Below are 115343 nucleotides of genomic sequence, written 5' to 3'. Positions count from 1 at the left end.
TTATCTTGTAGGCACCCTTGCTCTTTATCCTACTGCCTATTTACTAATTCTTCCTTCTGCTGGTGTTGCCTACGCAGGTCATTATTTATTAGGAGCAAGGCGCTTTAACACGACCGAAAAATGGGCATTAAGCATAAATAAGGTAGAATAACAACAGCTAACGAGGTTCATAGTATAGGCTACGCCTGCCCCACATTATTTACAATCCAATGGCACCTCCACTCTTAACAAAAAAGAGGCACCGTTTCCGGTGCCTCTTCTAAAAGTATAAGCTTCGATAAAGTGCTTACTGCTGCACCTTCTTGCTTTTCTCGATAGCATCGTAAACCACCTGCAACACATTGGTGCGGGTGTTCAGTTTGCTCAGCATCGGGTTCTCACGGGTTGGGTTCACACGGTTCGACAGGAAGACATACACCAGGTTGTTTACCGGATCTACCCAGGTATAGGTGCCGGTAAAACCGGAGTGGCCGAAGCTCTGTACCGGCGCACTTGGCGCGGCGTTGCTGTTCTGCTCACCTGGCTTGGCCGGACGGTCAAAACCAAGGGCGCGGTAATTGCCTTGATCACAGAATTGGCACTTACTGAACCGGCTTACGGTATTTCCAGCAATGTAGGTCTCGCCTGCAAACTTGCCGTCATTCAGGTAGAGTTGCATCAGTTTGGCTACGTCGTTAGAATTACCGAACAGGCCGGCGTGTCCGCTAACGCCACCCAGCATGGCGGCTCCTTCGTCGTGCACAGTTGTGTGCAGCAACTGCTTGCGGAAGTGCGGCTCATACTCTGTTGGCACGATACGCTCCGGAGCGTAGTACTTGTATGGGTTAAACGTTAACGTGGTAGCGCCAATTGGCTGGTAAATGTTCTCCTTTAGGTAGGTCTCAAAATTTTCCCCGGTGATGTTCTGCACCACCATTGGCGCAAGTATAAACGAGAGGTCGCTGTACACATATCCAGGCTTTTCGTTCAGCGGCGACTTCACGATAGCTTTGATGATCTTGTTACAATACTTGCGATGAATATACAGGTTATTTGCCACCTTGATCGGGAAGCGGCGCGAAGAATCTGTTTTGAACGTAGCCCATTTGAACTTGCCGTTTTTCTTCACCGTCTCTTTCCAGAAAGGAATCCAAGCCTTAAGCCCAGCCTGATGCGTCAGGATGTCGCGGTACTTCAGGTTTTCCTTGTTGGAGCCCTCAACTATCGGCAGGTAGTCGCCCAGTGTGCGGTCCACATCAAAACGGCCCTCGCCACTGAGCTTCATGAAGGCAGCCAGTGAGGTGCTGATCTTGGTAACAGAAGCAAGATCGTACAGGTCTGTAACCTGTACCGGGCGCTCGTTATCATAAGTATGGAAGCCATAGGCTTTGTGGTAGATCACCTTTCCATCTTTGGCTACCAGCACCTGCGCACCAGGCGTGGCTTTCTGCTCCATGGCCTGTGCCACCAGCGAGTCTATACCGGCAAAGTCCTTTGTCTTCAGCCCAACCGCCTCCGGCATAGTATAGGCAAAGCGTAAGCCGCCATTTGTCTGCAGGCCATCGTTTATCTTGAAGGCATTATTTATCGTTACCGGTAGCTTTCCCTTCGCCCCGATGCCTCCGAAGATCATCTGAGCGGTCAAGTCCTGCGTTTCAGGGGTTTCCTGGTAAGCGGCGATTACGGCGTCCGCTTTGTCCAGGCTTTCCAGTTCTGCCAGGCTATACACGTTACCAAACACACCCACTATGGTCGGCTTGGAGCGGATAAGGTCTTTCAGGAAGAGGTTCATTTCAGCTGTAATGCCAAAGCTGCTGCTACCTGCCTTCAGGTTCAGTTTATGCACCCCGGCTACTATCAGGTTATAGTCTTGCAGTTTCTCCTTCAGGGCCATCAACTCCGCAATAGAGGCAGTTGGGGTCAGGAAGAAGGTATCTACTTTGGTGTAACGGGCGAGGCCACGCTGGAAATCAGTTTCTTTTTTTGTGCCGATAGCCAAGGCTGCCACCTTCAACGTATCAATGTTCTGCACCGGAAGTATGTTCTGCTTGTTACGGAGCAGCGTAAGCGATTCCTCAACCAGTTTTTGGTTCAGGTATTTGGCGTGCGGGTTATTCAGGTCTTCGATCAGGTTCTCCGTTTCGATCGGCTTATACCTATCCAGCCCCAGCCATTGCTTGGCGGCCAACACCTTGCGGGCTCGGGCATCTACCTCCTCCTGTGTTATCTCGCCGTTAGCAATCGCCTTCTTTATTTCCTCGATGGTCGTTTTCACGTCCATAGTGTTCAGCAGCATGTCGTTACCGGCCAGCAACGCCTTCACATCCACAATGCCAGGTGCATAGAACTTCGCCACACCCTGCATGTTGAGCGCATCGGTAAATACCAGGCCTTTGTAGCCCATCTCTTTCTTCAGCAGGTCTGTTACAATAGGCTTGGAAAGCGTGGAGGCCAGGCTGTCAGTATTGTCCAGCACCGGGATGTTCATGTGGGCCACCATCAGGCTACCCAGTCCGTTTTTCATCAGTTGGCGGAACGGGTAAAGTTCTACAGAGTCAAGGCGGAGTTTAGAAAAATGGATAACCGGAAGCCCGTAATGCGAGTCCACGTTGGTATCGCCGTGGCCCGGGAAGTGCTTGGCGTTTGCCAACACCTTCTCATCCTGCATACCACGCATGTAGGCCATGGCTTTGCGGGTTACATTATACTTGTCCTCCCCGAAAGAGCGGAATCCAATTACCGGGTTGTTGGCGTTGTTGTTCACATCCACCACCGGGGCGAAGTTTACATGTATACCCAGGCGGCGACACTGTCGGGCAATCTCGGCACCCATCTCATAGATCAGGCTCTCATCTTCTATGCCTCCCAACGCCATCTGGTACGGAAATTTTATCGTGCTGTCGAGGCGCATAGCCAGGCCCCACTCACCGTCTATACTTACCATGAGCGGCACCTTGCTTTCTTTCTGGTAACGGTTGGTCATGTGCGCCTGCCTTACAGGCCCACCCTGGAAGAAGATCAGGCCACCTACTTTATACTTTGTCACCAGCCTGCTAACCGAGTCGATGTGTGCCTGGTCCTTATTAGAGTACACCGGGATCATGATAAGTTGTGCGATACGCTCTTCCGGGCTAAGGGTGTTAAAAACAGAGTCTACCCACGCCTGGTTCGCATTCAGGAAAGGCGGGTCGGTAGCCGGGTTAAAGGCTACTTTGGCGGCCGCTTTCTCGGTGGAGCTGCGGCGTGTCTTAGAGGTGCGTCTCTGCGCATCCGCATCCATCACCCCAAACAGAAGCAGGGCGATCAGGGTGAGCAAAAGAGTAGATCTTTTTTTCAAAATAATTAGAGGTTAATGATTAGCGTGTTCAAAGGTAAATTTAAACCTTTTATGATAAAGGACTTCTATGTTGCGACAGAATCTTACAAGCTCCGTCATCCTTAAAAATTATAATGCAAATCAGCAGGTATAATTCCACCTGCACCTTTCCTTAATAACATCCAATTGCTATATTTAGCCATACAAGTATATCCGCTCCGAAAACTGACTTAAACAAAATAGCAGCTTTTTAAAATACACTATATTACAAACGACTACCCATAATGAGCAACCATTTGTTAAAGTACCTCCTGATTCTTTTTATGGCGACTGCTGCGGCACCTACCCAGGCACAACAACAGCCGCTTAAACGCGAATTCCGGGCCGTTTGGATCGCTACAGTAGCCAATATTGACTGGCCAGGGCAGAAAGGCCTCTCCCCTGCCGTGCAGCAACAGGAGTTTAAGTACATTTTGGATGAGCACCAGAAAAACGGTATGAATGCCGTAATTGTACAAGTTCGACCTGCCGCCGATGCCTTGTACCGCAGCAAACTGGAGCCCTGGTCAGAATTCCTGACCGGCAAGCAGGGACTGGCCATGAACCCGCCTTATGACCCGCTACAGTTTATGCTGGACGAGGCGCACAAGCGTGGTATGGAGTTCCATGCCTGGTTTAACCCTTACCGTGCTACTTTCGACGCCAAAGCAGAGGTGGCCCCGAACCACATCACCAAACGCAAACCGGAGTGGTTCTTAAAGTATGACGGAAAGCTGCTGTTTAACCCGGGTATACCCGAAGTACGCCAGTACATAACAAATGTGGTGATGGATGTGGTAAACCGTTACGACATAGACGGTGTGCACTTTGATGATTATTTTTACCCCTACCCTGTTGCCAATACGCCTATTCCGGATGAGGACACCTATGCCGCTTACAAAGGACTGTTCACGAACAAGAACGACTGGCGCCGCTACAATGTAGACGAACTCATAAAAGGAGTTTCAGATAGTATAAACGCCGTAAAGCCTTATGTCAAGTTTGGCATTAGTCCATTTGGTGTCTGGAAAAACCTGGCTGACGGGCCAGACGGCTCAGCGACTCGCGCAGGAGCCCCAAGTTATACCGCCCTGTATGCGGATACGCGCAAATGGATGCAGGTAGGTTGGATAGATTACCTGGTGCCACAAGTATACTGGCACATCGGAAATCCTGCTGCTGACTATAAAACGGTGGTAGAGTGGTGGGCACAGAATGCATTTCAGCGCCATTTGTATGTAGGCCTTGGCGCTTACAAAGTTGCCTCCGACCCAACTTACCCCGAGTGGCACGACCCTACTCAGATGCCCCGGCAGTTGCAGTTGTCCAGAACTATACCTCATGTGAATGGCAGCGTGTTTTTCAGTTCAAAATCGGTTATGAGCAACCCCAACAACCTGCAGGACTCCCTGCGCAGCTCCTACTATAAATACCCAGCGCTGCTGCCTGTAATGGATTGGAAAAAGAACGAAGAGTTGGAGCCTCCTTTCTCCCTGAAGGTGCGTCAGACAGACAGAGGCGTAAGCCTGCACTGGCAACATGATCAGGATGTTCGCTTTTATGTTGTCTACAGGTTTGAAAAGCGAAACCCACCCATATGGGATCTAGCGTTTTGGAAGGAAAGAAAATGGGAGCCGTTTCAGCCAGACCTGAACAGCCCTGCCACTATAGTAGCCAAGGTATTCGGCACAAACACCGCTTTCATAGATGAAACACCCCTGGATCAAGGCAAGTATGTATACGTTGTAACCGCCCTGGACCGTCAACAAAACGAAAGCGCCCCTTCCCACCCGGTAACACTAAAGTATAAATACTAGAATTGCTGAAGTATAAACATGAGTCGTCTCAGAGTTTGACTCTGGGCTAGAAAGAAAAGATTCCAGCGGTTGGCCCTGGCCAACCGGATGCGGTAAAGCGGTGCGGGCGTGTTCCTACCGCTTTCCTGTTCTATGGCAGTTCTACCTCAAGAGGTTAGAAATTGGCCTCCCACATTAGGGAGAGCAGGAAGGCGTAGACCAGGGGTACGACCTGCAGCAGCCTCACCATGTTGCCTCAAAACCAGAGCCTGCAGGACTCCATGTCCATCTCGGCCTTGTTGAAGCGGAAGGCCTGTTCCACCTGCCCAGAGCAGTAGCGAGAGCCGCGAGGAGGCCTTGTCGCCCCTCCACATACTTTTGGGCCCCATCCGTGAGGTGGTTGGCAATTATCTCCGAAGGCCACTCCTTGCTCCTCGAAAGGTTGGACAGCCTCTCGGTGCTCGCCGGGGCCTTGCTTGGGGAGAGCAGCACCCGGCTTAGCTCGCTCAAAAGCAGGCCCTAGGAGCGGCTACGGTGCCGCACCAGCCCCTGGCACAGGCCCCGGAAGGTCAACACCAGCCGGTGGTCCAATAGCTTATCAAGTTGTTGCAGGAAGGGGGCCAGGAAATCGTCGAGGCGGTGGGAGAGACCATCAGGCCTTGGGGAGATGCGTTTTTAGAAGAGGTAAACTTAAGAACCTCCTGGTCTAGGCGATACATTGACCATATCCCTAACACAGGAGGTTCTCTTTTTTCATCCTAGCCCTAAACTCCGGGATGAATCATGTTTTTATTAATAGTTGTATAGTGCCTGCGAAAATGAACAGCTTTCATATCCTGCTTTCGAATATATTTCTATTCAATAGTCTTGGTACTACAAAAAAAGCTTTGAGAAATGGCTCTGCCTTTAAGATTGAGGCGACCCTTTCAATTCCAGGTCCTTTGTTTTTATCCTGACCTTTCTCATAAAATCTTTACCCGGGTCTACTTTCTTAGTTCTGTAGCCGGCATCAACTTCTTTCCACAAATGGTGACCGACAAAATCCTGATACTCATAGTGGCCGATCAGATATTCAATATCATACTTACTTTTCAGATACCTCACCAGCTCCACATTGGCTTTCAATTGCGCTTTCGTCAACCCTTCCTTCCCCCCTCCTACATTTTCCACTCCGATAGCACAGTGATTCAGGCCGATTACATGACGGGCAAAAGCAGTGTCCGGGAGTTGCCGGTAAACTGTACCATCTCTGTCCACTAGAAACTGAGCGGACACATTCAGGCTACTGGCAGAGCCAATCGCGGTGCGGGAACCAGGCAGCAGTGTGGGGTTCATGGCGTTGAAAGACTTCTCCAGTGTAGGTATGGCCGTCCAATGCAGTACAATCATTTTTGGTTCTATATAAGGCGCATCCTTCTGCATGTTATACCTGGCTTTTAGGTACTCCAACGATAGTTGCTTGCGCTCCTCATCAAAAACAATAGGCTTCTCAAGGATACGAAAGGTGGGTGAGGCACAGGCACTCAGAAACATTAGTCCAATGGCACCCGCTTTGACGGCAACTCTATTCAAAGACCTTGTATTTACATTCATAATGTTACAGTTTACTATAGTTGATTCAAAATTATTCGCTTGAGGTTGGTGTACTCTGATGCTACTTTTCACTTACGCGCACAAAGTGCTCCTTAGACCGCAGCGCCTCCTGCTTTGCCTCTTCTTTCTTACCTAGCATTTCCAGAATGATAGCTCTGTTCTTATGGCACTGTGCAGCCACATAGGAGTCTGGAAACGAACGGGCGGATCGGGTGAACAGCTCAAACGCCTGGTGCAAAGAGGCAGAATCTTTATGTGCCATCAATGCCTGGGCTCTTAGGAAATCCCGACGCCAGAGCCGGGCAGTTTCGTTCATACGCTCTGCTTCCTGAAAGGCCTTGAAAGGTGGAAGACTTACCAGGGAGTTTTTTGGTAAAACAGGCTGCTCAGGCTTGCTGAAGAAAGCCTCCAAGGCTATCACGTACGCCCGCGCCTCCCTGCGGTTATAGCCTCTCTTCTTCAACCGCTTTTCCTCCTCCGGATTCGTGAAAAAGGATGCTTCTGCAATGACTCCAGGTATTCCGTAAGTATCCCGCAGCACCTTTGTGCCTGCAGTCGCGAAGATAACGTGATCTGAGGCCAGACTCACCGGCGTACTCCCTTTGTAAAGATGCTCGGAGAGTGCCAGAGCCACCTGCCTACTTAAGGTTACACTGGCAGTATTTTCTGAGGCATTGCCGTGAAAATAGATGATAGGAAAGTTAGCACCTGGATCGGCCGTGGCATTGTGGTGGATTGAAAGGAAAATGTCTGCCTCATTATCGACAGCCATCTGGGCTCTGTCTGCAAGTAGAACGTTATCATCGGCCGTGCGTGTCATCAACACCCTGGCCCCTTTCTCCTCCAGCATCTCCTTCAACAACAGCGCTACCCGCAGGTTAATCCACTCCTCCCGCTCACCCGATAGCCCCGCACGGTACTTATCTATCTCTGCTGTGCCACCGTGTCCGGCATCCAGACAAATAACCTTACCAGCCAATGGATTACTCCGCTTCTGGGCAGGCGCAGGAAGATAGATCAATATGAAAACAACAAACAGAAGGAAACGCAGGTACTTTGGCATAGAAGGTCCAGGTTCAAAGTATAAAATTAAAGGAGCAGACTTCTCTGCTTACTTGATATGCTTCGGGTCCACGTAAGTACCGTAGCGGGTGGCATTGCCTGTCCGCCAGAAGTATTGATACAGCACTTCCGATAGCTCTTCCACGGTGTTTTGTGACTGCCCCTTCACTTTAAAACTCTCCATTACAGCAACAGCATAAGGCCGCTCGGGCAGCAGCACAATGGCCCATTCGGTAGACACACCGTTAAGGACACCTGGCTTAAAAGCAATTGGCACATCGCCCGGTAATCCAACAGCCAATCGGCTTGTCTGCCGGTCTGTTTTCTTTAGAATGAACATGAACTCATCTGAGGAAGCTTTATTGATAAACTCGCCTCTGTATAATAATTGCAGAATATGAGCAGCATCGGCCGGTGTAGACAGGTTTTCCTCGCCTCTGCCAGAAGCAGCCGAGTTAATCATCTTACGCTGAACTATTGTTTTCTTTGCGCCCACTGAGCGTAGCATGGCATTTATCTCCTGCATACTTACCAGCTCGATAAGTGAGTTAGTGGCTGTGTTATCGCTCAGGCTTATCATCAGCACGCCCAGGTCACGAATACTCATGGAGGGAGTATCCGCTAGGTCTTTCAAAATCCCAGTTCCGCCCACTACGTCAGCCCTTTCCACTTTCCTGCTATCTGAGAGGGTGAATTTGCCCTCGTGCGCCTGCTTATACACGCTCATCAGGATAGGGATTTTAATAGCGCTTGCCTGCGGAAAAATCACATCCGCATTAAAAGAAAAGGTATCTCCGGTAGTAAGATCAACAGCCACAAGTCCGGTGACAGCTGGCGAATGGCCAATAATTTCACTTAGCTGTTTCTCCGTATGCTGCCGCAACACCTTATGGGCAGAGGTTTGTGCATCTGCACTTATACACATACTTAGCATAAGCAACACGATACTAAAAAGTGAAAGCTTCTTCATACTTCAATTTAGCAAAAAAAGAAAGTCCTCCCTTTCAGGAGGACCTCTAAATCTGGAATCAGTTTCTGATTATTCTGGTGTATTCCACCATAAAGGGGTCAGTAAGCGGTACTGTGCTGAGTTGTCACCTATCTGGTCACCATTTCTGTTCTGCTCATTAGTTTCGTAAATCATGGCCTGTATCCATTGATTTGGATCATTGGCATTGAACACTACTGTATTAATATTAGCAGGGCGCTGCAAGTAAGGACCATAAATCTCCTGGCTGTAATCCATACGACGCATATCTACCCATGTCTCTGGGTTCAGAGTCTGTGTGATATACTTCTGGCGCATAATATGGCTCAGGCCATTTGTGAGATTATTAAAGTGGTCAACCACACCATTCTCTAACTGCGCTGCCCAATAGGCATTGATTTCAGCAGCAGGGACCCCCAATTTGCGCATGTTGGCTTTTACACCTTCTTCGTAGGCTGCAAGTGCTCCAGACGCATCATTGGAACGTAAACGGGCTTCTGCCTCTATCAGCTTTACTTCTGAATAAGTAATGAACGGGAACGGGGAAGTCGCTCTCGTATAGAAACCACTGTTTTTGAACTGCCCATAGTCTTCTACATCGGTAAACTGACCAGTTCCTCCCTGGCCTCCGGCCAGACCTAAACCTGATTTCAGACCACGGTATTCTCCATCAGATGGAGCCGGTTGCATAATACGGCTAATGCGTGGATCCTGGTAGTCAGCTTCTGTTACAGGCAGGTTTTGCAGAAGGCTTACAAAAAACTGAGACCATGTAAAATAGCGGTTATTTACTGGGTTAGCATTGGTAAAACCACCCCAGCTATACCAAGGGTTTTCGTCAGTCTGCTGCCCTCCTTCTAAGTAAGCAAATTCAGCATCCATGCCATCTGCATTAAAACCATTCTGAGCTGCTTCTATAATTTTCTGTGCATCATACAGGCTACTTTTCTTTGAAAGATGGTTCATGTACCTTGCCTTTAACGACCAGGCAAAACGGCGCCATTTGTCTACATCACCCTGATACATAATATCTCCACCACTAAAATTCAGTGGTGTTTTATTTTTAGGATTATCGAAAGCAATAATGGCTTCATCCAACAATTGCTGGATGCGCTGGTATACTTCCTCCTGCTTGTTAAATGTTGGTGTAAGGTTAATCTGGGAGTTACCATCATAGTAATCATCTACCACAATAGCTCCATACTGATCCGTCAGCATCCCCAGGTTCAACGCCAGAAGTGTTTTACCGGCACCCACAAAGTGAGGGTTACCTTCTTTCTCGCCCAGTACAATCAAATCTACACTGTTCGGCATTGTGAAGACATAGGCATTCTGCCAGAAGAAATAGCTTGCTGTAAACCTCCATGTCTCAGCGTTTCTGTTAGAACCAGTTGTAAGAGCTGTTGAGGCATACTGCGTTACAGCAGCAACTTCTCTCGACCCTCTCCACATGGCTGACCCGTTGGTGGTTGTAATTGCACCTACCAGACGGCTATGAGCCGGTACTGAGGTAGGAAGGTTAGGGTCATCATTTATATCCAAATAATCTTCACATGAAGTATTGAATAGCACTGTGGAAGCAATTAAAAACAGCTTTATTTTTGAAAATCTATTTATCATGATGAAGTACAGTTTACAGGGTTAATTTTAAACCAATATCGAAACCACGGGTTGCAGGAACGCCAAGGTTATCGAAACCAAATGACCCAGAGCCACCAACACCCGCACCACTTCCTGACACCTCAGGATCCACACCTGAGTAGTCTGTGATTAGAATCAGGTTACGTCCGGTTGCAAACACCTGCAAGCCGCTAATCGGAGTTCTCCCAAGAAGTACATTTGGCAGATTATAGGACAATGTGATGTAGCGCATTCTTAACCAGCTACCATCTTCCACAAAGTCATAGCCCTGGAAAGGATAGATAGTTTGGTAGTAGTCCTGATCCAGCACTACACTTTGGGTGTTAGGCTCACCAGTTGACTCTATGACACCCTCGAATACTTTAGTCTGGCCCCTATCCAGCGTTTTCGTGCTCAGACCAGAGCGCACCAAAGTGTTTTCGGTAGCATTATAGATATCACCTCCTACTCGAATATCCCACAGGAAGGATAGCGACAGGTTATTGTAGCTAAATGTGTTTGTGATACCACCTGTCCAATCTGGGTTTCTATCACCGATGTACTGGAGTGTAGACTGTACCTGTGGATATCCTTCATCATTAAGGAGCAGTTGACCTTCTTCGTTACGCTTCCAAACATTACCATTTATTCCGAACAGGGATCCTCCTAAGAAGGCAGCACCCTGGGCAACAGAGCCTGCTACCCATGCATCAGAAAGTTCTACGCGATCAAGAGTGCCTGGTAAGTCTTTTACAGTAGCCTTGTTCTTGGCGATGTTGAAGTCGAGTTGCCAGGTAAACATATCATTCGTGATTGGTTGTGTGTTCAACATCAGTTCTACCCCTTCATTATCGATTCGGCCACCATTCAAGTATGCCAGGAAAGCTCCGGAAGAAGGAGGTGTACGGGTACCAAGAATCTGTTCATCCGTACTAGTTTTATAGTAGGTAAAGTCCAGTCCAAGCCTGTTGCGGAAGAAACGTACATCGGCACCTACCTCAATAGAGTTTGTAAACTCAGGCTTTAGTGCAGGGTTACCATAGTAATCGTTTGCGTTAGAGATGAAGCCACGAGGGGCGATCGTAAAACTGTTGGTAGCTGTTGCAAGAGTGGTTGCCAGCACATGAGGAGGCGCATCTTTACCTACTCTGGCCCAGGATGCCCTGATTTTAGCGAACGAAAGTACGCTACCAGCTGAAATAGCACCCATATCCTCCAGTAAATCGGTCACAACGAGAGAGGTACTCACTGATGGGTAGAAGAAGGAGCGCGAGTTCACTGGCAATGTAGAAGACCAGTCATTCCTACCACGGAAGCTCAGGAAGGCAATTCCTTTCCAGTCCAGGTTAAGGTCTCCGAAAACACCCACTATTCTGCGCTGCGATACGGCATGCGAAATTGTTCGGTCTGTTTGAACTACATTGTTTATACTTGCGAAATCCGGAGCAATAAAGTTTCGACCGTACCATGTTGCAGTTTGACGGCGGGAGTCTTCTGCATTATGCCCTAATGTCAGGCTAGTGTTAAAATCGCCAAATGACTGCTTACCTGTCACCAATAAAGTAGAGGTTGAGATTTGGTTATTTGTGGTAGATTCAGAGATAGCCCCTCTTTCCTCACCTACAGCAGTGGTTCCAGGCATACGAACACTGTTAAAATTGTCTGTGTAGTAATCAGTACCTAAGCGGTAAGTCACGTTCAGAAAATCAAAAGGGTCGTAAATCACGGTACCAACAGCCATGATGCGGTCTACATCACTGGTGATAGGCTTGTTACGAACACCCCAATGCGGGTTATCATTAACACCAATAGTGCGTTGTGTGCCATCTGGATTGAGGTAGTTGCTCATATCATCGTTAAGGGGCCAATATACAGCTCCCATCACTCCGCTGGCGCTACCCTGTGACACATAGGCTCTCCCAGTTTTTGTATAGTTGGCTGTACCGCCAATCTTTAATTTCTCTCCGACTTTTGTATCAGCTGATAAGCGGAATGAGTTACGCTCTAGCTCCGTATTTTCAACGATACCACCTTGGTCAAAATGAGAGGCAGACGCATAGAAACTAGAACGGTCGTTACCTCCGCTTACAGACAAATCATGCTTCTGTGTAAATGCAGACTTGAACATACTTTCCAGGTTATCATACTTCGTTTCACCTGGTTCAAAAGTTGGCCCCCATGAGCCCATTGCTGCCGAATCGAAGTCGCCTTGTTCTCCTTGTTTGTACACAGACTGGAATTCAGGCAGCCTGTTCACTTTGTCAAATGAGAAAGTATTAGAGTAGTTAATTTTTGCTTTGCCAGCTGTCCCTTTTTTGGTGGTAATTACCACTACACCTTCTGCGGCTCGCAGACCATACAACGCTGCTGCAGATGGCCCTTTCAGAACGGTAATGCTGGCAATATCCTCTGGGTTTATATCAATGGCGCGGTTCGAGGCAGGAGCTGTTCCTGCTGCCAATCCCCCCTGTCCTACAGCAGTTGTATTGTCTACAGGGATTCCATCAACCACATAAAGTGGCTGGTTATTACCACTCAGTGATGTACCTCCGCGAATCATCATGACGGCAGAAGCTCCTGGTGCTCCACCAGAATTCGTGATCTGTACACCCGCGACCTTACCCTGCATGGCGTTTACAATATTGGCCTGCTGGGTCTCGGTAAGATCTCTGGTCTTCAACTCCTGAACAGAATACCCTAAAGCGCGTTTCTCCTGCTCCACACCAAAGGCCGTTACCACGACCTCATCCAGTGTCTCAGAATCGGTTTTCAGGGCAACGTCAATTGTGGAGGCATTGCCTACCGTGCGCTCTGCCCGCTTCATACCAATAAAGGAGAAAACCAGCACATCGTTTGGCTCTACATTATTGAGCGTATAACGACCAGCGGCATCGGTTACAGAACCGCGCTGCTTGCCTTTAACCGTCACAGAAACACCCGGAAGCTCAATCTTGTCTTCTGCTGATGTTACCGTGCCACTTACGGTTTTGCCCTGAGCAAAACCTTCTGCATGTAGCAGGAGCATACATAGCCCCCACAAAATACATCGTAAATAGTTTTTCATTTTTAGTTAGGTTGATATTAAGGCATGAAGATATATAATATTTTATATTCCATAACAATCTTCGAGAAAATTTATCGCATTTACATCGATTTTTAGCCTCCCAACAATAGTGTTGATACACAGGTTAGCCATACCCCATAACACAGCAAATAATTTGATTTTTAGACGTTTCAGCAGCTAACCTAGCAAACTGAACGCTATCTTAAAAACATGCTCTCAGCATAGCTAACAACAGATAAAGAAGCACTCACTCAATTACCCTTACTATATAAAGTACAATTTTAAGGAGGTTCTATTTATCTTTTAAGTAAACCATTGCGCGCCGAGGTATGCATGGCTTTTTTCGCATCAGTACAATTGAGTAGATAAAAAGATAGGTTTTAAACTGTGGTAAGGGTGAGCTTTGTGCTGTAAATACAAAGAATGGGTGCCTTTGCCTGAGCGGAACAAGCTTACTAAAGCGCAGAAAGAATTAGAACAGGAGGTGGTGAAAACAATATTTAAGAGGCTTTGGCTGGCTGGTATCTGGACAAATATGTGCTAAAAGGTTTTATTTTCTGCAGTAACTAGCCAAGTGCAACGTCTAGCACCATCATTACCGTGAATCCAACGATGAGCCCCAGCACGGCCTGGTCCGTAAACTTGTCCCGCTGCGTCTCCGGGATCACCTCCTCCACTACCACATAGATCATGGCGCCGGCGGCGAAAGCGAGGGCATAGGGAAGTATGGGGCGCATGTATACCACCGCCGCTGCCCCCAGCACCCCGGCCACGGGTTCCACCACCGCCGACAGCTGCCCATACCAAAAGCTCTTGCCACGGCTAATGCCCATTCGCCGCAAGGGCATGGCCACGGCAAAGCCTTCCGGGAAGTTCTGCAGTCCGATGCCAAAGGCCAGCACGATGGCCGAAGTGATACCCACTCCCTCTACCCCACTGGCAGAAGCCCCAAAAAGTACTCCCACTGCCAGCCCCTCTGGTATGTTATGGATGGTGATTGCAAGTATGAGCAGCGTGGTGCGGTGCCAATTAGTTTTAAGTCCCTCCGTTTCGCTTTCCTCAAAGTTGATGTGCAGGTGCGGCGCAAGTTTATCCAGCCCGAAGATAAAGAGCGAGCCAGCCAGGAAGCCGACAGCAGCGGGCATCCAACTCCAACCGGGGTATAGCCTCTCCGAATACTCTATGGCCGGGCTCAGCAGCGACCAGAAACTAGCTGCCAGCATCACGCCACCTGTAAAGCCCAACATAATATCCTGCCAGGCCCTGTTCAGCTCCCGGAAGAAGAAAACCATGCCCGCCCCCAGTGCCGTCACCAACCAGGTAAAGGTGGTAGCCAGCAGTGCCGCCAAAACAGGGTGCACAACTTCTAAAAAGGATTTTATACTTTCCATGGGCAAGGCGCCTTTGCTGCTAATACCATGGTGCTGCAAAATTGGTTGCCTGTGGTATACTTCAGCGGTTGCCCCTGATTCTGGCTATGTATTGCTGCATGCGCTCATAATGGGAGCCTTTCCAGTATATCCGTTGGCAAGAGGGGCAACGGTAGAACTCATGGAAGTACCGCTGAGTTTTGGGTGGCAAATGCTCAAGCACCTCCTGCTTGCTTACCTCCTGCACCGGCACATTGCAGGCCAGGCAGCGCTCAAACGGGCGAAAGCTTTTGTACAGGTGGTAGCGCCGAATCACTTCTTCCAACTGCTCCTCCGTCTGTTGCGAGCGTAGCCAATAGCCCCATGTTATACTTTTTTGTTTAAGCAGGCCAATATCCCGTGTTAGCACCACCCGCTGCTGGGATGCGGCAATTCCCGCGATGGCGCTATCGGAAAGGTCGGTTTCGTAGTAGGTGTCCAGGCCGAGTATGCGCATACTTTTAGCCAGGGTGCCCAGGTGCACATCCAATACAAAACGGGTCGGGGGCGGGTTTTGCTCTTCAAAAGTATAACCTGCAGGCCAGGTTCTCCCCTCCTCCACCGGGTATGCCTCCACCACATCGCCTGACTGCAACTGACACGAAAACGGCGTCGGTTTCTCATTCACCAGCACCACATCCACCTCCGGGTGCGGAACTCCCAGTGCCTCTATGGAATCTTTAACGGCCGGCGTACCACGGAAAGTATAATGTATAGGTTGGCCTCTACGGCGTTTGTGCAGGAAGTCATTCAGGGCTCCGTGGAAATGGAAGGTAGCCGCATGTTCTGGCTGTTCGCTCATATTTTGGTTTACGAGCTGAAGCGTGATTTATTAGTGCTTGATTTTAAAAACCGCGGACAGAGGGTGCACGCCTCACACGCATGCTGGCGCGGGCAGGTCTTTATACTTGCCAAAGTATACATTTTTACTCTCGATGAAGTATAAAGTATAAAGCAGGCTACGGGAAAACTGATGACAGTTTTCCCGTAGCCTGCTTTGCCCATATTATTCCACTTTGATCAACTCACCCAAACAACTTCGGCAATTGCTGCAGTAAGGTATAGCCACCAAGGTAGGCCATTATCAGCACCACCAGCACCCCGAAAATGGTGAGCAGCGGCGGGTGACGGTAGTCGCCCATGATGGCTGGCTTGTAAGCCGCGTAAAGTATAACGCCCAGCGTTAGCGGCAGGATGAGTCCGTTGAGGGCGCCGGCAAGTATAAGCAGGCGCACAGGCTGGCCAATGGTAACGAAAATGGCGGTGGAGACAAGTATAAACCCGATGATCACCCAGTTCTCATTCCTGCGGATAGTGCCGCTGAAGGACTTCAAAAAGGAGACAGAAGTATACGCCGAGCCGATAACTGAGGTAACGGCTGCCGAGAGCATCACCACGCCAAAAAGCTTATAACCAACCTCACCTGCGGCCAGCCTGAAAACAGAGGCCGGCGGATTTGCCGCATCCAGTTCCAGCCCCTTGCTCACCACGCCCAGCGCCGCCAGAAACAGGAACACCCGTATAACTGATGCCACGGTAATGCCGGACACCGCACTCGTGGTAACCTCTGGAATTGATTCCTTTCCTTTCACGCCGGCATCGAGCAGGCGGTGGCCTCCGGCAAAGGTAATATAGCCTCCCACCGTGCCGCCCACCAGCGTGATGATCGCGAGTACGTCCACCTCGTCAGGCAGGAACGTTTTTGCCACGGCCTCCCCCACGGGCGGTGCAGAGGTAAAGGCCACGTACACGATCAGCAGGATCATCAAAAAACCCATCACCTGCGCAAAGCGGTCCATCACCTTGCCGGCCTCCCGCACCAGGAAAACAGCGATGGCGATGGCAGCAGCCAACATAGCACCCGTTTCCGGGGAAATGCCGAACAGCACATTAAATCCGAGGCCCGCGCCGCCCACGTTTCCGATGTTAAAGGCCAAGCCACCCAGCACGATCAAGAAAGAGATAAACGCGCCCAGCCCCGGCAGTACCAGGTTGGCAATATCCTGCGCCCGCCGCTCCGACACCGCAATTACGCGCCAAACGTTCAGCTGCACCCCAATATCCAATATAATCGAGATCAGTATGACGAAGCCGAAACTGGCCGCCAGTTGCTGGGTGAAAACAGTAGTCTGGGTCAGGAAGCCGGGACCGACGGCGGAGGTGGCCATCAGGAAAGCGGCACCGAGCAATACGCTCCAGTTCTTTTTTTTCATGTTGAGGTTAAAGGGCTGAGATATGGATTCCTTCGGAAGTGAGGCGCTCCCGGATGCGTATGGCGAAGGGCAGGGCCTGCGGACCGTCGCCGTGGATACAGATCGTGTCAGCTTTTATCGCCACCTCCGTCCCCTGCTGCGATAGCACCGTACCCTCCTGCACCATGCGCAACACCTGCTGCACCGCCTGCCTGTGGTCGTTGATCAGGGCGTTTGGCTGGCTGCGCGGCGTAAGCGTTCCGTCCTGCTGGTAGGTGCGGTCTGCGAAAACCTCGCTGGCGGTTCTGATGCCATACTTCTCTCCGGCCCTGATCAGCTCACTTCCGGCAAGGCCATAAAGTATAAGCTCCGGCTTTACCTTGGAAACCGCCTCGGCAATGGCCTCAGCCAGCTCCTGGTTGGTGGCAGCCATGTTATACAGGGCTCCGTGCGGCTTTACATGATGCAGCTTCGCCCCTTCGGCTTTGGCAAAAGCAGCCAGCGCGCCTATTTGGTACACGACTAAATCACACACCTCTTCTCCGGAAACAGCCATTTCTCTTCTGCCAAAGCCAGCCAGGTCCGGCAAACCGGGGTGCGCCCCAACTGCAACGCCACTGCGAAGAGCCAGGCGCACGGTTTGCTTCATCGTGGCAGGGTCGCTGGCGTGAAAACCACAGGCGATGTTAGCAGAGCTTACGTATTGGAGTAACTCTTCGTCGTTGCCCATACGCCAGGCCCCAAAGCTCTCGCCCATGTCGCAGTTCAGGTCTATGGAATTTTTGCTCATCCTTGATGCAGTTTATAGATGATAGCCTGCTGCAGCGCAAGCAATTGTTTTTCCTGTTGATAGTATAGCCGGTGCGCCTCCTCCAGGCTCACCTCCTCAAAACGGATAATGCCCCCTGGTTGCACCTGAGCCAACTTTGGCAGGTCGGCCGAAATGATTTGAAGGATCCGCGGGTACCCGCCTGTGGTCTGGCTGTCGGCCATAAGTATGATGGGGTCTCCCTGGGGCGGCACCTGTACCGTTCCAAAACTGACAGCGGTGGAGAGCAGCTGCCGTTCCTCTTCCAGAGCCAGCGTAGTGCCCTGCAGACGGTAGCCCATCCTGTCCGACTGAGGCGTGAGTTTATACTTCTGCTCCCAGATGTAGTCCCTGCTGTTTTCCGAGAACCAGGCATATTCCAGCCCCGGCATGGCCCGCAGCACCGGATCGTGCGCATAGGTTGGCAATAACTCCGGCTCCGGCCACCAGTTTACCTCGGTAAAAGCGCTCTCTGCCTTATGCTGCAGGAGCAGCTCGCTCAACAATAATTTACTTGTCTCTGATGATTCGAAAAAATTAAGACTATCACCTCTTCGGAGCGAACGACCTTCCAAGCCCCCGATGGAGGCGCGCAGATAGGTGGAGCGGCTTCCCATCACCTCCGGCACGTTGATCCCTCCGGCCACAGCCAGGTAAGTGTAGTTGCCATACGCTGGCTTTCCGAAACGAAGTATACTCCCTGCTTTCACCAGTACCGGCCGCCACAGGCGGAGCTGTTTGTCATTTATACTTGCCGTCAGGTCTGCTCCTGCCAGGGCGATCAGGGTATCCTGCTCAAACTGCAGTTCCGGTCCCTGCATACTTAGCTCAAGGACAGCGGCAGCCTCATCGTTCCCGACCAGCAGATTGGCCATACGCAGGGCCATTTTATCCATGGCACCGCCAACTACCACCCCCTGCATCTGGTAGCCATAGCGTCCCAGGTCCTGCACCGTCGTCTGGAGGCCAGGTTTTAGTACTGTTATAGTCATACCTTCGGCTCCTTTCTGGCTTCATACTCCTGCTCCGAAATAGGCACGAAGCGCACTTCATCACCTGCCTGCAGGAGGCTTGGTACCTCGCGGTCAGGGTCAAAAAGCTGCAACGGGGTGCGGCCGATCAGTTGCCAGCCGCCGGGAGTGCTGATTGGATAAACGCCGGTTTGCTCCCCGGCAATGCCCACGCTTCCGGCAGGTATACTTGCCCTCGGGTTGGCTTGTCGCGGTGTGGCGATACGCTCATCCATACCTCCTAAGTAAGCAAAGCCGGGGGCAAAACCGATCATGTAGACCTGATACCTGCCGCTGCTGTGGATGCGAATTATTTCTTCTATGCTTAGCCCCGTGTGCTCCGCCACTTCCTGCAGGTCGGGGCCATAGGTGCCGCCATACATCACCGGCAGCTCCACCACCCGGGCCGGTGCGGGCTCGTTCTCCTCAGCCTGCTCCACCAGTATCTCCAGTTGCCGTACTACCTCGCTGTAGGCATCCAGCTTTCCCTGCTGGCTCAGCACCCAGGGGTTGTAATACACCGTGAGCGTGGTATAGGCAGGCACATACTCCAGCAGCCCCTGGAATGCACGCTGCTCCAGCGCCTGCGCCACGGCACGAATCCGGAAATGGGTATTCAAGCTGATCTCCTCCCCGAACTGCAGCACCACAGCGGAGTCGCCGAGGGGGCATAGCAACAAAGGAGGGTTTTCGATAGTCTCAGGCATAGACCTTTTATACTTGGGGCTGCGGTTGCGGGTTCAGATACAGCGTTTTGTTTCGGAAAGGCAGTAAGGCTAACACCACCGCCTGTTCATACAGTTCGCGCCTGTCCAGTGCGTTGTGCGTTAGTATGCCGACCGCGCCGCCTTTTTGTTTGGAGTTGGAGTGGTTGAAGATTCTGTCATTGGCTGTGCCTAGCTCCACCCCCTGCTCCACCAGTTCACGCACCTTTACGGGCAGGAAGAACGTGGCGGAGCGCGCCTTGCCCAACTGCTCCCGGTCCTGCACCACCACCCAGGCAAAAGTCGCCAGCTCGTCCCCCACCGTATCCACCCCACCCTCAATCCCGATCCAGAAATCAGCGGAGGGATGGGCTTTTTGAGCATTGGCTACACGGTTCAGAGCGCCTTGCAAGGTCTCCTGCTCCGTCATGGGCTGGTCGGCCACGCCGGATGGCACACTCAGGGGCTCAGGTATAAACTCCGATCCCGGGAACATGCGCGTAAGCCCATCCAGCGCTGCGTTCACCTTCACCGGGTTTTTAGAGGCAATGACTACTTTGTATGTTTTACTTTCCATGCTACAGATCTATGGGATGGCAAGACCATCCCCGGCTTTTAACTTCTCTAACTCTCTACCTATAATGGAAAGACGCAAAGTATTGCGCCTCTACAACTCACAAACCCTTAAACTCTCTAACAATTATAAGTATATTTGAAAAGTATGAAAAAGAGAAAAAGAAACCTACTGATAGCAAGTATAGCTTTGCTCGGCGCAGGCGGAATGGCCTCCTGCAGCAAACCACTGGCCTCCTCTGAGGCCATACCCGTGGAAACCGGCGTAGCCAAAGAGCTGGCAGATTACCGCAAACAGGTGCTCAGCCACATCTCCTACGACATCAGCCTGCACATACCCGAGCAGAAACAGCAGCCCATCCCTGGCCACGAAACCATTACCTTCCGCCTTTCCGAAAACAACCGCCCGTTGCAGCTGGATTTTAAGGAGGCTCCCGACCACCTGCAGGAAGTATGGGTGAACGGCAAAAAGGTGAGCGCCAGGCTGGAGAAGGAACACATCATACTTCCCGCCGAAAACCTGAAGGTGGGAAGAAACGAGGTAAAGGTTAAATTCATTGCCGGTGATCTGTCGCTGAACCGCAACCAGGACTACCTGTATACTTTGCTGGTACCCGACCGCGCCCGCACAGTGCTGCCCATTTTCGATCAGCCTAACCTGAAGGCCACGTTCAAACTGAACCTCACGCTGCCCAAGGACTGGAACGCGCTGGCAAACGGGGCTTTGGTGGATTCTACCCTCTCCGGCAACAACAAAAGCTATACGTTCGCAACTTCCGATACCATCCCGACATACCTGTTCTCTTTTGCGGCGGGCAGGTTCAAGCACGTGAAGCGCGACATGAAAGGCACAACCATGCACTTCTACCACCGCGAAACCGACTCCACCAAGATCCGTGAGAGTATGGGCCCGATCTTCCAGATCCACAGCGATGCACTGGCTTTCCTGGAAGACTATACACAAATACCATATCCTTTCCAGAAATTCGATTTTGTAGCCATACCTGATTTCCAGTATGGCGGCATGGAGCATGTGGGAGCCATACAGTATAAAGCCTCTACTTTGTTTCTGGATGAGGGCGCAACCAAAGACCAGAAAATATCCCGCTCCAACCTCATCGCCCACGAAACGGCGCACATGTGGTTCGGGGACCTGGTAACCATGCAGTGGTTCGATGACGTGTGGATGAAGGAGGTGTTTGCCAACTTTATGGCCGATAAGGTGACGCAGGTGGCGCTCGAGAACACCAACTACGACATGAAATTCCTGGTGGATCACTTCCCGGCCGCCTATAGCATCGACCGTACGGCCGGGGCAAACCCGATCCGCCAGCCACTCGAGAACCTGCAGGATGCCGGCTCGCTGTATGGTGGCATCATCTACCACAAGGCTCCCGTTATGATGCGCCAGCTGGAGCGCCTGATGGGCAAGGAGGAGCTTCGGAAGGGGCTGCAGGAGTACCTGAAAACCTATGCTTACCAGAACGCCACCTGGCCGGACCTCATCAAGATACTGGACGACCGCACACCTGCAGACCTGGAGCAGTGGAACCAGGTATGGGTGAACGAAGCGGGCCGCCCCATATTTACGCATGATCTAAAGACAGACAAGGGAAAAATAGAACAGCTCACTGTATCTCAGAAAGGCGAAGACGGCTCAGAAAGGGTATGGCCGCAGTTTTTCGAGATTGCGCTGGTGTACCCTAACCGCATAGAGGAACTGACCGTGGATATGACGGAAAGCAAGGTTGTGGTGGAGGACGCCGCAGGCAAGGAAGCCCCGCAATTCATACTTTTCAACTCCACAGGGCAGGGCTATGGCGTGTTCCCGGTAGACGAGGCGATGCTGCAGCGGCTTTACACCTTGCAGGACCCGGTGCAACGGGCCTCGGCCTATATCAACCTTTACGAAAACATGCTGAACGAGCGGGGCCTGAGACCGGCGCAACTGCTTGACTTCTATCATAAAGGGCTCACCAGGGAACAGGAGGAACTGAACATAAAACTGCTGACAGGCCAGCTAAGCGACATGTACTGGCAACTGCTAACCCCGGCGCAGCGCCAGCAGTACGCAGCGCAACTGGAAGGGAGCCTGTGGCAGGCCATGGAGCAGCAGAAGGCTACAAACGTGAAAAAGCTGCTGTTTAAAATCTTCCAAAGTATAGCCCTTACTAAAGCAGCCCAGGACAAACTGTACCAGGTTTGGCAAAAGCAGGTGCCTCCGGCTGATGTGAAACTCAACGAAGACGATTATACTTCCCTGGCGCTTGCCCTGGCCGTACGTGATTACCCCGCTGAAAACATCCTGCAGCAGCAGCTAAGCCGTATCCAGAACCCCGACCGCCAGAAACGCCTGGAGTATATGATGCCAGCCCTGTCGCCGGATGTACAGGTGCGGGACGCGTTTTTTGCATCGCTGAAAGAGGCGGGAAACAGGGAGAAAGAAGCCTGGGTTGCCTCTGCCCTAAGTTACCTGCACCACCCGTTGCGTGCCAACACGTCGCAGAAATACCTGCCGCAGAGCCTGCAGCTGCTGGAGGAGATCCAGCACACAGGCGACATTTTCTTCCCCTTCAACTGGCTGCGCGCCACCTTCGGCTCGTACCAGACCACAGCGGCAGCAAAAGTGGTGCGCGATTTCCTGGCGGCCAACCCGGACTACAACCCGATGCTGAAGGCCAAAATCCTGCAGGCAACGGATGACCTTTTTAGGGCTGAGCAGCTGGTACAGGAGTAGAAAGTATAAATAAAAGTGCTGCCCTTAAGCGGAGCATCCAGCCAGCCAAATCCAGCCCCTACTTCTTCCAGGCTCCTGCCTCGCAGCTATCCTGCAAGGCAGGAGCCTTTTTTTAGATGCGCTTTTTGTTCTCTTTCCCCTCAAGGATGTCGTTTATACTTAGCGCCGCACTGATAAGTCCCAGATGTGTGAAGGCTTGCGGGAAGTTGCCCAACTGGTCCCCGTTCAGGCCCAGCATCTCGGCATAAAGCCCCAGGTGGTTAGAATAACCGAGCATTTTCTCGAAGTATAGCCGGGCCTTGTCCACCTGCCCGGATTTTGCCAGGCACTCCACGTACCAGAAAGTACACATGGAAAAAGTGCCCTCCCCTCCAGCCAGGCCATCAAACCTCTCCTCATTTCGATACCGGAAAACAAGGGCATCCGAAACCAGGCGTTCCTCAATCCTTTTCAGAGTGGAGAGCCAGCGCGGGTCCTTCGGGCTTATGAACCGGATCAGGGGCATCAGAAGCGTAGCGGCATCCACGGTGTCAGCCCCCTTGTACTGCACAAAGGACTGCAGCTTTTCATTCCAGAAATCCTGGTGAATGGAGAAGAAGATCTTGTCACGCTCCTCGCGCCACCTGGCCGGCAGGGGGTATGAGTGATTGGAGGCTATTTTCATGGCCCGGTCAATGGCTACCCAGCACATCATCCGGGAGTAGAGAAAAGGTTTCTTACCGCCCCGCACCTCCCAGATCCCCTCATCCTCCAGGTGCCAGTTGTCACAGACCCACTCCACCTGTTGCCTCAGGTCATCCCAGAACTCAAACGAAATCGGATCCCCATACTTGTCATACAGGTACACGGAGTCCAACAGTTCCCCGTAAATGTCGAGCTGCACCTGGTTGGCGGCGGCATTGCCGATGCGCACGGGCCTGGACCCCTTGTAGCCCGCCAGGTAGTCCAGTGTTGTCTCCTTCAGCTCCACCTTGCCGGCCAGGGTATACATGAGCCGTAAATGGCCTGCGCTGCCCACATCGTCGCACTGCCTGTCTACCCAACCCACGAAATCCTTCGCCTCTTTCCGGTAACCCAGCCGTAGCAAGGCATAGACTGTAAAAGATGCATCCCTGATCCAGGTATACCGGTAGTCCCAGTTGCGCACTCCCCCTATTTGCTCCGGTAAACCGAAGGTGGGCGCCGCCACCAGGGAACCGTAATCATGGGAGGTCATTAGCTTCAGGGCCAGGGCTGAGCGGTTCACTATCTCCATCCAGCGCCCTTTGTAAGTGCACAGCTCTATCCAGCTCTTCCAGTAGTTAATCGTATCGTAAAGGCATTTGGTCACAAAGTCCTCCAGGTCGTGGGAGGGCGGGGTGTCGCAGGTTTCCAGGTCCATCAGGAAGTCTACCTTATCGCCGGTCTTGAGGCAGAAAGTGGCGGTGGCATCTCCTTCGCTTATTTGCACAGGCACCTTGCTCTTGAGTCGTATATGCACGCCGTCATCTCCCTGGCTTGTGAATATCACCTCGTTATCGCTTTGTCTTTTGGTGGTGTGCGGAGACCTGGCATAGTTAAAACGGGGGCTGCACTTCATCTCGAAGGTGAGGTCGCCGTGCACGCAGGAAACCCTCCTGATCAGCATGTTGCCCTGGTTCTGCTCCTCCACAGGCATGAAGTCCGTTATTTCGCCAATGCCTTTTTCAGAAAGAAACCTGGTCAGCAGCACGTTTGTATCCGGCAGGTACAGCTGCTTGTGCTTCATGTCATCACAGGTGGGCTTAATCGAGAAACAGCCTCCCTTCTCGCTGTCCAGCAGCGCGGAAAATATGGAGGGAGAGTCGAAATAGGGAAAACACATGAAGTCAATGGTACCCTTTAGTCCCACCAATGCCACAGTGTTCAAGTCCCCGATTACTCCATGGTCTGCAATGGATTGGTGCTCATTTTTGCCTTCGGTCATATTTACGCTACACAGGTTATTGCTTTAGAGTCCGGCACCCGTAGCTCTGAGTTCGTGGGCGGAACGACACGTTCTTCTCGATAGAGGCAAACAAAAAGCCCCTCCGTTTCGGGAGGGGCTTCTTTACACTCTATACTTTGATGGAGCTTATACCAGTATTCTCACCGGGTTCTCCAGCAGGTTCTTGAATGTCTGCAGGAAGGCAGAGCCCACAGCGCCGTCTACCACGCGGTGGTCGCAGGAAAGGGTCACTTTCATCACGTTGCCGATCTGGATATTGCCGTTCTTCACAACCGGAATCTGCTTGATACCTCCAACTGCCATGATGCACGCATCCGGCGGGTTGATGATAGCCGTAAACTCTTCGATGCCGAACATACCCAGGTTAGAGATGGTGAAGGTGTTACCTTCCCAGTCAGATGGCTGCAGCTTCTTGCTCTTTGCCTTGCCACCCAGGTCTTTCACCTCCGCGGCGATGGCAGAAAGCGACTTGTAATCCGCATTACGAACCACAGGCACCAGCAGGCCTTCTTCTACTGCAACGGCCACACCAATGTTGATGTGCTTGTTATAACGGATCTTGTCGCCCAGCCACGAAGAGTTAACCGCAGGGTGTTGACGAAGAGCCGCAGCAGCCGCCTTGATCACCAGGTCGTTGAACGATACCTTTACCGGGGATACTTCATTGATTGAAACACGCGCCTCCATGGCCTTGTCCATGTCAATTTCCATGGTCAGGTAGAAGTGCGGTGCGGAGAACTTGCTCTCGGCCAGACGGCGGGCAATCACCTTGCGCATCTGAGACACGTTCACCTCTTCGTAAGACTCGGCTGGTGCACCCGGGATAGCAGACGGAACAGGAGCAGCCTGTGGCGCAGCGGCTTTCTGCGGAGCGGCAGACGGCGTGAAGTTCTCCACGTCGCGCAGCACGATACGGCCACCCTCACCGGAGCCTTTGATCTGGCTTAGGTTAAAGCCTTTCTCCTTGGCCACGCGCTTAGCCAGCGGAGAAGCCTTGATACGGCCGTTCTCAGAAGCGGCTGCTGTTTCCTCTGCAGCGGTGTCGGTTACTTTCGTCTCCTGTACTTTTTCAGAAGTGATGGCATCCACACCTGCCTCAATGGCCTCCTCCGTTTGTGCATTCTCCTCACGCTCCTGCGTATCAGATGATGCGGCCTCCAAAAGTGCCTTGTAATCTGCGCCTTCTTCACCGATAATGGCGATGATAGCATCAACGGCAACAGAATCGCCCTCGTTTACACCAGTATAAAGCAGTGTTCCGTCTTCGTAAGACTCCAGCTCCATGGTGGCCTTGTCGGTCTCCACTTCCGCCAGAATATCGCCGGACTTCACTTTATCACCTTTCTTTTTCTGCCAGCTCACCAGCACACCCTCAGTCATGGTGTCGCTCATTTTTGGCATGCGGATAACAGAAGCCTTGATATTGCTTGTATCAACAGCGGTTTTAGCGGGTGCTTCTTCTTTGGCAACGGCAGGTTTTGTCTCTTGCTTTTTCTCTTCTTTCTTTGGCTCCTGCTTCTCTTCCTTGGCAGCTGGCACTCCGCCACCTTTCACCTCGTTCAGCAGGCCGGAGATGTCCTCTCCTTCTTTACCAATAATCGCGATCACGGCATCCACAGGTACAGAATCGCCCTTTTTAGGACCGATGTACAGCAGTGTTCCATCCTCGTAAGACTCCAGCTCCATGGTGGCCTTGTCGGTCTCCACTTCCGCCAGAATATCGCCGGCGCTAACCTTATCGCCTTCTTTTTTCAACCAAGATGCAATCACCCCCTCTGTCATCGTGTCGCTCATCTTGGGCATTTTTATAACTTCAGCCATAAATTTCGTGTTGTTTATTCGCCCAATAGGTCTTGTATTATCCGCCCAAAATTAGATTTAAAAATATTTTATTCAAACTAAGTATGCATACAAATGATTGTTCCGCCACAGACTATTTTACCTGCAGCCATACTTTAGCCTGAACACACCTCTGTGGAGCAAGTTACGCATTCGCGCTTAATTTCTAAAGCATCAGGCGCTTACTTCTGCGGTATACTTGCAAAAGACTTCGCCAGGTGCGCTACATCGCAGTACTTTTTAACGGCAAACATACTTCCGGTGTAGTCCAACTGGTAGAGGCACAGGTTCTGGTGCTTAAACTCATCCATGCAGCGCAAAGGGTAGCGCAGCAGCTGGCACAGCAAGATGCGCATGGCCCGCCCGTGCATGCAGACAAGTATGGTTTCCTCCTCGGGGCGGCTCAGCATCAAGTCAATAAAAGGCTTTTGCCGCTCGTACACCAGCTCGGGACTCTCCCCTCCCTCTATACAGATTCCTGTGTTGCCATCGCACCAGGTCTGCAGTATACCGTGGTAGTAGGCGTCCTCTTCGGGGGTGATGCGGGTGCCCTCGCGGGTGCCCCAGTTGATCTCGTTCAGCCCGGCGTGGCGCTCGTGCGGTATGCCCAGGTCGATGAACCCCTGCACCGACTGTATGCTGCGCTGCAGCGTGGAAGTATAAACCTTGTCGAATTTCACATCCTTATACTTCTCAAAAAACAAGGCAGCCTGGCGCTGGCCTTCCGCGTTCAGCACCGAGTCTACGCCGCTGCCCTGCACAATGCTCTGCAGGTTATAATCTGTTTGCCCGTGGCGGATAAGGTATACTTTCTTAATACTCAAAATTCTTCTACTTTTGCCTTCTTACATAAATCAGTGCGAATTTAGGCATTGCGGCGTATGGATAAAAACAATGATACGGTAGAGCGGGTAAAAGAGTGGTGCAAAAACACCATGATCGATTACCTGGGCATCGAAATAACGGAAGTGGGCGCTGATTACCTGTGCGGCAAAATGCCCGTGGACCAGCGCACGCACCAGCCCATGGGCCTGCTGCACGGCGGGGCCTCGGTGGTGCTGGCCGAATCGCTGGCAAGTATGGGGGCGGCCCTGCAGGTAGATTTAACAAAAAAAGCCTGCGTTGGTTTAGAGATAAACGCCAACCACCTGCGCAGCGCCCGCGAGGGTTGGGTGTACGGCAAGGCCACCCCGATACATGTGGGCCGCAGCACGCAGGTTTGGGAAACCAGAATCACGGATGAGGATGGCGCGCTCGTGTGCGTAAGCCGCATGACCGTGGCCATTATCGACAAAAAATAAACCGTGGCTCTACGTGCCGCAAAGACCAGCTATGATGGGTGAACAGGCCCAAGTTTATACATTAGAGCAGATGTTTCGGGCAGCCATCGCCGGGCAAAAGGCGGTGGCTGTCTGGCGCCTGCCCCTTTCCGACAAAGTGCAGGCCTGCGTGCAGCTAGGGCAGCAGTACACTACCGGCCAGCCTCAACTGGAGACCAGCCCCTTCGGCTTTTTCTTCTGCCCTTTCCAGGTATCCAACCAGGAACAGAACATCTTTATAAAAGGCGATATATACTTAGACGGGGACACGCTGGCACCTGCAGCCGACGCGCCGCAGCAGCAGTTGCAGGAATTTTATACTTCTCTGCAGGAGCCACCAGGTATAAACGGCTGGCACACCTCTACCAAGCCTGAAGACTATACTTATCAGACCGAGCAAGGATTTATAACCGCTGTTGAGAAAGCTGTAGAAGCCATTCAGGCAGAGCAGATGGAGAAGGTGGTGCTGTCGCGGAACAGCCTGGAGTCGCTGCCGGAGGGCTTCTCGCCGGTTGCTGCCTTCGAGGACATGGCCGCAGCTTACCCCAGGGCCTTTGTATCGCTGGTGTCCGTGCCTGGCGTGGGTACCTGGATGGGCGCCTCGCCGGAGATTCTGGTAAGTATAAACGAGCAGCAGGTGTTCCATACCATGGCGCTGGCAGGCACCCAAACGGCCGTGGAGAATGTAGCCGACGCCATCTGGCGGCAGAAGGAGATCGAGGAGCAGGCCATGGTGGAACGTTACATCCTGAGCTGCTTTAAAAAACTGCGCCTCCGCGAGTATACCGAGGTTGGCCCCAAAACCATTGTGGCCGGTAACCTGATGCACCTGCGCACCGATTTTAAGGTGAACCTGAAGGATGTGCATTTCCCGACCCTGGGCACCGACATGCTGGAGCTGCTGCACCCGACCTCAGCGGTCTGTGGATTGCCGAAGGAGCCAGCCCTTGCTTTTATACTTGCCCACGAAGGCTACAACCGCAGCTACTACAGCGGCTATTTAGGCCCTGTAAACAGCACCACCGGCTCGCACCTTTACGTGAACCTGCGCTGCATGCAACTGCAGCAGCAACAGGCCATACTTTACGCCGGCGCCGGCATCACCGAGGCCTCCGACCCGCAGAAAGAGTGGCAGGAAACACAGCACAAAATGCAGACAATGGGGAAGGTGCTGGATGTTATTCGTTAACCTTTATTCGAATATAAATGCTCTACTTATACAAAGAGCTACGACAGCGAATCATCAACTAACCTGCCCGAACAACTAACAACGATGAACGAATAACGAAAAATGATTCTAGCGCCTGTTGTAAATATTGCGGAGATCTGCGCCCGGAAGGGTGTGAAGCAGGTCGTGCTGTCGCCGGGCTCGCGGTGTGCACCGCTCACTATTGCCTTTGCGCGACACCCTGAAATGCAAGTGCGCACCGTGAGCGATGAGCGTGCAGCCGCTTTCATCGCGTTGGGCATGGCGCAAACTACGGGCAAGCCAACGGTACTGGTTTGCACCTCCGGCACAGCCGCGCTGAACTACGCCCCGGCCGTGGCCGAGGCATACTTCCAGCAGGTGCCGCTGCTTATACTTAGTGCCGATCGCCCGCCGGAGTGGATCGACCAGCTGGACGGGCAAACGATACGGCAGCAAAACCTGTTCGGGCAGCACGTCAAGCACAGCTATACTTACCCGGCGGATCTCTCCCACCCTGACAGCGTGTGGCACAGCGAGCGCATGGTGTCAGAGGCGCTGAATGAGGCCGTGGCTTTCCCTGCCGGTCCGGTGCACATCAACGTGCCACTGCGCGAGCCTTTCTACCCCACCCCCGGCGAGGAGCTGAAGTATAGCAAGGAAGTAAAAGTGATAGAGGAGGAGCCACAGGCTTACGCCCTGAGCCCGGCCCAGTCGCTGAAGCTGCAGGAGGAGATCCTAAAGTATAGAAAGGTGCTGGTGCTGGCAGGTCAGCAGCAACAGGACGAGGCGCTGCTGCAAAGTATACATGCCTTTGCCGAAACAACGGAAGCCGTGGTGGTGAGTGACATCATCAGCAACCTATATGCCTTGCCTGAGGCGGTGCGGCATCAGGACGTGATCTTTGCGAACCCGGATCAGGAGCAGCTGGCGAAACTGCAGCCTGACCTACTCATAACCTTTGGCAAATCCATCATCTCCAAAGCCCTGAAACTATACCTACGCAAGTATAAACCAAAGGCCCACTGGCACCTGCAGCCCGCCGGCCTGGTAGCCGACACGTTTCAGTCGCTGACGAAGATCGTGCGCTGCTCACCCTACAGTTTTTTTACGGCCATGGCCGCAAGTGTAAAAACCGACCTGGGCTTTACTGCTGCCTGGTCTGCTGCTGATAAATCGGCCGGAGAACTCCTTCAGAAGTATACTTTGGAAGCTCCTTACAGTGAGTTACCTATCGTGGCGCGAGTGCTGCAGCAACTGCCGAAGAAGAGCAAGCTGCACCTGGCCAACTCCATGTCGGTGCGCTATGCCAATATTGCGGGCTTACAGGCAGAACAGCAGGTGGAAGTATACGCTAACCGTGGCACCAGCGGCATAGACGGCAGCACGAGCACCGCCGTTGGCTGCGCCCTTACAAGCTCTGGCATCGCCACGCTGCTCACCGGCGACCTGGCTTTTTTCTACGACCGCAACGGACTATGGCACAACTACCTGCCTCAAAACCTGCGCATTGTGCTGCTCAACAACCACGCTGGTGGCATCTTCAGGCTCATAGACGGGCCAAAGCAGCAGCCGGAGTTGGCGCCATACTTTGAAACGCATCAGGCCCTGAACGCAGAGAACACAGCACGCGATTTCGGCATGAAGTATACTTCGGTGCGAAGTATGGAGGAACTGGAGCAGGCACTCCCAAGGTTATTCGCCGCTGAGGCAGGCGCCGGCATACTTGAGATCTTTACCGACAGTGCCGCCAATGCCGAGGCTTTTGAACAGTACAGAAAAACCGTGCGAGGACTGAAGCTGCTGTAAAGTATAAACTGCCTCCTTCGGGCAGGTGTACGTGTCGCATGTGGGCACAAGGTAACGCACGCGCTTTTACGTCATAAAAAACGCCCAATTATTAACCCACCAACACCATCATACGCAATTAAACACTTCATTATCACCTAATAAAACCCTCAAGGCGTATATAGAAACAGGAGCATGTTTCACTAAACCTATAGCGTCATGAACATTGCACACAAAATTAACCGCACCTCGCCCCGAAACAGCGCCCGAAACCCCGTGTGGATGGACGGGCTGCGGGTCTTGCTCGGTCTCTTCCTCTTCCTGAAAGGCATCTTTTTTCTGGAGTATAGCAGCGATGTCCTCCACATTTTCAGCCAGGGCCAGGACTTTATCAGCCTGCATAAAGCCACCTTGTTCACAAGCGCTGTTCATATAATAGGTGGGCTGATGATTACCTTCGGCGTGCTGACACGACTTGCCCTGCTTTGCCAGATCCCAGTTATTTTAGGCTCTATGCTCATCGTGAACCCCACCAGCGGTTTATACTTAGATAATACAGAACTATGGCTTTCGGTTGCTGTGCTCGGCCTGCTGCTCTTTTACATGGTGATGGGCCCCGGCCGCTATTCCGTGGACAACAAGGTGTTCCGAAAGCTGAAATAGAACTGCTTGTCTTAAAGACATTTAGACTTGCTTCACAACAGCAAAAGGCAATAATATAATTTGCACTGGAAATTGTCCGGTTCATGGTAAATTACGTTTAATAAAGTAAGAATCAATTTGTTTCACTTTAACCCGTAAAGCCATGAACCTAACACAAGACATGCATCGCGTAGAGCGCTGGGCTGATACCCATCATCCTATGTGGCTCGATTTTCTGAGAGTTGGTCTGGGTGTATTCCTGATGGTGAAGGGCTTTATGTTTATCCAGGATACGGAAGCCCTTTTCCGAATCATGAACAAAAGCCAGTTTCCGTGGGTATCCATGGGTCTGGCTCATTATGTAGCCTTTGCGCACCTGGTTGGGGGCTTGTTGATCGCGCTTGGCCTGATAACCCGGATTGCGATCCTTTTTCAGCTGCCTATCCTGATCGGAGCCGTTTTCTTTATCAACCCGGACAGAGGTTTCTACTCTGAAAACACGGAGCTTTGGTCTTCTATTATTGTGCTGTTTTTACTGATCTTCTTTTTGATTTTCGGTTCAGGCCGCATCTCTGTGGATCGGCTTATCCGTAAGTCGGACAAAGACTGGTTGTATTAACGCAACACGCCTGAATCCCCCCTCACCACCAAACCCAATCAATTCTCAGAACATAATTGCAATCCGCCATTCTTAACAAAGCATTAGCCCGCAAAAAACCTTTGCAGGCTTTGTTTGTTTTGACAGCGGTTTACCCCAATTTTGCACTGCACGTATGTGTGATAGTTAAACCTGATGGGGCATCATCATTTCGGGCCACCCAAGCCGGAAAATGATAAATGAGAATTGCTAAATGACTGACAAGTTCCTGAGCCTGAATGGCAAAAAGTTCTACTACGATGAAATTGCATCTTACTCTTTCCGGGACAGCATTCCGCTGAATGGCTACGAAAGCAAAACCCTGGAATTCTGCCGAAGCTGGCTGAATGGCGTACAGGAGTTCCCAATACAGACATCCGGCTCCACCGGGGTGCCTAAAACCATTAACCTGACCCGCACCCAGTTGGAGGCCAGCGCCCGCCGCACCATAAAACTACTTCAGCTGCAGCCCGCTGACCATACTTTAGTCTGCCTTAACACGGAGTATATTGCCGGTATGATGATGCTGGTGCGCGGCTTTGTGGCAGACCTGCAGATGAACATAGTGGAGCCCATCAGCAACCCGCTGACGCTGGTAAGCCCTGACGAAGCAATAGCTTTTGCCTCCTTTGTGCCCATGCAGCTGCACACCATACTCCAGGAAACCCCGGAGCGGCTGGAGCAGCTCAACCGCATGAAAGGCATACTGGTAGGCGGCGCGCCCGTTACGCCCACACAGCAGCGCGAGCTGCTGCAGATCCAAGCACCTATCTACCACACGTACGGCATGACCGAAACCTGCTCCCACATTGCCCTGCGCAAGCTCAATGGCCCCAATGCCGCCGATTACTACAATGTGTTGGATAACATACAGGTTGGCCTCGACAAGCGCGGCTGCCTGACTATAAAAGGCGATGTAACAAACAACGAGCTGCTGGTCACTAACGACATCGTAGAGCTGCTTACCCCTACCCGCTTCCGCTGGATTGGCCGCGCCGACAATACCATAAACACCGGCGGCGTAAAGGTGCAGACCGAAAAGGTGGAGTTGGCCATTGCCGAGGCCTTTGTAGATAACGACACCTCGCCGCGCTTCTTCATTGCCCCGCAACCCGACGAGGTGTTGGGCGAAAAGATTGTCCTGATCATGGAAGGAGAGAAATTACAGCAGGAAGAGGAGCAGCAGCTGTTTGAGCGCCTGCGCCCCCTCCTCAAAAAGTTTGAGATGCCGAAAGAAGTATACTATAGCCACAGTTTCTCAGAAACAGCCACCGGTAAAATATCGCGGCAGCGCACCATGCAAAAGCTGGGCCTGCGCACCGACTAACCCTCAAAACAGAACGGTGCCAGCACACACCCGTACTAAGTATAAACCAAGTCAGATGTTTATGAAAAGGAATATACTTACAGGCGTGTGCACGATACTTTTTATACTTACCCTGAGCAGCTGCAGCAGTGGTTTGTTCACGGCACGCGCCCCTGTGGAGCTGGAGAAAGCCTGGGCCTCCGACAACACGCTCAAAACCCCTGAGTCTGCCCTCTTCGACCCGCAGCGAAATGTGATCTACGTTACCAACATGAACAGCCCCTCCGGTAAAAACGACGGCGACGGGTTTATTTCGAAATTGGACACGGAAGGTAATATTGAGGAGCTGTACTGGGTAACCGGCCTTCATAACCCCGCCGGCATGGCGCTGCACAACAACGTGCTCTACGTGGCCGATACAGAGGAAGTGGTGGCCATTGCCACGCAGTCTGGGGCAGTGCTGGGCAGGTATAAAGCTGAAAAAGCCAAGTTCCTGAACGATGTGGCCGTAGACAACAGCGGCAACGTGTACATCACCGACTCAGAGCAGAAGCGGATTTACCTGTTACGTAACGGCCGCATCAGCACCTGGATAGACAATACCAAGCGCGAGAGGCCAAACGGCATCTTTGTAGAAGGCGACCGCCTGGTCGTGGCTTTTATGAGCAGCGGCCAGGTGCGCCTGCTGGACCCCGGCACAAAAGATTTCTATGACTGGGCAGACGGCATTAAATCTGCAGACGGCATCGCCCAAACCCCGGACGGCGATTACCTGGTCTCCAGCCACGATGGCGAAGTATACTTTATTAACGAGGAAGGGAGAAACTGGCGCCTGCTCGACACAAAATCCAGCGGTGCAAATGCAGCCGATATAAGCTATGCCGGGCAGCCGGGGCTGCTGCTGGTGCCAACTTTTAAAGATAATAGAGTGGTAGCTTATAGACTAAGTAGCAGGTAAATGCGTTAGATACTTATACCGTTATAATGTTTGAGGCAAGGCAGCTGCACCGTTACGTGTTAGTTGCCTTCTCATTTTCGACATTTCTAACGTCCTGAGCTAATGAAAAAACTGCCTACACTTCATATACTCAACGGCGATGCTTCTGTAGCTGCCTTTGCTGCCGCTAACCTGCCCGGCCAGGTACTGGTTTGGCGTGAGGTACTCTCGGAAGGGCCTGTGCTGCATAGTTTGCCGGAGCAGGAGTTTTGGCAAAAACGCCAGGAATTCATCATGAAAGCCTATCACGAGCCGGCAGAAAAGTATAAAGAAAAGGTGCTGAACGAGCTGCAGAAGCTGGAGGGAATAGGTGCCTTTTTTGAGGTGGTGCTCTGGTTCGACTCAGACCTGATGTGCCAGGCAAACCTGCTTTACCTGCTGCAACGCATGCACCGAAAGAAACCCGCTTTGCTCTCTTTCTACACCCCCAAGCCGGGCAAACATATTTCGGAGCTTCCCCCCGCAGAGCTGCAGAAATTTTTTAACGATCGGCAACAGGTAGACGAAGAACAGCTGCAGCAGGCAGTGCAGATCTGGCAGCTATACGCGGGGCCAAACCAGCTCAACCTTCAGCTGCACCTGCAGCAGATGGCTATTCCGTTTCCGTACCTGGAGGATGCGCTACAGCTGTACCTGCGCCGTTTCCCGAGCTGCACCGACGGGCTCAGCCAGCCAGAGCGCATGCTGCTCCAGATCATACAAAACGGGGCAACAAGTATACAGGAGGTGATGCAGCAGTTCTGGCAGCAGGACCCGGGCTACGGCTTCGGCGATGCGCAGCTGCAGCATATACTAGCCCGTCTGCAGCCCGACCTGGTGCAGGCGAAGGAGCCACTGTCGCTAAGTTTTTTCGGGGAGCGGGTGCTGGAGGGGTTTGCCTCCTTTACGCCAAAGCAACGCTGGCTGGGTGGGCTGGAGGTAAAAGGCAGCTGCCCCTACTGCTTCGACAATGAGAAAAAAAGCCTCCGCAAGAACTGCTGAAAAGTTTGGCACCAAAACTGCAACAGCTTATGGCATACTTAATACTTTAACCTGAATGCACAAGAAGATGAAGCAAACATATGCCATAGCGCTGGCCCTGGGCCTGCCACTTTTCAGCTTAACCACCAACGCACAGACTACCCAACTCCCTGCACAGCAACAGGAGCACATACTTGTTAGCGCAGAAGATAGCCGCGTTTCAAAGGAAACTTTATCCGGCATCCACATGACGACGACAAAGAAGGGCACCTTTCAACTTGATTTTTCGCAGAAGCTGGATGAAAACGCCTTATTGGAGGTAAAAGACTCTGCTGGTAAGCTGGTGTACCAGAAGCCGGTGAGTGTAAAGGGGAACCGCAGCGCCTGGCGCTACCAACTCGGCAAACTGAAGCCGGATACCTACCTGATAGAAGTAAAAACCAGCGATACTACCTACTGGACCAAATTTAAGATCCGCTAAAGTATAAAAGAGAAGAAGCGCCTCATGAACATTAGTTTGTGAGGCGCTTCTTCTTTATACCTTCTGCCACTCCCCCACCACCTGGTAAAGTATGGCAGCCCCGAGTTTAGCGGTTCTGTTGTCGATGTCCAGGGATGGATTGAGTTCGGCGATATCTATACTTAGCAACTTGCCGCTACCGGCTACAAACTTCAACAGTTCCAGCACCACCTCCGGCTGCAGGCCAAGGGCGTTCACAGCGCTCACGCCAGGTGCGTAGGCCGCCGCAAACACATCCAGGTCTATGGTGATGTACACAGCCTCCACCTCCTTCAGAAAAGCCTCTAGATCCTGCAGTAACTGCGGCAGAAAATGATACTGCACATGATTGGCAAAAGTATAGGCCACTCCAAGTTCATCAGCTGTTTTAAACAGTACCTGGGTGTTGCCATGCTCCTGCAGTCCCAGCACTTTATACTTAAAAAGCTGCCCCTGGTCCTGCAGCCTATCAGCCATCTGCAGGAAGGGGGTGCCAGAGCTTGCCTGTTGCGCGTAACTGCGGAGGTCAAAATGCGCATCAAAGTTTAGTATGCCAAGCTGTACATTTTCAGTTTCCTTTTCAAAGCCCAGGAAGTGTCCATAAGCAGTTTCGTGGCCGCCGCCAAGCACCAGCGGCCGATAGCCTTTCTGCAGCAGCAAAGCCACTTTTTTACCCAGCTGTTCCTGCGCCTCCTCCAGGTTACCGTTGGTGCAGAGCACATCACCGGCATCATAGAGCTTTGTCTGCTCCGGCAGGTGGTGCGCAAAGGAGGCCATGGCCCCACGTAAGGCCCCCGGCGCAGCCACGGCCCCTACCCTGCCCTGATTGCGCCGCACACCCTCATCACAGCAAAAACCGATGAAGGCAAAAGCCACCTCTCCGGGGTCTGCCTGCGGAATTTCATTGCCCAGGTCCAGCAAGTGCACCGCCTGGTGCCAACGCAGCCCAAGCTCCCCGTCTTGCTTATCTATGCGCCCTTTCCAGGCTTCTTTGGTAGCTGGTTTATACATTTTACTTACGATTTAGTATGAGTCTGCTTTCAGCTTATTTAGAAGTCAGTTGTTTCCCACTTTTCCATACTTTGCTAGGCTTGAGTTTGCCCTGGAAGTATAAAATCTCCTTAAAATTCTCTGTCGGAAAGGCGATCATGTCGGCCATCTTCCCTTTGGCCAGTTCGCCTCGGTCAGACAGGTTAAGGGCGCGGGCTGCGCGGGTGGTGATGGCAGCAAGCGTTTCGGCAGTGGTCAGCTTCTCGGCAGCACCCAGCACGGCTGCCTGCATCAGCAGGTCGCCCATGGGCGCAGAGCCAGGGTTCCAGTCGGTGGCGATGGCCAGGCAAAGGCCACCGTCCAGCATCTTGCGGGCAGGTGCATAGTGCATTCCCAGCCCCAGCGAGGCACCCGGCAGCACCGTCGCCACTACTCCGGCATTTTTCAGCAGCTCGATTTCCTCCTCGCCACTAGCCTCCAGGTGATCAGCGCTTATGGCCCCCACCTCTGCAGCTACCCTACTCCCATCAGTGCTGAACTGATCGGCATGCACTGTTATATCAAAACCCATTTCTTTGGCAGCATGCAGGTACTCCAGCGCCTCCTCTTCCTTAAAGGCAGTCTCTTCCACAAAAATATCCACGCGGTTGGCAAGTTCCTGCTCCTGAATTTGCGGCAGCAACTCCGTCAGCACCTCCTCTAAGTATACTTTGGCATCTGTGTGCTCCGGTGGTAACATGTGTGCAGCCAGGCATGTCGGGATCAGGTCCAGCGCATGGTGCTTGTTCACGAGCTTTATCGCCTCCAGCATCTTCAGTTCCTCCTCCACCGTCAGGCCGTAGCCGCTTTTCACCTCGCAAGTGGTAATACCTTCATGCAGGTGGCGGTCGCAGCGCTTTTTCAGCAGGTCTACCAGTTCTACCAGTGTTGCCTCACGGGTTTTGCGCACGCTGTCTAGTATGCCGCCACCGCTGCGGGCAATCTCCAGATATGATTTTCCGGCGACACGCATGGCGTAATCATTGGCACGGCTTCCAGCAAAGCAGATGTGGGTGTGGGCATCGATCAGGCCGGGCAGCAGCACCATCGGCTCCTCGATCAGCTCCAGTTTATACTTATTCTCCAGCGCCTCACGGTGCAGTTGGTCATATTTGCCAACTTTTAGCACCTTGCCCTCCTGCACCAGCACGCCAGCCCGCTCCTCCACCTGCAGCTGCTCATCCTGTATGGCGCCAGCCTCCGGGAGGTTTGTCATAGTTACTACTTGGCTGAAAGGGCCAATTAAGGTATGGGTTGCGTTCGTGGTATTCATAGTTTGTAATTGAGTAATGTGAGCATTACAAATACTTTATACTTTAAATAAGATTAAACAGCTTTCCTGCTGTTCCAGAAACCTTTGTCCGGAACACGTCACTGTTTCGGATTTTAATCTGTGTGAATTATACTTCGTATTCCCTCCTGGCGCAAGTCTTCAGACTTGTGTCCTTTAATGATGTTGAGTTTGCAACTCAACTGGCTTGTAGAGCCATACTTTATACTTAGCTATACTTTTATCCTTTCCTTACCCGCTGTTCCGGACGTCCTTGTCCGGAACTTTCCTGCCGCGGATTTCCAAATCCGCATACTTATACTTGCTTAGCCGCTGCTTTCTGGCACCTGAAATAAGCTATCCATACTAGCCACGGTTCATCCTCAGTCTTACAAACCTACAGTTGCATCACTGGCTTTGGCTCCCTCCAGCCCGGGAGGGCTCGTCTTCCCGCATCGCGCTGTGTTCCCTCCTGCCTTCGCTGCGCTACGGCTGCCCTTAACGGGCACCGGATCTCACAAGGCGCTCAACGGAAAGGCTGGGATCAGGCTCGATAGCCACCGCTGACGAAGCTTGAACCGAGTGCCCCTTCGAAGGGGGCAGGGGGATGAAATCGTTACCGGATTCCCCTGTCGGGACTAGCCAAAACGTGAGTTTTGAGCTAGCGAGCTTAGCTTTCAAGGGGTGGGTTTACACCTTCGTAGGGGACAGGTAGCGACCTGTCTTCGCAACGGTTACTGCCATGCCACTTACACTTTAGAAATAGCCAACCCAGATTTCACTCCTTAGACTAAGCGAGAACGGGAGTTCAAAACCAACAAACTTATCTCTGAGAGATCAGTGATGTACATAACCGGTCAACAAAAAATGCCCTCCCCTGTTTCCAAGGGAGGGCAGATATAGGGTTAAAGCTCCAGTCCAAACTCTTTTGCGTTGGCTTGCGCGGTTTCGTAGCCGGCGTCGGCGTGGCGGAAGATGCCCATGGCCGGGTCGTTGTAGAGCACACGGCGCAGGCAGCGCTCGGCACGGTCGGTACCATCAGCAAGTATAACCATACCGGCATGCTGTGAGTAACCGATGCCGACGCCACCGCCATGGTGGAAGGATACCCAGGTGGCACCTCCGGCCGTATTCGACATCAGGTTCAGCAGCGGCCAGTCGGAGATGGCGTCAGAGCCGTCTTTCATTCCTTCGGTTTCGCGGTACGGAGAGGCCACAGAGCCGCAGTCCAAGTGGTCGCGGCCGATCACGATAGGCGCTTTTACCTTACCCTCGCGCACGAGTTGGTTAAAGAGCAAGCTTGCTTTCTCGCGCTCGCCCATGCCCAGCCAGCAAATGCGGCACGGCAGTCCCTGGAACGCTACTTTCTCCTGTGCCTCATCCAGCCATTTGATCATGTGCGCATTCTCCGGGAAAAGCTCTTTCAGGGCCTCATCAGTTACGCGGATATCTTCCGGGTCGCCGGAAAGGGCTGCCCAGCGGAAAGGACCTTTGCCCTCGCAGAACAGCGGTCGGATGTACTCCGGCACAAAGCCCGGTATATTGAAAGCATTTTGCTCGCCGCCCTGCTGCGCGAACTCACGCAGGTTGTTGCCATAGTCAAAAGTCTTGCTGCCGCGCTTTTGCAGCTCCAGCATAAAGCCCACATGGCGCGCCATACTTTTCAGCGACAGTTGTTTATACTTTGCCGGGTCATGCTGACGCAGCTCCTTCGCTTCCTGCAGGCTCAACCCATTTGGCACATAGCCGTTGATCGGGTCGTGCGCTGAAGTCTGGTCCGTCAGGATTTCAGGCGTAATGTTGTCGTTGATCAGTTTCTCCAGCACGTCACTGATATCGCCTACAAGGCCAACCGAGATAGCCTCGCCGCGCTCCTTCGCCTCCAGCACCCAGGCTTTCGCCTCCTCGTAATCGTGGGTCATTTTATCGATGTAGCGGGTCTCCAGGCGCTTTTTGATGCGGTCAGGGTCCACATCCACGCCCAGGAAAGTGGCACCTGCCATCGTGGCTGCCAGTGGTTGTGCGCCACCCATACCGCCTAAACCACCCGTTACGAGTAGCTTGTGGCGCAGGTCACCGTTAAAATAGCGGTCGCCGCAGGCGGCAAAGGTCTCGTAAGTGCCCTGAAGTATACCTTGTGAACCGATGTAAATCCAGCTGCCTGCTGTCATCTGGCCATACATGATAAGGCCGCGCTTGCGCAGGTCGTTGAAGTACTCCCAGGTGGCCCAATGCGGTACCAGGTTGGAGTTGGCGATCAACACACGCGGTGCCTCCGCATGGGTGCGCACCTTGCCCACCGGCTTGCCAGACTGCACCAGCAGGCTCTCATCCTCCTCCAGCTCCAGAAGCACCTCAATAATCTTTCGGGCATCCTCGGGCGTACGGGCCGCCTGTCCGGTGCCACCGTATACCACCAGGTCGGCAGGGGCTTCGGCCACCTCGTCGGTCAGGTTGTTGAGGAACATGCGCAGCGCCGCCTCTGCCTGCCAGTTCTTGGCGTGCAGCTCCGGCCCGCGTGGTGGGATATAAGTAGGATGGTTGGCGTACTTCTGTATAAACTGCTCGGCGGTAAGGCCGGCTTTCGGTGCTGTAGCAGCAGGTGTATTCATAGTGTATGAGTTTTTAAGTATGGGTTGGTTCAATAATCTGAAATTTTAATTAAAAAAGACAGTAAACCATGCTATTTTTAAGAGTCTGATGCTATACTTCTCACTCTAACATACTTTTCTGTTCATGCTTCACCTGCCCATTTCCTCCATTCCCGCCATCTTCGGTAACATCGATATCTACCTTTTCGACCAGCTCCTGAAAGGCCGCATCTGGAAGGGAATGAAGCTGCTGGATGCCGGTTGCGGAGCAGGACGAAATATTCAGTACCTGATGCAGGCAGGCGTTAAAGTATACGGGGCAGATGCCTCCGAAGAAGCTATTTCGGAAGTACAGGCGATGGCGGCCGAACTGGCTCCTACCTTATCCCCCAAAAACTTTGTTGCGGCTGATCTGGCGCATCTGCCTTTCCCGGATGCTGCTTTTGAGACAGTGATGTGCAGTGCGGTACTACATTTTGCGCATGATGAGGCGCACTTCAGAAGTATGGTGCAGGAACTGTGGCGGGTATTACAACCAGGAGGCATGCTCTTCTGCCGCTTCGGCACTACCATTGGCATGGAGGGCAAACAGCAGCAGGTAGCGCCAGGAAAGTACCAAATGAAGCACGGGCCGGTTTGGTTTCTGGCAGATGAGGCGCTGCTAAGAGAGCTTATGTATACTTTACAAGCAGAAATGCTGGAGCCGCTGAAGACGGTGCTGGTGGAGCAGGAACGAAGTATGACCACGCTGGTACTTCGGAAAAGGGGCTAATATTCTTGATGGGCGCTGGCTTTCTTCACTTTAAGCGCCAGTTTCGAACTCATGTTCTCTCCTGTCCTTAAGGGAACATTATTTTTAACTTAAGGTCATTCCCAGAAGAGTAGGGAGACCCGATATGGTAAGGACTTGTATCGCCATACCCTTCTGATGATCTAAGGGAATGGTTGCGATCTGCCCTAAGACTGGCTATTTCCAAACCAGTTTACCTTCCGGCCTCTTACTCCCGGTTTCACCTCAAACACAGACCCGCTCAACGGATACTGCGCCAGCTGCTCATCTGAAAGCCACTCTCTGGCAGTAGTGATGTAAAGCGTGTCTAAATTTGGTCCGCCGAAGGTGCAGGAGGTTACGTTTTGTGCCGGTACCTGTACCCGGTGCAGCTCTTTGCCTGTTTCGGGATTGTAACAAACCACTGCCCCGGCACCGTGAAGCGCCACCCAGAGATTACCCTGAGCGTCTATTTCCATACCGTCCGGCATACCTGAGTTCTCCGGCACACGCACCACAGCTCTCGAATTCAATATTTCTCCGGAGGTTACCTCAACATCAAAAGCCTGTATGGTACGGGTCGGGGAATCTATAAAGTATAAAGTATGGCCATCTTCGGACCAGGCAAGGCCGTTGGAGATAGTAAGGTTCTGCAGCACCTTCTGTACCTGCAATTCAGGGCTAACGCAGTATAGAGCTGCTGCCCCTGGCCGCACATCCAGCGCCATGGTACCTACCCAGAACCGGCCGGAGAGGTCGCACTTGCCTTCATTCAGGCGAATAGCGGGATCATCATGGATTTCTGCCAGTTGCTGCAGCTTGCCTGTTGCCGGGTTATACTGGCAGATACGCTTGTGCAGGGCCAGCAACAGACTGTCTGCGCTGAAAGGTGCCACCGCACTGATACGCTCCGGCATCGGGAATTCTTCCGTTTTACCGGTAGCTGGGTTATAGTTTTGCAGGGCGCAGCCTTCAATATCCACCCAGTAAAGCACCTGTTCCTTCGGGTGCCAGCAAGGGCCTTCGCCAAGGCGGCTTTGGGTAGCGTCGATAGCTGTAGCCTTCACGTCTTTTCTCTGACTGGAGTCACTTTAACTGTGGAGCTAAACCACCTTTTACGAAAGGCTGCGCCTGCGCTTTTAATCATTCAAAGACAAGATGTAATCTACCATTTTGCCGGCATCGGCATTGCTCAGGTTCGGGTGAGCTGGCATCGGTACTTGTCCCCAAACTCCGGCTCCTCCCTCTTTTACCTTGCCTACAAGGTAGTTTCTGTTCTTGTCGTTGTCTTCATACTTGTTAGCCACATCCATATAGGCAGGACCCACCAACTTCTGGTTATTGCTGTGGCAGGCCGTACAGTCAGACCCGGCAATTAGCATGGCGCCAGGATGTTGCTTGGGCTGCTCTGCCGCTGGTTTTCGGGCTGCAGTGGCAGGGGCTTTTACAGCCGGAGCCGGGGCAGGTTCGTTTGCCTTCGCAGTGGCTACAGAATCGCGGTAATCCTGTTCATAGTAGCGGTCATACTCCGACTTTTCGGTGCCGCAAGAGGCAAGTATACAACCGAGTGCAAGGGCGGCAAAAAAGTGTTTCGTGGTCATAGTTTATTGATCATGTTTCTGAAAGCTATACATTATCCGGCTGTTCTTTGTTTCGGGCATACTTTCAGGGCTGGCGCTACCCAGCCCGAAGATCTGCCTTTGTAACATTAGCAACAGCGAGGGCTAAAGTATAAGCAAAAGTATAAACCTGCAAACACCAGCGGTAGCTTGGGCAAAAGATTCTTAAAATACCTATCTTACAACATCATCCTTATGCTAACCTAAAACAACAAATGACATCATCCTTTACAAAAACTCTATGGCTGCTGCTGGTGCTGCCGCTGCTCACGGCAGGTGTAGCCATGGCCCAGAAGCTACCAGGCATCGCCTCCAAAACCGCTGGCATGCAAAAGTATCCTGGCTATTTTACGTTTTACTATGATGATGCTGCCGGCAAATTATGGCTGGAGATAGATAAACTGAATCAGGAATTCCTATATGTCAACTCCCTCCCCTCCGGCCTCGGCTCCAACGACATCGGCCTGGACCGCGGACAACTGGGCGGGCAGCGCGTGGTATACTTTGAGAAGATTGGTCCGAAGGTGATGCTTGTGCAGCCCAACCTTGATTACCGCGCCATCACGGAGAATAAGAACGAATCCCGTGCCGTGGAGGAGTCTTTTGCCAAGTCTATACTTTGGGGATTTAAAGCCGAGGCCGAAGACGCCGACAAAGTACTGGTGGATGCCACAGACTTCCTGCTCCGCGACGCGCACGATGTAACCGGAAGTATAAAACGCAGCAAGCAGGGCAACTATAAACTTGATGCCAGCCGCTCGGCCATTTACCTGCCGCGCACTAAAAATTTTCCGCAGAACACCGAGTTCGAGGCCACCCTCACTTTTACCGGCGGCGAAGATGCGGGCCGCTTCGTGCGCGAGGTGGCCCCGGATATACAGGCCCTCACGCTGCGCCAGCACCACTCTTTCATCCAACTGCCCGACAACAAGTATAAACCGCGTGTGGCTGACCCGCGCGCCGGCTACTTCGGCATCTCCTACTTCGACTACGCCACCCCCGTGGATGAAAGTATAGACAAGCGCTTTATCGCCCGCCACCGCCTGCAGAAAAAAGACCCCTCTGCCAAGGTTTCCGAGGCCGTGAAGCCTATTGTGTACTATGTAGACAACGGAGCCCCCGAGCCCATCCGGACGGCCTTGCTGGAGGGTGCCCGCTGGTGGAACCATGCCTTTGAGGCTGCCGGGTACAAAGACGCTTTCCGGGTAGAGGTTTTACCCGATGGTGCAGACCCGATGGACATCCGCTACAACATGATCCAGTGGGTACACCGCAGCACACGCGGCTGGTCTTACGGCGCATCCGTGATTGACCCGCGCACCGGCGAGATCATCAAGGGGCATGTGTCGCTGGGCTCCCTGCGTGTGCGCCAGGACTACCTGATCGCGGAGGGCTTGCTGGCCCCTTACGAAGACGGTAAACCGGTGAACAAGGCGATGATGGACATGGCACTGGCCCGCATCCGGCAATTATCAGCGCACGAACTGGGCCACACGCTCGGCATCATGCACAACTACGCGGCCAACAATAATGCCTCCGTGATGGATTACCCGCACCCGCAGGTGAAGCTGGACCGCACCGGCAACATAGACCTAAGCGCTGCCTACGGCACAAGTATAGGAGCCTGGGATAAAGCGGCTATAGCCTATGGCTACCAGGACTTCCCGGCAGGCACAAACGAGCAAAAGGCTCTGGACGAGATTCTTGCCAAAGGCAGAACGCAGGGCCTGTCGTTTATCTCCGACCGCGATGCCCGCTCCCCGGGTGGCGCGCACCCTACCGCCCACCTCTGGGACAATGGCGCCAACGCCACCGAAGAGTTGCTGAACGTGCTGCGTGTACGGGAGAAGGCGATACAGAATTTATCGGAGAAGAACATAAAACCAGGTGCAGCCATGAGCACGCTGGAGGATGTGCTGGTGCCGATCTACAATTTCCACCGCTACCAGACAGAGGCTGTGGCCAAATTGATAGGTGGAATAAACTATACCTATGCCGTGCGCGGCGATGGCCAGTTGATAACCGAGGTGCTAAACAAGCGCGAGCAGCAGCAGGCGCTGGAGGCCATGCTTAAAACCCTCTCGCCCGAGGTGCTTACCCTGCCGGAGCAGATTATTCAGCTGATTCCGCCAAGGGCACCTGGTCTGCCCAACAGCCGTGAGCTTTTTGCCAAGCGCACAGGCCTAACCTTCGACCCGCTGGCCGCCGCAGAGGCCTCTGCAGATTTTACGCTTTCGTTTCTGCTACACCCGGAGCGTGCCTCGCGCCTAGTGGAACTGGGTGCCCGCAGCAACAGCCTTAGCCTGCAGGATGTGACGGAGCAACTGGTGCAGAACACCTGGAAAAGCCGCCGCGAGAAAGGCCTGCAGGAGCAGGTGCAACTGCAGACAGAGCAAGTCGTACTGACGCACCTGAAGGCCCTGGCCCATAACGAAAACACCTCTTACCAGGCACGCGCCGTAGCCACCGCCACACTGGAAGACCTTAAGAAGTACATCCAATCCAGGCTACGCAGCAACAAGCAGGGCACCTACCACGCCCACCTCACCTTCGCGCTGGAACGCCTGAACCGTCCGGTGTCGGAGGAGGTGCAGCCAAGCAAAACCCTGGACCTACCTCCAGGCTCCCCGATCGGAAGCTGGGAAATTTTGGGATGTGAGTAATTGAAATTGATTTCAACACAGCAGCGCCATAGTTTAACAACTGTGGCGCTGTTGCGTTTAGGGTCATTGTAAGTATCCTTTTGCTATGAAAAACCTTACACAGGACAGACAGGTATAGAGCTTAAATTCCTGTTTAAAGCCATTAGGAGCCTTACATGTACATGTACCAGCAGTTAGTTTTTTTCTTGCAGGAAAGTATACCTGAGCCTGTTCAGAAGCTGCACCCGGAGGGTGTAGAGGGCACTATCGTGACCGGGGTTCAATGGCTCAAACTGGGCATCGAAACCGTTGGCGCGATCATCATCGGAATTGGGGTAGTTTTAGCGGTGTATTATTTCATCGTGGCCCTGATCCCGCCTCAAATGGAAAGCTATAACAAGATCCGGCTGGTGTTAGCACGTTACCTGGCACTGGCGTTGGAATTTCAGCTTGGGGCGGACATCCTTTCTACTGCCATTGCCCCTACCTGGGATCAGATCGGGAAACTTGGCGCGATAGCCGTGATCCGAACTTTGCTCAATTACTTTTTGACCCGCGAAATGAAGGAAGAGCGACAAATTTCCGGCACTGCTGAGGATCGTACCCTGGCTCCGCCCGCCGCCGATAAAGGCTAGTCATAACCTTATTCTTTCTAGGGCTACTGAATTGCTTAAGGTATAAAACTTTAAGATTACAACCCCAAAACCTCTTCTACATTAACTCCATCCAGGTATGGCTCTAAAACGGTCATAGGATTAGCCAATGATTTAAAGGTACTGATCACCTGCGCCTCCTCCCCTGTCCACACTTCCACAAACTTGTTGTTTAAAGTATAAAGCGTTACGGTCCAGCTGTTAAACTGGCGCTGGGCTAGGATGGTGCCTTCTTTGGCTAAGGTCTCTGCCTGGCTCCGTAGCGGGAGCCGTTCAAACATGGAATGTTCCAGCATAAAAATCCTGTATAGTGGCTTCTAAAGAAGTCTGGTGGCTGCAAATAAGTTTCACCTGAATCTGGTGGTAAGTATAAAATGTTCTGGAAAGCTATACTTCCCATACAGTCTCCAATCAACTACTCTTAACCAACCTATTGAGCAAAAGTTGATAAAACTCAGTTTTAGGGTTGACCGGTGCCATCTTTTTAGGGGCTCCTTCTCTTTAATTTTGCAGTGTAGTTTAAGAAAAATAACACTACAGGTAGAGGCCATCTTAAAGAGCAGCAACATGAAAACGATTTTAGTGCCCATCGACTATTCCGATAACTCACAGAATGCCTTGGCCTATGCGCTGGACATTGCCAGGATAACGGGTGCTGAGATCATACTTTTCCATGCCTTCTACCCCATCATGACTCCCCCTGCCAGCATTAACGCCACCGATGTTATACTTGCCCTGGAAGAAGGGAAAGCACGATCCCTGGAAGATTTTGGCCTGGCAATCCGGGCAGAAGTCGGAGTAGCCCAAGGGCAGGCAGAAACCTACAACAGCATTCCGATGAAATCCGTGGCGCGTATGGGAGACTCTTATGAGATGATCGTAGAAGCGATACACAAGTATAACACGGACCTGGTGGTGATGGGTATGCAGGGGGGCGGGCCTATTAACCAAACCTTGCTGGGAAGCACCACCATTTCTGTGATGCAGGAAAGCCCGGTTCCTATACTGTCCGTTCCGGAAAACATCCCGTTCAGGCATTTCTCAAAAGTAGTGTTTGCCACTAACCTGAGTAAAATACCCACCAACGCCGATCTGCATCTTCTCCGCGATTTCCTGAAAGCCTTTGATGCAAAACTTAAAATTCTGCACCTGTACCGGAACAACCTGCAGGTAGCCAGCTTCGACCCTGGTGCGGCCCTGGAGCTGCTGGCAGAAAAGCTGAAAGGTATAGAGATGGAATGCTCGTTTGACATTCAGGATGAAGTGGCCGAAGGCATTCAGCGGTTCATCCGGCAGCAGCAGGCCGACTTGCTGGTGCTTATTCCACAGCGCCACAACTTTATGAGCCGCCTCCTCGACAGGAGTGTTACTGGCAAAATCACAGCGCACCCTCAGGTGCCCCTGCTGGCCCTGCCCGCCGCCACGTTAAGCAATAAGTCAGATAAAAAAGGGGAAGAGGCCGTGGCAGGTTAAGCTTGTATCCTCCTGTTCGCTGCGTTTTACCGATCGTTCCAAATACGCTGCTACAGGGTTTGTCGCAGGCTATTGTGGCCCCGGTAATAGGTAAATCTCTCACTTTGCCGTACTTTTGAAGTATAAAAGCTAGCCACATCGGTGGCTGCTGAGATTATCAGCAGGAATAGAACAGCTGCTAAAGCCACGGCACATTATGGAACCGATCAGATTAAATAAATTCATCAGCGACTCCGGCTACTGCTCACGCCGCGAAGCCGACAAAATGATAGAGCAGGGCCGCGTGACGGTAAACGGAAAGCGCCCGGAGGTTGGTGCTAGGGTTAAGGCCAATGACAAGGTGCGCGTAGACGGAAACCTGCTGGAGGTGGATGACGTGGAGCCTGTGTACCTGCTCCTGAACAAGCCTCCCGGCATCGAAACAACCACCGATACCTCGCAGCGCGACAACATCATCAGCTTTACCAATTACCCGGAGCGCATTTTCCCCGTTGGCCGCCTCGATAAGGATTCCGAAGGACTTATCATCCTGACCAATAACGGCGACATCGTAAACAAGATTCTGCGTGCCGGCAACAAGCATGAAAAGGAATACATTGTTACCGTAGACAAGCCCATTAACCAGGAGTTTGTTGACAGGATGAGTGGCGGAGTTTCTATACTTGGCGTGAACACGAAGAAGTGCTTTGTGGAGCAGCTGGGGCCAAACAAGTTCCGGATCATACTTACACAGGGCATGAACCGCCAGATTCGGCGTATGTGCGAAGCACTGGGCTACGAAGTACACATCTTGCAGCGCACACGCATCATGCACCTGTCGCTGGCAAAGATTCCGCTGGGCCAGTGGCGCAACATGACAGATGCCGAGGTGGCCGAGATGATGCGGCTGGTAGAGCACTCCACCAAAACCGAGGAAGGCTCGACCAACAAAAAGCGCAAAGCCGAAGCAACCGCGCCAGCGATAAGCAGTAAGCCAAAGCCGCGTGGCGGCTTCTCCCCTGCCGGCAAACCCAGCCGTACAGGTGGCGGTGCCAAGAGTGGTAAAAGTGCTGCCGATGGTAAACGCGACAAGTCTAAAAGCTCCACCGGAAGCGGAAGAGGCGCACGAGGCGCAGCAAAGGGTACCACAGGCGGAAGCGGAAGAAACAGAGGTGCATCGGGCAAAAGCGGTGCTGCCAAGGGCGGCAGAAGAAGATAAGCAGGAAATACTGCCTACTTTGCTGCAGCAATAGGTTAAGCTGTGCTTTTCCCTTAATTTTGACCTCACATTTAAATCCGGCGTAACAAAACACGGCAGCGCATACTACATAGTACTGCCACCCAACGCCAAAACACCATGGAACCAAAGCGACTAAATAAATTCATTAGCGACTCGGGCTTTTGCTCCCGCCGTGAGGCTGACCGCCTGATTGAGGAAGGAAGAGTAACCGTGAACGGCAAAGAGCCAGATGCAGGCACAAAAGTTACGCCTAAAGACAAGATAAGGGTAGATGACCAGCTCCTGAACGTGCGTGACGAAGCACCCGTTTTTATGGTACTGCACAAGCCATCGGGCATGTCGGCTACCGATGATATGGGCGTACGCGATAACGTGGTGCGGGCTATTAACCACCCCGCTTCCCTGCACCCTATCGGCAAGCTGGACCGGGAAGATGAGGGCGTTCTGTTTCTGAGCAATGACAACGACTTTGTGAGAAAGCTCTCTAAATCCGATAACAGATTGGAGAAAGAGCTGATCGTGACTGTAAACAAGCCGTTTTCATCGGAGTTCATTTCTAAACTCAGCGAGGCCTGTGCTTCCTTTGTTGATGGAAACCCGAAGAAGGCTGTTGTTAAAAAAGAATCTACAACGAGGTTTAGAATAGTGCTGGAGCCGGGCATGAACCACGGCATCAAGAAAATCTGCGAGGCGCTGGGCTATACAGTTACGTTTCTGCAACGCATCAGAATAGAGAGCATCACCCTTACGAAACTGCAAAAAGGCCACTGGCGCACACTAACCGCACAGGAAGTAGAAAACCTGAAGCAGATTGCCGCTGCCAAGCCTGACAAAGCCGCTAAAGGTAAAACAGACTTCAAAGATTTTAAAACAAGAGGAGCTGCCGGAAAAGACCAGCCAGCTGAGCGCCGTGCCTACCAAAAGCCAGTAAAATCTGGTGCCGCGGAGTTTAGTGGCTCCGGCAAACGCATCGGAAAGTCCAGGCCAGCTGCAACAGGATCGGGAAGCTCCAAAGGTTCTAGAGGTGGTGCCAAGGGTACACCAGACAGAGGGGGCTTTAGAGGCGGAGCCAAAAAAGGAGGCTCTTCCAGAGGAGGCTCCTCAAACCGCTCCCGATAGTTTGACTCAAGTATAAAACAGAACCGCCCGTGCTGCAAAAGGTGCAACACGGGCGGTTCTGTTTTATACGTCACTCTTTACCATTCTGCCTCCCTAGTCCCAGCTTTCCCAGCTTCCCATTTTACCCTGCTGGTAATCGCGGAAGGCCTCGTGAATCTCTTCCTCGGTGTTCATCACGAAAGGTCCGTGGGCTACTATGGGCTCGTTGAACGGCTTGGCGTGCCCGAAAAGTATATAGCTGTTCTCCAGCGCCTCCACCTGCATTTCCTCGCCATCATTGGCAAATTCTACCAGATTCAGCTTCTCCGCTTTCTCGCCGTTTACTTTCACAGAGCCACGCACCACATAGAAGAAGATGTTGCGCTCAGCAGGTACCGAAGTCGTAAAGCTGCCGCACTCCTGCAGTTCTATACTTGCCATGTGGATGTCGCTCAGCGACGGGATCGGCCCTTCGGTAGCGCCCCACTTACCTGACACCACGTGCACGTTCACTTTACCATTGTCTTCGGCTACTGCTGGTATCTGGTCTTTCTGCAGGCCGATATACTTCGGGTCCGTCAGTTTATATTTGGCGGGTAGGTTAAACCACAGCTGAAGTATCTCCATGGGGCCACCCTCTTTCTTAAACTTTTCAGAGGATACCTCCGCATGGATCAACCCACGCCCGGCTGTCATCCACTGCACGCCTCCCGCCTGAATCACGTCCTTGCCTCCGCCGGTATCCTGGTGCATGATATCGCCATCAAGTATAAAGGTCAGCGTCTCGAAGCCGCGGTGCGGGTGCGGTCCGAACGGGAGCCCCCTGTTGTCTGGCTTGTACACCTGCGGCCCATGATGGTTCAGGAACAGGAAGGGATCGATGTAATCGACAGAGTTGGTGGGCAACGCCCGGTAGGTTACCAGGTCATCTATAGGAGCGCTAATGGCCTTATGTATCTTCTTGATTTTTCTCATCTCTCTAATTAATGTAGGTACACTAATTTACAAACCATAAAGGTGCCGCACAAGTTTTATGAAGTTTATACTTTCGGGAGCCTTCCTTTGCTTCTGAAAGTATAAACCTGCCCTGCCCCTCCTGTGTAGCAGGGCCGTTAAGTTAAAATGCCAACTGCTCCCTTGAGGGCAGGGGTGTTTCACTCTGTTAGGTTCTATACTTATGGCGCGAGCGTCCTTACTCTCAAGCTGGTTTTTGGCCATCTGGGCCAGTTGAGTCAGAGACTCAACATTCACTTTAAGACACGAATCCGGAGATCCGCGCCAGCAAACATAGAGTGAAACTACTCTACCATCAAAGGGCGAATTCCTCAAAGCGTAGCTACGCCTCCATACTTCTTTAACTACTTAACTTACTTGCTGGCAAACAAATCAGACGACAGGTAGCGGTCGCCGCGGTCGCAGATGATGCAGACCACTACGCCCTCGTCCAGTTCCTCTATAACTTTAGTGGCCACATGCACGGCGCCGCCGCTGCTCATGCCGGCAAACACGCCTTCCTCGCGGGCCAGCCTCCTGGTCATGGCGGTGGCTTCGTCCTGGCTCACGTCGATGGTGCGGTCCACGCGCTCCGGCTCAAAGATCTTGGGCAGGTACTCTTTGGGCCAGCGCCGGATACCCGGAATCTGCGAGCCTTCCACCGGCTGCGCCCCGATGATCTGCACCTGTGGGTTCTGCTCTTTCAGGTACCTGGATACGCCCATGATGGTGCCGGTGGTGCCCATTGAAGAGACGAAATGCGTTATCTGCCCATTGGTATCGCGCCAGATCTCGGGGCCGGTGGTGCGCACGTGTGCTTTGTAGTTGTCGGGGTTGCCAAACTGGTTCAGCACCAGGTAGCCGCCCTTCTCCACCTGCTCGGCCACGAAGTCTATCGCGCCCTCCATCGATTTTTCGGCTGGGGTAAGTATAACTTTCGCCCCGAAGGCCTCCATTGTCTGCACCCGCTCCTTGGTGGCGCTGGCGGGCATCACCAGATCAATATCCACTTCAAAAAGGCGGGCAATCATGGCTAGCGCAATGCCGGTGTTGCCGCTGGTGGCTTCAATCAGTTTCATGCCAGGCTTAAGTTCTCCACGGTCCAGTGCGCCTTTAATCATACTATAGGCAGCACGGTCTTTTACGCTGCCGCCGGGGTTGTTGCCCTCTAGCTTGGCATACAGTTTAACGCCGGGTTTTGTATTGATATGGGTTAGCTCCACCAGCGGGGTGTTGCCTATAAAATCGAGTAAGGTTGCCATGTTACCTAGATATATTGGATGTGTAAGTATAAATAAGCTGAGGCCTTAATTGTTTTACCAACGCAAGCGTCCGGCAAAAGTATACTTTCGCCTGCATGATGAAAAAACCCGCCAGGTAGAGCTTTTACCCGGCGGGATCTTCCTGTTTATTTTTTCAGTAGTTTCAGTAGCTCCTTGGCTGCACCTTCTGAAGAGGCCGGGTTCTGACCGGTGATCAGCAGCCCGTCTTTGACAACATGCGGCTGCCAGTCGTCCGCTTTCGTGTAGTGACCGCCCAGTTCCTGCAACTTGTCCTCCACCAGGAAAGGCACTATTTCTGTCAATTTTACAGCCTCCTCCTCGGAGTTGGTAAAGCCCGTTACGTTCTTGCCCTTCACAAAGGGCTCGCCGTTCTCGTTCTTCACCTTGGCAAAAACAGCCGGCGCATGGCACACCGCGGCTACCGGCTTCTTCTGTTTGGCAAAGGCCTCGATCAGCTTCACCGACTCGTCGCTCTCGGTCAGGTCCCACAGCGGGCCGTGGCCGCCTGGGTAGAACACGGCATCAAAATCATCAGCTTTTACCTCGCTCAGCTTTTTCGTGTGGCGGAGCTTCTCCTGCAGGGCCTCATCCTGGTTATAGCGCTCAGTGGCCTCAGTCTGGGCTCCAGGTGCCTCACTGCTGGGGTCTACGGGCGGCTCCCCTCCTTCCGGCGAGGCCAGTGTTACCTCCACTCCGGCATCCGACATCACATAGTAGGGTGCGGCAAACTCCTCCACCCAAAAACCTGTTTTCTTTCCGGTGTCGCCCAACTCTGAATGGGACGTTAAGACAAATAATACTTTCATAGCTTGAAGTATGGGTTAAAACTTGTAAATTCTAGTAAGTAGGGGCGCTGGTTCGTATCAGGATGCGCAGCCCCAGGAGATGCTGGTAAGCGGATAAAAGGCGGCTAACTCTAAAAGTTACTGCGCCGCCACACGCCAGATGGTGTTTCCTTCATCGTCGGCCACCAGCAGTGACCCATCCGGCAACTCCGACACGCCCACGGGCCTGCCATACACTTCGTTCTTGCTGGCATCAGCAATAAAACCTTTCAGGAAGTCCTCGTACTGCCCGGTTGGCCTGCCGTTCTGGAACGGCACGAACACGACCTTATACCCTGCAAACTCGCTGCGGTTCCAGGAGCCGTGCTGGCCCACAAAAGCACCGTTTCTATACTTTACGGGAAAGCGGCTTCCGTTGTAAAACTCCAGCCCCAGCGAGGCGGTGTGGGAGCCAAGCGGCACATCCGGCACAATGGTTTTCTGCACCAGGTCCGGGCGCTCGCCTTTGCGGCGCGGGTCAATGTTTTGCCCGAAGTATGCGTACGGCCAGCCGTAGAATGCACCCTCCTTCACGCTTGTCAGGTAATCCGGCACCAGCTCATCGCCCAAACCGTCGCGCTCGTTCACCACGGTCCAGAGGGTGTTGGAGTTTGGCGCCCAGTCCATGCCTACGGGGTTGCGGAGGCCGCTGGCGTAAATGCGCTCGCTGCTACCGTCAGGGTTTATCTCCAGGATTGCGGCGCGGCGCTCCTCCTTCTCCATGCCATACTCGCCCACATTGCTGGCAGAGCCAACCGAAACATAGATTTTAGAGCCATCTGGGCTGGCAATGAGGTTGCGGGTCCAGTGGTGGTTGTAGCCGCCAGCCGGTAACTCAAGTACTTTCTCGCCTGCAGCCGTGATTTTGGTCTGGCCTTCTTTGTAAGGGTAGCGCATCAGGCCATCGGTGTTGGCCACATAGAAATAATTGTTGAGCACCAGCATGCCGTAGGGTTGGTTCAGGCCAGTTATAAACACCTCGCGCATGTCGGGCCTGCCATCCGTGTTCGTGTCGCGAAACAGGGTTATGCGGTTGGCGCTCTTTCCCTCGTCATCCGACTCCACCACAAATATATCCTTATTGGGAGCCACGTAAACCCTGCGTGGGTGCTTCAGGTCGCCGGCAAATTTGGTGACGGTAAAGCCGGCCGGTGCGGTGGGCATTTTGCCTTCAGGCCAGCCAATGGTTTTGCTGCGCTTTTCAGCTTTGTGGGTGGTATCCGGAGCAGGAAGTTGCAGGCTTTGGTTGGTTGCGGTAGCTACGGTATCGGCGTCAGGGTTAAAGTCTACGGCAGTGGTATCGGTATCGGCACCCGTTTCTTCTGTGGTGCGTGCTGATTCGGAGCAGCTGAGTATGGCCATACTTGCAAGTATAGCCCAAAGCGGTGCCTGCCAAATGCGTGTTTTCATAGTTGTGCTGTGTGTTGGTTATAAGTATATGCTGCTATACGGGAGAGCTCGGTGACAAGTATAAGTATACACCGATTGCTCCAGCTATAGGGGCGGCACTCGGTGTATATATTGTACTTGCAGATCAGTCCTTGAAAGCGGTTTTTGTGGCGATGCTTTCCCAGTCGCTCAGGTTCTGCTCTACTTGCTGCAGCTTCTTGCGCACGGCATCAAAAGCGGTCTGGCCCAGCGGCAGGCGCAAGGGCGGGTTTCCGCTGTCCACCACCTGCAGCAGCACCTGTGCTGCCTTTACCGGGTCGCCCTCCTGCTGGCCCGCATAGCCCAGGATGGTGTTTTTAAACACACGCGCCGTTTCCTCATACTCCGGCATCTCCTGCTGTGCATTTTTTATACTTGACCCGGCGAAGTTGGTGCGAAACGGCCCGGGCTCTATAATGCTCACCTTTATACCCAGCGGGGCCACCTCCTGCGCCAGCGCCTCGCTCATTCCCTCCAGCGCAAACTTACTGGCATTGTACACGCCAAACCCCTGCGTGCTCCTGAACCCGGCCACCGACGACATCTGCACAATGTGCCCGCTGCCCTGCCGTCGCAGATACGGCAGCACCGCGTGCGTTACCTGCAGCGCCCCGAAGAAGTTTGTCTCCATCACCTCCCGAAATTCTTTCACCGTAGCCTCTTCCACAGCGCCCAAAAACCCGAAGCCGGCGTTGTTCACCAGCACATCGATGCGGCCCAGGTGCTTCACAGCGGCATCTACGGTAGCCTTTACGCCCTCCGCGTTCGTCACATCCATAATGTAGGCGAAGGTATTACCCGGCGAGATGGCATTGAACTCCTCCAGCTGCCGGTGCTGCCGCACCGTGCCGATTACCTTGTCCCCGCGTTTAGCCACTTCTTCTGCCAGCACTCGCCCAAACCCACTCGATACGCCTGTTATAAACCATACTTTCCCTGACATTTCATTCTTGTTTTGTGTGAGGTCAGGTATACGGTGAGGAGATCAGGAAGTATGCCCCAGGGCACACTCACCGGCAGGATACCAGGAGGTGCTGTTTATTCTTCTTTAGAGTTGCAACGTCAGGTCATGCTTTGTCTGTTTCGCAGGACTTACAGCCACCTTCAGGCCCTGTCACCTTACAGCCACCCATTTCCATGCTTCAGGGTTCCTGTAATTTCACTCAAAACGTATACTTAATGGTATAGATATTTAAAAAAGTTACTGCACCCCAAGCAGGCATTAACGTCCGTTTTCTCAACATCTGGATCAGCTCTGACGCACGGTGCAAGGCTTATAACAGAGTTGGTACGTTATGATAGAGGAAGCAACAATTCAGGAATTAAAATCAGGATTTCGGGGTACACTTATTAAACCCGGAGAAGGCGGCTACGACGATGCCCGCAAAGTATACAACGCCATGATTGACAAGCATCCGGGCCTCATTGCCTATTGCGAGGACGTGGCTGATGTAATTTACGCAGTTAACTATGCGCGTGAGAATAACCTGCTGGTGGCTGTGCGTGGAGGCGGCCATAACGGCGGTGGCCTTGGTGTCTGCGACGATGGCCTGGTGATTGACCTGTCGCACATGGATGGCGTGCAGGTAAACCCGGAGCAGATGACGGTGCGCGTAGAAGGCGGCTGTACCTGGGGTAAGGTAGACCACGCTACCCATGCCTTCGGGCTGGCCACACCAGCCGGGTATATCTCCACCACAGGCGTGGGCGGACTGACACTGGGCGGCGGTATGGGGCACCTCACCCGTAGATACGGCCTCACCATTGATAACCTGCTGGAGGTAGACATGGTGTTGGCAGACGGCAGCTTTATAAAAGCCAGCGACAAAACGCATCAGGATCTCTTCTGGGCCATACGTGGGGGTGGCGGTAACTTTGGCGTTGTTACGTCTTTCCTGTTCAAATTGCACCCGGTTGATGTGGACTATGGTGGCCCGATGTTGTGGGAGCTTGACCAGGTAAAACCCGTAATACAGTGGTACCGCGATTTTATCCTGGAGGCACCAGAAGATATCAACGGATTCTTCGCTTTTCTACAGGTGCCGCCTGTTGAGCATTTCCCCGCTGCCTATCACAACAAATTGGTAGGGGGAATTGTGTGGTGCTACACGGGCCCCATGGATAAAGCCGAAGAGGTTTTCAGGCCCATTCGAAGTATAAAACCTGCACCCGCTATAGACCTGGTAGGCCCTATACCGCACCCGGCGCTGCAAAGCATGTTCGACCCGCTCTACCCGCCCGGGCTACAGTGGTACTGGAAAGCGGATTTTGTAGATGAACTTAGTGATGAGGCCATTGACCGCCACATCGCGAACGCACGAAAATTACCAACCCCGCTCTCTTCCATGCACCTTTACCCGGTAAACGGAGCGGCGCATGAGATAGACAAGGCAGCGACGGCTTTCAGCTACAGAGACGCCAACTGGGCAGAAGTGATAATTGGGGTAGACCCTGACCCGGCTAACAATGAAAAGATAACCAACTGGGCTAAAAACTACTTTAATGACCTGCACCCTTACTCAGCCGGAGGTGCTTATGTAAACTTTATGATGGAGGAAGGTGACGAGCGCATCAGGGCCACTTACCGCGACAACTATGAAAAGCTCGCCCACCTCAAGTACAAGTATGATCCCAATAACCTGTTTAAGGTAAACCAGAACATAAAACCACTCGCCACCGCATGACGCGCGGCAGCCATATTAAAACTGACAGACGATGCCATACCTATTAATTAAACACGAAGTAGCGGATTTCGACCACTGGAAAACCATGTACGACAAACATAAGTCCGCCCGCGACCATGCTGACCTGCACGAGCTGCACCTGTTTCAGAACACCTATAACCACAACGAGGTAATCGTACTTTTTGAGGCTAAGAGCGAGGGGAAAGTATTGGAGTTTATGGAGTCGAAGGACCTGGAGCAGGCCATGAAGGGGGCAGGCGTGCTCGGCACACCGGAAATGCGTATCCTGCGGGAGGTTTCCTGACCAGCTTGTTTCGCGGCTCCGGTACGCAAGCTTCATGTATACTTTACAAGCGTACCAGAGCTGCAGAAAACACTACGCCTGCAGGTTCATGATGGCTGCAAAGCGTTGGGATGCCGTTATAAAGCTGATAAAAGCGCAAAGGCTGGCTATCTCGGCTTCTGATAAAGCTTCGCGCAGTAAATCAAAATGGGCCTCGGATATAGACAGGTGATCCAAGGCGAAAAGCTCCGCAAAGGCCGTGGCGTAACTTTCGCGCTTGTCTGCCTTCACCTCGCTGGGTTTGCCCTTTGCCATGCAGTATGCGCACTGGTTCCCAAAAGCCAGCGTCCGGCGCACCTGCTCCAGCAAAGCTGCGTCTAAGCCAGAACTTTTAAAAAGTGCGTTTTCCAGTTCATCCCAAGCCATTAAAATATTGGGGTTGTGCCCGAGTAACTGTGCGAAAGGAGTTGCTCCTTCCTCTGAGAATCTGATTCTAGTTGCCATTGTTTTTTTACACAAAAATATGGCCTGGTGTGTATCTTTGGCTTTCGAATCAAAGCTTCTGCAGTCGCAAAACCTTTGAATTGAGGTTTCTGCGCACCATATACTTTCGATAATGGAGATAGATAAACTGAACTGGGCCATACTTACCGTTTTACAGGAAAACAGCAGGCTTTCTTTCGCTGAGATCGGCAGGCAGGTAGGCCTCTCCGCCCCTGCCGTGGCCGAGCGTGTGCAGAAGCTGGAGGATGCCGGCGTAATTAAGGGCTACGGCGTTTCGCTGGACCTCGGAAAGCTGGGCTATGCGTTGCAGGCGCTCATCTCCTTTAAAGCACATGCAGGCAAGCTCCCTCGCTTTCTGAACCTCCTACAGAGTATGCCGGAGGTAAGGGATTGTTACCGGGTTACGGGCAGCGAGTGCCTGGTGATAAAGGTGGCCGTGCAGCTGGCGCAAGACCTGGAGCAGCTCATTAACCTGTTTGTGGAGTATGGAGAACCCACCACCTCCGTTATCCTTTCCAGCCCCGTTAGCACTAAACCGGTTACGGAACAGGGCTCAAGTATAAAAGCATAATCGTTGTGAGTTCACCCATCCGTAAGATCATCCACGTAGATATGGACGCCTTTTTCGCGTCGGTGGAGCAGCGCGATAACCCCGAGCTGCGCGGAAAACCTGTGGCCGTGGGTGGATCCAGGGCCAGGGGCGTGGTGGCCGCCGCCAGTTATGAGGCCCGCAAGTATGGCGTTCATTCGGCACTGGCCTCCAAGATCGCGGCCCAGCGCTGCCCGCACCTCATCTTCGTGAAAGCCCGCTTTGATGTGTACAGCGCCGTGTCGCGGCAGATCCGGGAGATATTCCATTCCTACACCGATCTGGTGGAGCCGCTCTCGCTGGATGAAGCCTACCTGGACGTGACGGAGAACAAGATCGGCATGCCCTCGGCCACCATCATCGCTCAGGAGATCAGGAAAAAGATTTTTGAGGAAACCGGACTGACCGCTTCAGCAGGCGTTTCCTATAATAAGTTCCTGGCCAAGATTGCCTCTGACATGAACAAGCCCAACGGCTTCACGCTCATCACACCCGACAAGGCGGAGGAGCTGGTGGCAGGTCTGGTGATCGAGAAGTTCCATGGCATAGGCAAGGTAACGGCAGCCAAAATGCAAAGTTTGGGCATCCTGACTGGGGCGGATCTAAGGGAAAGATCGGAAGAGGAACTGGTGCGTAACTTTGGCAAGGTGGGCCGTTATTATTACCGCATTGCCCGCGCCCAGGACGAGCGCGAAGTACAGCCGCACCGCATCCGGAAATCCATTGGCTCGGAGCGCACCTTTGACGTGGACCTGACCGAGGAGCAGGACATGCTGGACCGCCTGCAACACCTGGCCGAAGAGGTGGCGCAGGACATGTCGCGACTACAGGCCAGCGCCAAAACCGTGACGGTGAAGATCAAATACTTTGACTTTACCCTGAACACCCGCAGCAAAACTTACCTGGGAGAATTCACCTCTGCCGATGCCATTTACACGATTGCCCGAGATTTGCTGCGAGCACCCCAGCTACCGGCTTACCCCGTGCGCCTGCTCGGCATCTCCGTCTCCAGCCTCACCTACCAGCACGACAAGCTCCGTGAGGGGTATCAGCTGACGCTAGAGTTGTAGCCGGAGGTTTTTCAACTGAGTTCTGTTGTAAAGGAATTAGAGCAGTTCATTTTTCGAGGCACCTACCCTTAAAACAGGGAAGGAGGACTGCAGCTGATTATCCAACCGCCCCTGCACCTCCTTGTTTAAGTATAGGAGTCCGGTTATTATTTTAGAGAAGCGCTAGCTTTGTTACTACTACCTCTAATTTGGCAGGTGTAAACCCACCCCTACCCCTCCGAGGAGGGGAATTATCCAACCACCCCTAGCCCCTCAGAGCTACGCTCGCTACCTTCGAACTCGCGTTCTCGGTAGTCTAAGGAGGGGAGTTTCACCTCTCCCCAACCCTTTCCTAAGAACAGGAGAGGGAGCCCGGCTCAAGCTCCGTCAGCTGAGGCTATCGAATCTATTTCCAGTCTTTGGGTTGAGCGCCTATGCGAGTTTTTCCGGTGCCCGTGAGGGCATTGCGACGCAGGAGCAAAGGAAAAGCTCCCAGCGCGATGCCCAAGGACGAGCCCTCCCGGGCTGGAGGGAGCCAAAGTCAGAGGTGAAACTTTGAACTCGTAAGACTGAGGATAAGCAGAGGCTAGAAAGGATAGCTTGTGTCAAGCTGCGGGAAGCAGCGGCTATGGAAGTATAAAGTACGGCTCACGCGGATTTGGAAATCCGCGGCAGAGAGGTTTCGGACTGGGATGTCCGGAACAATGGTAGCGGCAAGTATAAAAGTATGGCCAAAGTATGGGGTATGGCTTTCCAAGCCAGTTGCGTTACAAACTCAACACCATAAAAGGACACAAGTCGGAAGATTTGCGCCAGTAGGTGTAGAATGACATAAACGAACACTTGCGCCAGAGAGTCAGCAACCAGATAACTATTTACCCTTCCTCGCCAGCTGCACCACTAAACCAGCAATTTCCTCCGGCTTCTCCTCCTGCAACAGATGGCTTGCCTCCAGTTTATGCGCAAAAGGCAAATTAGCAGCCTGCAGTATTTCTTCGCCGTATCGATCAAAACTGAGACCGGGGTCTTGGGTGCCCCAAATAACCTGTATCGGGTGTGGCACATTTTCCACCGCTTGCATACACAAACTCCTAAAATCCTCCGATTTCTCAAATTGCCGCATGATCTTCAGAAAAGCTGCCCCATCATCCTGCCGCTTAAGCAAATCGATATAAGAATAAATTTCTGCTTTCGGAATGTCATCGGCATGCGCAACCGCCATTTTGGTGAAGCCGACATACCAGGTGGTGTGGGTAAGTGCTATTAACTCGGCCTCCCCCAGCAGCGGAACTTCAAAAGGACGCATGGGCAGGGGCTTTTTAAAATTTACCACGTCAATCCAGGTGTTCAGAATAGTCAGCGAAAGTACTTTTCCCTTGTTCTCCGCAGCCAGGGCAAAGCCAATTGGCCCTCCTATGTCATGCACTACCAGGTGGAATTTCTCAATGCCTAATACCTCGGTAGCCTTGGCCAAAAAACGGGCAAAACCGGGAAAGGTATAATCAAAATCTTCAGGTCTGTCAGAGAGGCCGAGGCCGGGCAGGTCCACACAGACGCCACGCATACCTTTGACTGCCAACTCCTTTATTACCTTGCGGTATAGAAACGAGGAAGTAGGTACCCCGTGGATGCAGAACACCACCTCCCCTTCTCCTTCGTCCAGCACAAAGGTTTTCACCCCATCCACGTTGATGTATTTACCTGCGGCCTCATGCACTTCTATCACATCCGCCACTTCTTTGTCTGTGCTCATAGCTTTATCTTTTTTAACTCGCTGATTCTTCCTCCATAGCATTTTTGTAGTCTATCACCGCTCCGATGAGCGAGGCTTGTACAAACGTTTGTGGAGTGTTGCCCAGATGCTCCCCGGTTTCAGGGTCACCTTCTTCTGGCATCAGCCCCACATCATTCATAAAAGCGAGTGCTGCGTGCAATGTATCTTTAAACTTTTGCCATTCTTTCCGCATCACCCAGTACTGCGCCACCCAAAGCGTGCCAGCCAGAAAAGCACCTTCTTCGCGGGCGTCTGTATCTACCAAGTGCCGGCGAAAGAGGTTGTTGTGGCAATGATCGCGTTCGAGCACTTCGATCGTCTTCAGCACCTCCGGGGTATCAGCATCGGTGTAGGCCCAGATCGGGAAAAGTATGGCGCTCACATCCACCGCCTCAGCGCCGGCATAGGCAGCGTAGGCCCCCTCCGGCGTAAGGCAGTTCTCCTGTACAAATTCCCGGATATCGGCTGCAGCTTGACGCCACCGCTGTTGCTGCGCTTTATCCTGGCTGTGTTCAGCGATGAATTCCAGGCTGACGGCCGCCACTACTTTGCTGGAAGTATAATGCAGCTGCTGCGTCTCCTCCCAGAGGCCATGGTCTTTTTCTTGCCAGTGATCAGCCAGGTAATCGGCTAGCATACTTACCAGTTCCCAATGCTCACGGGTCTGGAAGCGGTTGTAGATGAGCTTGGCCGAAAGCAGTACGTTACTGATGGCGTCAAGCTGCAGCTGGTCATTAGCGTCGTTTCCAATACGGATGGGCAGGCTTCCCTCATACCCACGTAAATGCTCGATGAGGCGCTCGCCTGGAGCAGGCTTTTTATCAAGAGTAAAGAACGGCACCACTGGTTCCTTCACCCCATGCAGGGCATCGCAGAGAAAACTCAGAAAGCGCCGCTCTTGCTCCCCGTCTGAGCCGGCGCGGGTAAGGGCGCTGGAGATCATGGCGGCATCACGCAGCCACACATAGCGGTAATCCCAGTTTCGGTTGCCTCCGGGCACTTCTGGCAGCGAGGTGGTGCCAGCGGCAATAATGCCTCCGTTTTCGGCATATGTCATCAGGCGAAGCACACGCAACGAATTACGGACCTCCTCTTCGTACGGGCCGTGGTAGGTGATGTGGCTGCTTACCTCCTGCCACTCTTCGCGCGTTTTAGCAAATGCCTGCTCTAGCACATCCCCGCTTGCTTCCAGTTGGGCTTCGCTAAGTATAAACCAAGCGTTTTCACCGGCAGGTACCTCACAGATAATTTCGTTTTCATTGATCTCCAGAGGATGCGAGGCATACAGGAAAAGCATGTTATTTATACTTACCCCGCCGCCGCTAAGCATCTGCAGCTGCGGCTCCTCGAAAGTATAATCAGGGCGAGGGGAAAGGACGACACGAAGTATGGCAGGCGCTTTGGAGAGCCTTCGGCAGATGCCGTTGAAGTTCGCGCCCATGGGCATGAAGTCCTCCACCTGCAGTTCTCCGGCTTCGCACCTAAGTATGGTTTGCAGCATGGTGCTATCGTTGTGGTAGGCGCGGGATACAAAATCCAGACCCGGGGCTTCTATTTGCCAGCTCCCACCCAACTGAGGGTCAAGCAGGCTGGCAAACACGGCAGGTGCGTCGAAACGGCGGGGGCAGTACCACACCACGCTCCCCTCCTTGGAAACATAGGCGCAGGTACGGCGATCCCCGATCAGGGCCAGGTCACGGATGTTAGTTTGTCTGACAGTCATGAGCTAAAGCAGCGCTGTTGCGGCTGTTAGCTTCATACGAAACAAAGGCGCTGTGTGGTGAGGATGCCATTAAAGTATAAACTACACCTGCCTGCTTGAGCCAAGACAAAGTATAGCTTACACGAACAGAAACTTACACTGTCGTTCGAGGAAGCACTGCATTCAGGCTATCGATCAGCTCTTCTAAGGAGGTCATTTTATCCAGTGCTTCCTTTGTCAGCAGAATCTCTACCTCTTCCCCTTGCAGGGCTACCAACGGGAATTTGTTGTATACTTGACCGTGCGGCCACTCGTTTTTGTAAACAAACCTTACCTCCAGGGGTAATTGCTTAACATAACTTTCCCACTCCGGAAAAGCAGTAAAGTTGCCGTAAGTCAGGGAGCAGAGGCTGCAAGGGTATGTTTTGGGAGAAACGATCTTGTGCGTGAAATCAACCAGCTTGTTAAAGAAGCCCGTTTCGGCGTTATAGACAAAAAGCAATGTAGGTGCCATGGGTCAGGTTTTTCGGTAGGATACAAAGGAGTGATAGAAAACCAGCAGATAGCCCAGCGCCAGCATGCTGTGGAAAATCAGCAAGTTATACTCGGCCTCCGCCACGCCCCAGGCCGCAACAACCAGGAACAGCAGCCCTAGCCCCCCCTCCAGGTAAGTAGTTACAGGCATTTTCAGGCTGAGGTACAGGTTTTGCTGCCATTTGTGTTGCCGCCCCTCCAGGTTAAACTTCGGGGTTCGGATAAACGCTGACTTGCGGCCGGTCCAGCCTTCCCACACCGCCACGGCATTGTGCAGCGCCATGCCCATCGACACGGCCAAAAACAAAGGGTAGTATAGTAGAAATCCCCTTACACGATTTATATTTGTAGACTTGCCTAAGAAATTTGCCTGAAAGTATACCAGGCTGATCACCAGAAAACTCAGGAGCATGACCGCCCCGGCCCTGAAGACCACCTCCGGCAGCAGACTGTTCACCTTACCCCAAAGCAGGGGTACACTCGCCAGCGAGGCCAGCAGCACCGCCACAAACACCGAGCTGTTGAGTAGGTGCGCCAGGGCGTGGTACTTGGTCTGCAGGCTTTTTGGGGATCGCAGCACGGCCCCCAGGTGCTTCACCGCCGACTCGGCACCACCTTTGGTCCAGCGGAACTGCTGCGATTTCAGGGCGCTCATGACAGGCGGCAGCTCCGCTGGCGACTCCACCTCGGGCAAGTATAAAAACTGCCAGTCCTTCAGTTGGGCGCGGTAGCTCAGGTCCAGGTCTTCGGTCAGGGTATCGTCTTGCCAGTTGCCGGCGTCCAGGATGGTGGTTTTGCGCCACACGCCCCCGGTACCGTTAAAGTTGATAAACGCTTGCTGGCTGTTGCGCCCCACCTGCTCCACGAAGAAATGCGCATCCAGGGCCAAGGCCTGCAACCGTGTAAGTATGGAGTACTCCTTGTTCAGGTGGGTCCAGCGGGTTTGCACCATGCCCAGTTTCGGGTTGGCAAAGTATGGGATGGTCTTTTGCAGAAAATCAGGCTGCGGTGTAAAATCAGCGTCGAAAATGGCGATGAACTCCCCTTGTGCCAACGCCAAACCATACTTTAAAGCACCCGCCTTAAAGCCCGTGCGGTCGGGGCGGCGGATGTGCTGCAGGTTCAGGTGCGGGTATTGCCTTGTCTTCCCCCGTATGAGTTCCGTGGTTTTATCGTCGCTGTCGTCCAGCAGCTGAATTTCCAGCTTATCGGAAGGGTAATTCAGCTTCGCCACCGAATCGATCAGGCGCTCCACCACATACTTCTCGTTGTAAACCGGCAATTGCACCGTTACAGCAGGCCATACTTCTGGGGCAGGCGGCGCCTCTCTTCTTCCATGTCTCCGGAACCGCCGGAACCGGTATAGCAAATGCGCCTGCGCCACGCTGTACAAAAGTATGAACAGCATGGCCAGGGCATAAACAACAACACAAACAATAAGTATAAATTTCATTAACTAAGTACCTTAACAGAATCATTTCCCGTGAGCACAGGGATGTCGGTGATGCGGCCCTGCTCCGGCCCGTTCTCCAGTTTCAGCACGCCACGGGGGCATACGCTGGCACAGATGCCGCAGCCCACGCACGAGGCCCGCACGATGTTCTGCCCACGCTGCGCATACCAGCGCACATCGATGCCCATCTCGCAATAAGTGGAGCAGTTACCGCAGGAGATGCATTGCCCGCCGTTGGTGGTAATGCGAAACCGGGACTTGAACCTTTGTATCAATCCAATGTAGGCGGCCAGCGGACAGCCAAAGCGGCACCACACGCGGTTGCCCATCAGTGGGTAAAAGCCTACGCCCACCACACCAGCAAAAGCAGCCCCTATCAGGAAGCCGTACCACTGGTGCAGCACGTCCGTAGACTGCCGAAGCAGCGCAAACTCCGTGAAATAATTGGCAATGGTAAGTATGGTGATACCCGTGATGAACACCAAAATAGGATACACCATCCAGCGCTCCACTTTCCAGGCTTTCAAGGATTTGTCGGAGAGGTGGCGGTAGGGGTCGCCGGCGGTTTCGGCGAGGCCACCACAGCCGCACACCCAGCTGCAGTACCAGCGCTTGCCATAGAAGTAGGTGAACACCGGCACGGCCACCAGGATCAGCAGAATACCCCAGATAAGCATAAACATGCCCAGGCTGCCGCTGCCCAGCATGCTGGCCACACTGTACTCAAAGAAGAAATCGTAGTCGAGGGGCCAGATGTTTTTGAAATCGTACCAAGGCTTGTTGAGCAGCACCAGGACCTCTGGGATAAGGAAGGCAAAGCTCAGCTGGAAAAACATAACCGACGCGGTGCGCAGCAGCTGGTAATTGTTGCCGCGGTACCTGCGGAACATGCGAACGCCCATCACAAGTATAGCCAAAGTATAAATGGTGCCGTACAAGAACCACTGGCTGGCCGGCCCTCCCGACAGCGCATGACTCAGCGGGTCCACGAGCAGGGTCCAGTTCACAATGTACTCCGGGAACCAGTACAGCAGCATGTACACCAGTATCAGGTACGCGCCCAGGCTGATGCCGACAACACCCCGCGATTTGTTGGAGGAGAACATGATACCGTTGTTTTTGATGCCTTCCGGCTCACCTTTATACTTTGGCAGGATGTAGAAGAGCGCCCCCGCTGCCCCCAGCACTACGGTAAGCAGCAGTAAAAGCAGCTTGTTGTTTTTCACGAATCCCTCGCTGGCAACTTTGGCAAGGGTAAAGGCATAATCGTCCCAAATCACCCGGTCCCATTGCTGGCTGTTTTTCTGCTTTTCGTTGTAGGCATCCAGGTAAGAATTAAAATCGGTGGCAAAGGCAAAGCTGGACGAATAGGTTTTGCCCAGCATCGGCTGTAGCTCCTGTCGCAATACCTCCACGTGCTCCTGCTTCACCGACTGCGCCATTTCCGGCTCCGACAGCTCGAAACGCCCCATAAAAAGCAGCGCGTTAAAAGTGAGCAGCGCCAGCAGGAACATACCCAGACCTATACCTTGCAGTGTTTTCATCTTTATAATTTCCCGTCCCCATCCCCTAATGTAAAGAGGCAGCGAGGTTTCGTTCTAAACTTTTTCTGCCGTAAGCTTCCAGCTTGTGGCAATGTTTGAGGCAAGTTTTAAACTTGCGTGTGTAACTACTCCTTTGTATTAAAGCTGCTTCGGGCATCTGGGTCCGAAGCTATTCCTACTGCGGACGTCCACGTCCGTGTCAATGTTCATTGGGACATGGATGTCCCCTTCAGATAGCTTCCGAACCCGGAGGTCCGAAAGAGCAGATTTTATGTTCATGTGCTACAGCCCCAAGAGGGCCGCCAGCATACCTTTTTTCTTTTTCTTCTCCGGCTCCAAGTTTGTGCCGAACTGCCGGTTATAAGCCTGCAGCATTTCATAATTGTGCTTTGCATAAAACTCCGGATCGAACAAAGCCTCCTGAAGTTTTACCAACACCTCCTCCACCGTCCGGTTCTCCTTGAGCGCCCTGTCAAAAAACTCGTGGCGCAGGCGCAGGCCGAAAGCGTTTACCCCGTGCAGTCTCTTGTCGGTTCCGTTAAAAACAGCCCGGAAGGCAATTTTCCCACTTTCATGCTCCCAATAGAATGATGCCACCGGTTCCTCCCAGGTGTTGGGTACCATGCCATAGGTCTGGTACTCGATGTCGAAAAACTTGGCAGAGTTGAACCAGGGGCCGGGGTTATACTTCACAGGCTCGTGGGTAAGGTTGTGCGCCAGCGTTTCGCCGTGCATGCGGCCGGTGTACCACACCTGTTCTACACTCTGCCTGTTAGGCAGCGGCACACGGTACTCGGCACAGTCGCCGATGGCAAACACGTTGGGGATATTGGTGGCGAAATGCTCATTCACCAAAATGCCTCTGTTTATCTCCAAAGCCGTGTTGCGCACCAGCTCAATGTTTGGCCTCACGCCAACCGCCAGCCCTACAAACTGGCAGGGAATTTCTTCTCCGGATGCGGTTACAACGGCTCTTACGCGGCCGGTCCCATCGTCCAGCAACTCCTTCAGCTCTGTCTGCAGGCGCAGGTCCACGTGGTGTTCCCGCATGTGGCGCATCACCAGCTCCGACTCTTCTTTCGGCAAAACATGCTCCCAGAAACCCGCCTCCCGCACCAGAAACGTAACAGGTAACTTCCGGCTCAGCAGCATCTCGGCCATCTCTACCCCTATCAAACCTCCGCCTACTACCACGGCACGCTGGCAGCTGGCGGTACTTTCGTTCATTTTCTGCAGGTCCTGATAGCTGTACAGCCCCTGCACCCCCTGCAGCTCCTGCCCTGGCCAGCCGAACATATTCGGTTTAGAGCCCAGCGCCAGAATCAGGATATCATACTTTATCGGCTCCTGTTGCTGTAGCTGCAGTTCTTTTTTTCCGAAATCTATACTCGTCACCCAGCCATGCACGAGCTGGAGGCGGTTTTTCTCCCAGAACCAGTCCTCGTAGGGCTTGGTGTGCTCATACTTCATGTGGCCCATGTAGATGTACATGAGTGCGGTGCGGGAGAAAAAATGCTCGGTTTCGCCGGAGATGATGGTGATCTGCGCCTCGCTGTCGCGTTTTCGGAGATGGCGCGCGCAGGTAACACCCGCAATGCCGTTGCCGATGATCACGATGCGGCGGCCCTTCGTTAGGATGCAAAAATCACCTGTATGTACGCTATCTTTCATGCAATTGCCTACTCCTGTTTACGCTAGCAAGCTCGTGGTTGTCTATTATTGATGTGGTCAAATTTACCTCCATTTTACGGATGCGCCTACACCTTTCCGACAAAAGGCTACCAACCATCGGCAAAAGGGTGCAAAAAGGAAGTTGCTGGCTAAATCGGAAATTCTGAACAATTAACGGATATTTGTGTAAAGTATAGAAGTGAAGTCTGCCTACGCACATACCGCCGTTTTACTCTTCACCCGCACCTCTGCCGAGGAGGCGCAGGCAAAACGCTTCTGCCGTAGTCGCCGCAAAAGCGAGGCTATTGCCATCGGCTTGATCAAACGCAGCCGGGACCTGGTGCAACAGGCAGGGCTTCCGCTCCTCCTTATCGACTCTTCCAGGCAGCAGGGCAGTTCATTTGGAGAGCGACTGCAGCACGCGTTCCGACAGGCCTTTGCACAGGGTTACGAGAAAGTGATCTGCCTGGGCAACGACACCCCGGGCCTGACACCGGCCACCCTGTTGTCCGCTGCCGATGCGCTGCAGCGGCAGGATTTCGTGTTCGGGCAGGCAACCGACGGCGGCGTTTACCTGATGGGCATGCACCGCCATACTTTGCCGCAACTCGATTTCTCGGCCATCACCTGGAACACCCCGCTGGTTTTTGAGGAGCTCTGCCAGCAAACGGCCGCTGCCGCCACAGCCATACTTGCCCCCATACTTGCCGATGCTGACACCGCCGGGGATGTGATGGCCCTGAGTGCCCAGCGTGAGTTGGGTAGTTTCTCCGACTGGCTACGTAACCTGCTGCTTTCCTTCAGGCCGTACGTTATACTTTATACTTCCTGCACACCACAGGCTATACCTGCTGCCACTAGTTTGCGTGGCCCTCCCCTTAGCTGATCCTTCACAGACATTAAAGGCTAAAGGCGCTCAGGTATACTTTATACTTCGGGCTGCACTGCCTTTTTTTACTTCATCAGCTAACAAGGCTACTAATTTACATGCGATTTCTTTTACTCACACTTGGGTACTTACTGCCCATGGCTGCTGCGTTTGCGCAAGGGGCGATAGAAGTAACGGTGCTGAACCCGAAACTGGAGCCAGTAGCGGATGTGCAGATTTCAGCCATTAATGAGGCGATTGGCTTCAGCGCCACCCGCACCACCAACAGCAAGGGCATCGCCACGTTCAGCGGTCTGAATACCGCCGGCAGCTATACTTTGCTTTCCGCGGAGAACGAGACTTATACTTTTGTGTCTTCGGAGCCAGTCACACTGCGGTCAAATTTTAAACGCACCGTAACGCTGGTGCTGCCCTTCCGGCGGGAGGTGGATCTGCAGGGAATAACGGTGTATGCCCCCAGCGCCACCCGCATCAACCTATACAATGCCGAGGTGTCGTCGGAGATGCGGATTTCGGAGATCAGGGAAATGCCGGTGGAAGGCCGTGATGTGTCCAGGGTGCTGTTCCGGCTGCCCAACGTGACGCAGGCCACGGGCTTTTTCCCGGAGGCTCCCAATGTAAGTATAAACGGTGCTAACTCCCTGTTCAACAACTACCTGATCGATGGCCTCGACAACAACGAGCAGTTCCTGGGCGGAACGCGCTTCAACACGCCTGTTGGCTTCGTGCAGAACGTGTCGGTGCTGACGAACAACTACTCCGTTGAGTTCGGCAACACTGGCAATGGTATCATCAACATCACCTCGCGCTCCGGCAGCAACGAGCTGCAGGGCGAGGCTTTTTTCCTCACACGCCCCGGTTTCCTCGACGCCTCCTCCCCCTACGCCCAGCGCGATCTGTCGGGTAACCAGGTGAAGGACGGTTTTCAGCGGTACCAGGCGGGCTTCGGCGTGGGCGGTCCCATCATCAAAGGACAGACGTTTTACTACCTCAACTACGAGCATACCACCGACCAGAAGGATAACCTGCTGAGCAGTCCGGCTTTGGGTGTGAGCGAGACGGTGCGGGGCAAGAACTACTTCAACTACCTCTCCGGTAAGATAGACCACTATTGGAGCGACCGCTTCCACTCAGCTATCCGGGCAAATGTGGGCGTTGTGGGCATCGGGCGGCAGGCCGGCGGCTTAACGGGAGGGCTTAATTTCCCGTCATCGGCCAGCGACCAGGTGCGCAACTCGCTCAACCTGGCCAGTACCAACGTGTATACTTCCGGCAACCTGACGCTGGAGACCAACCTGCAGTACGCCCGCTTCCGCTGGGATTATGCCGCCCCCGACAACCCTACCAGTCCCGATGTGGCGGTGGCCGGACCTACCGGGGAGACAGTGGCCGTGCTGGGCCACCCAGGCTACGCCTTCGAAAGTATACAGCACACCCTGCAGGCGCAGCAGAAAGCCACCTGGAGCCAGGGCAGCCATACCTTTAAAGCCGGTGCTGAGTTCCTGAGCACCGACCACGAACTGTTTGGCGGCGGCAACCCCAACGGCAGCTACCGTGTGCAGCTCACGCAGGCGCAGCTGGATGACCTCCGCGCAGCCAACCCGGGCACGAGCCTAAGTATAAACGATATTCCTGCGGATGCTTTGGTGACGAATTACGCCGTGGAACTGCGCCCGACTTCGTTTGGCAAGCGGCAGAACATTTACAGCCTCTACTTTGAGGATCAACTCCAGGCTACCGACCGCCTCAACCTGACCCTCGGCCTGCGCTACGACTACGATAACCTATCCAAAGGTGGCGGCAGCGATAACGGCGATTATAACAACCTGGCCCCGCGCCTGAGCTTTAACTACCAGCTCACGCCAAACAGCTCCGTCCGGGGTGGCTTTGGTTTGTTTTATGATAAGGTTTTGTACGCCATTTACAGCGACGCCCTGCAGCAGAACAACAACTCCGAGGCCTTCAAGAAACAGCTTTCATACTTTGTGGAGCAGGGGATTTTACCGGCTGGCACCAGCCTGGACCAGGTGACTTTCAACGGCAACCTGACGGTGGGTCAGAGCAACAACGCGGGTCTACCCTACGGCTACCTGCAGGGGCCCCCGGTGGAGAGCTTTGCAGGGCAGCGCAACCTGTTCAGCAACGAGCGGCGTATCCTCAACCCCAACGGCTACGACAACCCTTACACGCAGCAGTTCTCGCTGGGCTACCAGCTGCAGATGGCCACGAACAAGCTGTTTTACATGGACCTGGTGTATAACCGAGGCCGCAACCTGTTCCGCACCGTTAACCTGAACGCCCCCGCCGCCTGGGACTACGACCGCAGCCTGCAGGAAGGCATCGCCCGCAGCAGCGCCTGGGCCGACGAGACGCGGCCACTGCCGATCTATGGGGACTATGCCATCATTGATGGGGAGCGAGTGGAGGGCGTGGCGCGCAATCTGGTGATGACCGAAACGAAGGGAAAGAGCAATTACTACGCTGCCAGCTTCAACCTGCAGAAGGACAAAGCCGACGATCAGTTCTCCTATCGCCTGATTTATACTTTGTCTTACCTGGAGAACAATACCGAGGACATCAATTTCCGGGCGATGGATGCCAACAACTTTGAGGCCGAGTGGGGGCCGAGCATCAACGACCGCCGCCACGTTATCAACGCCATTTACAACTACTACCCGCTGCAAAACCTGACGCTGACGGTGACGGCGTTGCTGCAGAGCGGCCAGCCCGTCAACCGCATCCCGGATGCCGCAAAGTATAAAGTGGTAAACCGTGATGGAAGTCCGGTATTAGATGCCAGCGGCAACCCAATCTTTACCAACGACCTGAACGGCGACGGCTCCGCTTTCGGGGATGCCTACGTGGGCAACTCGGACCGTCACCCCGGCGAGGGACGCAATTCCGACCGCTTGCCTTGGTCCAACACCTTCGATACAAGCGTGCAGTATTTCATACCTTTCGGGGCGGATAGAGAAAATGGCCTGGAAATCCGCGCCGATGTGTTTAACCTGTTCAACGCCGAGAACCTGAGCGGTTACAGCAACAACGCCACCCAGAGCAACCAGATACAGGCGGGGCCGGCCAGCAGCGGCCTGTTGGTGCGGAGAAACGCAGCCCCGCCACGGCAGTTTCAGTTTGGGGTAAGGTATATTTTTTAGTTAAAAAGTTAGAAAGTTGAATTAACAGATGAGCAGCGCATTTCTCTGCCGCAAGTTTTCAACTTGTGGCTTACGATGGTGTTGAGTTTGCAACTCAACTGGGCCAGAGGCCCAAAAATAGCCGGGCACAAGCGAGGACGCTTGCGCCATGGATGGCAGTTTACAGCAGCTATACTTACTTGAGAAACGCATTTGAAAACTTGCCCCATGCACAGCCACAAGTTACGCTCACGCTAAACTTGCGGCAGAAAAGAGTAAAACCATGAAACACACAAGTATACTTTTACTACTCCTCACCCTCCTGCTTAGCGGTTGCGAAAACAGCGATCGGCCAGAACAACTAAACGTGCAGCAGGCCGAGTGGGCAAGTATAGAGCAGGCCGCCAGAGGCACCACTGTGGAGATGATGATGTGGCAGGGCGACCCGCTCATCAACAAGTACATGCAGGACTATGTGAAACCGCAACTGCAGGTGCAGTACGGCATCACCCTGAACATTTCCTCCGGGCAGGGCAAGGACATTGTGGGGCTGGCTTTGGGTGAGAAGGAAACCGGCAAAGAAACCGGAGAGATGGACGTGGCCTGGATCAACGGGGAGACTTTTTACCAACTGCGCCAGCTCGATGCGCTTTACGGGCCATTCACCAACCTGCTACCCAACAACCAGTACGTGAACTGGCAGAACCCTTTCATCGCCCAGGATTTTCAGCAGCCGGTGAAGGGCATGGAAGCGCCCTGGGGCAATGTGCAGCTGGCCTTCATCTACAATGCGGATAGAGTACAAAATCCGCCTGCTTCTTTTGAGGAGCTGGAGACCTACATTAAAGAAAACCCCGGCACTTTCACCATCCCCAACGAGTTTACCGGCATGACTTTGCTAAAATCCTGGATGATCGCCTTGGCTGGGAAAGGAGAACTAGCCGGTGCGTTTGATGAAGCCAAGTATGAAAAGTATAGCCAACAGCTCTGGCAGAAGCTCAACACACTGAAGCCATACTTTTGGAAGAAAGGGGAGACTTTTCCGGCCACGCTTTCGCAGCTGCACCAGCTCTACGCCAATGGCGAGGTAAACTTTACCTTCAGCAACAACGACAGCGAGGTGGACAACAAGATTCTTCAGGGTGTTTTTCCGGAGAACTCCAGGGCTTACGTGCCGGAGCCGGGCACGATCCAGAACACGCACTACCTGGGCATCCTGAAAAATACCGGCAACTTACCGGGGGCGCTGGTGGTCATCAATTTCCTGCAGTCGCCGGAGGCGCAGTACCGCAAAGCCAGCCCCAAAGTATGGGGCGACGGCACCGTACTGGATATTGAAAAGCTACCTGCAGATTGGAAAAAGAGGTTCCAAAACATCCCTGCCCGCCAGCACGCCCCTGACCGCAGCAGCATCCAAAACAGCGCCTTTGAGGAGTTGGCCCCGGATTACATGATCCGATTGTATGACGATTTCAGAACTGAGGTTATTGAGTAAGAGAAAGCTATACCTGCGCAGTGTTTTCCTGCTGTTGGCGGTGCTGCCAGTAGTGGGCGGCTTGCTCTATGGCCTGGCGTACAGCCTCGGGCTGGCGGGCGCGCTGAGCAGCGGCTTCACCCTGCAGCACTGGCAGGATGTGCTGGCCAGCGGGGCGTTTCTGCACGCGCTGGCCTACAGCGTATACATCGCACTGTCTGCCATTCTGGTTGCCACCTCGGCCGCCCTTTTCCTGACTTTATACTTTAAGAAAAGCCTCCGCCAAGGTGCGATGAGTTACCTTTTATACTTGCCGCTCACCATTCCGGCGCTGGTGATGGGCTTCTTAGTGTTTCAGCTGCTCACCAAATCCGGGCTGGCCTCGCGGGTGGTGTTTGGCCTGGGGTGGATAGCGGACCTGCAGGACTTCCCCAGCCTGGTGCACGATTCCTGGGGCTTCGGGATCATACTGGCGCATGTGCTGATGGCCGTGCCATTCCTCACGCTGCTGTTCCATGCCATTTACCGGGAGCAAAACCTGGATCAGCTGCAGCAGGTGTCGGAGAACCTGGGGGCAGGCCAATCCCATTTCGTGAGGCGCATTGCCATCCCTACCATTCTTACAACGGCCGCCCCGAACCTCCTGCTATACTTCATTTTTGTGCTGGGGTCTTACGAGGTGCCGCTGCTCATCGGAAGTCAGCAGCACCAGATGGTGTCGGTGCTGGCGGTGCAGAAATTCCATCGCTTCAACCTGCTCGACATCCCGCAGGGCTATGCCATCAGCGTGGCATTTACGCTTTTTGTGTTGCTCCTGCTTTCCATCAGCTTAAAAAAACTGCAGCGCCATGGGTAGGAAAATCCTCACCGCCATACTTGCCACGGCCATTCTGCTGCCCTTCCTGTTCTTCGGGATGCTATCGGTGGGGCAGGCCTGGTTTTACCCGAGCGTTTTGCCGCAGCGCTTTACGCTGGCCAACTGGCAGGAGCTGCTGGCGGGCCAAAGTGAGCTGCAGGTAAGCCTATTGCTTTCGGTTATACTTGGTTTGGGGGTGGCTATACTTTCCACGGTGGCCGGATTTGTCATCAGCAGGGAGATTGCCCGGGCAAAGTATAAAAACCGCTGGCTGCTGCTGGCTTACTGGCCTTTTGTGCTCTCGCCGGTGGTGCTGGCCATTCTGGTGCAGCGCTTTTTTCTTTTAACCGGGATGAGCGGCGAGGTGATCGGGGTGCTGCTGGGCCAGCTCATACTTGCTTTTCCGTTTGCCGTGATCTTTTTCCAGAGCTTCTGGAGCCACGAGGTGCTGCAACTCGAGCAGCAGTCGCAAACATTGGGCGCGACTGCTGTTTATACTTTACAGAAGGTGCTTTTGCCGCTGGCCAGGCCGCTGCTGCTCATCTGCTTCTTCCAGACTTTTCTCATCTCCTGGTTTGAGTATGGGCTGACGCAGTTCATCGGGGTAGGCAAGGTGAAAACGCTCCCGATCCTGGTGTTCAAGTATGTGAACGAGGCGAATAGCTCCCATGCGGCGCTGGCTTCGCTACTAATCATGCTACCCCCTGCCCTGCTGCTGTGGACCAATAAGAAATTTATATTTAGAGGAATCTGATGCTTACGATTGAGAACTTACACAAGACCTACCACACGCACACCGTGCTACATCAGGTGACGCTGGAGCTGCCGCTGGGGCAGGTGCTGGCGGTGCTGGGGCGCTCGGGCTGCGGCAAAACCACCCTGCTTAAAACCGTGGCCGGACTGCTAGTGCCGGATGCCGGAAGTATAAACTGGGCCGGCGCAAGTATGGAGGCCGCGCCACCGCGCAACCGTGAGATGGTGTACCTTTCCCAGGAGCCACTGCTGTTCCCGCACCTGAGCGTGTTTGAGAACATTGCCTATGGTTTGCGTGTTCGGAAAGAGGCTGAAGTGCAGGCGAAGGTCGAGCGCATGCTGCAGGAGTTGGAACTGCAGGAGCACGCACAGAAAAAGCCGGCGCAGCTCTCGGGTGGGCAGCGGCAGCGGGTGGCCTTTGGGCGCGCCATCATCTTTCTGCCGCGCGTGCTGCTCCTGGATGAGCCCTTCGCCAGCCTGGATGCCCAGACCCGCGCCAGCATGCAGCAGCTGTTTCTGCGGCTGGCCAGAAAGTACAGCATCACCGCCCTCTTTGTGACGCACGACGTGAAGGAGGCCCTGCTCATCGGGGATCGGTTTGCTTACATGGCAGCCGGAAAACTGCGGATCTATACTTCCGGGGAGGCTTTTATGGAAGACCCGACCACAGGCGTGCGCGACGAGCTGGCTTTCTGGAACTCCATCAACCACAAGATTACCAACCTACCATGACCCAAGACTTCAACCATATCGAATCCGTTTACTGGGTGTTCACGCAGCTTTGCAACGACGAGTGCGACCACTGCTACAACAACTCCGGCCCGAGGGGCGAACGCATTTCCGAGGCGGATTGCATGGCCATTATTGCCAACCTGCCTGCTAGCATGGACCGCCTTATACTTTCCGGTGGTGAGCCACTAGCTGATAAAAAGCTGCTCTACGCTATACTTGACCGCCTGCAGCAACGCTACCAGGGCCGCGTGCAAATTATGCTGCAAACCAACGGTGATCTGCTGAACGCTGAGATCCTGGACACGCTTTTGGAGAAAGGCATCACCCGCTTCGATATCTCCAGCATAGACCGTTATCACAAACATGCCGGAGCGCGCCTGATGGAGCTGGCTGAGCTCTTCGCCAGCCGCGGCGTGAACGGCGACGACAAAGACCCGCTCATCGAAAAAGACACCTATATCACCAAACATAAAGCCAGCTGGGGCTACTGGGGCGCTACCATCGATATGTGGCTGGGTGGCAACTGGGCAAGGGGCCGCGCCTACGAAAAAGGTATCTGGAAACAGGACCCGGAGCATAACTTCTGTGCCATCCTCTCGGGAGGCAAAGGATTTTTAACCGGAGCAGAAAACATCCCGCAGGAGATCTCGATACAGCTCTGGAAGATAAACCCCTGCTGCCCCGGCACCAAAATTCCCCTTGGTGATGCCCGTACCGAAAAGGTAGCCGATGTGTTGCAGCGCGTGTCCAAATCAGCAATATGGCAAAAGATAAACGAGGGCAACCCGCTGCAAATGGGTGAAAGTATAGGAGTCTCCGAAACCCACGCCAGGGAGCGCATCGCACAGCTCAAGAATATCTGCCTCTGGTGCGATGAGTTTTTCGAAAAGCACTACCAGGGCGAGCCGGTGGAGCGCAGCTGTGGTGGTTGTAGCAGGTAGCGTGAACTCGCGCATTTCTTAAAAAGGTTGAAGATTGTCATCGCCAACTCATTACCGAATAAAGATCTGGATCAGGATTTACAGGATTTTTAAGAGGGCCCCTACCCCCGGGATGGACAGGATTTTCCTGCAACACGCCGTTTATTTCTGTCTCGAGTCTCCAGATTCGTGTCCTACCCAGTGTGAAGTCTCCGGCTTCACTGAGGCTGCAGGCATCAGGTTGGGTTCTGTAGGCGATTAAGCTCTTCCTTGATGTAAGATTAGTGCTAGGGAACGATTATTCGACCCCTAGAGCTACGCTCGCTAGCTCAAAACTCACGTGTTGGCTAGTCCCGAGAGGGGAATTTCAGTGATCGACTATCTAACCACCCCTACCCCTCAGAGCTACACTCGCTACCTTCGAACTCGCGTTCTCGATAGTCTAAGGAGGGGAGACTGTAATTGCTGATGTTGAAGTGTAAGTTTCATAGTTGGGGATGGATGTCATCAGCAAACGATTAACCCACCCCTGGCCCCTCCGAGGAGGGGAATCATACTTGTTTCATAGCAAAGGCGTGGCTATCGAAATGTTTCCAGTCTTTCCGTGGGGGTAGGGGCCCTCGTATAAAGAGCGCCTTGTATTGATGCGGGAAGACGAGCCCTCCCGGGCTGGAGGGAGCCAAAGCCAGAAATGAAACGATAGACAAGTAAGACTTAGGATCAGCAGCAGCAGCTAACAAGGATAGCTTGTTTCAAGTGGCAGAAAGCAGTGGCTATGAAAGCATACAAGTATAAAGTAAAACACAAACCACTGCCTTTCAGTAAGTATAAGCTACTAATCAGAAAATTATGCAAGACGAAAGACAAATGGTGGAAGAAGCCGCATCTACCGCCTCCCGGGTGGCCAGTGCCATTGGCAAAGGCATTGTGGCAGGGCTAATTGGCACAGCGGTAATGACCGTTGCCCAGATGATAGAAATGCAACTAAGCGACCGCGACTCCAGCGACACCCCGTACAAAGCAGCTAAAAAAGTATTCGGCGTGAAAGCGGAGGACGAGGAGTCGAAAGAAAACATTAACAACCTGATGCACTTTGCTTATGGTACTGCCTGGGGCATACCGCGGGCCTTAATGGCTGAGTTTGGCTTAGGAGATACCAAAGGCACTATCACGCATTTTGGAGCAGTGTGGGGCACTGAAGTTACCGTAATGCCGCAGCTAAACTTAATGGAGCCTGTTACAGAGTGGAAACCCAAGGCGATCAGTGAGGATATCCTTTTCCATAGCCTCTACGCTGTTGCCACAGGTCTGGTGGCCGATGCATTGGTGCACTGGTCAGACGAGGATGAGTAAAAGTATAAATTCACACTTTTAGTTTGACTGTGAAGGTGCTACCCATGTTTTCAGTGCTCTGCAGCTCAATGTCGCCGCCGTTGTTCTGCACAATGCGCTTTACAATGTAGAGGCCAATGCCGGTGCCCTTTACATGCGCGTGCAGGCGCTTGAACAGCTCAAACACTTTATACTTTTTAGACTCCGGGATGCCAAGGCCATTGTCATGCACCTGCAGGTAAAAATCGTTTCCCTCCTGCCAGGTTCTAATGTAAATGTGCGGTGTGCGGTCCGGCGATTTATACTTGATGGCATTGCTGATGAGGTTGTAAAGTATACTTTTGAAGTTGCGTTTAGAGAAGTACAACTGCGGCGCAGCGCTGCTATCGTGTTTGACCACAGCGCTGGCGGCGTTAATCTCAAAAGAGATAAGGTCTTTTACCTCTCCCACCATCTCCTCTACCTGCAGCAGCGTTTCCTCCTGCTCAAAGCTTTTCTGGATACGAGCAACCTCAGTCAGGTCTTCCACTGTGCTTTTAAAGCGCTGTACCGATGTCTTTATGTGCTCCAGTTCCTCCTCCACATCCTGCTTTTTATCACCCAGGCTTTCCTCCAGCAGCTCCACCAGCCCCTCAATATTTAGTATGGGGGATTTCAGGTCGTGGGATGCGGTGTACACAAACGTATCAAGGTCAGTGTTCAGGCGTTTCAGGTTGGCGTTCATCTGTTCCAGCTCCTGCAGGTGCGCCTGCGTGCGCTGCTGCGACAGTGTGGTTTCGGTGATGTCGTTGATGATGAGTATCCTGAAGTTCTCCCGGTTGCGGTCATCCACCTCGGCCAGCGATATCTCCAGGTACTTTTTCCCAGTCTCCAGGGGAAGCTCAAACACACGCTTCGGTTCCGACACCGGCTCTTGGTTCACGAACTGTCGCACCTCTGCCTGCACCTCGTCCGGGAACAGCGGCAGCAGCGGACCCGCAAGAATCTCGCGCTCCGATTTACCAAACAGGTTGGCGGCATAGGCATTAATCGTAAGCACCTTGCCATACTTTGAGATGAGCGCCGCCCCTATTGGGGCCTCCTCCAGCACGCGGGCCGTGTAATCGCCGCGCACCTTCTCCAGCGCCGACACACTAAAATCAAGATCAGTGGCAACAGACCTGCGGATGTTCTGGAAACTGCGCCGCTGTATGGTACGGTCCATGGCATCCTGCACCATATCTGCCAGCCGCACCTGCACCTGGTTAGAAACACATACCACCGTAGGCCCAACAAAAGGCGAGAACTGCAGCGACTGCTTTACCCGGGTGTAGTTTCGTTCATCATTTATCAGCAGCACCGACAGGGTTTTGTCGCGGGCGTAGGCCTCCTGTGCCACCCGCACCGGGTTGTTCACCTCTTCCCCCACCAGCAGCACCCCATACTTCTTCAGGTTGCCATCCATGCGGCGCACTTCGCTCTCGTCTACTTCCTCAAAAGCAGCCTCCTGCCCCTGCAGGTTTTCCTTCAGCAGGTCAAGGGTGGAGGCATGAAGCCCGGTGTAAAGTATCTCCGCCATAGGTTGTTAACTGTCTAGGATCAGTTGTTCCAGCAGGGCGCGGCCCAACCAGGTATAAAGCATATCGGTGGTAGGCGCCATCACGTGCGCGGCACGGGCATCGCGCAGCAGCACCTCAAATCTGGAGTTCTCGCGGTAGGCAATCCCCCCTGAGAGCGTCATTGCCTCATTCACCACATCTACAGCGCAATGGGCCACCTCTGCTTTGGATGATATGATGGAGAGCACAGCCATCGGGTCGCCGCTATCATATTGGCGGCACGCGTTGTAGATAAGCTGGCGCGTGCGCTCTACCTTTGCCCACAGCATGCCCAGGCGGTGCTGCAGCAGTTGGTTCTGGCTCAGCGACATACCACTGTGGCGGTAAGAGCGATTCATCAGGTGCTCGCGTGCCTCGTTAAAAGCAGCCTGCGCCACCCCCAGGTACGTGCCCGACATGGCCGTTAGAAAGTATGGCGCCACCACCTGAAACACGTACCACAGCTGATCGCCCTGCTGCCCCAACAAGTTCTGAGCCGGCACTTTTACCTGCTGCAGCGCCAGGCTGCGCGACGAGTTTCCGCGCATTCCTATGCCGTTCCAGTCAGCGCCCCACTGTATGCCTTCGCGGTCTGCCTCCACCACCACACATGAAAACTCATGCAGCAAGGCCTCCGGGTCTACGCCCATCGTAGAGATAACGTAAGAGTCGGCTTTGCCACCGTTTGTCACAAAGGTTTTCTCGCCTTTCAGCATAAACTCGCTTTCAGATACAGATAGCAGCTGCGTTTGCGGGTAGTAGAAATGGGCACCGGTTCCGGGCTCACTCAAGGCCAGCGTGGTCAGGTGCTCACCGGCAGCTATGGGCTCCAGGAAGTTCTTCTTCTGATAATCCGTAGCCTTGGCCGCAATCATGGCTGTGCCTACACAATGCATCCCGAAGCAAAGTCCGGCCGAGGCCGATTCTTCCCCTAAAAGCTCACAAGCCTGCGCCAGCCCCAGCAGCCCCTCGCCCAGCCCGCCACTTTCCTGCGGCACCACAAAGCCTCCCAGCCCCTCACGCTGCAGCCTGCGCATACTTTGTTCGGGCCACTTCGCCTCCTTATCCACCAACGGTGCCTCCTCGCGTACGGTACTCTCTGCTATTTGCCTGAACAGGTCAAGTGTCTTCTCTAAACTCATGTGCGTCATATAGGATGGCGGCAGTAAAGCAGCATTTTATACTTCTATCTGCCTGTAAATGAAAGCATGGCAGCACAGCCACACATTCTTAAAGATAGAGATATCTAAACTCACGCCCATCAAAATCTCTATTAATTGATAAATATCATTTCTTTTTACATCAAATTTAATATAAGTCACCATCCTCCATACTTCGTTTTATACTTCTGTGATACAATGAGGAGGTACAATTTTTAAGTTTGCGCAGCCGCCTCGTAGCATTAGTGGCGGGTAATCTGTTTATTTACAGGATGATCAACAAGAAAACTATGAGATTGAAAAGTATTGCAGCCGGACTTTGCCTTACGTTGGCCTCATCAGCTGCCCTTGCCCAGACAGCCGATGTGCCCAAGCGCGTGGCCAAGGCAATGGAAAAAGTAAAGCCCAGCGATATCCGAAGCCACATTGCCTACCTGGCCGACGACAAGCTGCTGGGCCGCAAGCCGGGCACGCCGGGCTACCAGATGGCGGTGGATTATGTAACCGACCAGTTTAAAAAACTGAATGTACAGCCCGCCGGCGAGAACGGCACCTACCTGCAAACGGTGCGGGTGCGTACTGCCTTTACTGATCCCAATGCCACCATGCAGCTATCGGCAGACACAGCAGGTACGGAGGACCTGATATATGGCAAGGACTTTATACTTTTCCCGAATGCAGCAGAAAAGCAGGTTGAGGTGGATGCACCGTTAGTTTTTGCCGGCTTCGGTATAAGCGCCCCAGACCTGAATTACGATGACTATGCTAACATTGACGCGAAGGGCAAGGTAGTCGTTATTCTACGCAGTGCGCCCGAGTCTTTTCCGTCCACGGTGGCATCTTATAGCATGGATATGCAAACCATACTTAACACGGCCGCTGCAAATGGTGCCGTGGGTGTATTGCTCGGTTCCATGAACCCCAAAAGCGGCCTGCCGGATTTCTCTACCAGAGGTATGAGCAGCGTGATGGGGGCAGATGGCCAAGTAGCCGCCTCCCGCAGTCATCACGAGGACGTAAAGCTGATGGGGATGCTACACTATAACACCCTTCAGAAACTGATGGCAGGTGCAGGCCTGGATCTGCAGCAGGTGGCTAGTACCATCAAAAGCGGCAAAGCAGCCTCAGCCATACTTCCTTTCAGCATCAAGGGCAGCTTCAGCAACAGGTTCGAAGACATAGAAACCTACAATGTGGTGGGTAAAATAGAGGGCTCCGACCCGGTGCTGAAGAATGAGTATGTGGTACACAGCGCCCACCTAGACCACGTCGGGGTTGGCAGGCCAATAGACGGCGACTCCATCTACAACGGCGCCCACGATAATGCGTCCGGTGTGGCAAGCCTGCTGGAGATAGCACACGTTTATGCCAACGTAAAGAAGAAGCCGAAGCGATCTATACTTATCGTGATGGTAACCGCAGAGGAAATGGGGCTGCTTGGCTCGGCATACTTTGCTAAATTCCCAACGGTACCAGCCGCGCAAATGGTCGCCAACGTAAACACCGATATGCCTACGCTGATTGCGCCGTTGCTCTCGGTGGTGCCGCTGGGAGCCGCCCACTCGTCGCTTCAGGAGGAAGTAAAGCAGGCCAGTAATTACTTAGGGCTGGATGTAGAGGAAGACCCGGAGCCAGAGCAGAACCGCTTTGTGCGCAGCGACCAGTACAGCTTTGTGGTGCAGGGCGTGCCGGCACTGCACATCAAGTATGGCAACAAAACGTCAGACGGCAAGAATAACCTGGACGAGACTGTGAAAGTATGGCGCGAGAAATATTACCACAAGCCGCAGGATAACTTTGAGGGAGGCATCTTCGATTTTGATGCTGCTAAAAAGTACGTGCAGCTCAACTTCCTGATCGGCTACCTGGTGGCCCAGGACGAGGAAAGACCTAGCTGGAACCAAGGTGATTTCTTTGGGACGCGGTTTGGGGGTAAGGAGTAGAAGCGAACGATAATACCCATACACATACAATAAAACAGCCCGGCAGCAAAAGCTTCCGGGCTGTTTTTATTCTTAATATTATAAAACTTATAACTTCGTGATAGTGTAAGTTACACTTTCATCTTCATTCTCCAGGTCAAGAACAATCTCGTAGGTTCCTGCCTCAGAAACTGGGATATCAGCACCATTTAATTCAAGTACTTTATCGCCACCATTATCGCCGTAGTTGGTAGTCCAGTCGTCATTTAGCCTAAACTTAATGTTTCCGGCTGTTAACTGGATAGTTAAACGCCAAACTCCCTCCTCATTATCATAGATCATGTTAGTGTCGTCAGCCCACTTTCCAGGCGTAGCATCACCAATTAACCCCCATGAGTACTGGGCTGCTGTCCAGGTCATGTTGTTAAGGTCAGCGGTAATTCTGTAGCTATCCTTCTTTGGAACCGACAGGTCCGGACCGTTTTGTGCAAGCGTGCCAGCAGCGGATCCTCCTCCATAATTTGTTTCCCAGCTTCTACCAGCCGTGATTTTGAACTTGAGATTGTTATCCTTGTTGTTGAAGCTTATGACACCCTGGTAGATACCATTGTCCTCCACCGAGATCAGCGAAGGGGCCGTTTCCGGGCTCCAGCCCTGATAGTCGCCTGGCACATACACATAACCCGGCTCCACATAAGTTGAATAAGTAGTAACGGATATGTTCTGCGTGTTTGAATACACCGGGTTTCTCAGGTCAGAAATAGTGCTCTTAATTCTCACATCAACATCGTGCGTCTCCTCTGGGGTATACTTCAGTTTTGTGAGCAGAGTGTTCAGCTCAGCCACTGTATATACTTTCTCGAATGAGCTTCCCAAAGACACACTGTACGGCTTCACAAAGTTATCGCCAGCCGTATCAATTTCCAGCCAGTATTCCACGGCTGCTTCGTATCCAAAATCTGCGGCATTCCACGAAAGGGTGAGGGCTTCATTTTCGGCCTCTTCTTCCGTAAGCACAAGAGAGTTTGTAGATACCGTTAGTGCAGGTGCTGTTCCCTCCCGAACAAACGCCTTGTCTTCATCTTTCTCGCAGCTCACCAGTGCCAGCGCAGCTACAAAAAACAATAATGATCTATTTAACCAGCTTTTCATAAAGACTTGTTTATTAGTATAAATCAGCACTTCCTTCTAAACTACTGTTGTTGCCGAAAGGAAGTGCTTTTAATGATTAATATCCTGGGTTCTGAACCAGGTTCGGGTTAGCAATGATATCTGCCGAAGGGATTGGATACAGCTTGCGTGTCTCAGCCACTGCACGTCCTTCAGGCACACCACCTTTCCACGGCCACAGGTACTCGCTACCTGTAAACAAGCCATAGCGGATCAGGTCAGTTCTTCTGTGCCCTTCCCAGTACAGCTCTCTTGCACGCTCATCCAGGATGAAATTAAGTGTTAGGTCGCTTTGGGAAATGTTACCAGAATTATCACCATAAGCGCGGAAACGAAGCGCGTTTATCAGGTCCAAAGCCAATGCTCTGTCACCGTTAGCCCGGAGCGCCGCCTCAGCATACATCAGGTAAGCATCAGCCACACGGAAAAGCGGGAAGTCGGTATCTACGAAAACATTTCCAGGGTGCGAACCAATCTGGCCGCCTGATGTAATGTTCTTGAATTTTGCAATGGCATAGCCATTGGAGAACGGCCCGATCTCTGCTATTTCCAGCGTCTGTCCGTCAGTGTAGAAGTTCGCACGATCGTCCGGGCTTCCAGGCACACTTGGGAACAGGTTCACCAAGGCAGATGTGGTACGCAAACCAGCCCAGCCGCCGTCGATGCCAAAGTCATCCTTAGGCTTCATTGATCCGCCAACAGGAGCGTGCACCAGGTAAGTGGTACCTCCATACGTCTGTGTTCTCAAGCCATCAAACGCAATCGGGAAGATGATGCCGTTTGCTGTATGGTTGTCTGCCAGGAAAAGATCATCGTAGTCACCTTCCAGGCTACTGGCAGGGTAAGCATCAACTACCTTTTTAGAGTAAGTTAAGGCATCAGCATACCTGTTCTCGTTCGCGTAAACCTCTGCATTCAGGTATAGTTTAGCCAACAGCATCCAGGCAGCAGCCTTATCCGCACGGGCATACTCATTCTGTCTCGGCTCAACCAACTGGCTTTCTACTGCCAATAGTTCCTGTTCAACGTAGTCAAACAGCTCGGCTCTGGTAATTTGCTCTGGGAAGAAAGCGCCCACGGCATCATTCTCATCTACAAAAGGTACGTTACCGAACAGGTCAAGGGCGTGGTAGTAGCTCAGCGCTCTCAGGAAACGTGCTTCAGCACGGAACTCTCTGGCGGCATCTGCATTCGCTCCGGTTATACCTCTCTCAGAGAGCTTGTCATCTGATGTTTCACGGATGAACTCATTAGAAAGGGATATCTGATAATAAATACGGGCGAACATGGCCGTGATAAACTGGTTGTTAGGTGTCCAGTCCATGTCGTGCAGGTCTGGCAGACCTGCGTCTCCCCAACCAATCACAGCCTCGTCTGTAGGGAGCTCCTGCAACTGCCAGTACTGGCGCAGGTACGAAGAGAAACCTTCGTCACCACCAGTAATATCCGGATCACCGGCAGGGCCTTGCTGGCCAGTAAGAGCATAACCGGCATAAACTTTTGCCAGCACACGCTTATAGTTATTGAAATCGTTGTAAACAGTCGCTGACGTAACCTCATAAGGAGGCGTCTGGTCCAGGTCATCTGTACATGATACAGTTGAGAAGCTTATCAGGCCGGAGAGGATCAGACTAGCTATATATTTCGTCTTCATTTTATACTTAAGCTATTATTGAAAATCAAGGTTTACACCCAAAGACAGAATTCTTGGTCTAGGGTAGAAGTTGTTATCGATACCACCTGTTACCTCTGGGTCCAGGCCGTCGTATTTCGTGATAACAAAGATATTCTGTCCGCTAGCCGTTAATCGCAGGTTTACTTTATCGTTCATGATGCGGCCCACGTTATAGCCCAGGTTAATGTTATCCATGCGCAGGTAAGAGGCATTCTCGATAAAATAGTCTGAGTACTGGCGGTTAGGGTCATCCAGGCCGATAAAGCCGAACTCATTGATAGAGCTTGGGATTGTCAGCAGGTAACCTTCCCAGTCGATGTTGCTGTAGAAAGCGTTCGCCTTAATGTTGTTATAAGCATAGTTGCCTATGGCGCCACGCATCACAAAACCAAAACTCCACTTATCATAGTTTAACTGAGAGCTAAAGCCAAGGAACACTTTTGGCTCAGGGTTTTTGTAGCGGTACATATCCTGGTCTGTGATCTCACCGTCACCGTTCAGGTCAGCATACAGGCCTTCAACCGGTCTTCCGCTTTCGTCATACACCTGCTTATACACATAGTATGAGTAAGTAGGGAAACCAACCGTGTGTATCTGGATCGTGTTACCTACACCACCACCAATACCGCCTACCGGAATGCCTACAGCATCCTCGCTCTCAACTTTGCTCAGGCTGGTAATCTCGTTGATGTTATACGTACCGTTCACCCCGATATCCCAGCTCAGCTTCTCTGTACTGATCGCATTGAAGTTCAGAACAGCCTCCAGACCCTGGTTCTCGATGCTACCCACGTTGGTGTACAGTCGGTTTGTCAGGTTAGAGCCCGCTGGCACCGGAATAATAGCTAACAGGTCATCCGTTTTCTTAAAGTAATAGTCTAAGCTACCAGTTACCCTGTTGTTTACGAATCCGAAGTCAAGACCTGCGTTATACGTCTTTGTCTCTTCCCACTTGATGTTGGCATCGTAGCCCTGCGGACGTAGTGTGCTGTAGAACGTGTCGCCCAGCTGGTAGCTACCTTCTACGTTGCTTGGCACGTACCTTGGCAGATAAGGGTAGAACCCACCGATATCCTGCTGACCAGTTATACCATAACCTACTCTCAGTTTCAGATCAGAAATGGCAGTTACGTTCTGCAGGAATGGCTCCTCGTTAATTCTCCAGGCAAAAGCCAACGCCGGGAACGTGCCCCAACGGTTTTCCGGGCTGAAACGGGAAGATCCGTCTCTACGCAGTGTGGCTGTCAGGATATAACGATCCTTGAAAGCATAGTTCATTCTGCCAAAGTAAGACAGAAGCACGTTATTGGTTTCAATAGGGTTTGGTGCTCTTGTGATGGTATCGCCTGCAAGGTTCAGAGTGGCAAATGGCGGAACCTCATTCTTGAACTTCTGGTAAGAGTAACCTGCCGTAAAGTCCACGCGGCTTTGGATTGCCTCATACTCCTTCACATAATTCAGGTAGAAGTCTAACAGGTTGTTTGACTTGTCCTGGGAGTACTGCGAGAAACTACCGCCCTGGGTATAAACAGAGGCCAGAGTGGCCGGTAAGGTAACTGTACCTTCGCCTTTAGACACATCGTAGCCCAGGTTCAGGTTGGCTCTTAGGTCCGGGAAAAAGTGGAACTTGTAGTCCAGCTGAATGTTACCAATGCTTCTGTTTACGTCGCTTTGGTCGTCTGTCTGCTTCAGTACACTCAATGGGTTACGAGGCGCAAGCGTGTTAACGTTATTGCCTTCGTCTGTCCACTCAAAGTATCCGCCAAATCTGTTATCGCTGGAATAAGGCGATTGTGTAGGGTCAAATGAAACAGCCGAGCCGATAACACCTTCATTGGCGAACTGGCTTTCAGACTTAACGCCCTTCACGTTCAGGTTTACCTTCAGGTGGTCATCAAAGAAGGTAGGGTTCAGGCTTACAGTACCTGTCGCACGCTTCATCTCAGACGTCAGAAGTATACCTTCCTGGTTCAGGTAACCAACTGATACACGGTAAGGGATGCTTTTTACAGAACCGCTTACACTCAGGTTATGGTCGTGGCTAACGGCATCCCGGAAAATCAGATCCTGCCAGTCAGTGTTTGCATCACCAAGCAACAGCTTGTTTTCTTCTGTTGCATACTCATTTACCACAGCGCGGTACTCGTCGCCGGTCAGCACGTCCACCTTGTCTCGCAGCTGAGAGATAGAGGCAAGTGAACTTAAGCTTACCTTCAGCTTATCGCCGGCACGGCCTTTTTTAGTGGTAATGATAATCACACCGTTTGATGCTCTGGAACCGTAGATTGCGGTGGCGGAGGCATCCTTGAGCACGTTGAAAGACTCGATATCATTCGGGTTGATGAGCGACAGCGGGTTGGCCGTACCAGAAACCCCACTGTTGTCGATCGGCACACCGTCGATCACGATAAGCGGATCGTTGCTGGCGTTTAGGGAAGAACCTCCACGGATACGGATTCTGCTGCCGGAACCTGGCGCACCACCGTTAGAGGAAATCTGAACACCTGCCACTTTACCTGAGATCAATTGTTCAGGCGTGGTGATGTTTCCTTGCTGGAAATCTTCTTCTGAAATTGCCGTTACCGAGCCTGTGATATCGCTTTTACGCTGCGTACCGTAACCTACCACCACAACTTCCTGCAGGGCTTTGGCATCCTGCCCTAAGGTAACGTTGATATTTGTCTGGTTTCCAACAGGCACCTCCTGCGTCGTATAACCGATGTATGAGAACACCAGCACTGCGCCTGACTGCGGCACGGAAATAGTAAAGTTACCGTTGGCATCGGTAGAGGTACCACGGGTTGTACCTTGTAACACAACCGTTACGCCTGGCAGGCCAACACCAGTGTTGTCTTTAACAGTACCGGATACAGTAACGTTTGTCTGGCTGTTGATGCTGCTTCTAAGCTGGCGGCCAGCGTTGCTGGCAGGCGCAGTGGCTGGAGCAGCTGCAGCCTTAGAGATAATGTATACCTCGTTTACCTTTTTATAGCTTAACCCCGCAGGTGCAAGTATACGTGTCAGAAGTACATCGGCATCTTTTTCTCCCTCAAACGTTGCAGGCACACGCAGCTGCAGGTTATCCGCCACATCGGCTTTGTAAGAAAACTGAATACCAAACTCTTTTTGCAGATCGTTCAGGGTGGCCTTCAACGATTTGTTGACATAACCCTGCTCTTTAATCCAGTTGCTGGCTGCCAGCTCCAACTGCACATCAGATGCATACACACTCTGGGTGGTGCCGGGTAAGCCTAGGCAACATAACACAGTAGAAAGGCCGATAGCCCTGATTCTACGGGTATATTTGTTTTGCATAAAACTATTTATATATTAGAAATAAGTATAGTATTCATTTTTTCATGCCTGGTGATTTTAGCACCCAGCGTTGCAGACACAGCGGCCAGTATGCTCTCCACACCCTTTTCGTGTAGGTTTGCCGTCAGCTTTTGCTCTGCCAGCTCTTTATTTTCTATCACTACTTTATAGCCGTATAGTTGCTCCAGCATGTTGGCTATCTCGCGCAGGGAGGTATTGTCGAAGATCACTCTGTTGTCCTTCCAGGCGGTATAAAGCTCGGTTTTCACCTGCTCTCTTACTGTCAGCCCGGCCTTCCCGGATACCACCACCATCTCCCCTGGCACCATTTTCAGTTGCTTTTCCGCTCCCTCCTGCTCAAAGGAGAGTAGCACCTCGCCTGAGGCCAGCACAACCCGACTGCCATTGGTTCTGCACTTCACATTAAACTCAGTACCGAATACCTCTACCCGGGTGCCATCTGCCGTTTCTACTATAAACCGCTGATCTGGTGCTTTGTGGGCCACATCAAAGTATGCCTCTCCTTTCAGATACACCCGGCGTGGGGATAATCCCGGCCAGTTATTCGTGTAAGTCATAGAGGAATTGGCATTCAGCACAACCACAGAGTTATCCGGCAGCGTAACGGTGCGCTTTTCACCAAAGCTGGTAGCATACTTTACACTTTCACCCTTTGCCATGAAAAGCACAAAGGCACTGGCACAAAGCAGGGTCACGGCGGCAGCCACTCTCAGCAGCCCTTTGCGTTGCCACAGGCCGATTGGCACTACGTTAGCCTCAGCTTTCTTCTCCAGTTCTTCCTGCTGTATCGTTTGCTGCAGGCTGCCCCAAATTATATCAACCTCTGCTTCATTGTTTGCCAGCATGTCTGCAGATAAAAGCTTTACAAGTGCCCGGGCCTCCTCCACTTCATGCTGTTTCAGGGGGTTCTTCTCCAGCCAGTCCTGCCAATATGCATCACTCTCTGCAGTAGGGGCCATTACCCATTGGGCAAAAAGCTCATCTGCAGCAAAGTCTACGGCACTGGCAAGTTGGTAATTCATTTATTCAGGCACTGTGTAAATCCAAGTATAGCTAAGTGAGCGCTTGCTCTTATCTGTATTAGCGGGCTATAGCTCAAATTATCCCTCCGTTTAAATAAAAAATTTGACAAAAAGTTATAATTAAACTAACCCGCTTACAATGTGTGGGTTACAAAGTATAGATAGCAGCAAACCTGAATGTGAGTCATAACTCACGCGTGTTACCTAGTTTTCTCGAGCCACACACTTTCCACTTCAAGGTTGTAGGGCTTGCCCCGCTCTGCCTTAGTGCTGCCGTCTCCTACGGTAAGCTCCAGCTTCTCGACCTGTTTTAAGTCAAAAGCCGCTGCTTTCGCAGATTTAAACCAGAAAGGGTGGAACCCTGGGTATGGGCGGGGCAAAAGTATAAACCTGGAAGGTTTGAGGCTGCTTACCGGAATTTCTATCTCCCGAAACTCGTTGTTCAGCTCAACATTTGCAGTGTAGGCCGAGGCACCTGCTGTAATGAGTGTGATGTTTGCCTGCACAGGTGCATTTCCAGAAGTACGGGCCCTGATAATCAGCTTATCAAATTCAGGGAGCTCAGACTGCCGGCCTTTTAATTTATCCCCTACATATAGCTGCAAACCCATTACCCCTTCCTGAGGCAGTTGCTCTGTGTCGAGGCGCAGTATCAATTGGCCTGGCTTCTTGCCAGTAATATACTGGCGCTCATTGCTTCTCCAAAGGTTCGGGTAAATAAACAGGTCCTGGTCTGTGGTCGCGTCGTATAGCTCCAGGGCTCCGTTTTCAGGGGCGACGTAAGTCTGCCAAAAACCATTCTGTATATAATCCCACGCCCACGGGTTTCCTTTCTGGCCACCCGGGAAACTCGTAAAATCCCCTTCTTGCGACTCTACTATTATCCTGTACCGGATCTGGCCGGGGCTTAACAAATCAGCTGGCAACTCCGCCTGGTAAGTATAAGGACTTACCTGCTTCATCTGTATCGTCTTCCAAATGCCGGAGAGGCTGTTGGCTACCAGGCTCACTTTTGCGGTTGTATCAATTCCTACAATTTGTGCTGTTAGAGTAGAAGGCTTGCCAGCCGATACCTCCGTATAAGGGGTGTGCTTCAGAAACAACGAATTGGCATGTGGCTTAGGGGCGACAAACTCATTCATTCCCACGGCACCGAGAGCCCCGCTTTTAAGATTTCGGGTACTCTTGCCGTTTTTAGCTAACAAGTATGTTCCCGGCTTAACCCCAAAGCTCCCGTTCTTTGTCTTCGAAGTATAAGAGTTCCCCTCGTTCAGCCCTGTCACAGTAAAGTTGTCCCCCAGGTCAGGCAGGTTGATTTCCATGGGATGTTCCTGCCACTGTATACTTGTAACCGTTTTTTTGGGTGATGCCTTGGCAAAAGGATCACTCACATGTATGGCATCCGGCATAACTTCCAGACGCCACACACCATTCTCCAGCTTGTCTATAAAATATGCTCCTTTCCCCTGGTACTTCACCACCGCAGAGCTGCCAACTCCCGCCACCTTGGTAAGCCTGGCGATTCTGGCCGGCTTGGTACTGGTAGTGTTGGAGTAATAAAACTTATCCGGAGAGTTCATCTCACTCAGCCCTCCCCTCTGGTGGCTAACTTTAAACACACCAAACACAGTGTCGGCCGGGTAGGCGCCGTAGCTCTTCAGACGGGGTAACTGGTGGAAAGCTTCTGAGGCAATCATCAGGCTTACAGCTTTGGAGGGCGTATAGGCAAGGTTCAGGAAATGCGTCTGGTACTCGGTGTTGCCGTAGGCAGTTGCCAAAGGGTCATAGGCGAACTGGGTAGCCCACTGAAAACCCGCCTGGCGGAAGCTTCTGGCCATGGCAGGGTACATGTAGGAGCCCAGGATATCGCCCGCATCAAACTCGTACACCATGCGGGCTTTGCCGGCATACTCCGGAATAGTATCGAACGGGATGCGGTACTGGTCCACGTGCGGCAGGTAATTACCCTGCAGCGTACGGTTTGCCACCAGCCCGGTTGGGTACCACTGGAAACTTACGCCATCAATGTTCGCTTTGGCTACGGCGTCAGCATAGGTCGGCGATTCGCTGATGTTGTAGAAAATAGGCTTCGTCCAGCCGGTGTTTCGCACCGCTTTCACCATCCTGTTCACAAACTCGGTTGCCCGCTCCTTAGGCCCACTATGCTTAGGCTCATTATTTATTTCCGCAGCGATAATATCAGGATCATCCTGGTACCTCACTTTTGTGTAAGGATTAACATGCTCAAAAAACTGTTTCAAGTACCGCTCCTGCGCCACAAAGGCTTTCTCCTCCGTTACTGCCTGCTGCTTGTTGTAAATGCTCGAAAAACCGGCTGTCTTCACATCCGGTTCCGGGTAGCCCGATCCCCAGTAAGCAATAGGCGTCACCAGGATCTTGATGTTTCTTTCCTTCAGTTTCGCGATCAGGTAGTCAAACAGCCGCAGGTGCTCATTCTCCAGCAGATTCCCAACAGAATCAGAGATCTCCGTATCCCAGACGTGCACCCTGAACGCATCGATCCCCATACGGGCGAAGTGGTATACATCCTGGTCTATTGCTTTTTCCAGGTCTGCGTTAAGTGCTTTATGAGAGCGGTAGCCATAAGCAAACGGCACAGTGTAGTTTACCCCGAAGAAGTTGGCCTCCTTGTTGTCTTTCTGCCAACGCATCACACCCTCTTTGTCAACGTAAACACCGCTTTTGTCCTGGCCAAGAAGAGAAGAGCTTGTTGCGCAAACTATCAGCAGCAGCAGCGTAAGCTTTGTAGCGATTCTAGAAATAGTATCCATTGTTTTATGATGATTTTGTTCCGAGGGTTTTATGCTACAAAAGTATAATACCGCCGGAAATGTTATGTTTGACATTCCTATGAAAAATAAACCCTAAAGTATACTTGCCGGGTGCAGCAAGTATACCTTAGGGTTTATACTTTATAAGTATATAGCTCGTGTTCTTATCAACTTGTACGCTTGCTTATTGCGCCACCTTCACCAGCTTCTGCACAAGGCGTTTGTCGCCGGTGGTTACCTGCAGGTAGTACAGCCCATTGGCTACATTTTGCAGCTGCACCTGTTGCTTCAGCACTTCCTGGGTTTTGTTTAAAGTATGGCGGGAGAGAACCCGGCCTGTTACATCCTGCACCTGCACCTGCACCTGCCCGAGGTAATCGCTTTCCAGGTGTACCACTACGGCATCCGGGGCCGGATTCGGGTAGATACGTAGCGTGTTGCCGTTAGCCAGTTCGTTTTCTGCTGAAAGTATGATTTTGGACCAGGGCAGCAGGTTTGAGGCAGGTTCATCCAGCTTCTGAGAGGTGAAAAGCCTGAACTCGCCCGGCTCCAGCATGATCTCTTTTGCGGGATCCGTTACCACCAGTTCATCCCCTGTAAAGTAGTCGTACCAGGAGCCTGCACCCGGGAAGCCGGCAGCCGGCAGCTGCTGCTTCACATCGAAATTGCCAATCAGGAATACCTGCATAGCGTCGCTGTTAAGGGTAATGCGCTTCACGATGTTGCCCAGGTCGAGCGTAAAGTCTTCTGTGCCGAATACCGGCTGCGATGTTTTCAGTTTGATGAGCTCGGCATATACCTGGTAAAGTTTAGCGCGCTCCGGGTCGTTCTGGTAGTTCCACAGCAGGGGCTTGTTGCCAGTACGGCCATTCTCGTCTATCGCCACATCATACCCAAGCTCCCCGAACTGCCAGATCATTTTAGGGCCGGGAATGGTGAGGGCGAAGGCCGCCGCCAACTTGGCACGGTTCAGCGCCGTGGTCAGGTTACGGGTATTGTAGCCGCCTGATGTTTTTCCGTATTTGCTCACATCGTATACAAAGCGCTCCTCGTCGTGGCTCTCCATATAACCGATCACGTGCGGCTGCTCCCAACCGCGCACCTCATAAGACATCCACTGCGGATTGGCATTCTCCCCTTTGCCCAGCTGCCTGAAATCATAGTTGTTGTTACCCCAGAACAGCATACCGTAATTAGCCAGCTCCTTCTCCTCCGCATTGTCAGCAAAGTGCTCCAGTATCACATAGGCTGTTTCGTCTACGCTTCGGATCTCGTTATAAATGCGTTTCCAGGTGGCGACACGGTCCGCGTCATATGAGCTCCAGGCACCAACGTTGCTCCCGGAGATTTTCTGGGTAAACCCTTTGGAGAGATCGAAGCGGAAACCATCCACCTTATACTCTTCCAGCCAGTACTCCGTAACCCGCTGCACGAGGGCTTTGGTGGCAGGCTGGTTGTGGTTAAAATCGAAAAACACACTGAATGGGTGGGTAGCCGACTGGTTGAAGTACGGGCTGTTCACGGCAGGTCTGTCACCGTCCCAGTATAGCCTCACGTACGGAAATTCATAGTCGGCCTGGTTCAGCACGATATCAAGTATAACTGCAATACCTTCTTTGTGAGCCGCATCAATAAAAGCCTTCAGATCTGCTTCGGTGCCGTAAGCTTTATCCGGGGCAAAGTAAAAGGTTGGGTTATAGCCCCACGACTCGTTCCCTGTGAACTCCATGATCGGCATCAACTGAATAGCGTTTATACCTAATCTCTTGAAATAGCTAAGCGTGTCGGTGAGGGTTTTATAGTTACGGGTGGAGACGAAATCGCGCACCAGCAGCTCATAAACCACCAGCTGGTCTACATCCGGGCGCTGAAAATCCGTTACCTGCCAGCTATATTCCTGCTGCTGGGTCTGCAGCACCGATACAATACCAGTGGCGCCTTCCGGGTAAGGCTTCAGGTTCGGGTAGTTGGCTGCGGTCAGGTAATGGTCGTACTGCGGATCCAGGACCTTATCGGTATAAGGGTCAGCTATGGCGATGGTGCCATCCACCAGGTACTGGTAAGCAACCTCCTCCCCTACCGGCAGATTGGTAAGGCGCAGCCAGTAACGCACTCCGTCTGGCGTGCGGTTCATCAGGTACTCGGGTGTGGGTTTCCAATCGTTAAACTCCCCGATCACGTAGGCATTCTCTTTGTGCGGGGCATACAGCACCAAGATCACCTCATTCTCATCTATATAATTGATGCCATCTACGATACCTGCTGGCACTGCCGCCACCGGTGGCACCGGCTTAATCATGTATTCAAAAACGTCTGTGTCAGTTTCTGAGGCGGTCTTTGCCTCCACGGTTACGCTGTGGCGCAGTCCCTGGTCAGGCCCTGTTTGCAACGTATAGCTTAGGTTTTTGCCGCTTGCTACCGTTGTTATTTCCACGCCATCGTGCAGCAGGCGCAACGCAGCATTCTCTGAGGCGACTGCCTCTACCTGTATCGTGCCATTGGCTTCAGCAAAGAAGAAATCCTGGGTAGGCTGCTGAAAAGCCACCTTCAGTTCATCGGGGTAAACGGCTATAATGATGTCCTCGGTTTGCGCGGAGCCGTTGCCGTTTTTTAACAACAAGCCCAGCTTACGGATAGGAGTACCTGCAGGCACACCAAAGTACTCGCGAGGCACCAGTGTAATCTGCCATTTATCATTGCCCAGCGAGGTCATTTTACCCGGCTCAAAAGGAGCTGTCCAGGTGGTCTGCCCTGCAGGTTGGAACTCGAAAGCATCCCCACTCTCTGTAGACCCGGCACCTGACCACAGGTACACATCGTTTGTTTTGTTTAAAAGGCCTTTAGCACGGCTGTCTTTAGCTTTTGTCAGGTCAAATGTAAGGGTTACGGCTTTATCTGCGGTAGGGAAGGCGGGCTCCGTGGTAACCACCTGCGCCTGGGTTTGCCAGCCCAGCAGCAAGCAAATCAGCAAGACAAAACGAGAAAGAGTAAAAATTTTCATAAGCAAAGTGTATAAGAATCAGGTTCGTAAAAGCCGGCGCATTTTTATACCCCTTGCCCCGCAAGTTGCAAAAGTGAGGCAGCAGCTTAAAATGGCAATGTGGCAAGTTAAGCAAGTATTGGATAACAAAAAATAACATCCCACCACTAAAAAGTCATAATAAACATTAGGCTTTGTCCTGTATACCCCACCAATAAGTTGCAAGCCGCTAATGCTGTTTTAGTTAAGTAAACGTACCTGCTTCCTGTGTTACGATTTGTCTATTTATACTTTCGGTTAACCAGAAGCCGCACATAAAGAATAATTTAAGAATAGGATATTACAAATCTTGTGTATATTGGAGCGAAATTGCGCGTTGTCTGCAGCAGAAGTGATGGCGGTAAAAAAGGACAAGGGCAATGCTCCAGCAATTTATAGTAAACGTCATAACACAGCCACTTGCAACCTCCTGTTTTAAAAGAAATTGGGCAAAGCCACTCGCGCGAGTTTTACCGTGCCGTAGTAGGGAACAGCATAGACCTTATTGCTGTGTTAGACGAAGAGGGCACCTATACTTTTGTGGGTGATTCGGTTACTGCTGTGCTCGGCTATGTTCCGGAGGAACTGGTGGGTGTAAATGCCTTGTCGCTGGTTCACCCCGCAGACCTGCCGGGGGTACAACTGGCGCTTGCAGGGCTCCTGGCCATGCGACAAACTACAATACCGCATTTCAGGTTTAAGGCGAAAGATGGCGAATGGCGCTGGCTGGAGTGCACCGGCAGGAACATGCTGCACAACGAGCACGTGCGCGGCATACTTACAAGCGCCCGCGACGTGACAGCCGCCACACAACTTGCCTACGACAACGATTACCACCAGGCTTACTACGAATCCCTTTTCTTTGAGCACCCCGATACGGTTTTCACACTCAACCAGAAGGGCGAGTTCCAGCAGTTTAACAAGCACTTGCAAACCCTCACCGGGTACAGCGAAAGCCAGCTGCTCGGCACACCTTATACCTCCCTGCTGCACCCCGACTACCTGGACGTGGGCGCCGAGGCCATGCAGAAAGTATGGTCCGGTGAAGCGCATACCATAGAAGTTGCTATCCTTACCCAGGAGGGTACCGTCAAGTATGTGAGCGTATCAGTGATGCCGGTATACTTCAGAGATGAGCTACAGGGGGCACAGGGCATTGCTAAAGACATTACAGAGCAGAAGAGCATACAGCGCGAGAATGAAAAGCTCTCGCTAGTGGCCAGCAAAACCGTGAATGGGGTCGTGATCATGAATCCGGCGGGTAAGATAGAGTGGGTGAATGACGGGTTCTGCAGGCTAACGGGCTATGACCGGCACGAAGTGGTGGGCCATATTCCAAGTGAACTGCTGCAGGGCTCCGGAACCGACCCGAAAACATCCAAACGTATCCGCAGCAAGTATGAGAGCCGCAAGCCTTTTTCAGAAGAGGTACTAAACTACCGCAAAACCGGTGAGAAGATCTGGTTCTACATCGATGTAACACCGATCTTTGACCAGGAAGGCAACCTGCAGAATTACATTGCCATCGAGACAGATATAACCGAGAAAAAGGAGGCGGAGGAAAAGCTGGTGAAGATGGCCGATGACCTTTACAAGCACAACCTTGACCTGCAGCAGTTTACCTACATCATCTCGCATAACCTGCGCGCGCCTGTGGCCAACGCCCTGGGTCTGGCACAACTCATAAACAAATTGCCGAAAGAAACGGCCAACTACGATGCGGTGGTTCAAAAACTGCAGGGCTCCATCGAGCAGTTGGACATTGTGGTGAAGGATATTAATCAGATACTTTCGCTGCGCGAATCCGGACGGGTTGCCTCACGCGAAAAAGTGCACCTGAAACAGGTTTGCCAGGAGGTGCTGCAGCAGTTTAACCATGAATTTGAACTAAGCGGCGCACAGGTTAGTGTGGCGATAGACCCGAGCTTTAGCCTTCTATCCATCCGCGCTTACCTCTACAGCATCCTGTACAACCTGGTTTCCAACAGTTTAAAGTACAGATCGGATACCCGCCCCCTGAAACTGGAAGTAAGAGCGGAGCGCGACAAGCGGGGATTCGTGCTAACGGTAAGCGACAACGGCTCAGGCATGGACATGCACCTGGTACAGCACCAACTGTTCCAACTCTACAAGCGCTTCCACCCGAACACCTATGGCAAGGGAACAGGCCTTTTTCTGGTTAAAACGCAGGTACAGGCGCTTAGCGGTAAAATAGAAGTTGAAAGTGCCCCAGACCAGGGCACCACATTTAAAATATACTTAGGAGCAAAAAATGTATAACAAGGTTTTCATTGTAGATGATGATGAGGTGAGCATCTTTCTGACAGAGGCAATTCTGGAGGCAGAGAGTTTTGCTACCGAGTGTAAAGGATTTCTGGATGCAAAAACAGCCTTGCAAAACCTGTTGGATAGCGCCAAGGGAAGCAGTGAAGACGCACTGCCCGAGGTAATCTTCCTGGACCTGAACATGCCTTTCCTGAGCGGCTGGGATTTTCTGGAGGCCCTTAGCCCCTACGAGCAGGCCCTGAAAGGCCGTTGCCGTATTTACCTGCTTACCTCCTCTGTGGATGAGCAGGAACGCACCCGTGCCGCCGGCACCAGCCTTGTAGCCGGCTTTTTGCAGAAACCATTGGAAGACGAGTGGATTATGCAATTGAAAGAAAGCTGTTAACCATTTCATCATAACAGAATTTACGCCACCACACACAAACTTAACAACCAATGCAAGACGTCACATCACCTATCCAAAGCAATACTGGCCTCGAGTCGATGCGGCTGGAGCGCCTGAACCGGCTCCTGTTCAACAACTACCCGGACGCTATTTACACGATCGCCCTCGACGGCACCTTCCATACCGTAAATCATACGGTGTGCCAGATCCTTCAGAGAGAGCGGCATGAACTGCTGGGCAATAACTACCAGCACATCATTCACCCCGAGCACCTGGAGGAGTCGGGTAAGTACTTCAAGGCTGCCAAGCAAGGGCTGCCGCAGCGGTACCAGACGGTGGTGCTGAACAATAGCGGCGAGACTGTACACCTGGATGTGACGAATTTCCCGTTAAAGACGGTAAGCGATAAGATGGTGGGCATTTTCGGAATCGCTAAAGACATAACGGAGCAGAAGGAGCGTGAGCGGGCCCTGCTGCGCACCACCCAGGAACTACAGCGCCAGAACGAGGAGCTTGAGCTGTTCCGTAAGATCATCGCGCATGATTTCCGTAGTCCCGTTGCCCGCTTGCTTGGCCTGGGTAAGCTGCTGCAGAAAGATAACCTGCCCGAGAAAACCCAACAAACCGCACTGGTAGCCCTCCTGCAGTCTGCACAGCAGCTCGACGGCATGGTGCGCGACCTGAACCAGATGCTGGCATTGCACCACCAGGGTGATGAGCCCCGCGAAAAGTGTGACGTGGAAGAGCTGGTGCAGTTATGCGTAGCAAATATTCAGCAGGAAATTAGCAATGCAGGTGCCACTATAACACTGGCTGGCACCGAGCGGATGGAGCTGTTTACCGTAAAAGCTTTCCTGGTGAGCATCATCCAAAACCTGTTATCAAACGCAATAAAGTACAGGCTGCCCGACCGCCCGCTGGAGGTAATGATCTCGCTAAAGCAGCAAGGCGATGAGGCTATTATTGCTGTGGCAGACAACGGAACAGGCATGGACCTGGACAAAATCGGGCCGTCGCTGTTTAAAATGTATAAGCGTTTTCATCAGGATATCGATGGCAAAGGACTTGGCCTATACCTTGTAAAAGAGCAGGTTAGACTGTTGCAGGGGCGTATAGAAGTAGCCAGCACGCCTGGGCTCGGAACCACTTTCACGGTTACACTGCCGATGCACTCCTGATTTGCGCTTATCGCCTACAATTATTACCCGTTTTTATACTTACCTGGCCACCACTGAGAATAGCTTATGGTATACATGCCCGGCCCGCATTACGCTTCCTCCCGCTGATCAAAATAAAATTATACACGCACAAAAACTGCGTTTTTTCGTAAAGCAAGTAGCCTCTTCATCGTACACCTGGCTAAAATCAGTTGTATACAGGCTCGCTCTCAACCCCATTCGGTGTAGTAGTACCGGTGTTGATGACTAACGACGGGAGAACACTGCCAGGAGATGATGAACGGCTGAGGAAAACTACCTGCTTGCAACACGGGAAAAGGCAAACCTATGTTTAGAAGTGTGTATATTATTGACGACGACGAGGTAAGTGCTTTCCTGACCGAGGCGATGCTCACAGCTGAGAACTTCTCCCAGCGGTACCATACTTTCCTGAACCCCTGCGATGCCCTGCAGCAACTGCTCCCGAGCCTGCAGTTTAACCAGTCACACAAAATCCCGGATGTTATTTTTCTGGACCTGAACATGCCCTTTATAAACGGGTGGGAGTTTCTGGATGCGGTAGCACCGCACGCCCCCCAACTGAGGTGCTGCTGCCTGCTGTACATGCTTACCTCCTCGCTGGATATAATGGAGGTCCGGAGAGCGCAGGAGTATGACTTCCTTTCCGGTTTTCTGCATAAACCCCTCGAAGAAAGTATAATCCACAATATTCTGAAGCACTCCTGAATTTATACTTTGAGAACGTGTGAATCCTGCTTTACTATAGGCTGATTAGCCTGTAAACCTCCAGACACACCACTGTAAGTATAGCGCTGCCTCTCCTTTCCCGCCAGCCCATCCGGTCCGGAAAAAAAGACTCTACCTCCTCATGGTTCAGCCTGCACGGGCCGGTACCTTCGCCAACGATATTTAAAATGCACAATCTTTATACCTTTGCCGCAGCGGTACGCAATCCTTTTTATAACTTTAGCATCTGCCACAGGTATAGCTAACATGCCCATAACGCTTGCTTTCTTTGCCCGCATCGGGCTTAACCTACAGATTTTTAAAACGGCGCTGGCTGCTGCGGTATCGTGGCTGGTGGCCACCACGGTGCTCGGCTCCGACTATCCATTCTTTGCACCGCTGGCCTCCATACTTACGGTACAGGTTACCGTGGCCGACTCAGTGGAGAAAGCCACACAACGTATTATCGGCATTATCGGAGGGGTAGCGGTCAGCTTGCTCATCGGTCATTGGCTTAGCATCAGCAGCGTTTCCATTTTCCTGGTCATCATCATTGGCATGGGCATATCCAAGGCCCTGCGCATGAACCCGCAGATTGTGTCGCAGGTGGCGGTGAGCTCTTTTCTGGTGCTGGCCTTTAGCCCGCAGGAACAGGGTTACGCCGTGGAGCGGGTGGTGGAGACTTTGATGGGGTCGGTGGTGGCTGTGCTGATAAATGCACTTATCGTACCTCAGAATGCTATTCCGGAGGTGGAGAACAGTATGCTCGCCTTGGGCGAGCAGGGTACTAAAACGCTGGGTTTCCTGGCCTCGCAGCTGCGGCAGACAGAGAAAGGCCAGTTAGTAGGCCGTCAGGAAACAGACGCGCTGATTGCCGCAACCGAGAAAAGTATAAAGTCGCTGCAGTTGGCCGAGCAGAGCCTCAAGTATAACCCCCTGCTTACGCACAAGCGCACCCACCTGAGCCGCCTGGCCATCGGCGTGAAGCGGCTGGAGCACATCACTACCCAGATCAGGGGCATCCGGCGGGGCATAGCCGACCTCAACTCTGCCCATATTTTCGAAACGGACCTTCAGGACACGCAGGCTCTGAAACAGGCCATGGAGGCCACTGCTGCCTGCATCACCCTGTTCAGCCATGCTATGGTGGGGCCAACCGAGCGGCACCGTCCCGCCTTGCTGGAAAGTATACGCGAAGCCGATAAGCTGCAGAACCAGTGCCTGGCCACGCTCCCCAGCATCAACTCCAACCGTACCCTGCGCGACGTGGGCAGCATCCTGACAGACCTTAGCCGCATCCTGACCGAGGCCGCCCGCTAATACCTCTGGTTTATACTTTAGTAGATAAGCTGCCGTAACAAAGTACGGCAGCGGCTGTTACTGAACTGTTCCATCAAATCGAATTTATACTATGTCCATACTTTTCTCCCCACTCACCGTTCGCGGCGTTACCTTCAAAAACCGCATTGCCGTATCGCCGATGTGCATGTACAGCAGTCAGGAAGGCTTTGCTACGGATTGGCATCTGGTGCATTTGGGTAGCCGCGCAGTGGGTGGTGCCGGTCTGATCTTAACCGAAGCCACAGCAGTTGTTCCGGAAGGGCGCATTTCCCCGCACGACCTGGGTATTTGGCAAGATGAGCACATAGCGGGACTACAGCGCATCACCCAATTTATTTCCGAAAACGGATCCGTGCCGGGTATACAGCTGGCCCATGCCGGGCGCAAGGCCAGCCACCACCGCCCCTGGGACGGCGGCACTGCTATTTTCCCGGAGGAGGAGAACGGCTGGCAAACCGTAGCCCCAAGCGCCCTACCGTTTGCAGAGGGCAGTCCTGTACCGCACGCACTGACGCTGGAGGAGATTGAGCAGGTAACTGATGCCTTTGAGGCTGCTGCAAAGCGATCGTTAGCGGCAGGTTTTAAAGTGATCGAGCTACACGCAGCGCACGGCTATCTGCTGCACGAATTCTACTCCCCCCTAAGCAACCAGCGCACCGATAAGTATGGCGGCAGCTTCGGGAACCGCATCCGGCTGCTGCTGGAAGTTACCGAGCGTGTGCGTAATGTATGGCCGGAGGAGTTTCCGCTCATCGTGCGCCTCTCTGCCACCGACTGGACCGAAGGCGGCTGGACCGGAGATGACTCCGTGGCCTTGGCCCTAGAACTGAAGAAACTGGGTGTGGATATGATCGATTGTTCTACGGGAGGAAATGCGCCCCATGCGGCCATACCTGTAGGTCCGGGTTACCAGGTGCCATTTGCTGCCCAGGTCAGGCAGCAGGCCAACCTGCTGACGGGTGCCGTGGGTATGATAACAGATGCAAGGCAGGCAGAGGAGATACTGGCCGGAAACCAGGCCGACATGGTGCTGCTGGCCCGCGAACTGCTCCGCAACCCGTACTTCCCGATGCATGCTGCCCTGGAACTTGGCGACGAGTACAGCTGGCCGCCACAGTATGAGCGCGCCAAGCCCCGCAAGTAGCCAGAACACGCCAAAGCGGCATCCGTAAACCACAAGACATCAATCTGAAATAATATGAGCGTTACCATAATTCATGACGAGGAAGATTTCCGCTTTTACATGCCTTTCGATGGCGACGATGCAGAGCTGACGTACTCGTACACACAAACCACGATCATCGACTTTGAGCATACGTATGTACCGGACAGCCACCGCGGCAAAGGCCTGGCAGGAAAACTGGTAAAAGAAGGGCTGGAGTTCGCCAAATCAAACAATTACAAGATCATCCCTTCGTGCCCCGTGGTGGAGGCGTATATTGACCGCTACCCGGAATACCAGGAGATGGTGCACCCGGTGTAAAGTATAAATTGCGCCAGTTATGTTGCCATACAGCACAAAACAGCTATCTTAGCTACTGCATCCTGCTTAAACTTATACTTTAGGCAGGATGTTTTTTTGTTGATCAACCATAAACTTTGTTCATGAAGACTCCTCCTCTTTTCCGCAGGCTGGCTCTGGGCGGTATACTATGTTTGGGTGCCACCGCTGTGCAGGCACAGGAATTTACCCGCCAGGACACCCTGCGCGGCAGCATCACGCCGGAGCGCGCCTGGTGGGACCTCACCTTTTACCACCTCAACATTGCCGTAAACCCGCAGGACAGCACGGTACTAGGCACCAACACCATCCGTTACAAGGTGCTGGCGCCGCAGCAGCGCATGCAAGTGGACCTACAGCCCCCCATGCGTATTAGCAAGGTAACGCAAAACGGCAGGGAGCTGCCGGTGCAGCAGGATGGCAACGCGTGGTATGTGCAACTGCCGGAACCGCAAGAGGCAGGCCAGGAGAAAGAGATAGAAGTACACTTTGGCGGCAAACCGCAGGTGAGCGAAAACCCACCCTGGAGCGGCGGCATGACCTGGCAGTACGATGCCAACGGCAACCCTTGGGTAGCCAACTCTAACCAAGGCGACGGAGCCAGCCTCTGGTGGCCCAACAAAGACCACATGTACGACGAGCCGGATAGTATGCGCATCAGCGTACGAGCCCCAAAAGGCTTGATGGATGTGAGCAACGGCAGGCTCAAAAAAGTGCAGGACCACGAGGATGGCAGCAAGACCTACCACTGGTACGTCACGAACCCCATCAACAACTATGGCGTGAACGTGAGCATCGGCGACTACGCCCATTACTCCCAAAAGTATAAAGGCGAGAAAGGTGAGCTGGATCTGAACTTTTACCCGCTGCGCTATAATCTGGACAAGGCAAAAAAACAGTTTACGCAGGTACAGCAAATGCTACAGGCCTTTGAGCACTGGTTTGGCCCCTACCCTTTTTATGAGGATGGGTTTAAATTAGTGGAGGTACCTTACCTGGGCATGGAGCACCAAAGCGCCGTAACTTACGGCAATGGCTACACAAATGGCTACCGGGGCCGCGACCTGAGCGGCACGGGCTGGGGCCTGAAGTTCGACTTCATCATCATACATGAGTCGGGCCACGAGTGGTTTGCCAACAACATCACCTACAAGGATATTGCCGATATGTGGATACACGAGAGCTTCACCAACTACTCTGAGTCGCTGTTCCTGGACTACCACTACGGTACCAAGGCGGCCAATGAGTACGTGATCGGGTTGCGTAACATCATCCAGAACGACAAACCGATTATCGGCAAGTATGATGTGAACAACCAGGGTTCCGGCGATATGTACCCGAAAGGCGCCAACATGCTGCACAACCTCCGCCAGATCGTGAACAATGATGAGAAGTGGCGCAGCATCCTGCGGGGCCTGAACCAGGAGTTCTACCACCAGACCGTAACCACGCAGCAGATTGAAAACTACCTGAGCCAGCACGTGGGCCGCGACCTGACCCCGGTATTTGACCAGTACCTGCGCGATGTGCGCATACCGGTGCTGGAGTACAAGCAGGACGGCAAGAAGCTGCAGTACCGTTGGGCCAACAGCGTAGATGCTTTTGATATGCCCGTTAAGGTATACCTGAACGGTAAGGAGCAGTGGCTGGAGCCCTCCACCACCTGGCAGGAGCTAAAAGCCAGGAAAAACACAAAAGTGAATACAGACCCTAACTTTTACGTGACCACGCAGAACGTAACAGCGGCTTAACAGGCAAAGCTTAAAAGAAAACGGCCCACTTTCAGGTTTGAAGGTGGGCCGTTTTCATATGAAGAATTTACAAAGCCTAGACTTGCCTCGGCAGCGGCTCCTGCCCCTCCTCGCCACGGTAAAAGCGGGAGGTTGGGTAGGCAAAACGGATATCCGGCGCGTCGAGGAACTTTGTCAGCACATCCTCCCAAATCAGGTGCACACTTTGCCGCCGGCGCATCAGGCTGCACACGTAGCGCATCGTAAGCTCAATGCCGTTTTCGCGTACAGCCGTGTAGAGGTGCGGCTCCAGGTCCTCGTAGAAAATAAGATGCTGCTGCGACTGCCGCCTTACCTGCTCGCGGGCCGCCTCGGTAAGCTGCTCCGCGTGCTCATGCATCACCTCCCAAAGTATACTTTTGGCCTTTTGCCAGTTGCTCTCGAAGGTAATGCGCACCGGAACCTCCTCCCAGATAAACGGAAAGCCATAGTTGTAATTAGATTGCGGCTCTGTAAATACTTTCAGGTTCGGAATGTTTACCACACGGCCGGTTGCCTGGTCGGCCTTCACCCAGCCCTGTATCTCGTTCAGCGAGAACTGGAAAAGGCGGATATCAATCACATCACCAATATGGTCCCCCACCTGAATGCGGTCACCGATATGGAAAGGGCGCTTCCAGATGATAAAGACCCAGCCAGCCATGTTAAGCACGGGCTCGCGCAGGGCCAGCACCAGGCCAGCCGATAACAGCCCCAGAAAGGTCGCAATGGACCGGAAGCCATCGAACCAGATGTAAGAAAGCAAGATGATGCCGAGTACGGTTACTGTGTAGTTGGTGATCTTGCGCCACTGGTACTTCTTGCGAAGGTCTGCCTCCTGCCTATGTATGAAGCGCTGCATGAACAGCCCCAGCAGCCAAAGCACGCCTACCACTGCCAGGGAGTAGAGCAGCTTACCAAAAAACTCCGGGGTTAATCCTGTTTGAGCAGAGAGCCAGTATGTGATATTGCGCATTTGCTTGGCTTTTATTCTGCTTAGTACGCAAATGGCCTCCCATAGTGTTCTGGCGGCCTCGGCTCCTCCCGCTGCAACGCCCCGATACCCCTGCAAGGCAGCTTCATCCCGCAACCTCTGTACTAACTACTGAATACTGTCGCCGCTTCATCAATATCCACTTCAATTACCCAAGTGCAGAGCACCCAGACCTTTAGCTTCTACAGAACAAAAAAAGCCTTTGGTTGTTGTTTAAACACTGCAAATGTACAATGCCACATCATTTTTATTGTATGTTAATATTCCTAAATTTGGGGGATTTAGCGGTTACGGCAGCAGGAAAACCCTGCCGGGTTAAGAAGTATAACACAGGTTCTAGCAAGCCTCCTATACTTTAACAAAACCCGCACGGGCACCTTCGGGTGTGGCAACGGATGCAACCGCAACAAAAGCCGGTGCACTCAGGATCTGGTGAAAATGGACTGGAAAACAAATCGGTTCTAATGGAAGAGCTGGAAATATGGAATAGGTTTAGGGAAGGAAGTGAGGCCGATTTTACCCTCCTGTACAAGCGCTATGCACCGGTAATGCTGCGCTATGGGCAACGCCTTATTCCTGATCTGGACATGGTGAAGGATTGTATCCAGCAGGTTTTCTTCCAGATCTGGAAAAGCAGGCAGAATCTGTCTACGCCCCCTAGCGTCAAAAACTACCTGCTAAAGGCTTTCCGCCGCGAGCTAGGTAAAAAGGCCACCTTCAAAAGCAAGTATGAACCCCTGCCCGACGATACTCAGCTCGGCACGGAAGCGTCGCATGAGGCAGAGCTTATCAAGCTACAGTCCACGGAGTTAGACCGGCAAAAGATTCATCACCTGCTCATGAAGCTGCCGGAGCGGCAGCGCGAGGTGATCTTCCTGAAATATTATACCGGCCTGCAGTACGACGAGATCTCCGACATAATGGGAATCGACCAGAAATCAGTCTACAAACTCACTTACAAAGCCATAGACAAGCTATACAAGTTTTACCATGGCAAGGAAGAAGAAACCTCTTCTCTGCGCAAACGTGTGCGCGGTTTAGCCAGCAGCCTGAGTTCCACGGCCGAGGAGCCTGACCATGCGCTGGATCCTTTGGCGGGCACAGCGTCATTGGTGCTCAGTTTTGAGTAGGCCGCTGCCGCACAAGCCAACATTACCTCCGCCTTCTTTGGCATTTAGGCCGAAACCCTCTAACTTGAATCCCGGATTATACTTATTCTGGCAGCACGCTTTATACCTAACCGTTTAGCTTTTGATGCTGCCGTGGCCTTAGCTTACAACCATGGTTTTACCTGGCTGCCAGGAGAGTTTATAATGAAATCACACTAATGGAGATAAAGAAGGACATTTTTGGTACCGCCCCGGACGGGCAGCAAGTATACTTGTACACGCTTTCCAACCGGCATGGTGTAACGGTAACGATCACGAATTACGGAGCAATCGTCACCTCTTTCATAACACCCGATAGGCACGGTGAAATGGGCCACGTGGTAGCAGGCTTTGACAAACTGGAGGGCTATATCCCCAATAACCCGCACTTCGGGGGCATTGTAGGCAGGTTTGCCAACCGCATTGCACAAGGTAAATTTACACTGGATGGCCAGGAGTACACCTTGGCCGCGAACGATGCACCGCACCACCTGCACGGCGGCAACACCGGCTTCGACAGGGTAGTTTGGCAAGCCGAGGAGTTGCCGGAACATAACGCCCTGCAACTGAGTTACCTTAGCCCTGACGGCGAGGAAGGTTACCCCGGAAACCTGACGGCTACTGTGGTTTATACTTTAACGGATGCCGACGAGTTGAGAATTGACTACAGCGCCACCACCGATAAGGCCACACCGGTAAACCTGACCAACCACAGCTACTTTAATCTGTCTGCAGGCAAGTCCGACAGCATCGAGGGGCACATCATACAGATCAACGCCAGCAAGTATACGCCTGTGGATGAAACGTTTATCCCCACCTGTGAGCTGGCAGAGGTAGCGGGCACCATGTTGGACCTGCGCGAGCCGCAGCCAATAGGCAAGCACCTGCACAAGATGACGGGTGGCGGGTACGACAACAACTATGTGCTACACCACAACACCGAACGATTGACCAAGGCCGCCGAAGTATACGAGCCCGTTTCCGGGCGTGTGCTGGAGGTTTACACCACGCAACCGGGCATACAGTTCTACACCGGCAACTTCCTGGATGGCTCCCTTACCGGCAGAAACGGCAACAGGTATGTTAAGCACTATGCCTTCTGCCTCGAAACGCAGCACTTCCCGGACTCCCCGAATCAGCCTCAGTTTCCGTCTGCCATACTTCGCCCCGGCGAAACGTACAGGGAAAGCACGATCTATAAACTTTCGGTAAAAGAAGCCTAACAGCCATTTATACCTTGCAGCTAAGTTTAGCCCGCTACTGCTGATTTTTAAATGTAAATTACCGGCTCATGCGGAGTGTAATGCGTAAAAATGAAGTACACTTCACTCGTTAATCCGCTCTGCCAAGGTATAAAAACTGTACTTCGCCCTAACTTTAAACTTATTCTTACATTATACCACAGATTACTATGGCTGGCACTACGCACACCAATGTTACAACACCCGCTCAGCAGGAAGTAACCGAAAACTATAAAGGCCCACTGGTTACGGTGACTATGCTCTTCTTTATGTGGGGCTTCATTACCTGCCTCAACGACATCCTTATACCTAAGCTGCAACTGGTGTTCACGCTGGAGCTGTGGCAGGCCATGCTCATCCAGACGGCCTTCTTCGGCGCATACTTCATCATCTCGCTGCTGTACTTCATACTTTCCATCACCAAGGGAGACCCTATCCGACGGATTGGGTACAAGAACGGCATCATTGTCGGGTTACTAGTGGCGGCTGTAGGTTGCGCGCTGTTTTACCCGGCGGCTTCTACCCTGAGCTATGGCTTTTTCCTGGGTGCTTTGTTCGTGCTGGCCTCCGGCATCACCATTCTGCAGATTGCGGCTAACCCGTACGTAGCCATACTTGGCCCGCCGGAGAGCGCAGCCAGCCGCATGAACCTGACGCAGGCCCTGAACTCCCTGGGTACCACGGTGGCCCCGATTATAGGCGGCTACCTCATCTTTGGTGCCGTAAACGCATCCGACACAGGGGCTGACTCTGTAAAAATGCCATACCTGGGGCTGGCGGCCGCCCTGCTGGCTATTGCGCTACTTATCAAAATAGCGAAACTGCCGGGTATACAGAGCAGCGATGAGATAAAGCCAGGCGCTGGCGCCCTTCGTTACCGCCACCTTGTGCTGGGTATCATCTGTATTTTTGCCTATGTGGGTGGTGAGGTGGCCATCGGCAGCACGCTTATCAACTTCTTCAGGCTACCCGAGATTGCAGGGCTGGAGGAGGCCGAAGCCGGTCATTTTCTGGCCTTTTACTGGGGAGGAGCCATGGTGGGCCGATTCTTTGGTGCCGTAGCCCTCTCCAACATGAAAAACGCCAATGGTAAATACCTGGTGATAGGTGGTATAGCGGCTGTTGTGTTTGGGCTCATGTTCTTTGCTTATGGCCTGCACGAGGCTCTTATTGTTCTCGGCCTGATTGCGCTGAACTTTGGCGTGCTGATGCTGGGCCGCTTTATCCCGAGCAGGACGCTTGGTTTCTTTGCCGCCACGGTGGTTGTGCTGTTGCTGATCACGAGCTTTGCTACCGGTGCTGTGGCTATGTGGTCCGTTATCGCCATCGGCTTGTTCAATTCCATCATGTTCCCTACTATCTTCACGCTGGCTATTAAAGGGTTGGGCGTGCATACCAGCCAGGCATCGTCGCTGCTGGTGATGGCGATTGTGGGAGGTGCCATTGTGCCGCCGCTGCAAGGTGCCGTGGCAGACATAACGGGTAGCCTCCAACTCTCGTTCCTGGTGCCATTGGTGTGCTACCTGTACATCATGTACTATGGTTTCTCCGGATCAAAAATCACCCAAGAAACCGTTTAGATAAGGATTTATACTTCATGAAAGCCAACCTGTATAAGTATAGGCTGGCTTTTTTTATGGTCCTGCAGCTTCAGGGTTTCTATACTTTAGCGGCTTAAAGAGAATTGCTTATCTTTCGGGCAAAGTGCCGCCATACTATAACTTTGCTTTAGAAGTTATTAGGGCAACAACATCACTACCCTTAACCGAATGAGGCATTACCTGTTTTCCCTCCTGTTCCTGCTTTCTGCTTTCGCTCCCGCGCAGGTAGTGGCCCAGGCATGGGCAGCGCCTTCTGCCAAGCGCCCTAAGATTGGGCTGGTGCTGAGCGGCGGCGGTGCGAAAGGTATGGCGCACATCGGTTTTTTGAAGGTGCTGGAGGAGGCGGGCATCCGTCCGGACTATATTACCGGTACAAGTATGGGTAGCCTGGTAGGGGCTTTGTACGCCCTTGGTTACTCGGCCAGTGAGATAGAGGAGATCGCCCTGAAACAGGACTGGGAAATGCTATTGAGCAACCAGGTACCCCTAAGCCAGATCGCGATGGAGGAAAAGGAATACTACGGCCGCTACCTCCTGGAACTGCCGGTAAATGGCACAAAGATCAGCTTCCCGAGCGGGCTGATAGAGGGTCAGGCGCTGAACAACCTGCTTATCAGGCTTACGCGCGGTGCCCACAGTATCCAGGATTTCAGCCAGCTGCCCATCCCCTTTGCCTGTGTGGCCACCGACCTGGCAACCGGGCAGAAGGTGGTACTACGGCAGGGTTTTCTGCCGGAGGCGCTACGGGCAAGTATGGCTATCCCCACCGTGTTCACCCCCATTAAAATTGATGGCCGCGTGTTGGTTGACGGAGGTCTGGTGCAAAACTTCCCGGTGCAGGAGGCATTGGACATGGGTGCAGACTTTGTGATTGGGGTGAATGTGGGCGGCGGCCTGGAGCCGGAGCAGAACCTGAAATCCATGCTGGATGTGCTGGTGCAGGCTACCTTCTTTACCAGTGCCTCTAACCTGGAGAGCGAAAAGAAGAAGACGGATTTACTGGTGGATATTTTACCTTATCTAGAGGACTACAACACCGGCAGCTTCGCCGATACGGAAGAGGTTATAAAGATTGGGGAACTGGTGGCACGGCAGTACGAGGACAGCCTGCGCACCCTGGCGAGATATTTCAGGTCTTTCCGGGAGCCGATGCACAAGCCCGCTCTCAGCAACCTGCAGGACTCCGTGAAAATCGGGAAAGTGCTCATCAGTGGCACCAATTCCACGCCCAGGCGGATTCTGCGCCGCCGCCTGCGCCTGAAAGAGAATGAAACCACCACCATCAGCAGCATCGAGAACCGCATAGAGGTACTTTACGGCACAGGCCATTTCAACAAAGTATCTTACGCCATGGTCCCCTCCGATAGCGGCCACCACTTACAGGTAAACGTGGAGGAAGCGGCAGAAGGAGCCTTGAAAACCGCCATTTATTACGACTCCGAGAACCGCGCGGGGGCTACGGTGAACTTTACCCGCCGCAACCTCTTCTGGCAGGGCTCCCGCTTTGTGGCTGAGGTAGACCTGGGGCAAAATATCCGCACCGACGTGAATTATCTGAAGTACATGGGCTACCGCTATCATATTGCCGTAAAATTGGGAAGCCAGTACTATAAGAACGACCTTTCGCTTTTCAACGACAATGGCAGCAAGATTGCCATACTGCAGCAGAACATGAATATCGGTACGCTGGGCTGGCAAACCACCACCAACAATACCTGGACGCTGGGGCAGCAAATGGAGTATAAACTGGCGAGGCTGTACCCGCAGGTGGCCGGCCAGCTGAACCTGGATACCCTTACCGTGGATATTAACTGGCTGGAGCAACTGAAGGTGCGTAACTGGGCTATCAACAGTTTTTTCCGCCTGAATACTTTAGACAGGCAGGTTTTCCCTACCCGGGGCTGGAAAACTGACCTGCAGGGTAGCTTCATCTTTGGCAGCAGGTTTACCCTACGTGCCCAGCCAGGGCACCCGGAACTGGAGAGCAGCATCCGCAACGATGACATTGATCCATACTTCCGGGTATCGCTGAAAGCCAATGGCGTGGTTCCATTGCGCCGTAACCTCAGCCTGATGTTGCGGCAAGGGCTGGTGATGTATACCAGCAATGATCTACCTGTGGGTGAGGAGGTGAAAATAGGAGGTTATACTTCCGTTCTTCCCAACATGGTCGAGTACCGCGCTGCAGAGCCTTTCGCCTACTCTGCTGATAACCTTATCTATGGCGGCTTGGGCCTGCAGGCGGAGCTGCGTAAAAAGCTATACTTGCAGCTTAGCTCCACCGTTATCAATACCAGTTTACTGCATGGCTACCGCACCCTGCGTGGCAAAAGCACCCGTTTGGGCTACAGTGCCACCCTCGGCTACCTCACTCCTTTTGGCCCTATAACAGCAGGTGCTGCCCACGAAAAAGATGCTGAATGGCGTGGCTTTATCAGCCTTGGCTTCAGGTTGCCCTGGTAGCGGCAAATAGCACATCCCTTCACCAACGGTACCTCTCTCCGTCGGCTTAACTTGCCGTTTCTCGCAGCATCAAGCTATTATCAAAGCTAAAATCCAATCAGAAGCCGGGGCTGTTTCATCTATTTTTTGTCACCCGGAATGGAGCTGAGTTGCTTGTTTTGAGACTTATCAAACCTTGTACTAAGTTTCTTACCAAAATGGCAAGGGCATTACTCCAATTTATTAAACACAAAATTACCCTACCCTACTACGGCTTTCTTATGACCTCCAGCCTTCAATTTATACTCTTCAGTAACTAATTTAAAAATTATTCAAAGATTTCGACATAAATATGATTGTTTACCAATTTTTATCCGTATAATTTGAAATATTTATTAAAACAAAGCGATAAGTTTAAAATTAATTAATCTATTCTTCAACACTTTTAAAGTTCTCCTTATGGCAAAAGCATTTTCACGTATTCCCATGCTGCTGCTTTTACTGGTTGTGGCAGCCACATTTATACTTCCGTCAGCAGAGCATGGAAGCTCTAATGCGGATTTGAATGCCGCAGACACAGCCTGGATGCTCACTGCCACTGCGCTCGTACTAATCATGACACCGGGTTTAGCCTTTTTCTATGGAGGTATGGTACGCAAGAAAAATGTTCTCTCGACCATGCTACAGAGCTTTATCTGCATGGCTATTGTAACGGTATTGTGGGTAGTTTTTGGCTTTAGCCTGGCCTTCGGAGAATCTATCGGTGGGGTTTTCGGTAACCCGCTTACCTTTTTCATGATGAACGGCGTGCTGGATGGGGCTCCCTGGCCGGCGGCGCCTACCATCCCACTGCTGCTCTTTGCCATGTTTCAGCTTAAGTTTGCCATCATTACACCGGCGCTGATTACGGGTGCTTTCGCTGAGCGCATCCGCTTTATCTCCTATACTTTATTCATCGTGCTTTTCTTCATTTTTATCTACGCACCCCTGGCACATGCCACATGGCACCCGGATGGCCTGTTGTTTAACCTCGGAGTGTTGGATTTTGCCGGCGGAACCGTGGTGCATATGTCGGCTGGGTGGGCGGCGCTGGCCTCCGCTATATACCTGAAACGGCGCTATGAGGCTAGCCATGCCCCTGCCAACATCCCACATGTGATGCTAGGTACCGGGCTGCTATGGTTTGGATGGTTCGGCTTTAATGCGGGGTCGGCTATGGGCGCGAGCCCTTTGGCGGTTGTGGCTCTGGCTACTACCACAACTGCCTCGGCAGCAGCAGCGCTGGCCTGGATATTTTTTGACGCGCTGCGCGGCCGCAAGCCCTCTGCCATGGGTACATGCATCGGGGCGGTGGTAGGTTTGGTGGCCATTACGCCAGCCGCCGGCTTTGTTACCATTCCGCACTCACTGGCTATTGGCGTAATAGCAGCTGTTGTAAGCAACCTGGTGGTAGAGTGGCGCACACGCTCTACCCTGGACGATACTCTGGATGTTTTTCCGTGCCACGGCGTAGGGGGAATGGTAGGGATGCTGCTGACAGGGGTATTTGCAAGCCAGGCAGTGAACCCAGCCATTGAACTAGGGAACGGGCTGATCTTCGGCGAATACAAGCTGTTCTTGCTACACGTCGCCACGCTGGTGGGAGTATCCATTTTTGCCTTCGGGGGCTCCTGGATGTTATTAAAAGTCACGGATTTGATCACCCCTCTCCGGGTATCCAGAGAGGAGGAGTTAATAGGCTTGGATCGCAGCCAGCACAACGAGGCACTTGAACACCCTGAGCCGGCATTGAGCGTACCTGAGGTTGCGTACAATTAAGAAATTTCTCTTTCTATAGTTAAGTAATACCCCGCCCCACTGCAGGCCTTTCAGGAGGCTGGCGGTGGGGCACTTTTTTGGGTAGCTTAGTCCTGTACCTTGTCCAGCGTTTTGCGCTTGTCGCTTTTGATTTGCTTAAAGTGGCTCGGGGTAAGGCCCGTAACTTTTTTAAACTGGTTGGAAAGGTGCGCCACGCTGCTGTACCCTAGCTTATAGGCAATTTCCTTCAGGCTCAGTTCATCATACACCAGCAGTTCTTTTACCCGCTCAGTGCGTTGTAAAATAAGGTACTTTTCAATCGTAATCCCCTCAAAAGACGAGAACAGCGAGCTGATATAGTTATAGTCCAGCCCTACTTTATCGGCTATATAGGCTGATGTGTTTGTGTGCAGTTCCTGCTCCCCTGCCTGGTGCACGAGCTCAATGATTGCCAGCTTCAC

At 52.7% G+C, this 115343-nt stretch carries 89 protein-coding genes (2 of these 89 running past the window's edge); 44 read left to right on the top strand and 45 right to left on the bottom strand.

The window, feature by feature from the left end; translation table 11 throughout:
• Positions 1–151, top strand: partial view of a hypothetical protein gene (locus tag OO017_RS10515; RefSeq protein ID WP_266052436.1) — the 3' portion only. The gene continues 344 nt to the left of window position 1, outside the view; the window shows 151 of its 495 coding nt (coding positions 345–495); the start codon falls outside the window, past its left edge; it ends in the stop codon at positions 149–151.
• Between the two features lie 135 nt (positions 152–286).
• Here the strand turns inward: OO017_RS10515 and OO017_RS10510 are convergent, their stop codons facing one another.
• Positions 287–3316: a serine hydrolase domain-containing protein gene (locus tag OO017_RS10510; protein ID WP_439651305.1), complete on the bottom strand. Its 3030-nt coding sequence runs from the start codon at positions 3314–3316 to the stop codon at positions 287–289.
• Between the two features lie 263 nt (positions 3317–3579).
• On the opposite strand from OO017_RS10510, the gene OO017_RS10505 reads away from it, so the two are divergent.
• On the top strand, positions 3580–5151 hold the full coding sequence (locus OO017_RS10505; protein ID WP_266052435.1) for a glycoside hydrolase family 10-like protein: 1572 nt from the start codon (positions 3580–3582) through the stop codon (positions 5149–5151).
• A gap of 885 nt (positions 5152–6036) precedes the next feature.
• Here the strand turns inward: OO017_RS10505 and OO017_RS10500 are convergent.
• From OO017_RS10500 to yjjX, 12 genes are all read right to left on the bottom strand, one after another.
• Positions 6037–6723 (bottom strand): N-acetylmuramoyl-L-alanine amidase, encoded by a 687-nt coding sequence (locus OO017_RS10500; protein ID WP_266052434.1) that lies wholly within the window; start codon positions 6721–6723, stop codon positions 6037–6039.
• Between the two features lie 61 nt (positions 6724–6784).
• Positions 6785–7786, bottom strand: a complete 1002-nt coding sequence (locus OO017_RS10495) for an N-acetylmuramoyl-L-alanine amidase family protein (RefSeq protein WP_266052433.1) — start codon at positions 7784–7786, stop codon at positions 6785–6787.
• A gap of 48 nt (positions 7787–7834) precedes the next feature.
• Entirely contained in the window at positions 7835–8755 is a 921-nt protein-coding gene (locus OO017_RS10490) for a serine hydrolase (protein ID WP_266052432.1), read from the bottom strand.
• A 69-nt stretch (positions 8756–8824) separates the two neighbouring features.
• Complete coding sequence (locus OO017_RS10485) at positions 8825–10393, bottom strand: SusD/RagB family nutrient-binding outer membrane lipoprotein (RefSeq protein ID WP_266052431.1); 1569 nt, start codon at positions 10391–10393, stop codon at positions 8825–8827.
• 13 nt (positions 10394–10406) lie between these two features.
• The gene (locus OO017_RS10480) at positions 10407–13418 is read right to left on the bottom strand and encodes a SusC/RagA family TonB-linked outer membrane protein (protein ID WP_266052430.1); all 3012 of its coding nucleotides are present in this window, start codon (positions 13416–13418) and stop codon (positions 10407–10409) included.
• A gap of 605 nt (positions 13419–14023) precedes the next feature.
• Positions 14024–14848: a ZIP family metal transporter gene (locus OO017_RS10475; protein WP_266052429.1), complete on the bottom strand. Its 825-nt coding sequence runs from the start codon at positions 14846–14848 to the stop codon at positions 14024–14026.
• A 61-nt stretch (positions 14849–14909) separates the two neighbouring features.
• The gene (locus OO017_RS10470; protein ID WP_266052428.1) at positions 14910–15668 is read right to left on the bottom strand and encodes a Mut7-C RNAse domain-containing protein; all 759 of its coding nucleotides are present in this window, start codon (positions 15666–15668) and stop codon (positions 14910–14912) included.
• A 223-nt stretch (positions 15669–15891) separates the two neighbouring features.
• Entirely contained in the window at positions 15892–17079 is a 1188-nt protein-coding gene (locus OO017_RS10465; protein ID WP_266052427.1) for an NRAMP family divalent metal transporter, read from the bottom strand.
• 7 nt (positions 17080–17086) lie between these two features.
• Positions 17087–17848, bottom strand: a complete 762-nt coding sequence (locus OO017_RS10460; RefSeq protein WP_266052426.1) for a LamB/YcsF family protein — start codon at positions 17846–17848, stop codon at positions 17087–17089.
• Positions 17845–18858: a 5-oxoprolinase subunit C family protein gene (locus OO017_RS10455; RefSeq protein WP_266052425.1), complete on the bottom strand. Its 1014-nt coding sequence runs from the start codon at positions 18856–18858 to the stop codon at positions 17845–17847. Before OO017_RS10455 ends, OO017_RS10460 begins: the two co-directional genes overlap by 4 nt.
• Positions 18855–19583: a 5-oxoprolinase subunit PxpB gene (gene pxpB, locus OO017_RS10450; protein WP_266052424.1), complete on the bottom strand. Its 729-nt coding sequence runs from the start codon at positions 19581–19583 to the stop codon at positions 18855–18857. The genes OO017_RS10455 and pxpB overlap by 4 nt, the downstream gene beginning before the upstream one ends.
• A 7-nt stretch (positions 19584–19590) precedes the next feature.
• Positions 19591–20157: an inosine/xanthosine triphosphatase gene (gene yjjX / locus OO017_RS10445; RefSeq protein WP_266052423.1), complete on the bottom strand. Its 567-nt coding sequence runs from the start codon at positions 20155–20157 to the stop codon at positions 19591–19593.
• 144 nt (positions 20158–20301) lie between these two features.
• Here yjjX and OO017_RS10440 point away from each other — a divergent pair, with 144 nt between their 5' ends.
• Positions 20302–22890: a M1 family metallopeptidase gene (locus OO017_RS10440; protein WP_439651304.1), complete on the top strand. Its 2589-nt coding sequence runs from the start codon at positions 20302–20304 to the stop codon at positions 22888–22890.
• A 112-nt stretch (positions 22891–23002) separates the two neighbouring features.
• Here the strand turns inward: OO017_RS10440 and OO017_RS10435 are convergent, their stop codons facing one another.
• The 3 genes from OO017_RS10435 to OO017_RS10425 form a co-directional block, all read right to left on the bottom strand.
• Positions 23003–24835 carry a glycoside hydrolase family 15 protein gene (locus OO017_RS10435; protein ID WP_266052422.1) on the bottom strand — a complete coding sequence of 611 codons (1833 nt, stop codon included), beginning with the start codon at positions 24833–24835 and terminating at the stop codon, positions 23003–23005.
• Positions 24836–24982: 147 nt separating this feature from the next.
• Complete coding sequence (locus OO017_RS10430; protein ID WP_266052421.1) at positions 24983–26677, bottom strand: pyruvate dehydrogenase complex dihydrolipoamide acetyltransferase; 1695 nt, start codon at positions 26675–26677, stop codon at positions 24983–24985.
• Between the two features lie 200 nt (positions 26678–26877).
• The gene (locus OO017_RS10425) at positions 26878–27519 is read right to left on the bottom strand and encodes a histidine phosphatase family protein (RefSeq protein WP_266052420.1); all 642 of its coding nucleotides are present in this window, start codon (positions 27517–27519) and stop codon (positions 26878–26880) included.
• 57 nt (positions 27520–27576) lie between these two features.
• Between OO017_RS10425 and OO017_RS10420 the strand changes: the two genes are divergently transcribed.
• The 9 genes from OO017_RS10420 to OO017_RS10380 all read left to right on the top strand — a co-directional run bounded on the left by OO017_RS10420 (position 27577) and on the right by OO017_RS10380 (position 36011).
• Entirely contained in the window at positions 27577–27996 is a 420-nt protein-coding gene (locus OO017_RS10420) for a PaaI family thioesterase (protein ID WP_266052419.1), read from the top strand.
• A gap of 13 nt (positions 27997–28009) precedes the next feature.
• Positions 28010–29203 (top strand): isochorismate synthase, encoded by a 1194-nt coding sequence (locus OO017_RS10415; protein ID WP_266052418.1) that lies wholly within the window; start codon positions 28010–28012, stop codon positions 29201–29203.
• A gap of 102 nt (positions 29204–29305) precedes the next feature.
• The gene (gene menD / locus OO017_RS10410; RefSeq protein ID WP_266052417.1) at positions 29306–31009 is read left to right on the top strand and encodes a 2-succinyl-5-enolpyruvyl-6-hydroxy-3-cyclohexene-1-carboxylic-acid synthase; all 1704 of its coding nucleotides are present in this window, start codon (positions 29306–29308) and stop codon (positions 31007–31009) included.
• Between the two features lie 198 nt (positions 31010–31207).
• On the top strand, positions 31208–31651 hold the full coding sequence (locus OO017_RS10405) for a DoxX family protein (RefSeq protein WP_266052416.1): 444 nt from the start codon (positions 31208–31210) through the stop codon (positions 31649–31651).
• A 142-nt stretch (positions 31652–31793) separates the two neighbouring features.
• A complete protein-coding gene (locus tag OO017_RS10400; RefSeq protein WP_266052415.1) occupies positions 31794–32249 on the top strand; it encodes a DoxX family protein in 456 nt (151 codons plus the stop codon).
• Between the two features lie 232 nt (positions 32250–32481).
• The gene (locus OO017_RS10395; protein WP_266052414.1) at positions 32482–33594 is read left to right on the top strand and encodes an AMP-binding protein; all 1113 of its coding nucleotides are present in this window, start codon (positions 32482–32484) and stop codon (positions 33592–33594) included.
• Between the two features lie 61 nt (positions 33595–33655).
• A complete protein-coding gene (locus tag OO017_RS10390; RefSeq protein WP_266052413.1) occupies positions 33656–34531 on the top strand; it encodes an SMP-30/gluconolactonase/LRE family protein in 876 nt (291 codons plus the stop codon).
• A gap of 102 nt (positions 34532–34633) precedes the next feature.
• The gene (locus OO017_RS10385; protein ID WP_266052412.1) at positions 34634–35551 is read left to right on the top strand and encodes a DUF1835 domain-containing protein; all 918 of its coding nucleotides are present in this window, start codon (positions 34634–34636) and stop codon (positions 35549–35551) included.
• A 67-nt stretch (positions 35552–35618) separates the two neighbouring features.
• Positions 35619–36011, top strand: a complete 393-nt coding sequence (locus tag OO017_RS10380; protein WP_266052411.1) for a T9SS type A sorting domain-containing protein — start codon at positions 35619–35621, stop codon at positions 36009–36011.
• A 54-nt stretch (positions 36012–36065) separates the two neighbouring features.
• Here the strand turns inward: OO017_RS10380 and hutG are convergent, their stop codons facing one another.
• The 3 genes from hutG to hutU form a co-directional block, all read right to left on the bottom strand.
• The gene (gene hutG / locus OO017_RS10375) at positions 36066–37040 is read right to left on the bottom strand and encodes a formimidoylglutamase (RefSeq protein WP_266052410.1); all 975 of its coding nucleotides are present in this window, start codon (positions 37038–37040) and stop codon (positions 36066–36068) included.
• A gap of 34 nt (positions 37041–37074) precedes the next feature.
• Positions 37075–38331, bottom strand: a complete 1257-nt coding sequence (gene hutI, locus OO017_RS10370; protein WP_266052409.1) for an imidazolonepropionase — start codon at positions 38329–38331, stop codon at positions 37075–37077.
• A gap of 902 nt (positions 38332–39233) precedes the next feature.
• Entirely contained in the window at positions 39234–40940 is a 1707-nt protein-coding gene (hutU, locus tag OO017_RS10365; protein ID WP_266052408.1) for a urocanate hydratase, read from the bottom strand.
• Positions 40941–41064: 124 nt separating this feature from the next.
• On the opposite strand from hutU, the gene OO017_RS10360 reads away from it, so the two are divergent.
• Positions 41065–41691 carry a class I SAM-dependent methyltransferase gene (locus OO017_RS10360; protein WP_266052407.1) on the top strand — a complete coding sequence of 209 codons (627 nt, stop codon included), beginning with the start codon at positions 41065–41067 and terminating at the stop codon, positions 41689–41691.
• A gap of 185 nt (positions 41692–41876) precedes the next feature.
• Here OO017_RS10360 and OO017_RS10355 read toward each other — a convergent pair whose 3' ends face one another.
• On the bottom strand, positions 41877–42755 hold the full coding sequence (locus OO017_RS10355) for an SMP-30/gluconolactonase/LRE family protein (RefSeq protein WP_266052406.1): 879 nt from the start codon (positions 42753–42755) through the stop codon (positions 41877–41879).
• Positions 42756–42827: 72 nt separating this feature from the next.
• Positions 42828–43289, bottom strand: coding sequence for a c-type cytochrome (locus OO017_RS10350; protein ID WP_266052405.1), 462 nt, complete (start codon positions 43287–43289; stop codon positions 42828–42830).
• Positions 43290–43522: 233 nt separating this feature from the next.
• On the opposite strand from OO017_RS10350, the gene OO017_RS10345 reads away from it, so the two are divergent.
• Positions 43523–45970 (top strand): zinc-dependent metalloprotease, encoded by a 2448-nt coding sequence (locus OO017_RS10345; protein WP_266052404.1) that lies wholly within the window; start codon positions 43523–43525, stop codon positions 45968–45970.
• Between the two features lie 155 nt (positions 45971–46125).
• Positions 46126–46584 (top strand): DUF1622 domain-containing protein, encoded by a 459-nt coding sequence (locus tag OO017_RS10340; RefSeq protein WP_266052403.1) that lies wholly within the window; start codon positions 46126–46128, stop codon positions 46582–46584.
• 56 nt (positions 46585–46640) lie between these two features.
• On the opposite strand, the gene OO017_RS10335 is transcribed toward OO017_RS10340, so the two are convergent.
• Complete coding sequence (locus OO017_RS10335; protein WP_266052402.1) at positions 46641–46883, bottom strand: hypothetical protein; 243 nt, start codon at positions 46881–46883, stop codon at positions 46641–46643.
• A 286-nt stretch (positions 46884–47169) separates the two neighbouring features.
• Between OO017_RS10335 and OO017_RS10330 the strand changes: the two genes are divergently transcribed.
• The 3 genes from OO017_RS10330 (at position 47170) to OO017_RS10320 (ending at position 50413) form a co-directional block, all read left to right on the top strand.
• Positions 47170–48075, top strand: coding sequence for a universal stress protein (locus OO017_RS10330; RefSeq protein WP_266052401.1), 906 nt, complete (start codon positions 47170–47172; stop codon positions 48073–48075).
• 196 nt (positions 48076–48271) lie between these two features.
• On the top strand, positions 48272–49273 hold the full coding sequence (rluF, locus tag OO017_RS10325; RefSeq protein ID WP_266052400.1) for a 23S rRNA pseudouridine(2604) synthase RluF: 1002 nt from the start codon (positions 48272–48274) through the stop codon (positions 49271–49273).
• Positions 49274–49411: 138 nt separating this feature from the next.
• Positions 49412–50413 (top strand): pseudouridine synthase, encoded by a 1002-nt coding sequence (locus OO017_RS10320; RefSeq protein ID WP_266052399.1) that lies wholly within the window; start codon positions 49412–49414, stop codon positions 50411–50413.
• Positions 50414–50506: 93 nt separating this feature from the next.
• Here the strand turns inward: OO017_RS10320 and OO017_RS10315 are convergent, their stop codons facing one another.
• The 5 genes from OO017_RS10315 to OO017_RS10295 all read right to left on the bottom strand — a co-directional run bounded on the left by OO017_RS10315 (position 50507) and on the right by OO017_RS10295 (position 55863).
• Positions 50507–51367 (bottom strand): pirin family protein, encoded by an 861-nt coding sequence (locus tag OO017_RS10315; RefSeq protein WP_266052398.1) that lies wholly within the window; start codon positions 51365–51367, stop codon positions 50507–50509.
• Between the two features lie 392 nt (positions 51368–51759).
• Entirely contained in the window at positions 51760–52647 is an 888-nt protein-coding gene (gene cysM, locus OO017_RS10310; RefSeq protein WP_266052397.1) for a cysteine synthase CysM, read from the bottom strand.
• A gap of 146 nt (positions 52648–52793) precedes the next feature.
• Positions 52794–53474, bottom strand: coding sequence for a type 1 glutamine amidotransferase domain-containing protein (locus OO017_RS10305; RefSeq protein WP_266052396.1), 681 nt, complete (start codon positions 53472–53474; stop codon positions 52794–52796).
• A gap of 117 nt (positions 53475–53591) precedes the next feature.
• A complete protein-coding gene (locus OO017_RS10300; RefSeq protein ID WP_266052395.1) occupies positions 53592–54902 on the bottom strand; it encodes a PQQ-dependent sugar dehydrogenase in 1311 nt (436 codons plus the stop codon).
• A 124-nt stretch (positions 54903–55026) separates the two neighbouring features.
• Positions 55027–55863, bottom strand: a complete 837-nt coding sequence (locus tag OO017_RS10295) for an oxidoreductase (protein WP_266052394.1) — start codon at positions 55861–55863, stop codon at positions 55027–55029.
• 352 nt (positions 55864–56215) lie between these two features.
• Here OO017_RS10295 and OO017_RS10290 point away from each other — a divergent pair, with 352 nt between their 5' ends.
• Both OO017_RS10290 and OO017_RS10285 read left to right on the top strand, forming a co-directional pair.
• Entirely contained in the window at positions 56216–57604 is a 1389-nt protein-coding gene (locus OO017_RS10290) for an FAD-binding oxidoreductase (RefSeq protein ID WP_266052393.1), read from the top strand.
• A gap of 31 nt (positions 57605–57635) precedes the next feature.
• A complete protein-coding gene (locus OO017_RS10285; RefSeq protein ID WP_266052392.1) occupies positions 57636–57908 on the top strand; it encodes a hypothetical protein in 273 nt (90 codons plus the stop codon).
• Positions 57909–57980: 72 nt separating this feature from the next.
• On the opposite strand, the gene OO017_RS10280 is transcribed toward OO017_RS10285, so the two are convergent.
• A complete protein-coding gene (locus tag OO017_RS10280) occupies positions 57981–58391 on the bottom strand; it encodes a carboxymuconolactone decarboxylase family protein (protein ID WP_266052391.1) in 411 nt (136 codons plus the stop codon).
• A gap of 112 nt (positions 58392–58503) precedes the next feature.
• On the opposite strand from OO017_RS10280, the gene OO017_RS10275 reads away from it, so the two are divergent.
• Together OO017_RS10275 and dinB are read left to right on the top strand one after the other, a co-directional pair.
• Positions 58504–58962, top strand: coding sequence for an Lrp/AsnC family transcriptional regulator (locus OO017_RS10275; protein ID WP_266052390.1), 459 nt, complete (start codon positions 58504–58506; stop codon positions 58960–58962).
• On the top strand, positions 58962–60050 hold the full coding sequence (gene dinB, locus OO017_RS10270) for a DNA polymerase IV (protein WP_266052475.1): 1089 nt from the start codon (positions 58962–58964) through the stop codon (positions 60048–60050). The genes OO017_RS10275 and dinB overlap by 1 nt, the downstream gene beginning before the upstream one ends.
• 565 nt (positions 60051–60615) lie before the next feature.
• Here dinB and OO017_RS10265 read toward each other — a convergent pair.
• The 7 genes from OO017_RS10265 to OO017_RS10235 form a co-directional block, all read right to left on the bottom strand.
• Positions 60616–60786 (bottom strand): hypothetical protein, encoded by a 171-nt coding sequence (locus tag OO017_RS10265; RefSeq protein WP_266052389.1) that lies wholly within the window; start codon positions 60784–60786, stop codon positions 60616–60618.
• A gap of 114 nt (positions 60787–60900) precedes the next feature.
• Positions 60901–61782: an alpha/beta fold hydrolase gene (locus OO017_RS10260; protein ID WP_266052388.1), complete on the bottom strand. Its 882-nt coding sequence runs from the start codon at positions 61780–61782 to the stop codon at positions 60901–60903.
• 13 nt (positions 61783–61795) lie between these two features.
• Positions 61796–63526 (bottom strand): glycoside hydrolase family 15 protein, encoded by a 1731-nt coding sequence (locus OO017_RS10255; protein WP_266052387.1) that lies wholly within the window; start codon positions 63524–63526, stop codon positions 61796–61798.
• Positions 63527–63659: 133 nt separating this feature from the next.
• On the bottom strand, positions 63660–64019 hold the full coding sequence (locus OO017_RS10250; RefSeq protein ID WP_266052386.1) for a hypothetical protein: 360 nt from the start codon (positions 64017–64019) through the stop codon (positions 63660–63662).
• 3 nt (positions 64020–64022) lie between these two features.
• On the bottom strand, positions 64023–65492 hold the full coding sequence (locus OO017_RS10245; RefSeq protein WP_266052385.1) for a cellulose synthase family protein: 1470 nt from the start codon (positions 65490–65492) through the stop codon (positions 64023–64025).
• Entirely contained in the window at positions 65492–67036 is a 1545-nt protein-coding gene (locus OO017_RS10240; RefSeq protein ID WP_266052384.1) for a 4Fe-4S binding protein, read from the bottom strand. Before OO017_RS10240 ends, OO017_RS10245 begins: the two co-directional genes overlap by 1 nt.
• Positions 67037–67318: 282 nt before the next feature.
• On the bottom strand, positions 67319–68707 hold the full coding sequence (locus OO017_RS10235; RefSeq protein ID WP_266052383.1) for an NAD(P)/FAD-dependent oxidoreductase: 1389 nt from the start codon (positions 68705–68707) through the stop codon (positions 67319–67321).
• A gap of 199 nt (positions 68708–68906) precedes the next feature.
• Here OO017_RS10235 and OO017_RS10230 point away from each other — a divergent pair, with 199 nt between their 5' ends.
• The 8 genes from OO017_RS10230 to OO017_RS10195 all read left to right on the top strand — a co-directional run bounded on the left by OO017_RS10230 (position 68907) and on the right by OO017_RS10195 (position 78821).
• Positions 68907–69593: a TIGR04282 family arsenosugar biosynthesis glycosyltransferase gene (locus tag OO017_RS10230; RefSeq protein WP_266052382.1), complete on the top strand. Its 687-nt coding sequence runs from the start codon at positions 68907–68909 to the stop codon at positions 69591–69593.
• A gap of 140 nt (positions 69594–69733) precedes the next feature.
• Positions 69734–72754, top strand: coding sequence for a TonB-dependent receptor (locus tag OO017_RS10225; RefSeq protein ID WP_266052381.1), 3021 nt, complete (start codon positions 69734–69736; stop codon positions 72752–72754).
• Positions 72755–73016: 262 nt separating this feature from the next.
• Positions 73017–74228, top strand: a complete 1212-nt coding sequence (locus OO017_RS10220) for an ABC transporter substrate-binding protein (RefSeq protein ID WP_266052380.1) — start codon at positions 73017–73019, stop codon at positions 74226–74228.
• Positions 74221–75063: an ABC transporter permease subunit gene (locus OO017_RS10215; protein WP_266052379.1), complete on the top strand. Its 843-nt coding sequence runs from the start codon at positions 74221–74223 to the stop codon at positions 75061–75063. The genes OO017_RS10220 and OO017_RS10215 overlap by 8 nt, the downstream gene beginning before the upstream one ends.
• Positions 75056–75817, top strand: coding sequence for an ABC transporter permease (locus tag OO017_RS10210; RefSeq protein WP_266052378.1), 762 nt, complete (start codon positions 75056–75058; stop codon positions 75815–75817). Before OO017_RS10215 ends, OO017_RS10210 begins: the two co-directional genes overlap by 8 nt.
• Complete coding sequence (locus tag OO017_RS10205; protein ID WP_266052377.1) at positions 75817–76548, top strand: ABC transporter ATP-binding protein; 732 nt, start codon at positions 75817–75819, stop codon at positions 76546–76548. The genes OO017_RS10210 and OO017_RS10205 overlap by 1 nt, the downstream gene beginning before the upstream one ends.
• Positions 76545–77489, top strand: coding sequence for a radical SAM protein (locus OO017_RS10200; RefSeq protein ID WP_266052376.1), 945 nt, complete (start codon positions 76545–76547; stop codon positions 77487–77489). Before OO017_RS10205 ends, OO017_RS10200 begins: the two co-directional genes overlap by 4 nt.
• A gap of 828 nt (positions 77490–78317) precedes the next feature.
• Entirely contained in the window at positions 78318–78821 is a 504-nt protein-coding gene (locus tag OO017_RS10195) for a hypothetical protein (RefSeq protein ID WP_266052375.1), read from the top strand.
• Positions 78822–78831: 10 nt separating this feature from the next.
• Here OO017_RS10195 and OO017_RS10190 read toward each other — a convergent pair whose 3' ends face one another.
• Together OO017_RS10190 and OO017_RS10185 are read right to left on the bottom strand one after the other, a co-directional pair.
• Positions 78832–80358: a sensor histidine kinase gene (locus tag OO017_RS10190; RefSeq protein WP_266052374.1), complete on the bottom strand. Its 1527-nt coding sequence runs from the start codon at positions 80356–80358 to the stop codon at positions 78832–78834.
• Positions 80359–80364: 6 nt separating this feature from the next.
• On the bottom strand, positions 80365–81519 hold the full coding sequence (locus OO017_RS10185) for an acyl-CoA dehydrogenase family protein (RefSeq protein ID WP_266052373.1): 1155 nt from the start codon (positions 81517–81519) through the stop codon (positions 80365–80367).
• A gap of 308 nt (positions 81520–81827) precedes the next feature.
• Between OO017_RS10185 and OO017_RS10180 the strand changes: the two genes are divergently transcribed.
• Positions 81828–83480, top strand: a complete 1653-nt coding sequence (locus tag OO017_RS10180) for a M28 family peptidase (RefSeq protein WP_266052372.1) — start codon at positions 81828–81830, stop codon at positions 83478–83480.
• Between the two features lie 87 nt (positions 83481–83567).
• On the opposite strand, the gene OO017_RS10175 is transcribed toward OO017_RS10180, so the two are convergent.
• From OO017_RS10175 to OO017_RS10150, 6 genes are all read right to left on the bottom strand, one after another.
• Positions 83568–84584: a SusE domain-containing protein gene (locus OO017_RS10175; RefSeq protein ID WP_266052371.1), complete on the bottom strand. Its 1017-nt coding sequence runs from the start codon at positions 84582–84584 to the stop codon at positions 83568–83570.
• A gap of 103 nt (positions 84585–84687) precedes the next feature.
• The gene (locus OO017_RS10170; protein ID WP_266052370.1) at positions 84688–86283 is read right to left on the bottom strand and encodes a RagB/SusD family nutrient uptake outer membrane protein; all 1596 of its coding nucleotides are present in this window, start codon (positions 86281–86283) and stop codon (positions 84688–84690) included.
• 15 nt (positions 86284–86298) lie between these two features.
• Complete coding sequence (locus OO017_RS10165; RefSeq protein WP_266052369.1) at positions 86299–89619, bottom strand: SusC/RagA family TonB-linked outer membrane protein; 3321 nt, start codon at positions 89617–89619, stop codon at positions 86299–86301.
• An 8-nt stretch (positions 89620–89627) separates the two neighbouring features.
• The gene (locus OO017_RS10160) at positions 89628–90662 is read right to left on the bottom strand and encodes a FecR family protein (RefSeq protein ID WP_266052368.1); all 1035 of its coding nucleotides are present in this window, start codon (positions 90660–90662) and stop codon (positions 89628–89630) included.
• A gap of 200 nt (positions 90663–90862) precedes the next feature.
• Positions 90863–93454: a cellulase family glycosylhydrolase gene (locus tag OO017_RS10155; RefSeq protein WP_266052367.1), complete on the bottom strand. Its 2592-nt coding sequence runs from the start codon at positions 93452–93454 to the stop codon at positions 90863–90865.
• A gap of 184 nt (positions 93455–93638) precedes the next feature.
• Positions 93639–96455 (bottom strand): alpha-amylase family glycosyl hydrolase, encoded by a 2817-nt coding sequence (locus tag OO017_RS10150; protein ID WP_266052366.1) that lies wholly within the window; start codon positions 96453–96455, stop codon positions 93639–93641.
• Between the two features lie 438 nt (positions 96456–96893).
• Here OO017_RS10150 and OO017_RS10145 point away from each other — a divergent pair, with 438 nt between their 5' ends.
• The 8 genes from OO017_RS10145 to OO017_RS10110 all read left to right on the top strand — a co-directional run bounded on the left by OO017_RS10145 (position 96894) and on the right by OO017_RS10110 (position 105641).
• A complete protein-coding gene (locus OO017_RS10145; protein WP_266052365.1) occupies positions 96894–98753 on the top strand; it encodes a PAS domain-containing sensor histidine kinase in 1860 nt (619 codons plus the stop codon).
• Positions 98746–99144, top strand: a complete 399-nt coding sequence (locus tag OO017_RS10140) for a response regulator (RefSeq protein WP_266052364.1) — start codon at positions 98746–98748, stop codon at positions 99142–99144. The genes OO017_RS10145 and OO017_RS10140 overlap by 8 nt, the downstream gene beginning before the upstream one ends.
• Positions 99145–99194: 50 nt before the next feature.
• Entirely contained in the window at positions 99195–100322 is a 1128-nt protein-coding gene (locus OO017_RS10135) for a PAS domain-containing sensor histidine kinase (RefSeq protein ID WP_266052363.1), read from the top strand.
• A 327-nt stretch (positions 100323–100649) separates the two neighbouring features.
• Complete coding sequence (locus OO017_RS10130) at positions 100650–101048, top strand: response regulator (protein ID WP_266052362.1); 399 nt, start codon at positions 100650–100652, stop codon at positions 101046–101048.
• A 267-nt stretch (positions 101049–101315) separates the two neighbouring features.
• Positions 101316–102368 (top strand): FUSC family protein, encoded by a 1053-nt coding sequence (locus OO017_RS10125; protein ID WP_266052361.1) that lies wholly within the window; start codon positions 101316–101318, stop codon positions 102366–102368.
• A 91-nt stretch (positions 102369–102459) separates the two neighbouring features.
• Entirely contained in the window at positions 102460–103533 is a 1074-nt protein-coding gene (gene namA / locus OO017_RS10120; RefSeq protein WP_266052360.1) for an NADPH dehydrogenase NamA, read from the top strand.
• Positions 103534–103587: 54 nt separating this feature from the next.
• A complete protein-coding gene (locus OO017_RS10115; protein ID WP_266052359.1) occupies positions 103588–103872 on the top strand; it encodes a GNAT family N-acetyltransferase in 285 nt (94 codons plus the stop codon).
• 122 nt (positions 103873–103994) lie between these two features.
• Positions 103995–105641: a M1 family metallopeptidase gene (locus OO017_RS10110; protein WP_266052358.1), complete on the top strand. Its 1647-nt coding sequence runs from the start codon at positions 103995–103997 to the stop codon at positions 105639–105641.
• A gap of 76 nt (positions 105642–105717) precedes the next feature.
• Here OO017_RS10110 and OO017_RS10105 read toward each other — a convergent pair whose 3' ends face one another.
• Complete coding sequence (locus OO017_RS10105; protein ID WP_266052357.1) at positions 105718–106635, bottom strand: mechanosensitive ion channel family protein; 918 nt, start codon at positions 106633–106635, stop codon at positions 105718–105720.
• Between the two features lie 482 nt (positions 106636–107117).
• On the opposite strand from OO017_RS10105, the gene OO017_RS10100 reads away from it, so the two are divergent.
• From OO017_RS10100 to OO017_RS10080, 5 genes are all read left to right on the top strand, one after another.
• Complete coding sequence (locus OO017_RS10100) at positions 107118–107783, top strand: RNA polymerase sigma factor (RefSeq protein ID WP_266052356.1); 666 nt, start codon at positions 107118–107120, stop codon at positions 107781–107783.
• Positions 107784–107980: 197 nt separating this feature from the next.
• The gene (locus tag OO017_RS10095) at positions 107981–109024 is read left to right on the top strand and encodes an aldose epimerase family protein (RefSeq protein ID WP_266052355.1); all 1044 of its coding nucleotides are present in this window, start codon (positions 107981–107983) and stop codon (positions 109022–109024) included.
• A gap of 188 nt (positions 109025–109212) precedes the next feature.
• Positions 109213–110622: a sugar MFS transporter gene (locus OO017_RS10090; RefSeq protein WP_266052354.1), complete on the top strand. Its 1410-nt coding sequence runs from the start codon at positions 109213–109215 to the stop codon at positions 110620–110622.
• Positions 110623–110811: 189 nt separating this feature from the next.
• On the top strand, positions 110812–113106 hold the full coding sequence (locus OO017_RS10085; protein ID WP_266052353.1) for a patatin-like phospholipase family protein: 2295 nt from the start codon (positions 110812–110814) through the stop codon (positions 113104–113106).
• A 438-nt stretch (positions 113107–113544) separates the two neighbouring features.
• Entirely contained in the window at positions 113545–114903 is a 1359-nt protein-coding gene (locus tag OO017_RS10080) for an ammonium transporter (RefSeq protein ID WP_266052352.1), read from the top strand.
• An 86-nt stretch (positions 114904–114989) separates the two neighbouring features.
• On the opposite strand, the gene OO017_RS10075 is transcribed toward OO017_RS10080, so the two are convergent.
• A protein-coding gene (locus OO017_RS10075; RefSeq protein ID WP_266052351.1) for an AraC family transcriptional regulator crosses the window boundary here: on the bottom strand, positions 114990–115343 show its 3' portion. 225 nt of this gene lie beyond the right edge of the window; only the last 354 of its 579 coding nucleotides appear in the window; its start codon lies beyond the right edge, outside the window — the gene reads right to left on this strand; the stop codon is at positions 114990–114992.

The organism is Pontibacter anaerobius, assembly GCF_026241195.1.
Classification (GTDB): Bacteria; Bacteroidota; Bacteroidia; order Cytophagales; family Hymenobacteraceae; genus Pontibacter; species Pontibacter anaerobius.
The sequence above is the reverse complement of the archived record's forward strand: the minus strand, read 5'-3'. Positions and strand labels throughout refer to the sequence as shown.

Bases quoted from the DNA above. Each gene is read 5' to 3' on its own strand.
- OO017_RS10360 (WP_266052407.1), top strand. From the start codon at position 41,065: ATGCTTCACCTGCCCATTTCCTCCATTCCCGCCATCTTCGGTAACATC.
- cysM (WP_266052397.1), bottom strand. From the start codon at position 52,647: ATGGCAACCTTACTCGATTTTATAGGCAACACCCCGCTGGTGGAGCTA.
- OO017_RS10155 (WP_266052367.1), bottom strand. From the start codon at position 93,454: ATGGATACTATTTCTAGAATCGCTACAAAGCTTACGCTGCTGCTGCTG.
- OO017_RS10275 (WP_266052390.1), top strand. From the start codon at position 58,504: ATGGAGATAGATAAACTGAACTGGGCCATACTTACCGTTTTACAGGAA.
- OO017_RS10090 (WP_266052354.1), top strand. From the start codon at position 109,213: ATGGCTGGCACTACGCACACCAATGTTACAACACCCGCTCAGCAGGAA.
- hutI (WP_266052409.1), bottom strand. From the start codon at position 38,331: ATGAATACCACGAACGCAACCCATACCTTAATTGGCCCTTTCAGCCAA.
- OO017_RS10110 (WP_266052358.1), top strand. From the start codon at position 103,995: ATGAAGACTCCTCCTCTTTTCCGCAGGCTGGCTCTGGGCGGTATACTA.
- OO017_RS10105 (WP_266052357.1), bottom strand. From the start codon at position 106,635: ATGCGCAATATCACATACTGGCTCTCTGCTCAAACAGGATTAACCCCG.
- pxpB (WP_266052424.1), bottom strand. From the start codon at position 19,583: ATGCCTGAGACTATCGAAAACCCTCCTTTGTTGCTATGCCCCCTCGGC.
- OO017_RS10435 (WP_266052422.1), bottom strand. From the start codon at position 24,835: ATGACCGAAGGCAAAAATGAGCACCAATCCATTGCAGACCATGGAGTA.
- OO017_RS10390 (WP_266052413.1), top strand. From the start codon at position 33,656: ATGAAAAGGAATATACTTACAGGCGTGTGCACGATACTTTTTATACTT.
- OO017_RS10295 (WP_266052394.1), bottom strand. From the start codon at position 55,863: ATGTCAGGGAAAGTATGGTTTATAACAGGCGTATCGAGTGGGTTTGGG.
- OO017_RS10345 (WP_266052404.1), top strand. From the start codon at position 43,523: ATGACATCATCCTTTACAAAAACTCTATGGCTGCTGCTGGTGCTGCCG.
- OO017_RS10245 (WP_266052385.1), bottom strand. From the start codon at position 65,492: ATGAAATTTATACTTATTGTTTGTGTTGTTGTTTATGCCCTGGCCATG.
- OO017_RS10195 (WP_266052375.1), top strand. From the start codon at position 78,318: ATGCAAGACGAAAGACAAATGGTGGAAGAAGCCGCATCTACCGCCTCC.
- OO017_RS10430 (WP_266052421.1), bottom strand. From the start codon at position 26,677: ATGGCTGAAGTTATAAAAATGCCCAAGATGAGCGACACGATGACAGAG.
- OO017_RS10395 (WP_266052414.1), top strand. From the start codon at position 32,482: ATGACTGACAAGTTCCTGAGCCTGAATGGCAAAAAGTTCTACTACGAT.
- yjjX (WP_266052423.1), bottom strand. From the start codon at position 20,157: ATGGAAAGTAAAACATACAAAGTAGTCATTGCCTCTAAAAACCCGGTG.
- OO017_RS10465 (WP_266052427.1), bottom strand. From the start codon at position 17,079: ATGAAAAAAAAGAACTGGAGCGTATTGCTCGGTGCCGCTTTCCTGATG.
- OO017_RS10380 (WP_266052411.1), top strand. From the start codon at position 35,619: ATGAAGCAAACATATGCCATAGCGCTGGCCCTGGGCCTGCCACTTTTC.
- OO017_RS10080 (WP_266052352.1), top strand. From the start codon at position 113,545: ATGGCAAAAGCATTTTCACGTATTCCCATGCTGCTGCTTTTACTGGTT.
- OO017_RS10125 (WP_266052361.1), top strand. From the start codon at position 101,316: ATGCCCATAACGCTTGCTTTCTTTGCCCGCATCGGGCTTAACCTACAG.
- OO017_RS10300 (WP_266052395.1), bottom strand. From the start codon at position 54,902: ATGAAAACACGCATTTGGCAGGCACCGCTTTGGGCTATACTTGCAAGT.
- OO017_RS10385 (WP_266052412.1), top strand. From the start codon at position 34,634: ATGAAAAAACTGCCTACACTTCATATACTCAACGGCGATGCTTCTGTA.
- menD (WP_266052417.1), top strand. From the start codon at position 29,306: ATGATTCTAGCGCCTGTTGTAAATATTGCGGAGATCTGCGCCCGGAAG.
- OO017_RS10440 (WP_439651304.1), top strand. From the start codon at position 20,302: ATGAAAAAGAGAAAAAGAAACCTACTGATAGCAAGTATAGCTTTGCTC.
- OO017_RS10420 (WP_266052419.1), top strand. From the start codon at position 27,577: ATGGATAAAAACAATGATACGGTAGAGCGGGTAAAAGAGTGGTGCAAA.
- OO017_RS10490 (WP_266052432.1), bottom strand. From the start codon at position 8,755: ATGAAGAAGCTTTCACTTTTTAGTATCGTGTTGCTTATGCTAAGTATG.
- OO017_RS10210 (WP_266052378.1), top strand. From the start codon at position 75,056: ATGGGTAGGAAAATCCTCACCGCCATACTTGCCACGGCCATTCTGCTG.
- OO017_RS10330 (WP_266052401.1), top strand. From the start codon at position 47,170: ATGAAAACGATTTTAGTGCCCATCGACTATTCCGATAACTCACAGAAT.
- OO017_RS10140 (WP_266052364.1), top strand. From the start codon at position 98,746: ATGTATAACAAGGTTTTCATTGTAGATGATGATGAGGTGAGCATCTTT.
- OO017_RS10285 (WP_266052392.1), top strand. From the start codon at position 57,636: ATGCCATACCTATTAATTAAACACGAAGTAGCGGATTTCGACCACTGG.
- OO017_RS10505 (WP_266052435.1), top strand. From the start codon at position 3,580: ATGAGCAACCATTTGTTAAAGTACCTCCTGATTCTTTTTATGGCGACT.
- OO017_RS10165 (WP_266052369.1), bottom strand. From the start codon at position 89,619: ATGCAAAACAAATATACCCGTAGAATCAGGGCTATCGGCCTTTCTACT.
- OO017_RS10340 (WP_266052403.1), top strand. From the start codon at position 46,126: ATGTACATGTACCAGCAGTTAGTTTTTTTCTTGCAGGAAAGTATACCT.
- OO017_RS10460 (WP_266052426.1), bottom strand. From the start codon at position 17,848: ATGAGCAAAAATTCCATAGACCTGAACTGCGACATGGGCGAGAGCTTT.
- OO017_RS10470 (WP_266052428.1), bottom strand. From the start codon at position 15,668: ATGAGCGAACAGCCAGAACATGCGGCTACCTTCCATTTCCACGGAGCC.
- OO017_RS10185 (WP_266052373.1), bottom strand. From the start codon at position 81,519: ATGAGTTTAGAGAAGACACTTGACCTGTTCAGGCAAATAGCAGAGAGT.
- OO017_RS10485 (WP_266052431.1), bottom strand. From the start codon at position 10,393: ATGATAAATAGATTTTCAAAAATAAAGCTGTTTTTAATTGCTTCCACA.
- OO017_RS10500 (WP_266052434.1), bottom strand. From the start codon at position 6,723: ATGAATGTAAATACAAGGTCTTTGAATAGAGTTGCCGTCAAAGCGGGT.
- OO017_RS10320 (WP_266052399.1), top strand. From the start codon at position 49,412: ATGGAACCAAAGCGACTAAATAAATTCATTAGCGACTCGGGCTTTTGC.
- OO017_RS10480 (WP_266052430.1), bottom strand. From the start codon at position 13,418: ATGCTCCTGCTACATGCAGAAGGTTTTGCTCAGGGCAAAACCGTAAGT.
- OO017_RS10085 (WP_266052353.1), top strand. From the start codon at position 110,812: ATGAGGCATTACCTGTTTTCCCTCCTGTTCCTGCTTTCTGCTTTCGCT.
- OO017_RS10290 (WP_266052393.1), top strand. From the start codon at position 56,216: ATGATAGAGGAAGCAACAATTCAGGAATTAAAATCAGGATTTCGGGGT.
- rluF (WP_266052400.1), top strand. From the start codon at position 48,272: ATGGAACCGATCAGATTAAATAAATTCATCAGCGACTCCGGCTACTGC.
- OO017_RS10475 (WP_266052429.1), bottom strand. From the start codon at position 14,848: ATGGAAAGTATAAAATCCTTTTTAGAAGTTGTGCACCCTGTTTTGGCG.
- OO017_RS10260 (WP_266052388.1), bottom strand. From the start codon at position 61,782: ATGAGCACAGACAAAGAAGTGGCGGATGTGATAGAAGTGCATGAGGCC.
- OO017_RS10190 (WP_266052374.1), bottom strand. From the start codon at position 80,358: ATGGCGGAGATACTTTACACCGGGCTTCATGCCTCCACCCTTGACCTG.
- OO017_RS10100 (WP_266052356.1), top strand. From the start codon at position 107,118: ATGGAAGAGCTGGAAATATGGAATAGGTTTAGGGAAGGAAGTGAGGCC.
- namA (WP_266052360.1), top strand. From the start codon at position 102,460: ATGTCCATACTTTTCTCCCCACTCACCGTTCGCGGCGTTACCTTCAAA.
- OO017_RS10315 (WP_266052398.1), bottom strand. From the start codon at position 51,367: ATGAGAAAAATCAAGAAGATACATAAGGCCATTAGCGCTCCTATAGAT.
- OO017_RS10400 (WP_266052415.1), top strand. From the start codon at position 31,794: ATGAACCTAACACAAGACATGCATCGCGTAGAGCGCTGGGCTGATACC.
- OO017_RS10135 (WP_266052363.1), top strand. From the start codon at position 99,195: ATGCAAGACGTCACATCACCTATCCAAAGCAATACTGGCCTCGAGTCG.
- OO017_RS10240 (WP_266052384.1), bottom strand. From the start codon at position 67,036: ATGAAAACACTGCAAGGTATAGGTCTGGGTATGTTCCTGCTGGCGCTG.
- OO017_RS10405 (WP_266052416.1), top strand. From the start codon at position 31,208: ATGAACATTGCACACAAAATTAACCGCACCTCGCCCCGAAACAGCGCC.
- OO017_RS10250 (WP_266052386.1), bottom strand. From the start codon at position 64,019: ATGGCACCTACATTGCTTTTTGTCTATAACGCCGAAACGGGCTTCTTT.
- OO017_RS10455 (WP_266052425.1), bottom strand. From the start codon at position 18,858: ATGACTATAACAGTACTAAAACCTGGCCTCCAGACGACGGTGCAGGAC.
- OO017_RS10225 (WP_266052381.1), top strand. From the start codon at position 69,734: ATGGCTGCTGCGTTTGCGCAAGGGGCGATAGAAGTAACGGTGCTGAAC.
- hutG (WP_266052410.1), bottom strand. From the start codon at position 37,040: ATGTATAAACCAGCTACCAAAGAAGCCTGGAAAGGGCGCATAGATAAG.
- hutU (WP_266052408.1), bottom strand. From the start codon at position 40,940: ATGAATACACCTGCTGCTACAGCACCGAAAGCCGGCCTTACCGCCGAG.
- OO017_RS10335 (WP_266052402.1), bottom strand. From the start codon at position 46,883: ATGTTTGAACGGCTCCCGCTACGGAGCCAGGCAGAGACCTTAGCCAAA.
- OO017_RS10160 (WP_266052368.1), bottom strand. From the start codon at position 90,662: ATGAATTACCAACTTGCCAGTGCCGTAGACTTTGCTGCAGATGAGCTT.
- OO017_RS10305 (WP_266052396.1), bottom strand. From the start codon at position 53,474: ATGAAAGTATTATTTGTCTTAACGTCCCATTCAGAGTTGGGCGACACC.
- OO017_RS10130 (WP_266052362.1), top strand. From the start codon at position 100,650: ATGTTTAGAAGTGTGTATATTATTGACGACGACGAGGTAAGTGCTTTC.
- OO017_RS10115 (WP_266052359.1), top strand. From the start codon at position 103,588: ATGAGCGTTACCATAATTCATGACGAGGAAGATTTCCGCTTTTACATG.
- OO017_RS10150 (WP_266052366.1), bottom strand. From the start codon at position 96,455: ATGAAAATTTTTACTCTTTCTCGTTTTGTCTTGCTGATTTGCTTGCTG.
- OO017_RS10255 (WP_266052387.1), bottom strand. From the start codon at position 63,526: ATGACTGTCAGACAAACTAACATCCGTGACCTGGCCCTGATCGGGGAT.
- OO017_RS10220 (WP_266052380.1), top strand. From the start codon at position 73,017: ATGAAACACACAAGTATACTTTTACTACTCCTCACCCTCCTGCTTAGC.
- OO017_RS10180 (WP_266052372.1), top strand. From the start codon at position 81,828: ATGAGATTGAAAAGTATTGCAGCCGGACTTTGCCTTACGTTGGCCTCA.
- OO017_RS10280 (WP_266052391.1), bottom strand. From the start codon at position 58,391: ATGGCAACTAGAATCAGATTCTCAGAGGAAGGAGCAACTCCTTTCGCA.
- OO017_RS10350 (WP_266052405.1), bottom strand. From the start codon at position 43,289: ATGACCACGAAACACTTTTTTGCCGCCCTTGCACTCGGTTGTATACTT.
- OO017_RS10170 (WP_266052370.1), bottom strand. From the start codon at position 86,283: ATGAAGACGAAATATATAGCTAGTCTGATCCTCTCCGGCCTGATAAGC.
- OO017_RS10235 (WP_266052383.1), bottom strand. From the start codon at position 68,707: ATGAAAGATAGCGTACATACAGGTGATTTTTGCATCCTAACGAAGGGC.
- OO017_RS10495 (WP_266052433.1), bottom strand. From the start codon at position 7,786: ATGCCAAAGTACCTGCGTTTCCTTCTGTTTGTTGTTTTCATATTGATC.
- OO017_RS10200 (WP_266052376.1), top strand. From the start codon at position 76,545: ATGACCCAAGACTTCAACCATATCGAATCCGTTTACTGGGTGTTCACG.
- OO017_RS10205 (WP_266052377.1), top strand. From the start codon at position 75,817: ATGCTTACGATTGAGAACTTACACAAGACCTACCACACGCACACCGTG.
- OO017_RS10095 (WP_266052355.1), top strand. From the start codon at position 107,981: ATGGAGATAAAGAAGGACATTTTTGGTACCGCCCCGGACGGGCAGCAA.